This window comes from Flavobacterium frigidum (assembly GCF_048286795.2).
On sequence record NZ_JBLVPT020000001.1, the window covers coordinates 115,343 to 230,685 of the forward strand.

A 115,343-nucleotide genomic window follows, 5' to 3' on the forward strand; every position below is an offset into this window, starting at 1 on the left:
TCATATTATCTGACAATGTATTGTGGAGTGGAAAGGTTTTAGAGCAATTACAACCCAATGATTTAAGTACCAAAATATTATTGGAATACAATCAGCTGTTAGCTAATGATCCTAGAGTAGAAACTGTTTTGTTGCCTATTCGTGATGGTTTGACGGTGAGTCGTGTGTTGTAATTACCAACTAAATCGCTATTGAAAACTAAGCCCTAGCCCGGATGGAAATGAAAATCCCACGCTTTTTTGCGTGGATTGTAATGTACAGCCGGAAATAGCTCCAGATAATTACCAATATACACCCATAACATTATAAAGGAAAGTACTTTTTTTGTGCTATTTTATAGACTTTGAACATCAAGAAACCAAAGGTAAATCCAAATAAATAGCCCGTAAGTATGTCTACTGGATAATGCAATCCTAGATAAATCCTGCTGTACGCAAAGATGAGCGGCCAAAGGAACAAAAATCCAAAAAATTTGATTTTATCCTTGAAGTTGAAATACACAAATGTGGCAACTGCCATTGAATTAGCTGCATGACCAGAGAAAAAACTGAATGAGTGACTAATTTTAACAATGCGGATAAAAGAATTAATTTCAAGATTATTACACGGACGCAATCTTTGAAATCCATTTTTGAATAGATTTGTAGTTTGATCCGTGAATGTTACTAAAACAGCTATAAATAACAGTAAATATAAAGTTTGTTTAACGCCTAATTTTGTATAAATAACATATAAAAGGAGTAAAAAAAGTGAAATCCAGTTGCTTTGTTTGGTTATAAACAACCATAGTCCATCAAAAGTTTCAGATCCTAATCCATTCAAAAAAACAAATAATTTTACATCTAAAGAAAGTATTTTTTCTAGCATTACATCTGACGTTTTATAGGCCCAGTAACTTCTTCAATACTTTCTTTGGTGGTTTCAATTGGCGTGGCTGTATCGCTAAGTAAGTCAACTTTGGCTTTATTAATTTCTGCGGTTATATTCCCCGTTATGTCAGTAAATTGGGTAGTGTCTCCTAGTAAATTTTCTTTGGCTTTATTAATTTCCGAGGTAATATTTCCCGTGATATCGCTTAATGATTTAGAATCAAATCCATTCGCCTCGGCACCTTTTTGAATTTCACTTTTAATGTCATTCGTAGCATTTTTTAATTGCGCTATAGCTTTCCCCATAGTTCGTGCTATTTCAGGCACTTTATCTGACCCAAAAAGCATAAGCACTATAAACATGATAAAAATTAATTCGCCTCCTCCTATGCCAAACATATTTCTTATTTTTTAGTGTTACAAATATACCAAATTTAGCAACTTTGAATTTTAATTTTTTCATAAAAAAAAGACTCTTTTCAGAGTCTTTTTAAATGTTGTTTGTGCTTAGTCAAATTTTGATTTCACTTCCTCTTTAGGCCAACTGTTATTGGTTACATCAATATCCGCTGTTTCTAGTTTTGGATCTACAAGAATCTTTTTAATCGCTTTTTCTGTAGCATAGACTTTCTTTGCAGTATCATTATTTTTTCTCCAAATTTGGGCTGGATATTTAAATGTCTCTTTGGTATCATCTTCGTAAGTCAATTCAACAATAATTGGCATTAACATTCCTCCTGGCTTATTGAACTCTACTTCGTAGAAAAACTTTGGAGATTTTAACATCGCTTTTTCATCAGCAGAGAAGTTTTTACTAACGTACTCTGAAAGTAAATTTACATCTGCAATTGCTAATGCTTTTTTATCCTTAGCAGGTAATTCTTCACTTGTTCCTGATACTAAATAAACGAAAGGTCCTTTTTCTTGTCCAAAACGTCCTCTGCGAACTACCGCATCTTTCAATTCCTTAGTAGCAGTCTCAGATACAAAATATTGTTTTACTTCCTTTACTCCGATATCTACAAAATCAGTAGAGTAAAACCATCCTCTGAAAAACCAATCTAAATCTACTGCTGAGGCATCTTCCATAGTTCTAAAAAAGTCTTCAGGTGTAGGATGTTTAAATTTCCATCGGTTAGCATATACTTTAAAAGCATGGTCAAATAATTCTCTTCCCATGATCGTTTCTCTCAGAATATTCAATCCTGTTGCAGGCTTACCATACGCATTTGCTCCAAATTGAACTATTGTTTCGGAGTTTGACATGATTGGTTCCAAGAATTTTTGATCTCCACTCATGTAAGGAACAATTTTACTTGCAGGTCCGCGACTAGACGGGAAATTTGTTCCCATTTCTTGCTCGGCCATATATTGCATAAATGTATTTAACCCTTCATCCATCCATGACCACTGACGTTCGTCAGAATTAACAATCATTGGAAAGAAATTGTGTCCTACTTCGTGAATTACCACACCAATCATTCCATTTTTTGTACGCTCGCTCGTAACTCCTTTTTCATCAGGGCGACCATAATTCCAGCAAATCATTGGATATTCCATTCCTTGATCTTCTGCTGATACTGATACCGCTTTTGGATAAGGATAATCAAAAGTATGAGCTGAATAACTTTTTAAAGTATGCGCCACTGTTCTAGTAGAAGTTTCTCCCCAAAGTGGATTACTTTCTTTTGGATACACTGAAATAGCCATAACCGTTTTGTTTTTCAATTGTACCGCCATAGCATCTAGAATGAATTTTCTAGAAGTAGCAATACCAAAATCTCTCACGTTTTTAGCGCTAAATTTCCATGTTTTTTTCTTTTCTGAAAATCCTTTTTCACTTGCTTCAGCTTCAGCTTGTGTAACAATTACAACAGGCTTGTCAAATGATTTTTGAGCCAGTTCGTATCTTTTTACTTGTTCTGCAGTAAATACTTCGCTTCTGTTCATAAGCTCTCCTGTAGCTTCCATCACGTGATCAGCAGGCACAGTAATGTTTACATCAAAATTCCCGAAAGGCAAGGTAAATTCTCCTGTTCCCCAAAACTGCATGTTTTGCCAACCTTCAACATCATTATAAACTGCCATTCTTGGATAGAACTGTGCAATTACATATAATTTATTTCCTTCTTTTTCGAACAATTCATAGCCAGAACGACCACCATCTTGTCTGTAATTATTAATATTATACCACCAATTGATAGAGAAAGTGAATTTTTCACCAGGCTTCATTGGAGAAGCTAAATTGATGCGCATCATGGTTTGATTGATGGAATAGGACAAAGCATTTCCTTTTACATCCTTTACGAACTCAATATTAAAACCGCGCTCTTGCTCTTGTTTTAAAAACTTATTTGCAAAATTTCCAGCAGGAAAAACCTGTTCCATTCTTTGGCTTTCCGCCAAAGGTGTCTGAGACGTTTTCGCAGCTTGATTTTGGTCTAATTGAACCCATAAATACTCTAAAGTATCTGGCGAATTGTTATAGTAAGTAATGGTTTCAGACCCACTTAATTTTGATTTTTTATCATCAAGTTCTACATTGATCTTGTAATCTGCTTGTTGCTGATAATAAGCTGGACCTGGCGCTCCAGAAGCCGTACGGAACATGTTAGGCGTAGCTAACAAATCATACATTTGACTAAACTTATTGGTGTCGTATTTTCCTGTTTGTTTAGGTGCAACAGGTGCCGTTTTCTCCTGGGCAAATAACATTGCTGGAAGAAGTAATAATAAGGTAAATTTTTTCATAGGTTGAAATCTGGTTTTTCAATGTGTGAAAATAATAATTAAAAATACATTTATCTTAATTTATTCATATTTTAACATTCCTTTTGATGTTGATTCTGTAAAAAGTATGGTGTTTTTGATCCCACCAACGTTAAAATGCATAATATTTTGCTGTTCTGAATTTCCTTCTATAATAACGGTGTTGAATATTTCAATTGCATTAATTTTAGGAATTTCCTTGATATTTAAATAACAAATGAGCACGTCTCCTTCCATTTCTTTGCTTAATAACGTCATGGTCTTGGACTGTCCGTTGATTTTAATGCTGAATTTTTCGGCTAAATACTTCTTTAGTAATGTGAGATCTTCATCTGTTTCTTTTTCAGAACCTAAATTAACTTTTTTAGTATATTTTTTTCCAATGGCAGCATTCAAATCATCTACAAAAATACGAGCCGTAATTTGTACCATTTTCTTTTGTGGAGCATAATTAACTTGGTACAAGGCTACATAAAATTTATGCAAGGCAAAGGAAGTTGTAGTTAAAAATAATAATCCAAAAAAAGTAGTTAAAATTGTTTTTTTCATTTAGAGATTCTATTTGTTTTTTATCGAAATATGGCAGCTTCAATCTTATTTGTATTCTGGAATCAAGGCGATTTCATTTTTCAAAAGTAGTAATTCTTTTAAACTCCTCGTTCTTGGTGATTAAAAAATCAATTAATAGAAATTCGTCTTCTTGTTTTAAAAGCGTTTTTGACTTTGGATCATTCTCACAATACTCCAGAAAGAATCCAATTTCCTCTTTTTTTAACTGCAAAGTAGTGGTAAAAAAATACTTGTCAATTCCTTTTCCAACCGTTTCTGAAAAATCTATAGTAGAATTCAAATCATTTTTTTTAGCCGAATCTTTGGTGAATAATTTAGATACCATTTTGTAAATCTTTACAAAATCCATTCCATTTTCTATAGTCCCGTCAGATGGCATCGTCCTATTTATAGGAGAAGACTTTGCATCATCAATAAATTGCATGTCAACAATACTTTGCGTATTCCCAGTTATTGGTTTTATTTCGGCTTTACGTTTTACAATAACTTCTTTCAGTACTGTAGTTTGTGTTTCCAAAGAAATTACAAATAGCGGTTTTGCGAAATCCTTATCTTGAATTACTATTTTTTTTGACTTAAAAGAGGTACTAGAAACCAGCAATGTGTCTTTGGCTTTCGCCAAAATATCAAAAAAACCTTGACTGCTTATAAAAGTTCTGGTTTTTGAATTTAAATTAATAACATAGCCGTTGTCTACCATCGTTGATTCATTTGTAAATTGACCGTGTAATGGTTTTCTATTTTCATTTTGACCAAAAGAAACTTGGCAGATGAAAATCAAAAAAAGGATTTTTAATATCGTCTTCATTTTAGATTTTTTTATTTGTTAAGATCTATTTGACTTTCACTTTTCAATAAATTGTTATAGTCTTGTGCCAAACCCACCAAATAAAAAGTGATTTTTTCTTGATCCTTCGACTCTAAAATTTTTACAAAAAATTCATTTTCGACCAGATAATTTTTAAATCCACTTACATATTCCCCAGGCAACCCTAATTGCGTCGTAAAATAATCATGCTCATACCATTCAGAAATCATTTTAATGTACTTCTCTTTTTTTTCTACGAAAACTAATTTTTTGAGCCGCTTAGTTCGCCCATTAATTTTATTGATAATCGGGTCAAGAGGCATTACCCCGCCCAATAATCCTAATAACATAATTGGTTTAAAATCTCCTGCAGTGCGCAATCGTCTTTCTGCAACGGTATATTTCTTAGGTTCCTTAGCAACAATTCTTTCTGAAACGGCATTTATTGCATTCGAATTAATAATAACTGCTTTAAGCGGAGTGGCTTTACCTTTCATTTCTACATGTATCAAACCCAACATAAAGTCTTCTTGCTTAACTACCCGTTTTGTGGTTTCTACATTCACGGCAGTGAAAACTAGCACATCATTTATTCGAACCATAATTACAAATTCTCCATCTTGATTTGTGGTGGTATATTCATCAGTGCTTAAGTTTAGGATACTTATTCCATTTGCATGGGTAGCATCGACTCTTATTGTACCGCGAAGCATTCTCTCAGCAGGAGTTTGACCAATAGAAATTTGGTAGACCAAACACAAAACTAGTAAAAGACTACTATTTATTTTCACCCGCAATAATTTCGTTATAATTTTCAGCTAGTTTGACTATTAAAAATTGAATCAGCGTCTTGTTTTTAGCTCGCAAAGCATTAGCAAAGGCTACATCATCAATACAATAATATTGAAATCCTCGTATATAATCCTGTGGAATCTTAAGAGTTTCAAGATAGAACTTGTCTTCAAAAAGATCATCAATTCGATCCAAAAGCTGCAATTTCTTTTCGACAATGATTTCTTTTTTCAGCATTGCTTTTCGGCCTGAAATAGTATTTAACAACCCATCAATCCCGCCGCCAGAGGTTGCTGTGTATAATTTTCTCTCGGCTGGCGTATACTTTTTTTGGCCGTACGGAATAATTCCAAGACTTTCCGCCGTGATTGTAGATTCGTTCACAAAGACTTCGTTCAACAAGATACTTTTAGGAATCATGTTAATGGTTATACTATCTAGTAAAAAATCTTCTTGATTAATCCTTCTTCGAAGTCCCTCTAGATGAACCGCTGTAAAAACTAAAACATCACCTTCCTTTGCCGCTATAGTAAAGAAACCCTTGCTGTCCGAAAAGACAGTTTTATCTGTGGTTACATTTTCAATTGTAATGCGATCGACCGCCAGCGAATCGGCACTGATTTTTCCGCGTAGTTCGCGAATGTTACCCGTTTGAGCAAAACAAATTTGAACTAACAACAAGATTAGTATCTGTAAGGTATATTTAATTTTCACTAGCGATTATCTCTTTATATTTTAAAGCCAATTCTCCTATTAAAAAAGTGGTCATTGTCTTATTCTTAGTTTTTAAAACAGCCACTAATGGCTCGTTTTCAATACTATAATATTGAAATCCTTTGACATACTCCGCGGGAATTTTCAATTTAATAACAAAATAGTCTGGCGTAAACCAATTCTCTAATTGTCGCAAATAGGATTCTTTCTTTTCAACTTCGAGTTCTTTTTTAAGCATTTTTGTTCGTCCAGAAATCCAATTCAAAAGTGGATCGGCAGAAACAGATCCTCCCATCATACTGCCCACATTAGCCGAAGCATTGAGATCAGTTGCAGTATATAATTTTCTTTCTGCTGGAGTATATGTTTTTTGCCCCTTTGGAATTATCCCCATAGAGACCGCGTTGATATCATTTTTGACAACAACTTCTTTCAATTCATTTACTTTGAGCGCCATCTGTACAGTAAGTATTTCTTTTTCAAAATCCTTTTGAGTTAGGCCAATCTTAACCTCTTTAAATTGCCCTTCGGCGAAGCATAAACTGTCTCCAACTCTAGCCAGTATAGAAAAATTTCCCAATTTATCTGAAACTACTGCTTGCTGACTTTTTAAATTCAATACGGTAATTCCCTCCAAAGCTGAGAATTCAAAAGTAGTTCTTCCTTTCAATTTTACACGAAACGACTCTTGAGCTAGACCATTCGTAACTACAAATACCAAAAAAAAGTAAACAATTCTAATCATCCATTTTTGCAATTCGTTACTAACCGTTCGTAAAAGTATCTTAATGCATTCCAAATTAAGTACTAATAGCTTGATAAAAAAATGTTAATTAAAAATGCGAGAATAAGCACAGTGATTTTATACCTTTAACGCAAATTATGCACTTAAAAATGAAAAACATACTCATCGCAAGTACCTCTACGCTTGCTAATCAAAATTATCTAGACTATTTATTACCTGAATTAAAAATTCATTTTCGAAACTGTTCTACCATTCTTTTTATCCCTTATGCAAGACCAGGAGGCATATCACACGACGAATATACTGCTATGGTTAGCTTGGCTTTCGCCAAAATAAATAAAAAGGTAATCGGAATTCATCAGTTTGAAGAGGCACCACAAGCCTTGAAAAAAGCTGAAGGTATTTTTACTGGAGGCGGAAACACATTTGTTTTAGTTTCTCAATTGTATAAAACCAACGCAATGGAAGCGCTCTCTGCAGTAGTGAAAAACGGAACTCCCTATTTGGGAACCAGCGCCGGAAGTAATATTTGTGGACTAACCATGCAAACTACAAATGACATGCCGATTGTTTTTCCGCCAAGTTTTAAAACGTTAGGATTAATTCCATTTAATCTAAACCCGCATTATTTGGATCCCGATACCAATTCTAAACATATGGGAGAAACAAGAGAAACCAGAATACAAGAATATCATGCTTATAATTCGGTACCCGTCTTAGGATTAAGAGAAGGAAGTTGGCTGGATGTAAAAGGCGAAACCATTACTTTGAAAGGAGATTTAACAGCCCGTTTGTTCCGACAAAACCAACCGCCTGAAGAAATCGAAAGCGGAATTGATTTACATTTTTTGAAATAATTTAACAAATAGCTCACAAAAAAGCCGAAACGTAATGTTTCGGCTTTATAATGGGTAATAAGAGACTTCCTATTGTATCATACCATTTACAGGTACTCGACTTTGGCACTCGCAAAATCTTAAAATAAAAAAACCTAAAACAATGTTTGCCGTTTTAGAGCGAAAGACGAGGCTTCCCGTATCTCTGCGTTCACGGGGTATCCCGAAGCTTCGGGACTCGCACAACATTAAAATAAAAAAGCCTCAAACAAAAGTTTAAGGCTTTAGAGCGAAAGACGAGGCTCGAACTCGCGACAACCAGCTTGGAAGGCTGGAGCTCTACCAACTGAGCTACTTTCGCATTACAATAAAAATAAATCTTAAATAAGACTTAGAGCGAAAGACGAGGCTCGAACTCGCGACAACCAGCTTGGAAGGCTGGAGCTCTACCAACTGAGCTACTTTCGCATTACTACGGTGCAAATATACTTAATAAGTTTCCTTTGATGCAAGCTTTTTTTTTAAAAAGTCCAAAACTTCAGTGCTCGACATCGCTCTATTGCGAGGATTAAAATCCTAAATAATTTAATATGAAAATATTATACCATTTAAATCAAACCAAAATATTTTAAAAAAAAATTAAAAACGACTTAAAAATACTTGATTAAATACCAGTTAGCTGCAAAAATTGCCTTTTATAAACTGCTAAACCCATTAAAAAACCAAAATCTTGATTCCTACTTTTGTTTTTACGTTAAGAAATTGACTCTGCTCTAAATTTAGATACTCTGGAAGGATGATAAATAAAGAAACACGATTTATCTTTTATTACAGTAATAATCTCTTTAGACAACTCAACGGGAACAGCAGGACAGCCTTGACTTCTTCCCAATCTATTGTTGTTTCTAATGAATGAATTCGACACATAATCTGCGGCATGCATCACCACACCTCTTGCGCGCGCATTGTCATTGACTCCCTTTTCTAATCCATCTAATTTTAGAGACATTCCATGTTTGCCATTATAAATTTCGCCTGTGGCGTAAAAGCCCAAACTACTTTTATAGGACTCTGCAGCATTTGAAAAATTAGAAGCAAACTCATCTCCAGTGTTTCTTCCATGTGCAACAAGCGAATGAAATAATATATCTCCTGTAGCAAGATTAATAACCCAGAGTCTTTTGGAATTAGACGACAAGCTAAAATCAACTAAAGTTAAAATATCTTTCTTGATCAATCCTTTATCTTTTAAAGAATAATATCCTTTTAAAGCTTCTGTAAAACTTTCTAGTTTTGGCAAATCAAATTTATCTGAGTGCAAAGAGCTATATGCTACACTTATTTTACCCTCTACACTTGTTTTTAGTGTTTTGGTATAAACGATAGGTTTAGGATTTGTAGGCTCAAATGAATTTGTTTTATTGAAAGAAATAGTAAACAGAAAAAACAAAACAGCAGGAAATAAGTTATAAATCATTGACTTTCTTTAGGTTATTAGTAAAATTCGGGATTGCAAACCTACGGATAATAGTATTGAAAAAACCATAATTATGAAAACTTTAATTTTAATTTGACAAATTAAATTAAAAAAACATCTAAAGACCGATGGTGAAATCTTATTATGTACTACTTTTATTATCTATTACAAATACCTTAAACCAAATTCATGCCAAAGCTTATTTATCTTTCATTATTTTTCTTATTGTCTTGCTGTATCAATTCGTTTGGTCAAAAAAAAATACTTCAAGCTCAACTCAGCTCTTCCACAATAAGCATCGACGGAAAAATAAATGAAGACATATGGAAAACAGCGTCAGTAGCGACTGATTTTGTGATGTTTGAGCCCGACAACGGGAAACCTATACCCAACGATAAAAAAACAGAGGTTAAAATAGTGTACGACAACAATGCCATTTACATCTCGGCATTGCTGTATGACAATGAACCAGCTAAAATTCAAAAAGAAATAACCAATCGAGATGTTTTTGGGGTATCAGATCACTTTTCGGTTTACATCAATGGGTTTAATGATGGCCAACAAGACTTTCGTTTTTTTGTAAGCGCTGCTGGAGTGCAAATGGATTGTTTAGCCACCGAGGATTATGAAGATTTTAGTTGGGATGCCATTTGGGACAGTGAAGTTACACTAACTGAGTTTGGCTGGGTGGTTGAAATGAAAATCCCATATGCGGCTTTACGATTCTCAAAAGCCGAGAAACAAACTTGGGGCTTAAACTTTATGCGGGAAATTAAACGCAATGTTCAAAAATACACTTGGAACCGGATTGATACTAAAATTGGAGCGGTGATTCCGCAGGCTGGTATTCTTGAAGGAATTGAAAATATACAAACCCCTACCCGCCTTTTTATAATTCCATATACTTCAGCTTATTATCAAGAGAGCGATATTGGCTCTGACCGAACTTTTAAAGCGGGACTAGACATCAAATACGGCCTTAACGACTCCTTTACCCTAGATGCTATTTTAGTACCTGATTTTGGACAAACAAAATTTGACAATGCCATTTTAAATCTCTTGCCTTTTGAACAAAGATTTGAGGAAAACAGACCTTTTTTTACCGAAGGGACTGATTTATTCAGTAAAGGCGGACTATTTTACTCTCGACGAATTGGTGGTGCTCCTACTAACGAACCTGTAATCGAATTAAACGAAGAAATTACAGATTATCCAGGCACCGTTGATTTATTGAATGCCGTAAAAATATCTGGACGTACAGAGAAAGGCCTAGGTATTGGATTTTTGAATGCTGTTACAGAAAAAACTAAAGCTACTATCTTAAATAATGATACAGGAGAAGTAAGAAAAGAGGTAATTGAACCGCTAACCAATTATAACATGTTGGTTCTTGATCAACGCTTCAACCAAAACTCATCAGTTACTTTTGTTAATGCAAATACTACTAGGAACGGAGATTTTAGAGACGCCAATGTTTCGGCGTTGTTGTTTGACCTAAATACAAAAGCGAATACTTATAATTTATATGGCAACTTTAAATACAATGCTATCAATACTGTTGAAGATTATAATGGTTTTAAAACTGAAATAGGACTTGAAAAAACCAGTGGAAAGTATCGGTACGGATTTTCGGGAAAATATGTTTCTAAGAACTACGATTTAAATGATTTAGGAATCAGCTTTTATTCTAATTATCACAATGCGTATGGACATGCGAGTTACCGAATAGTTAATCCTACCAAAGTTTTCAATACTTTCAGAATAAATGAATACATTAATTTTGAATGGGATAACACCACCAAAAAACTACAAACAGGAGCTTTTGGCACAGAGCTTAGAGCGACAACCTTGAAAAATGATGCTATGGAATTGGTATTTGAACTTTCTCCACAGCCAACTTTTGATTTTTATGAGCCTCGTGAATTTGGCCGATATGTTTTTATTCCTGAAAGAATTATTACCATAGTAAATTTCACTACCAATGATAATAAGCCTTTCACAATGGTAGTGCAGCCAACATTTACGGCTTTTAATGAAAAAGGTCGAAACTCATATGGATTTTATTTAAGTCCAAAATACCGTTTCAACGATAAGTTCTCCTTGGCTTATTCAACAGAATATACTAAAATCAATAATGATCGAGGTTGGGTTGGCTTTGATGATGCTTCTGAAATAATATTTGCAGAACGGAATCGAGAAATTCTTCAAAATGATCTTACTGGAAAATATTCCTTGAATAACAAAATGACTATCAACCTAACCGGAAGGTATTACTGGTCATATTCTAAAAATCATGAATTCTTTACCTTACAAAATAACGGATATCTAACTCCAAACACAACTTACGCAAAAAACAAAGACCGAAATTTCAATTCCTGGAATTTCGATTTATCCTATTCTTGGTGGTTTGCTCCAGGAAGTGAGATATCTATTTTATATCGTAATTATGGACTGGAAAGAGCCAACATGGTTGAAAAAGATTTATCAAGAAATTTAAAAAATATTTTTAACAGTGACCTTACGTCTGTACTTTCTGTGAGTGTACGTTATTTTATAGATTACAACACAATAAAAAATAAATTCTAATTTTTTACATCTAAACTGTAACATTCACTTCAAAAGGAAGTCTATTAAGGCAAACTATGCAGTGCAATGGTGTTTTTACCAATGAAACTATTTTGTTTTTTAAATTTAACATCAATCAACCAATCAATCGTTTCATGAAACAGCTATTAATCCTTTGCGCTCTCTTCCTTTCCATATTTAGCTACAGCCAAAAGAAAACTTTGCAGACCAAATTCATCACGGATAATATAGAAATTGACGGAAAGTTAGATGAATCCATTTGGAAGTCAGCAGCTATTGCCTCTGATTTTATAACATTTGAACCCGATAACGGCAAGCCAATTCCAGAAAATAGAAAAACCGAGATAAAAGTGCTTTATGATAATGATGCAATTTACATAGGTGCTTTGCTACGCGATGAAAATCCCGAAAAAATATTAAAAGAGATCACGCAACGAGATAATTTTGGAACCTCAGATGTTTTTGGGGTATTCATCAATGGGTTTAACGATGGTCAACAAGACTTTCAATTTTTTGTAAATGCAGCAGATGGTCAGGCAGATTGTATTGCTACAGACACGAATGGGGAAGATTATTCCTGGGATGCTGTATGGAAAAGTAAAGCCATAATAACGGCCGAAGGCTGGGTAGTTGAAATGCGAATCCCTTATGCGGCATTGCGTTTTTCAGCAGAAAGTAAACAAACTTGGGGTCTTAATTTTTTTAGAGAGGTAAGACGTGACCGTTTTAAATATTCTTGGAATTTTATAGATTCAAAACTAGGAACTTTTACCCAACAAACTGGAGTTTTACAAGGAATTGAAAATATAAAACCCCCTACTCGACTTTTTCTTTTACCGTATTCTTCTTTTTATGTCAATGCTGATGCGAGACAAAAAACATACGGGACACTTAAAGGTGGATTGGATCTAAAATACGGAATCAATGATGCTTTTACGCTGGATATGATTCTAATTCCTGATTTTGGACAAACCAAATACGATGATCAAATTCTAAATTTAGGACCATTCGAGCAACAATTTAATGAAAACAGGCCTTTTTTTACAGAAGGAACTGATTTGTTTAGCAAAGGTAATTTGGTTTATTCGAGACGGATTGGGGGAAACCCAAGTAAATATCCAACAGTGCAAGCCAATGAGAAAATAATCGATAATCCAGCGAGCGTAAACTTGATCAATGCTTTTAAAATATCTGGAAGAACCAAAAATGGTTTGGGCATAGGAATTTTGAATGCAGTTACCGAAAAAACCATCGCAACAATTCAAAATACTAACACCCAAAACACAAGGCAAGAAGTGGTAGAACCGCTAGCAAATTATAGTGTTTTGGTTCTCGATCAGCGCTTTCGCAAAAATTCCTCTGTTTCATTTGTAAATACAAATGTAACTCGAAACGGAAATTTTAGAGATGGAAATGTCACGGCATTAGTTTGGGACTTAAATACCAAGAAAAATACTTATAATCTAGCCGGTGATTTTAAATACAGCTATGTCAATAGTACTATTGATAAAACAGGATTTAACTCGCGGTTAAACTTTGCAGAAACCAGTGGAAAGTTTCGACACGGGATTGGAGCTGAAATAATGACAAAGGATTTTGACAATAACGATTTAGGAATCAATTTCGAAACCAATTACTATAGTTTTTATGCTAATTCGAGCTACAGAATCTTGAATCCTACCAAATTATTTAATTCTTTTAGCACCAGAATAAATACCTATTCGCAATTCCAAAAAGAAACTGGTAAAATTCAATCTAGCAATATCAATTTTCAAATTAATGCAAACAATAAAAAAAATCATTATTTCGGAATAGGCTTCAATGCCAATCCAGTAGAAACTTTCGATTATTATGAACCAAGAGCAGCGAATAGATTTGTTATCAGACCTACTAGAGTTGGCGGTTTTATTTACATATCAACAAATTACAACAATCCTTTTTCTTTTGATTTTAATCCATCTTATAATGTTTTTGATGAAGCTGGGCGAAATACTTACGGTTTTTCAGTAGGTCCTAGATACCGTTTTAACGATAAATTATCTTTAAATTACAACTTTAACTTCTCCAGACAAAATAATAATAAGGGGTATATTGATAGCGTAAATGATGATATGAATGCAGCAACGCCAAACACCATTATTTTCGCTAACAGAAATGTCATTACCTACTCTAATACACTGTCTGGAAAATATGCACTCAACAGCCAAATGACTTTTAATATTGCATTGCGTCATTACTGGTCGTATGCCGAAAATAAAAACATTTTATCTCTAGAACAAAACGGAAGACTGGCGGATTTTGCTGGTTATTCCGTTAATAAAAACTCGAGTTTTTATTCTTGGAATGCTGATGTATCTTATACGTGGTGGTTTGCGCCTGGCAGTCAAGTCTCTGTTTTGTACCGCAATAATGCAGGTGCATTCGAGAGAAACATCAATAAAGATTTTAATGATAATGTTACTAATTTATTAAATAATGAAGCTTTAAGTCACGTTTTCTCTATTAGTGTGCGCTATTTTATTGACTACAATCAGGTCAAAAATATGTTCTAAATGAATTTATTTAAAAAAAACTATCCTTACATCACACAATCATCATTTTAATCTAGCTTAGTGCTTAAATGCACAATAGTGCTTTCTATTGCCTCAAATTTTTTTATAAATACTTTACCTTTGTTTAAAAGATACCGTAATGAACAAAAAAGTAATTCTAATGATTTTAGACGGTTGGGGTAAATCTCCTGATCCTAAAGTTTCAGCGATTGATAATGCTAATGTCCCTTTTATAAATAGTTTATATAGAAATTATCCAAGTGCACAACTACGAACGGATGGTTTAAATGTAGGTCTGCCTGATGGCCAAATGGGGAACAGCGAAGTTGGACATATGAATCTTGGCGCTGGCCGCATTGTATATCAAGATTTAGCTAAAATAAACCTTGCCGTGGCACACGACACTTTAACTAAAGAACAAGTTTTAGTAGATGCTTTTTCGTATGCCAAAATAAACAACAAAAAAGTACATTTTTTAGGTTTAGTTTCTGATGGCGGTGTACACTCCCACACCTCCCATTTACGCGGATTGATCGATGCTACACAGCAGCACGGCTTGCAAAAAGTTTTTGTTCATGCCTTTACTGATGGTCGTGACGTAGATCCTAAATCAGGCAAACATTATATTCAAGATTTACAAGATTATATTGCAAACACCACTGTAAAACTGGCTTCAATTGTGGGGCGTTATTATGCCATGGATCGCGACAGACGCTGGGAAAGAATAAAACTTGCCTATGATTTATTAGTTAATGGTATAGGAAGGCATACTACAAATGCCGTTGCTTCTATTGAAGAAAGTTATGAAGTAAATGTAACCGACGAATTTATCCATCCTACAGTGATGGTTGATGAAAATAATAAACCACTAGCTACAATTGAAGAGGACGACGTGGTTATTTTCTTTAACTTCAGAACCGACAGAGGACGAGAATTAACAGAGGTTTTAACGCAAATGGATTGTCATGAGCAAAATATGTACAAACTCAAGTTGTATTATGTTACGCTTACCAATTATGACGAAACGTACCAAAATATAAAAGTCGTTTACAATAAAGATAATATTACGGAAACGCTAGGTGAAGTCCTGGAGAAAGCGGGCAAAAAGCAAATTCGTATTGCGGAGACAGAGAAATATCCGCATGTTACTTTCTTCTTTTCTGGAGGTAGAGAGCAGCCATTTATTGGCGAAAGCCGCATCTTGAAAAATTCTCCAAAAGTGGCCACTTATGATCTACAACCACAAATGAGCGCCTTTGAATTGACAGAATCCCTTGTGCCAGAGTTAGAGAAAGAAGAAGTAGATTTTGTTTGTCTCAACTTTGCCAACGGCGATATGGTGGGCCATACAGGAATTATGAGTGCAGCAATACAAGCGTGCGAAGCTGTTGATCAATGTGTAGAAAAGGTGATCACAACCGCACTAGCCCATAATTATACAACACTAGTAATTGCAGATCATGGAAATTGTGAAACGATGATTAATCCTGATGGCAGTCCAAATACGGCGCATACTACAAATCCAGTTCCGATAATTCTAGTAGACAAAGACATCCGATTGATCCATGATGGTGTATTAGGTGATATTGCTCCAACTATTTTAGAACTATTGGGGGTTGAAAAACCTGAGGTAATGACGTGTCATTCACTGCTATGAAAAAGTATATCATTGCGTTATTAACTATCGCATTATCAAGTTGTTACTAATTAGGAACAGGCAAGAATAGTAGCCCTGGCGAGAATGGTTCAAAGGGAATAGGAACCGAGAATGGTAAAAATGGAGCGCCTGGTAAAAATGGTGACCGTTAAGCAAATGAAAGATAATTAAAAACTAAAGAGTTGTCAAAAGTATTTTTGATCAGCTCTTTTTTTATGAATTAGACTCTCACAGTTAAAAGCTAATTTCACATAAATAAAAGTTAAATTTTCATAATTAATAGCAATACTATTATTTTTGTTTACATTTGTTTCAAATTTAAATGTGTAACTAATATTAAATTAAAATGAAAAAACTATTGTTATTTTTAATGTGTTTGGCCCTAACAACCACGACTTATGCCCAAGAAAAAAAGAGTAAAAAAGAAAGAGAAAAAAAAGCTGAAATTGATTCCCCACAATGGAGAAAAGAGCATTATGTTGTCAATAGAGATTCTGCTTATGCAGATCCAAGAATAGCGTTAAAGAAACTAATGGGTGGAAACAAGCGTTTTATTGAAGGAAAAACAATCAAACCAAGGCAAGATATGAACACCATCAAAAGCCTTGAAAACGGTCAAGAACCTTTTGCAACAATTGTAGGCTGTTCAGACTCTAGAGTTCCTAATGAAATGATTTTCGATCAAGGTTTAGGTGATTTATTTATCATCAGAACAGCAGGGCAAGTATCTGCAGCTGCATCCTATGGCAGTATGGAGTTTGCTGTTTTAAAATTGAAAACAAAACTAATTGTAGTACTCGGACACACAGAATGCGGAGCCGTAGCTGCGGCTGTAGAACGCCCAGAAGATGTGCCTGGTCATATTGTAACCTTAATAAATGAAATTAAACCTGCGGTTGCTAAATGTGCTCATTTACCTGGGAATCCAGTTAATAATGCTGTCCGTCAAAATGTGATTGATCAAGTAAATAATTTACGTGACTTAGATCCTATTTTGCACAAGAAATATAAAAACGGAGAAATTTTAATTGTAGGTGCCGTTTATGACATTCACACTGGAAAAGTCGAATTTTTACAAGAAACGTTACATAATTTACCACAACTTAAGAAATAATGTAAATGAAGAAAATTGTTTTATCAACACTGCTGCTGCTTGTCTTCAGCAGTGTATTTGCTCAAAGCACAAGGATCCAAGATAACAACCAAATAGGCTGGCTGGGCTATTTTGGAACTTTTAAAATAGCAAAACAATTTAGTATCCACTCAGAATATCAATGGCGAAGAGACAATTACGTCAATGACAAACAACAAGGCCTTTTAAGGGTAGGATTAAATTATCAAGCCAATCCTAAAATACAATTGAGAGCGGGTTACGCATGGATTGAAACCTATCCGTATGGAGATTTCCCAATTAACGGTTTAGGCAAGGATTTTACCGAGCATCGAATTTTTCAAATGGTAACGTTGACCGATAAAATTTCAAAGGTGGAGTTGTCGCATCGCTTTATGCTGGAGCAACGATTTGTAGGTAGATATACAAAACCAGAATTAATTGTTGAAGATGATTACCTTTTTTTAAACCGCTTACGATACATGTTCCGCATTCAAATGCCTTTAAAGGGCAATGAGATTGCAAACAAAACGCCTTATGTAGCTGCATATAATGAGATATTTATTGGTTTTGGTAAAAATGTAAATGAAAATATTTTTGACCAAAATAGAATTGGGTTGCTATTGGGTTATAAATTTAATTCTAATTTAAGAATTGAAGGTGGTTACCTCAATCAAAGGGTACAACTTGGCAGGGAAATCGATCAGCGAAACGTGTTCCAAAACAATAATGGCTTTGTTGTAAATACCGTAATAGGAATTGATTTAACAGCTAAATAAGTCTTACATGTATTATCTTAAATACTGATTAGTTTGCCGTAAATATTTCAATTGAGACAAAATGCAAGCATTTAAATTACAGCTTCTAAATGAAATCAATTAAAAATTGACATCAAAGTAAAATTAGCAAAGCAAATTAATTATATTATTTAATTTTAGATACAAAAGCATACTAAACTGTATGCTTTTTTGTGTGAATTACACCGTGCAATGGCACTATAATTTTCATCTTAAATTATCGTTAAATAACAACGAAATGATAGTATTACTATTAATTATGGTGTACTTTTGTTTGAATTAAAAACCAAAACTATGAAAACATACTTTTTTTCTGCAATTGTACTTTTACTCACATCTAGTTTATGGGGTCAAATACAGTATGACAAAAACAGAGAATTCAATGATCTTAATGATGCTTTAAAAAATCCAGAACTTATCTATCGATTGAATTTAAGCAATCAAAACATAAAACTTGATGGTGTGGATTGGTCTAAATTTATCAACTTAGAATACTTGAGTTTGAAAAATGACCATTTGAAAGAAATTCCAAGTGGTATTACAAAAATAAAAACTTTAAAATCAATTGACTTAAGTGGTAATGACTTTGATATGCTTCCTAGTGATTTCTCAAATCTAAAATTACTTGAAGAAGTACGATTAAACGATGAAAGCAGAATGGACTTACCACAAACACTTAATGTTTTAGCTAAGTTACCAATCCTTAAATCTTTGTATCTAGAAAATGATCACCTCAAAACACTACCAAGTGAATTATTAAAAATAAAAAATCTAGAATATTTATTTCTAGGAAATAATCAAATTGAGAAAGTTCCGGTTTTAAAAGAATTAGATCATCTCAAATTTTTAGATTTAAAAGACAACAAAATAAAAACCGACTTACAAGACATGAAAAATTTGAATTTTGGATTTAAAGTGAATTTCTAACAGGATAAAATTAAAAACAGATACTAAATTCAAATTTGAGATTAAACAAAATTATGGACGCTATTTTACCAAATATTAGTATTACTATTAACGAGAAGTTGTACGTTAAAAATCCCGAAACCTCCACTTTAGGTAAAAAAATAATAGAAAACAGTATCTTACTTATTGATGAAATTGGTTTTGAAAATTTTACCTTCAAGAAATTAGGGGAAAGCATTGGGTCTAATGAAAGCTCTATTTACCGATATTTTGAAAGTAAGCATAAACTCCTTTTATACCTATCTTCCTGGTATTGGGGATGGATGGAATATAAATTAGTTTTTGCTACCAACAACATAGCTAATCCTCTAGAAAAACTAAAAAAAGCAATCGCTATTGTTACCGAAAAAATAGAAGACGATTCTAACACTGCGCATATTAATGAGGCTATATTAAACAAGATCATCATCGCCGAATTTACCAAAACCCTTTTAACCAAAGAAGTTGATGAGGAAAACAAAATAGGTTTATTTTTAGTGTATAAAAAAGTCATTAATCGCATTATCGCAATGATTGAGGCGGTAAATCCGGAGTACCAATTTGCTAAAAGTTTAGCCTCTTCAATTGTGGAAGGTGCCTTGCATCAACATTTTTTGAAAGATCATTTAAAAACAATAACAAATTGTAATGAAACTGTTTCACCGACTCATTTTTATATCGATTTAGTGAAAATAATTACCAAATAAAAAAATATGAAAAACACACCTTTAGAACGATTTTATAATTTACTGGCATTAGACCGGAAAGATGTATATCAAATATTTTTCTATGCTATTTTTGCTGGATTAATAAGCTTGTCATTGCCACTTGGCATTCAAGCTATTATAAACTTTATTCAATCTGGGCGCGTGAGTGCTTCCTGGATTGTGTTGATCGTTTTGGTCGTTTTTGGCGTAGCACTAGTTGGGATTTTGTCGCTAATGCAACTTCGAATTACTGAAAACTTACAACAAAAAATATTCGTACGCTCCTCTTTTGAATTTGCGGCCCGTTTACCAAAGATAAAAAACGAAGAGCTTTACGACACCTATCCTCCCGAGTTAGCCAATCGCTTTTTTGACACCATGAACATTCAAAAAGGAACTTCGAAGTTATTAATTGACTTCTCAGCGGCTTTGTTGCAAATTATTTTCGGTCTTATTTTGCTTTCTTTATACCATCCTTACTTTATTGTTTTTGGATTCTTACTGTTCTTACTGTTGTTTTTTATTTTTAAGTTTTCATATAAATCTGGTCTAGAAACTAGTTTAAAAGAATCAAAATTTAAGTATAAAGTTGCAGGCTGGTTACAAGAAATGGCACGTAATAATTTCAGTTTCAAAAATGACTTAAATTACAATTATGGCTTGCAAAAAAACAACAATCTTGTAGGCGACTATTTAATCTATCGAGAAAAGCATTTTAAAATTATTCAACGACAATTCAGTCAATTAATCATTTTTAAAATCATTATTACAGCAAGTTTGCTCTCCATAGGTGGATTTCTTGTATTGTCACAACAAATGAATATCGGACAGTTTGTTGCAGCAGAGATTATTATTTTATTAGTAATTAATTCTGTCGAAAAAATAATTCTAGGTTTAGAGACGTTTTATGATGTGCTTACTTCAATTGAAAAAATAGGGCAAATAACTGATTTAGAGTTAGAAGATGAGATTGACTCTAAAAGTGAGACGTGCTACAACAAAATTACATTGGAAACAGAGGACTTAAGTTTCAAATTCTCTGATTACTCTAAGGAAATACTCCATGGTTTAACCTTGAAAATAGAACAAGGAGAAAGAATTGCAATTTACGGTGCCAATGGATCTGGAAAAACAACCCTCATTCGTATTTTATCTGGATTGTTGCATCCCACCTCTGGGTCTTTGTACATCAATGATGATACGTTTAGAAAAATAAATTTAAAGCAATACCACTCGCAAATAGGCAGTATCATTCATGGGGAAACACCTTTTGAAGGTACCTTATTGGAGAATATCACTTTCAATGACCCATCAGTAAGCAGCGAAGATCTTCGATGGGCAATTGATGGCGTAAAACTCACCTCGTTCATCAAATCATTGCCAAAAGGACTTGATACGCGCATTTTTCCCGAAGGAAAACAATTATCCTCGTCTAATGCTCAAAAAGTGCTATTAGCTCGCAGTATCATTCATAAACCCAAAATTCTTTTTTATGAAGATCCTACTGACGTAATGGATGAAGATATTGCAAAAGAAATCATCGACTTTATCACCTCTGATAAACACAAATGGACCATTATTGTGTCGTCAAAAAATCCATATTGGAAAACCAAATGCACCCGAAACATTATCATGGACAATGGCATTATTGCACATGATTTTAAAAATAATTAGTTATGCTAAACATATCCAATAATAAAATAAAATTACCGTCGCTTGCTCGATTTTCAACTGTAAAAAATTTAGAAAACAGACCGCATTACAAAATTTTAAATAAAATAATCGCTGGAGTTTCCATTGTTGGGATAGTAGCTCTTTTTCTACCTTGGACGCAAAATATTTCAGGAAGTGGCTCCGTGACGACTTTAAAACCAGATCAAAGACCACAATCTATTCAAAGTGTCATTTCTGGGAGACTAGAAAAATGGTATGTTCAAGAAGGTGACTTTGTTAAAAAAGGAGATACCATCTTGTTTATATCCGAGATAAAAGAGGAATATATGGATCCTAACTTAGTACAAAATACAAAGAATCAGATGGATGCTAAAAAACAATCTCAGCAATCCTATGGTTCAAAAGTAACTACGTTAACAGGACAAATTCAAGCTATAGAAAACGAAAAAGTTTTAAAACTAGAGCAAGCCCAAAACAAGATCAAACAATCAGTACTAAAAATAAAAAGTGACAGTATTGATTTAGTGGCCGTAAAAACACAATTAAGAATAGCCAATACGCAATTCAATCGATCTGTTGCCTTAAATAAAGAAGGATTGAAACCATTGACTGATATTGAAGAAAAAAGACTCAAATTACAGGAAGTTGAGGCGAAAATTATCACTCAGGAAAACAAATATTTAACGAGCAAAAATGAGTTAATTAATGCTAAAGTTGAAATAAATAGAATTGGCGCAGAGTATGCAGAGAAAGCTTCAAAAGCCAATAGTGATAAGTTTACTGCACTAAGCAGTCAATTTGATACCGATGCGCAAGTTAACAAACTAGCCAATCAATACGCTAATTACAGCATTCGAAACGGCATGTATTATATCAAAGCATCACAAAATGGCTATGTCAACAGAGCCTTACAATCTGGCATAGGAGAAACAATTAAGGAAGGAACACCTATAGCTACGATTATGCCATCAGAGTATGATATTGCTGTAGAAACTTTTGTAAATCCTATTGATTTGCCATTGTTAAGCAAAGGCGAAAAAGTCCGCGTTTGGTTTGATGGTTGGCCGACAATCGTATTTTCTGGATGGCCAGATATGTCCTATGGCACTTTTGGTGGAGAAATTGTAGCCATCGAAAATTTCATCAGTGAAAACGGAAAATACCGAGTATTGATTGCGCCTGATAAAAATGAAGACAAATGGCCAAAACAACTGAGCATTGGCTCTGGCGCACAAACAATTGCTTTGTTGAACAACGTTCCTGTTTGGTTTGAATTATGGAGAACTTTGAACGGCTTTCCGCCAAATTATTACACGCCAATGACAAAAACTACTAAAGAGAAAAAATAATGAAACACCTATTTTTAGTTTTTTTATTCTGTGGTTTTGCAGTAACGGCACAAAACAGTTCTTCTAAAGAATTTACATACACAGAATTTCTAGGATATGTAAAAAAATACCATCCATTAGTAAAAAGTGCCAATTTAGAAATCAATAAAGCACAAGCTAATTTGATGATGGCTCGCGGTGGTTTTGATCCAAAAATTGAAGTCGATTTTAGTAAGAAACAATTCAAAGACACTGAATATTATTCTATCCTAAACAGTAGTTTTAAAATCCCAACTTGGTACGGAATAGAAATTAAGGCTGGATTTGACAACAACGAAGGCGTGTACCTCAATCCCGAAAATACAGTTCCAAACCAAGGCCTTACCTCACTTGGAGTTACAGTTCCGCTGGGACAAGGATTGTTCATAAACCAGCGTATGGCCGATGTACGTAAAGCAAAAATGCAAATGCAATTGAGCCAAGCAGAACGAAAACTTCAAGCAATTGCCGTTTTGTATGATGCTTCAATAGCCTATTTTAATTGGAAAAAAAACTACAGCGAAGTAGCGTTATACCAAGAATACAATTCGAATGCACAAATTAGATTTAAAGGAATTCAATCCTTGATTACGCAGGGAGACAAACCAGCTATTGACAGCGTTGAGGCAGGAATTATTGTAAAAAACAGAACTTTAAGTTTAGAAGATTCTATGCTTAAATTGGCTAAAGCCAAATTAGAACTCGCTAATTTTCTTTGGCTAGAAAATAACATTCCATTAGAGTTATCAGATGAATTAGTTCCAGAAATACTGCTGGAATTCACCATTCAAGAGACTTTACGAACCAATGATTTATTAAATACGGATTTTACCATAACCAATCATCCAAAAATTAATGCGTTGCAAAGCAAAATCGATATGCTAAACGTAGATAAAAAATTAAAAGCAAATATGCTGTTGCCAAAAATTGATATTGGCTACTCCTATTTAGCAGAACCTAGCTATATTGACAACTACAAATTTCAAGATTATAAAATAGGCTTGGATTTTTATTTTCCATTATTTCTTCGAAAAGAACGCGGAAGCCTGAAATTAGCAAAGTATAAAGTACAGGAATCCGAATTTACCTTGGATCTTGAAAAAGTACAACTAACCAACAAAATCAACGCACAGAAGATAGAAATAACATCGCTATTAAAACAAAAAGAGCTAATTAAAGGCTTGATGCAAGACAATCGCACCATGTTGACTTCTGAAGAACGTTTGTTTAGTTTTGGCGAAAGCTCCCTGTTTTTAATAAATACCCGAGAGAATAATTTAGTCAGTGCGCAACTTGCAGGGATTGCTCTTGAAAACCGATTTTACATATCAAATTCGGAGCTTTTTAAAATAATGGCCAATCCGGAATAAATAATTATAAAATTGTATTTTTGCAAACTGAAAATTCGAAAATATGATTATTGTAAAATCACGTGAAGAAATAGAGTTGATGCGCGAAAGTGCGTTGATCGTATCCAAAACTTTAGGAATGATTGCTTCTGAAATAAAAGAAGGAGTCACTACCCTATACCTTGATAAACTAGCCGAAGCATTTATTCGTGATCATGGCGCAGTGCCCAGTTTCTTGGGATTATACGGCTTTCCAAATTCACTTTGCATGAGTCCAAACTCACAAGTGGTACATGGAATTCCTAACAATAAACCACTAGAAAGTGGTGATGTAATCTCTGTAGATTGTGGCGCTTTCAAAAACGGATACCACGGTGATCATGCGTATTCTTTTGAAATAGGCGAAGTAGCTCCCGAAACAAAAAAACTATTACAAGTTACTAAGGAATCTTTGTACGCGGGAATTCGCGAACTCCGTCTAGGCAATCGTGTAGAAGATGTGGGTAATGCTATTCAAAAATATACCGAAGCCCACGGTTATGGTGTAGTACGTGAACTTGTAGGTCATGGCTTAGGCCAAAAAATGCACGAAGATCCTGAAATGCCAAATTACGGTAAAAAAGGACGAGGAAAACTTTTTGTAGAAGGTATGGTGGTTGCCATAGAGCCGATGATCAACATGGGAACTAGAAACATCAAACAGCACAAAGACGGTTGGACAATAACTACTGCCGATGGCAAACCAAGCGCCCACTTTGAACATGATGTAGCTATCATTGACGGTAAACCAGAAATTTTATCCACTTTTGCTTACGTGTATCAAGCGCTAGGAATTGTGAGTAATGAAGAAGATGAGTTTAGAAGAGTGCCGCTGGTCTTCTGAAAAACTTAGCAATTAAAACTAAATTACATGACCTTAAATGACTTATATGTTTCAAAAAAAAGTTAAACATATAAGTCATTTAAGGTCATATAAGAAATTCTAAATTTATAGAAGTGAAACTTTCTAAACAAACATGAAAAAACTTTTTAAATTAATACTCAATACCATACCACGTCCATTACTTATCCGTTTAAGTTATGTTGCGCGACCTATCATTGCTTTTTCATTAAAAGGTAATAAATTTACTGATCCTATTGACGGAAAAAGTTTCAAATCGATGTTGCCTTATGGTTACGAAACGCAGCGTAACAACGTACTTTCGCCAAGTACACTTTCTTTAGAGAGACACCGTTTATTGTGGCTGTACCTCAACGAACAGACTGATTTTTTTACAGCGCCCAAAAAAGTCTTGCATTTTGCTCCAGAACAAGCTTTTTATAAATTGTTCCGCAAACAAAAAAACTTAGATTATACCACTACTGATTTGTTTTCGCCACTTGCGGATGTAAAAGCAGATATTTGTAATTTGCCTTTTGAAGACAATCAATACGATGTGATTTTGTGCAACCACGTTTTGGAACACATTCCAGATGATACCAAAGCCATGCAGGAATTGTATCGCGTATTGAAGCCCGGTGGAATGGCCATTTTACAAATTCCGCAAGATTTAAAAAGAGCGACAACATTTGCAGATGACAGCATTACCGACCAAAAAGAACGCGCTAAAATATTTGGACAATACGACCACGTGCGTATTTACGGTCGCGATTATTTCGACAAATTAAGAAGTATCGGGTTTACTGTAGTCGAAGAGGATTACACGAACAAAATCGCTCCTGAATTAGTAGAAAAATACTGTTTGGCCAAAGGTGAAATCATACCAGTTTGTTTTAAATAATTATTGTAAAATATATTCCAACACAGATTCCACAAATTTGCACAAATTTATATGTGTTAATTTGTGGAATTCGTATTTAAAAAACCTAACAATTAAATATCTTATTGCTTTTGGAAACCAAAAATAATTTCAAGTTTTGCTTTGACCTTACTTTTGAAGCAAAACTCAATTGCTATATTCCTAATTCGTATGTGGTTGGACATGCGGATACCATCACTTATTTAGAAAAAAAAGCAAGTCCAGAAGTCCTTCAAAGCATGGGGATAACGGTTGGGAATTTAGATAGCACTACACAAAAAATACTTTCGCTTTGCGAGGTATTGCAACCTGAGGCCTTGTTCAAAAAATACCGAACCAAAAGCAAATCGACCAAAAAAATTGAAGACATCCTAAAAGACGATAAAATAAAATTGGGTATTGAGCAATTTATAAAAATAAGCTTAGCACAATTTTACAACCTCATCAAAGACCATGATTTTGCACTTTCGCTAAACTTAGGCAAAGAAAAAGATTTTCGCATCAGCCGCATCGGGACTCAAAATCCAGATTTGGAAACCGAACTGCATTTTGACAAACACGAAAACGGAATTTCCTACACCTTATTTTTAAAGGACGAAGGCACTACTTTTTATCCTTCTACTACCGCAATCACATTGCTCTTAGATGAACCAGGATGGTTGATCGCACATCATAAACTGTATACTGTAAAGAACATCAACTCGAAAAAAATTACGCCTTTTTTGACCAAAAAAATAATAGAAATTCCTTCGAAATTAGTCCCAGACTATTTTGAAAAATTCATTAAAGACATTGCCAAAAAAGTTGACATAAGCGCTACGGGTTTTGAAGTTATAACTCAAACTGCTGTTCGTTCCTGCAACCTACAATTGGTGCATGATTTTTTTAAAAACAAATACTTTATCAGTCTTTTATTTGATTATGACGGATACGTTTTTGATGCCACTAAAAGCAAAAACACGCATTCGGAAATTGAATTAAAAGACTTGGGAAATATAAAACTAATCCAATACAAGCGCAGTCAAGCTGAAGATACATTTAATGAATCATTACAAGCGCTTGGGCTTAGCAAACAAGAAAACCATCTTTTTGGGCTTATACAAAAACCAGAACAAAAGGATGCTTATGCTTGTATTCAATGGATATTAGCCCATCGAGAAAAATTAGAATCATTAGGTTTTTCATTAGAAAATCTAAAAATCGACGGAAAGAAAATTGATAACAGCGAAGTAACCATTGCATTTTCAAACAGCATTCAAAACGATTGGTTCGATATTAAAATGACTGTGATTTCTGATGATTTTGAATTCAATTTTAGCGAGTTGATTCCGAATATAAAAAGCCAAAATCGCTTGTTTCCCTTACCCAACGGGAATTATTTTTTGATCCCATTAGAATGGATGACACGGTACGGAGCCATGGCAAAACTGGCTAAAATTAACAATGGAACTATCGCGGTTCTCAAAAGTAATTTTGCTGTTTTTGAAGATATCCCGCAATTAAAACAAACCTTACATGTAAAAGAAACTGTTCAATACCAACCTTCGGGTTTGGTTAAAGCTTCGTTGCGACCCTACCAAATAGAAGGTGTACAATGGCTTCTTGAACATTACAACAACGGATTAGGCGCTTGCTTGGCCGATGACATGGGATTAGGAAAAACATTGCAAACCTTATCTACACTGGTCGCTGTACAAGAAAAATTAGATTTTGAAAAAGCAGAAAATATCCAACTCGATTTGTTTGGAAACGAAATTACTGTTGCCAAAGAATACCTAAAAGCCTTGATTGTACTTCCCTCCTCTTTGGTGTTCAACTGGTATAACGAAGCTAGAAAGTTTACGCCTCATTTTAGGAGAGTTCAATATGTGGGACAAGATCGAAAGCTAATTTCTAAAAAATTAGAAAAATACGACTTGATCTTCACGAGTTATGCGGTGTTAGCAAGAGATCTTTCCATTTTAGAAAAGTACCAATTTCGTTTTTTGATTTTGGACGAAAGTCAATACATCAAAAATAAAAACTCGAAAATTTTTAAGGCTATAAACCAAATAAAAACGACTCATAAAATCTCGTTGAGCGGTACTCCTATCGAAAACTCATTAGACGATTTGTGGTCTCAAATGCAATTTATCAATCCGAATATTTTGGGGAGTTACGCTTTTTTTGCCGAGCATTATAAAATTCCCATTGAGAAAAAACAAGACGAAACTAGTCTGCTGGAGCTAAAAAACCTAGTCAGTCCGTTTATTTTACGTCGGACCAAAGAACAAGTTTTAAAAGACTTACCGGAACTTTCGGAACAAGTTTTCTATTGTGATATGGAACCCGAACAAGAGAAATTATACGAAGAAGAAAAGTCAAAAGCGAGAAATGCACTCTTAAAAACCGATGGTTCTGGCATTGACAAAATCAATATTATCAATACGTTGATGCGTTTGAGACAATTGAGCAATCACCCTAAAATGATTGATAAAAAATCAGAACTTGATTCAGGAAAATATATTGCGGTGACGCGTTATTTGGAAACCTTGGTGCAATCCAATCAAAAAACGATTGTGTTCAGTTCGTTTGTGTCTAACTTGGAATTTTATAAAAAATGGAGCATCGAAAACAAAATTGATTTTTGCGAACTCACTGGCGCAACCCCACAAAATGAACGCGCATATCAAGTGCAAAAATTTCAAGAACAAGAGCGCTCAAAATTGTTTTTCATTTCCTTAAAAGCGGGTGGCGTAGGACTCAATATTACCAAAGCTTCTTATGTTTTGTTTTTGGATCCTTGGTGGAATCCCTTTGCTGAAAAGCAAGGAATTGGCCGCGCGCATCGTATTGGACAGTTGAACAAAGTGAATGTCGTACGATTCATTACCAAGAATACGGTGGAGGAAAAAATCATTCGATTACAAGAAAACAAAAAACTACTTTCGGATGCACTGCTGGATGAAAACCACATCAGCCCGGAAATTGAAGAAAATTTAGATTTTATTTTAGCATAAAAAAACCTGCTACTTCAATGAAATAGCAGGTTTTAGTTTTGAGACTAAAAAAATTATTTTTTCTCTGGCATCAACATTCCAATAACTTTATCTTTAGTAAGGTATTGTTTTGCAATGTTCTGAAGATCCTTCGCAGTAACTGCATTAACCATTTCCTCAAATTTCAATACGTCTTCTGGACTGTTTCCATTAGTGTAAGACCTAGTTAAATTAGACAGCCAATATCTGTTTTCTTTGCTATCTTTTCTAAAATCAGCCAATTCACCTTCCTTGAATTTAGCTACATCTTTTTCATCTGGACCGTTATCAATGATGTTTTGTAATTCTTTCAACGCAGAAGCAGTTAATTTCTCTGCATTGTCCGGTCCGCATGGGAAACCAATGTTAAAACTGTACGATCCGTTTGGAATTTTATTCATAATGCCTCGCGCAGAAACACCATAAACACCACTTTCATTTTCGCGCAATTGCTCAATTAACTTGATAGTCAAAACCTCGCCTAATGCTTGCATGCTCATAGCATCTTTAGGTGAATATTTAGCATCACCATAGAACATAATGGTCACATTACTTTTAGGATCTGTTCCTTTGTTAACCACTTTTTTCAAGTCGCCTTTTAACATGCGGTATCCTAAATCTACAGTTTTCTCTTTTTTATCTGTTGTAGGCAATGACGCTAAATATTTAGCAGCATAGGCCTCAATTGTAGCATCATCTACATTTCCTACGAAGAAAAATTCAAAATCTGCTGCATTTGCAAAACGCTCTTTGTATTTCTCATACGCTAGTTTATAATCTGTATCTGCCCAAGATTTATCAGTAGGCATGACCCCGTTGAATCTTGGATTCTCCTTGTTCAAGTAGGTATAAAACTCTTGTTGAAAATAGTTTTGTGGTGTAGAAGCCATATTCTTAAAAAAACTAGATTGCTTTTGTTTAAAAGCTTCAAAAGCTTCGGGATCTAAATTCAAATCCGTAAAATAAGCGTATGTCATCTGAAAAAGATACTCTAAATCCTTTGGTGTTGCAGATCCACGTAAACCTTCTGTAGTGCCACCAATGTAAGGATTCACTCTTGCGATTTTACCCGTCATGAATTTATTGATGTCATTCAATTTTAATCCTGAGAATCCGGCTTCTGCCAAAGCTCCGTTTGCAAACTGAACTTTCTTCATCTCCTCATTCGAATACAAATTAGATCCACCAAGACTTACTGCTTCAAAAAGAACTTCATCGTTTTTAAAATCTGTATTCTTATAGGTAACTTTCACACCATTTGATAATACTAGTGTTTTAGTCCCAATTTTTGGATTGCTTTCACGACTCACAATGCTACCTGATTTTACTTCATTACGGAGTAAACTAGTGGCAACAGCAACGTCTTCATAGGGTTTTAGTTCATCTGAATTCACTTTTAAAGCATCAAGTACCTCTTGTTCAGTGACTTTTTTCAAACCTGCTTTTTCTGGCCCTGTCAAAATAATGACACGATTATCCTCTTTTACATATTCTTTAATCAAGCCATTTACATCTGCTACTGTAATCAAAGGAATGATTTGTTTTAAAGTTTCATACGTCCATTCGATTCCTGGAACCGGTTCCTTCTCTAAGAAATTAGCCTGAAACTCTCCAACAAAATTAATGGAGTTCGTTTTATTTCTGTCGTTATAGCTTTTTTCAGTTGAAGCTAAAAATTCTGATTTTGCACGGTTTAATTCACCTTCTGTAAATCCAAATTTCTTTGCTCTTTCATTTTCAGTTACCAAAACTTTCAACGCCGCTAGCTGCTTATCCTCTTGTGACATCGCCACAGATTGATATCCTTTTTTGGTTCTTGCAAAAGTCCCACCATAATAGGAATAACCATAAGTAAAAGGAGGAGTTGCTGAATTGGTTAGCTCATCTAATCGTGAATTTAACAAGGTTGCAAATAATCCTTCAACAAGAGAATTTTTAAAATCTCCCACAGTGGTCATTTGTTTTGGAGCGCCGTAATCTTTATAAAGCAACTGTACTTGCGCACTTGAAGCTTCTTTGTCACTCTCTACCGCTACAAAAGTTTCCTTGTGATTAGGAACATCATATATTTTTCTCGGTTTTTCCTTAGCAGGATTTTTATAAGTAGCAAAATGAGAAATAATTTTCTTCTCCATTTCTACAACATCAATATCTCCTACTACAATAACACTCATTAGATTTGGTCGGTACCAATCTTTGTAAAAATTAACTAACGATTGGTGCTTGAATTTTTCTAGCACTTCTTTTTGACCTATTGGCAAACGCTCTGCATAATGAGAATCATGCATCATTTTAGAAAGATAACGACCCATCATTCTTTTTCCAGCTCCTAAACCTAGTCTGTATTCCTCTAGAACTACGCCTCTTTCTTTATCAATTTCTTCTGGTGTCAAAACAGTATTGAATGCCCAGTCTTCGATAATTTGAAAACCTTTTTCTAATTTTTCAGGATCATCAGATGGAATTGGTAAAAAATAAACCGTTTCGTCAAAACTAGTATACGCATTTAAATGCTGTCCAAATTTAACACCAATACTTTGTAAATAGTCGACCAATTGGTTTTTTGGAAAACGTTTGGTTCCATTAAAACACATGTGCTCCATAAAATGCGCCAATCCTTGTTGGTCGTCGGTTTCTAAAATAGAACCTGCGTTCACTACCAACCTAAGATCTACTTTCTTTTCTGGTTTGGCATTTTTCTTGATGTAATAGGTTAAGCCATTTTCAAGCTTGCCTGTTTTTACAGTTGAATCAAAAGGAATTGCTTTTGAATAATCCATTTGCTGTGCAAAAACAGCTAAAGGAAATAGCATTGCACCCAATACTACTTTGTTGATTTGTTTCATAGTTTTTGTTTATTTGAATCAAAAATAATACGATTACTCTTAACATTTAAAATATTATATTTTAATTAACAGAAATTACACACAAATTATATTTCCCTTAGACAATAGATAATCGTGTAAAAACGAACAGTATTCGCTATATTTACAACCTCTTAAGTGCTGCAAAATGACAAACCCTTTTCTTAAAATAGTTTTCTTTTTTCTTTGTGGATTCACAATCAATTCTACCCTTGCTCAATCCGAAAAAGAAACCACTGCGCCTTACAACATCAAAACCATTTCTTTCTTGCAAAGTGACCGAAATGTGATTCCAATTTTCAAACTTGGAGAGGGTTTTCAACTCCAGTTTGATGATCTTTTTGGCAATGAAGCCAATTATTATTACGAAATAATTCATTGTGATTACAATTGGGTTGCTACCCCAATTCCAAAAAACGAATATTTACAGGGATTTGACAATCAAAGAATTCAAGATTACACAAATTCATTCAACACCTTGCAAATCTACTCGCACTATAAAGTATCGATTCCCAACCAGTTTACACAGCAATTGCGCATCAGCGGGAATTACATCCTTAAAGTTTTAGACGAAAATAAAGACGTAGTTTTTTCTAGAAAGTTCATTTTATATGAAGATCTAGCTACTGTCCCAATGCAAGTCAAGCGCGCGCGGACAGTAAATAGTATCGAAATGAAACACAATTTAGAGTTTAGTATAAAATCTAATCAATTTACTTTCCAAAATCCAATGAAAAATGTTCGCGTGTTGCTGCTACAAAACGGACAATTTAATACTGCCATCAAAAATATAGTCCCACAATACACGATTGGGAATGATCTCATGTATAAATACGATCCTGAGACACAATTTTGGGCAGGGAATGAATTTTTATTTTTTGAAAACAAAGACATTCGCTCTGCAGCAAATAATATAGCAAAAATTGACTCAAACACGCCTATTTATGGGTCTCACTTGTATACTAATGCCGCGCGAGCCAACTTCCCTTATTCCTTTACCCAAGATGTAAATGGTGATTTTGTTCCTACTAATGTAAATGCCAATAATCCTGAAATCGAAGCAGATTATTTATGGGTTTATTTTACCCTTTCGGCTCCAACTTTTAGACTAAAAAAAGATATTTATATTGGCGGAATGTTTAATAATTACAGCATAACCCCAGAATACAAAATGAATTATAATGTACAAAAAAGCATTTATGAAAAAGCTATTTTGGTCAAACAAGGATTTACAAACTACAAATATACCATAGCAGATGAGAGAGGAGTGATCGACCATGAAAATGCAATCGACGGAAACTTCTATCAAACTGAAAATGAGTACACTGCATTGGTCTATTACAGGGAAAACATAGACCGTTATGATCGCGTAATAGGGAAAGGAAACGCAAACTCTATAAACATCGTCAACTAAAAAAACTTTTTGAGAATTAACCAAAACAAATTCAATTTTTTGTAAATTTGTCAATAATAATTAAAAATTCATACATTTTATATGGTTTCTCAAATAACAAGAGGCATAAAAATATCAGTATTGACTAGTTTTGAAGGTACCTACTTCAAAAACTATAAGATTCATTTTGCCTTTAGTTATGTAATCACAATCGAAAACCACAGTAAAGATTCCGTGCAACTGATTACACGACACTGGGAAATTTTTGATTCCTTAAATGAAATCGAAATAGTCGATGGCGAAGGAGTAATTGGTAAAAAACCAGTATTAAAACCCGGCGAGCAACACACGTACAGCTCTGGCTGCCTGCTATCATCTCCGTACGGCGCTATGAAAGGATACTTCAACATGATCAATTTTACTTCTACAAGAAACTTCAAAGTGATCGTTCCCACTTTTAGGTTGTGCGCCCCATTTGCGTTGAACTAATTTTATAAATAGGAGCTAATCCTGCTATTCATTTCAAGTTTTTTCTTACTCCTTTATTTTTTTCTAAACAAATCAGGAGCTTCTAGGGTCGCTCTTATTTGTCAAGAAAAAATATAATGAGACCGCAAAAAGCTTTCCATTTCTATCAGGGCTATCAGACGAATATTCCTTTTCATCCGTTTTAGTTTAGGTCTAAAAATATCATTTCTTTAAAGAAACCTTTGTACTTTTGTATTTTAGTTACAAAACACAACACCCATTTTCTAATTTTATAATTTTACAAATATGTTAAAAGGATTTTTTCATGTACCAAAAGCAGTCAACGAGCCCGTAAAAAGCTACGCACTGAACTCTCCAGAAAGAGCAGCTGTCAATGCAGCCTACGCAGCAATGTGGAATTCTAAAATTGATGTTCCGCTGTATATCGGAAACGAAGAAGTTAGAACTGGAGATACAAAAATAATGTCAGCACCACACGATCACAAACACATCGTGGGTACGTATCACCAAGCCCAAAAATCACATATTGAAGACGCAATTGCAATTGCACTTCAAGCTAAAACGGCTTGGGCAAATATGGCCTGGGAACAACGCGCTGGAATTTTTCTAAAAGCAGCGGAGCTATTAGCCGGACCATACCGAGCTAAAATCAATGCAGCAACCATGATTGCGCAATCTAAAACGGTATATCAAGCAGAGATTGATGCTTCTTGTGAATTAATTGACTTTTTGCGTTTCAACGTACAATACATGACACAAATCTACAACGAGCAACCAAAGTCTACCTCAGACATGTGGAACCGTGTAGAATATAGACCTCTTGAAGGATTTGTATACGCTATTACTCCTTTCAACTTTACAGCAATTGCAGGAAACTTGCCTACTAGCGCTGCCTTAATGGGGAATGTAGTCGTTTGGAAACCTGCCGCAACGCAAGTGTATTCTGCTAACTTATTGATGCAAATATTTAAGGAAGCAGGATTGCCTAATGGAGTGATCAACATGGTTATGGGAGACTCTGGAATGATTACCAAAACCTTATTGGCCAGTCCAGATTTTGCAGGAGTACACTTCACAGGATCTACAGGCGTTTTTAATGACATTTGGGCAAAAATTGGAACCAACATCAGCAAATACAAAACCTACCCAAGAATTGTAGGAGAAACAGGTGGTAAAGATTTTATTATCGCACATCCGTCTGCTAATTCAAAACAAGTCAGTACAGGAATTGCTCGTGGTGCTTTTGAGTATCAAGGTCAAAAATGTAGTGCTGCCTCTCGTGTTTACATCCCGCAAAGTTTATGGCCAACTGTAAAAGCAGAGTTAGAAGCCGATTTAAAATCAATGAAAATGGGTTCTCCAGAGGATATGAGCAACTTTATTACTGCTGTAATCTCTGAAGGTTCATTTGATAAATTAGCGCGAGCTATTGATCAAGCTAAGAAAGACACTGATGCAGAAGTAATTATGGGTGGGAATTATGATAAATCAAAAGGGTACTTTATTGAACCTACAGTTATCTTGACCACAAACCCAAAATACTCGACTATGGAAACCGAATTATTTGGACCCGTAGTTACTATTTATGTATACGAAGATGCCAAATGGGCGGAGACTTTGGATTTAGTTGACACTACATCAGAATACGCTTTGACAGGTGCTGTTTTCAGTCAAGATCGTTATGCTATCGAAGAAGCAACAGTAAAACTGCAAAATGCTGCTGGTAACTTCTACATCAATGATAAACCAACTGGAGCAATTGTAGGAATGCAACCATTTGGTGGAGCAAGAGGATCAGGAACCAATGATAAAGCTGGTTCTATGCAAAACTTATTGCGTTGGACTTCGGCTAGAACAATAAAAGAAACTTTTGTTACTCCAATTGATTACAGGTACCCGTTTTTGGGAGAATAATTAGCAGTCCTAAAGTTTGAAGTTCGGAAGTCTTAAAGCGCTTTAGTTACTATCGAAAAGTCGAATCTAAAATTTAGATTCGGCTTTTTTTTATTTAATTCTTTCTTTAGACTTTATGACTTTCGACCTTAAGACTAAACCGTAAACTTCAACGGCAAGTGCACTACTTTTTTAGTTTCAAAAAATTCATCTTCGAAAAAATCAGCTAAGTTGTACTCGGTAGCTTTCGGGAAATCTTTTAACTCTTCGGTTAAGTCGCCTCCTTTTAAATAGAGAATTCCGTTTTTCAATTCGTGTTTGTTGTTCTTTTTGATTTTAGTTTTCACCCAAGAAACAAAATCCGGCATATTCGTCACGGCACGACTCACGATAAAATCGAAATCGCCTTTTACATTTTCGGCACGTAATTGTTCTGCTTTTACATTTTTTAATTCTAAACCATCCGCAACCGCCTGAACCACTTTAATTTTCTTGGCAATAATATCAATCAAATGAAAACGGGTTTCTGGAAAAAGAATCGCCAAGGGAATTCCTGGAAATCCGCCACCAGTTCCTACATCTAACACATAAGTTCCTGGTTCGAATTTTATAATTTTGGCAATTCCCAACGAATGCAGTATATGTTTGGTATACAAAGCGTCAATATCTTTTCTAGAAATAACATTGATTTTTTCATTCCAATCATGGTACAAAAAATCCAATTTTACGAACTGTTCTTTCTGAATATCAGTTAAATCAGGGAAATACTTTAGAATCTCATCCATCTATCAATTTTTTAACAAAAGTAATACTTTACAGTTAAAATATTTATCTCAATTTTGTATATCCAAAATTTTATAATAATTACCTTTGTACCTTATACTTATTATATGAATAACACCGCACCAACATTTGCTAAACAAGATAGCTTAAAATTCTTTAGAACTCTCAACTCTCGGGTTAACAGTTACTTCAAAGAAAACAACATTCAGAAAACAGGAAATTGGAGACTATACCTAAAAACGATAATTCTCTTTTCCGTTTTTCTCGCTCCTTACTTTTTAATTCTAACACTTGGCATGCCATTTTGGGCACACCTTCTATTGACGATTGTCATGGGAATTGGTATGGCAGGAGTGGGAATGAACGTGATGCACGATGGCAATCACGGCTCCTATTCTAATAAATCATGGGTCAATAAATTCATGGGTGGTACTATTTATGTGCTAGCAGGAAATGTATACAACTGGCAAGTACAACACAATGTATTACACCATACTTATACTAACATTCCCGGTCACGATGAAGACTTAGATGCTGGACGTGTTATCCGTTTTACTAAAGAAGCAAAATGGTATAACTTTCACCGTTTTCAACAATATTATTCTGTTTTCTTATATGGATTATTGACTTTCAACTGGGCTATTACAACTGATTTCAAACAGATGAGAAGCTACTTGAAAAGAAAACTATCGTACGGCGAAGCTAAAAGCCCAAAAACACTTTGGACTACTTTAATTATTACCAAAATAATTTATGTTTCTATCTGGATCGTGTTACCAATCGTTATTGGAATTACGTGGTGGAAAGTGCTTATTGGCTTTTTTGTGATGCATTACACAGCAGGTTTAATCCTAAGTATCGTATTTCAATTGGCTCACGTGGTAGAAGAAACCACTAACCCATCTCCGAATGAATTAGGTGAAATGGACAATACTTGGGCGATACACCAATTGTTTACTACTACAAATTTTGCACCTAAAAACGCTATCGTAAATTGGTACACCGGAGGGTTAAATCACCAAATTGAGCACCATATTTTCCCAAACATCAGTCACGTACATTATGGTAAAATTGCAAAAATCGTAAAAGAAACGGCTCAAGAATGCAACTTGCCGTATTACGAATACAAAACAATGCGAAGCGCGGTAATTGCTCATTTCAAACATTTGAAAGAATTGGGCCAAAACCCAGCAATCAGCGCATAATTTCCGTTGTGCATGGCAACTGTAGAGATCCACTGCAGTGCATCTCTACAGTATCAAATAAATAAACTAACTACAACCAACTTAAAATGAATCCATTATCCGATAGAATAAACAATTTATCTACCTCGCAAACATTGGCTATGGCAGCATTAGCCAGAGAATTAAAAGCGCAAGGGAAAGATATCATTAGTTTAAGCTTAGGGGAACCTGACTTCAATACACCCGATTTTATTAAAGAAGCGGCAAAACGGGCTATTGACGAAAATTACAGCACCTATTCTCCAGTAGAAGGCTACCTAGAATTAAAAGAAGCTATTTGTAGAAAATTCAAAAGAGACAATGATTTAGAATACAAACCGTCTCAAATTGTAGTTTCAACGGGAGCAAAACAATCGCTTTATAACATTGCACAAGTCATGTTAAACGATGGTGACGAAGTTATTTTACCAGCACCGTATTGGGTTTCGTATTTCGAAATCGTGAAATTATCTGGTGGCGTTCCTGTAGAAGTTCCTACATCTGTAGATACTGATTTCAAAATCACACCCGAACAATTAGAAGCGGCGATCACACCAAAAACAAAAATGATGTGGTTCAGTTCCCCTTGTAATCCAAGCGGATCTGTGTACAACAGAGAAGAATTAACGGCATTAGCCAGAGTGCTAGAAAAATACCCACACGTATATGTTGTCGCTGACGAAATCTACGAGCACATCAATTTCTCAGGAACTTTTTGCAGCATCGCATCGATCCCAGGAATGTTAGAAAGAACAATCACCGTAAACGGAGTTGCTAAAGCTTTCGCCATGACAGGTTGGAGAATTGGATATATTGGCGCACCAGAATTCATCGCTAAAGCGTGTACAAAAATTCAAGGTCAAGTAACCTCAGGAGCAAATTCTATCGCACAACGCGCTACCATTACAGCAGTAGATTCTGATCCAAGTGTATTAAAACACATGGTTGACGCTTTCCACAGTCGTAGAGATTTAGTGGTAGGATTATTAAAAGAAATTCCAGGTGTAAAAATCAACGTTCCAGAGGGAGCTTTTTACGTATTCCCAGACATTTCTTCTTTCTTCGGAAAAACATTGAAAGGAACCGAAATCAAAAATGCAATGGATCTTTCAATGTATCTTTTGTCCGAAGCTAACGTAGCAACAGTAACAGGTGACGCTTTTGGAAATCCTGACTGTATCCGTTTCTCTTATGCAACCAGCGACGAGATATTGAAAGAAGCATTAAAAAGAATCAAAGATGCTTTGGCATTATAGTCAAATCTCATAAAATCGAAAGTTAGAAAGTCAAAAATTCAACTTACAATATCATCAAAGCCTCAAGATATTCTTGGGGTTTTCTTGTTTTTGGGCGTGACCACAAGGGTCGGGTTTTCCGCTGCAATCTTTATATTTTTAAAGAAAAAATACAAAGGATTTCCACTGCACTCCCTCACGCAAACCCTGTCAAAATCATATTTATTCTGATGCAGTACGGAATTTTGGTGAGCTGTACTTACACTTCTTAACACATTCAGAAACATATTGAAATCTCTGATGATTTATGTTTTAAATTTTATACTTTTAGAATAATAACTAAAAACAAACTTCTATGATAAGTGAAAATTTTACTTTTATCAAAACTGATAAAAAATTAGTAAAATTAAATTTCAACGAAATTACCGTAATTAAAGGTTTAGGAAATTATGTTGAAATTCAAACAACAGAAAATAAAAAATATATTTATTACAAATCGCTAAAAGATTTAATTGAAAACTTACCAAACGAATTTATGAGAGTTCATAATTCGCACATAGTAAATTTAACTAACATTGATGTTCTAGAAGATAATCATATAATTGTAAAGAACTTAAAAGTTGCAGTCGGAAAAAGTTACAAAGAATGTCTAAATTCGGCTATAAATAAATACATGTTGTAATTACAAAATAAGAAATAGAAATAACGAAATAAGAAATCAATACGTTTGTATAAAAAGTTTTTAAAAAAGGTTTATTACGTTTTAGTTTACTCCAAAGAAGAAAATAAAAAACAATTTTAAAACTAATTTTAATCGTAATTATGGCCACTCAAAATTCAAAAGCACAAGAATTAACTAAAAATTATCCGTTAGAAAAAGACGTTTTAACAATCGATGGAATAATCAAAGCATTTTATGAAATCGTTTCAGGAGAAGCAGGAGAAAAAAGACAATGGGGAAGAGATTCATCAATTCATGATCCTAATGCAATTTATTCATATTTGGACAACGTAAATGGGGAATTAAAACAAGTAACAATGTCGCTGAAAGATTTCCACAAAGAAACCGATGCAATGATAATTGAAACTGCATTTTATGAAAGTGAAATCAATAGAGAAGTCAGATTATTTGGAAATATTGCACATGTTTGGAGCACATATGAAACGAGATTGGTAAAAAAATGGACCAGTAGCAAGAAGAGGAATTAATAGTATTCAACTTTTCTTCGATAAGGGAAAATGGAGCATTGTTTCGCTCATATTTGAAAGAGAAAGAGCAGAAAAAATTCCAAAAACTTTTGAACCAAATTGATTAATTTAAGTCAAAAAAAAATATCATCAAACCGCCATTTGCAAAATAGCAAGTTTAGTATAAATTTGAGTAGGTATTGTAATTGTAAAATCAGTATTTAATTGAAAATTTAGACTTACTTAATCCGCCACATATACAAGAAATCAAATGTTAGATATCACCTAAAATATTTATAAAAAAATCAAAAAAATATTTGTTTAATATTGAGACAAAAGAAGTAAAATCGACCACTCTACTTTAGTAAACAGTTCTTTATAATCAAATCAAAACCCAAACCATCATGCTAACCGCCATCAACCCAAAGTTACCCATGCGTAACAAAGCAATTACACGGAATTTCTACATCAACCAATTGGGTTTTCAGGAATGGGGTAATGCAGACTTTGATGGGTATTTGATGGTGCAAAAAGACAGCATTGAAATTCATTTTTTTGAGTTTGCAACCATTAATGCTGTCGAAAATTACTCAGGAGTTTATATTCGGGTGCAGGATATCGAAACCGTCTATATCAACTTCTTGAACAACGGCGTTGCCATTCATCCCAATGGTCCTCTGGAAATCAAACCTTGGGGACAAAAAGAATTTTCGATATTGGATCCGGATCATAATCTATTGACTTTCGGGCAAAGTTTGTAGTGAATGAGCAGTCATAAAAAAGCAATTTAGTATTTTTACATTCTAATTAAGACTTCAAAAAAATGAAAATACTATTGCTAGGCTCAGGCGAATTAGGAAAAGAATTTACAATCGCTGCACAACGCATCGGCCAAATCGTAATCGCTGTAGACAGTTACGAAAATGCTCCGGCAATGCAAGTTGCCCATGATTTTGAAGTCATCAACATGCTAGACGGAGATGCGTTAGACAAAATCGTTGCCAAACACCAACCAGATTTCATCGTTCCTGAAATAGAAGCCATTAGAACCGAGCGTTTTTATGATTACGAGAAACAAGGAATCACTATAGTTCCTTCTGCGAAAGCGGCAAACTTCACGATGAATAGGAAAGCAATTCGGGATTTAGCATCCAAAGAATTAGGTTTAAAAACCGCCAAGTATCGCTACGCCACCACTGCCGAGGAATTGCAAAAAGGAGTTGAAGCGGTTGGAATGCCCTGCGTTGTAAAACCCTTAATGTCTTCGTCCGGAAAAGGACAATCAACCATAAAAACCGAAGCTGATATCGAAAAAGCATGGAATTATGCCGTGGAAGGTTCCCGTGGCGATGTGGTAGAAGTAATTGTAGAAGCCTTTGTCAAATTCAATTCGGAAATCACATTATTAACGGTGGTACAAAATAATAACCCAACACTTTTTTGTGCGCCAATTGGTCACCGTCAAGAACGTGGCGATTATCAGGAAAGCTGGCAACCCGCCAAAATATCCGACAAGGATTTGTACGAAGCGCAAGACATGGCCGAAAAAGTAACCGAAGCTTTAGGCGGTGCAGGACTTTTTGGAGTCGAATTTTTCTTAACTGATGATGGTGTTTATTTCTCGGAATTATCGCCGCGACCTCATGATACAGGAATGGTAACTTTGGCTGGAACGCAAAACTTTAACGAATTCGAATTGCATTTACGAGCTATTTTGAGTTTGCCTATTTTCGAAATTACATTAGAAAAAGCGGGAGCGAGTGCTGTAATTTTAGCTTCGGAAAATTCTACAAATCCAACCTATTCCGGAATAGAAAATATTTCCGCTTTACCAAAAACTGATTTCAGAATCTTTGGCAAACCATCTTCAAGACCGTATAGAAGAATGGCCGTAGCTTTAGTCAATGATACTTTAGAAACTCCAATTGAAGAAGTGGTAGAAAAAGCAAAGAAAGCAGCAAGTTTGGTTACCGTGCACTCGTAATTATATTTAATGAACTCTAATATTATAACGAAAACAAGATGGGAAATATCCGCTAAATCCGTGTCATCAGCGTTCTATTTTTTCATCTTGAAAGTTATCGTTTAACCATTTGAAAGTTCTACTGAACCTTTAAATACCTTTGCCAATACTAATCACGATATCAAATTCAATAATCCATAACTGAATAATGATTATCCTCGTTGCCTTAAAGGCAAAGTTTTCAATGAAAAAAGTATATTTTTCAATTTTGGATTCCCTCAAATGAACGAATAGTGTTCTCATTGCAATTACAAATTCGAAAAATAACCCGGTTACTTTTTTGGAGCCATGTATGTAAAATGTGGTTTAACAGTAGCGCAAGGAATTGCAACTTATGTTATTGCTCAATTCTTCTTTAAAGAAACTTTCGATTTACGAATCATTCCAATCATTGCCGTGGTGATTATTGCATTGGCTTCTATTAATATTCGTCTTTCCAGAATATTGTGGATTTACATGTTCAAAAATTATTCGATGTAAAAAAAACCAGTATCTTAGCTAAAGTAAAATTTAATCATTTATGAAAAAGATATTATACTTAGCTCTTTTGTTCTCTGCAACACTTGCTAGCGCTCAGGATAAAAAAGAAGAACCAAAACCTCAAATTGTTGAAGCTTCATGCGGACAATGTCAGTTTGGGATGGAAGGACACGGTTGTGAATTAGCTGTTCGCATTGACGGTAAATCCTATTTTGTTGATGGAAGTTCCATCGACTCCCATGGTGATGCGCATGCCAAAGATGGTTTTTGTGCTGCCATAAGAAAAGCAGAAGTGGTTGGTAAAGTGGTCGACAATAAATTCAAAGTCACCTCATTCAAATTATTACCAAAAAAATAAAAAAAGGGCTTAAAGAAAATTCTTTAAGCCCTTTTTAATTACTTCGATTTCATACTCAATTTGAGATTGATATTATCAAAACTAGAGATATCAATTACTTCTTCCAAGTCTACATCAAAAGAAATTTTAATACTGTCACCCACTATTGTAACTGGCAGTTGATTCGATATTTGGGATGAACCCACAAAAATATTAGGATAATCTTTGACTTTGAAATAATAAAAGCTATTGCCGTTTTTGACATCGTTTTGAATTCGGGTCACCACTGATTTCAGCGATTTTTTATTCGACACACTATTCGGATTTATTTTATTATCTGCCATATTGTAAACGTTTTTAAACGAAGTCAAGGTTTCTCGCATGGTATTGCCAACGCCCACAATCGTGTAATCCGAAATGGCCACCATCGCAAACATTTTAACCAATCCGCCATCATCCTTCAGTGTCATGACATAAGTTGGTATGTTGTTGATATTATAAGGAATAGGCAATGAAGCCTTATATCCTTTCTCCTGAACTTTCCCTTGAGCAGAACTTTGAGCAGCAAATTCAGTGGCTCCACCTTGTTTATAAAAAGTAGTTTCTTTAGTTCTGGTATCCACCAATACAAAGCCTACCGCTGATTCGTCTTTCCCAACCGAAGTCAATCCTGTATACCAATAGGATTTACTGTCTTTTCCATATACCAATGTCAATCCTTCTGTGATTTGAAGCTTGTCTGCATTCGAAAAATTCCAGTATCCATGCACATATTCACCCCAATCATTCAATTGGTCTTCGATAAATTCCAAGGGCTGAATTCGATCTACCCATTTTGGAGTTTTAGCAATTTTATAGGATCTCATGGCACCAGATTGTGCATTAACTACAAGAGTACCTATGGCTTCTTTTCCTGAAAAACCTACTTTTTTTGCATATTTAGTGATAATCCAATACGGATTTCCAGCATCATCAATTTCAAAACTAAAATCAGCTAAACCTATTGTGGCATTGCCATTAAAATAGACATGTCTGTGAATATCACTCTGAAAATAAGCGCCTTGCTGGTACTTAATTTTGATGGCTTTACCAGCTACGTTCTGCACTAGTCTAACATCGCGTTCATTTGTTGCCGAAACCATAACATATCCTGCAGTTCCTTCTTGATTGTTAAACCATTTAAAAAAACCAGAATGTAACAATGGCGCTACCCAATACAAATTATTATTTACTTTTTGGATACAAAAATCCCCAAGCTCTACTTGACTCCCCAAAGCGGGTTGCGAACCTAGAATTTTCTCTCCAAGCAGATGGGCAAGCTCCTCATCGACCACACGGATTTTATCAATTGAAATTGGCGCAATGTGATTGGTGATTTTTTGACCATTTTTAACCTCGCCTATTAATTTTTGATACGACTCGGAACGAAACATTTTTAGGCTTGTTGCAAAAGGCAAAACGATGCAATACACTAATAAAACAAGTACGGTAAATACTAAAAACCGATTTGGTTTGGATACGATCTTAATCTGACTGGTTTTTCCAGCGATCGCATATCCTGTAGAAAAAAGTACTGCAACAACAGCAATTACAAGTAAAATAAAAGCAAAACCCGTAAAGCCGTAATTGAGAACGGGTAAATTACCATAAAATAATAAAAACCCTAAAACCAATAAAAAAACGAAACCGCTAATTTTTCTCATGTCAAATGTTGTTTAGTACCAATTAGTCTGACAACTTCAAAAAGCGTTACAATGATATTCCAAAAAAAGCAAACTGCTGTCGCTTGTAAAAAAATAGTATTTTTGCAAGCTGATTGAAATAAATTTTCAATCCCTAGTAATTTTCAATTTTTAAAATAAACATATGAAAGCATACGTATTTCCAGGTCAAGGCGCACAATTTACAGGTATGGGTAAAGACTTATACAAGAGTAATCCACTTGCGAAAGAATTATTTGAAAAAGCCAATGAAATTTTAGGTTTCCGCATCACAGACATAATGTTTGAAGGAACTGCCGAAGAATTAAAAGAAACCAAAGTAACACAACCAGCTGTTTTCTTGCACTCAGTGATTTTAGCAAAGACCCTTGGTGCCGATTTTAAACCAGAAATGGTAGCGGGACATTCTTTAGGAGAATTCTCCGCATTGGTAGCAAACGGTGCTTTATCTTTTGAGGACGGATTGAAATTAGTTTCCCAAAGAGCGTTGGCAATGCAAAAAGCATGCGAAATAAAACCTTCGACTATGGCAGCCGTTTTAGGATTGGCTGACAACATCGTTGAAGAAGTTTGCGCTTCAATTGACGGAATTGTAGTGGCTGCAAACTATAACTGTCCCGGACAACTAGTGATTTCTGGCGAATACAATGCTGTTGAATTAGCCTGCGAAAAAATGAAAGAAGCTGGTGCCAAAAGAGCCTTAATCTTACCAGTAGGTGGCGCTTTCCACTCTCCGATGATGGAACCAGCCAGAGAAGAACTAGCTGCAGCTATTGAAGCCACTACTTTCGCAACTCCTATTTGTCCAGTATACCAAAATGTAACAGCAAGTGCCGTTTCTGACCCGAACGAGATCAAGAAAAATTTAATCATTCAGTTGACCGCTCCTGTAAAATGGACACAATCGGTGCAACAAATGATACAAGACGGTGCTACTTTATTTACAGAAGTTGGCCCGGGAAAAGTGTTAGCTGGTTTAATTGGAAAAATTGATAAAGAGGCGGTTACAGCAAATGCATAATTAGAATTTAGTAACAGTTTTAAGATAGAGTCCTCATAATTAATTTTATGAGGATTTTTTGTTTTAAATAACTCTTTAATTTCTTCAAAATAATTATTTATAAATTCCGAAATCAAATAATCTTGATTATTTTTATAAAAAAACAAAACAAGTTTTTCTAAAAACATACAACGGAAAGTTTTAACTTCTCTTTATATTTTATTTCTATCGATGCTTTTTTTTACTGCCTTTTTGTAAACTATAAATAATTTAAACAACCTAAAATAAAAATAAAGTTTATAATTAAATTGTACGTTGTCAATAATCCATTGAGGCTTTTGTTTTCTAATATACGCTGTTTGTACAATTGCTTCTTTAACAACTTTAGTGTCTATATATCCAACCTTTGATTTAAAAATTTCATTCCCTTTTTTAACTTCATTAAATTTGTATCCTTCTAATAACAAAAAGCCAAAACCACAATAAATCGCATTAATTTCTGTTAATAATTCATTTTCTTTTTCGCTCTTCTTCTCTATACCATGTTTTATAATTAATTGATAGTGAGACATTTCGTGAGCTAAAATAGCTACCTTCTGTTTAAACGTCTGATTGACAGTACTAGCATTTATAAAAATACAGTTTAGTCCATCTATTGTTTGAAATTTTCCAGCATCAATATTGCTTAGTAATATCACTTTAATAGGTTCAGTAATAAGAAGATGAATCCTCATCAAATCCGCAATAGTTTGAAGTTTTTTTTCTATATCAATAGAAATATTAAATTGCGCATTAAAGTAATAATGTGTTAGTTGATAATTTAATTGTGTTGGCTTTTTTGATAAATTATTTTTTAAAAACCAAACAATTTCGCTAACTTCATTTTTACTGCAATCGTAATATATGTCTGTCAAAATAATTTTTTTTTAATGATAAACTTTTTTATTAATCGAATTCTAATATCATAAAAATACTTTTTAATGATTTATTATAGTATATCAAAATAAATATAATTGAATTCTTTTAAAATCGTTATTCAACTTTACTAAATTTATTTTATAACTAATGTAATCTTTTTCAAAAATAACATATAGTAATTGATCTAAATAGTTAGAAATCTCATCCTTAAAAATTACTTTTTCCAAGGATACGCTTTTATTCTTTTAACCATCTCAACTTTAAATTCTTCCGGAGTATACCCTCTTTCCATTTCTGCATCAAAATCAAAAGTAGATTGATCAATACCTTTTTGTTTCGTTTTGGAAACATTATAAGATACTGCAGGCTCTTCAACTTTAGTTATTTTAGAATTTCTTTTTTCAGCATCCATGATTGATTCATTTATCTAACGAATTTACAACAAATTACTTAAACGATAAAATCCCAAATTATCCTTGTGATAATTTGGGATTCTATTATTAAACTGAACACTAATCCCGAATCGTCGGGACTGATCACTGAATACTAACTTCTTATTTTCTGTTCCCATTTCCAAGCACTGGCCATCGCTTCTTCTAGCGTGGATTGTGCTTTCCATCCCAAAACATCGTTAGCTTTATCGGTATTGGCGTATGCCGAGGTTATATCGCCTTCTCTTCGTCCTACTATTTTATACGGCAACGATTTTCCACTCACTTTTTCAAAGGAGGCTATCACTTCTAAAACAGAGCTTCCCGTTCCGGTTCCTAAATTAAAAGTTTCTACTTTAGTTGTATTTTTTTTATCCAATAAGCGTTGCAATGCGATTACATGGGCTTTCGCCAAATCTACTACGTGAATATAATCACGAATTGCGGTTCCATCAGGAGTTGGGTAATCGTCTCCATAAACAGCTAATTCTTTACGTAATCCAAAACCGGTTTGCGTAATAAACGGTACTAAGTTTTGCGGAACTCCCAATGGCAATTCCCCAATTTCAGCTGATGGATGTGACCCAATTGGATTGAAATAACGCAACAAAATAGCGTTGATATTAGTGACTTTGGCCGTGTCTGTGATAATCTCTTCCCCTATTTGTTTGGTATTTCCATAAGGAGACATGGCTGTTTGAATGGATGCATTCTCAGTAATTGGCATCGTTTCGGCTTGACCATAAACCGTACAAGAGGAACTAAAAATAAAATTGGCTTCTGTTTTTTGTTGTAATTCCTTCAAAATGTAAACCAAAGCATTGATATTATTTTCATAATACAACAACGGATTTTCAACACTTTCGCCCACCGCTTTTGAAGCTGCAAAATGAATCACACCTGATATGTCATGATGTCTTTTAAAAAAATCTTGAACTTTATCTTTTTCTCTTAAATCAATTTTTTCAAAAACAGGCCTCACTCCAGTAATGTTTTGAATTCCATCTAGAACATCCAAAGAAGTGTTAGATAAATTATCTACAACCACTACTTCGAATCCTTTGTTTTGCAATTCAACAACGGTATGTGATCCTATAAATCCTAAACCTCCTGTTACTAGTATTTTCATGCGTTATTTATTTTTATAAAAAATCTTATTAAGCTAGTTCTGTTTCATAAAAAAGACGCTTATCAAAGCGTCTTTTTTACTTTATTTTAAAAATTCTAAAACACTCGATGTAATGAATTCTATTTGATCATCGTCCAATTCTGTATGCATTGGTAACGAAAATACTTCTTTCACTAACTGATTGGTTACCGGAAAATCTTCTTCTTTATACCTATCATCAGCATATGCTTTTTGCGAATGCAACGGAATAGGATAATAAATTGCACAAGGAATGCCTTTGTCTAATAAATGTTGCATCAATCCATTTCGATCAGCATCAAGGATTCTTAAAGTATACTGATGAAATACGTGACAGTCGCAAATATCACAAATGCTCGGTGCAATTATATTTTTGTGCCCTTCAAAAGCCGCAGAATATTTACGTGCTGCATCTTGTCTGGCTTTTCCGTATTGATCTAACAAAGGTAATTTGGCATTCAAAACTGCAGCTTGTATGCTGTCCAATCTTGAGTTTACACCCACTACATCGTGGTGGTAACGCTCATACATACCGTGGTTTACTATTCCGCGTAGTTTGTGAGCTAAAGCATCATCATTAGTAAAAATAGCACCACCATCTCCGTAACAACCTAAGTTTTTAGAAGGAAAAAAAGAAGTTGCACCTACGTGACCAATAGTTCCTGCTTTCTTTTTTGTACCGTCAGAGAATTTGCAATTAGCGCCAATAGCTTGTGCGTTATCTTCAATCACGTACAAATTATGTTCTTTGGCTATAGCCATAATTGCTTCCATATTGGCCGCACGTCCAAACAAGTGAACCGGTACAATGGCTTTTGTTTTTGGAGTTATGGCTTTACGAATCCCATCAATAGAGATGTTCATATTGTACATATTTACATCTACTAATACGGGAGTTAACTGCAACAAGGCAATTACCTCAACAGTAGCTGCAAAAGTAAAATCGGCAGTGATGACCTCATCGCCAGGTTTTAAATCCAATCCCATCATTGCAATTTGCAAGGCATCAGTACCATTGGCACAAGGAATTACGTGCTTTACATCTAAATATTCCTCTAGTGATTTTTGAAATTCGTGCACTTTAGGTCCGTTGATATACGTATTGGTGTCTAACACTTCTTGAATAGAGGCATCTACAACATCTTTTATTTTTTCATATTGACTTTTCAAGTCAACCATTTGGATTTTTTTCATTTCGATTTTCAGTTTAATGTTCGAAAGAGAAGCCTGCTACTGCATTCTTGTTCCTTTCTTAAAACGAAGAACAAAAATAGTTATTTATGTCTTGATACCAATACAACGTTTCTTAAAAAACTGGGAATAAAATAAAATAAACTGCGCTATCTTGAAAATTAAAAAAAATGATGCGTTAGAAATTCATTTAAAGAAAACGTATTTTAGCCCAAAATTTTTAGTCATGCTTTTTATCTATAATTTAGTAGTTCTATTTGCAAGTTTTCTTGTAAAGATAGTAGCGCTTTTCAGTCCCAAAATGAAACTTTTTGTAGACGGCAGAAAAGGTGTTTTTACGCAAGTTGAACAGCGAATAAAACCAACCGACAAAACAATTTGGTTTCATGCAGCATCGCTAGGCGAATACGAACAAGGATTGCCTGTAATCGAAAAGATAAAAAAACAATTCCCAAGCCATAAAATTGTCTTGACTTTTTTTTCTCCTTCAGGTTACGAAGTCCGAAAAAACAATGCTGTAGCTGATGTAACGGTTTATTTACCAATGGACACAAAGAAAAATGCACAACAATTTCTTGACCTCATTCATCCCGATATGGCATTTTTCATCAAGTACGAATATTGGCCAAATTATTTAAACGAACTACAGAAAAGAGATACGAAAACCTATTTAATTTCAGGGATTTTAAGAGAAAACCAAGCTTTTTTTAAATGGTACGGCGGCTTTTACAGAAAAGCACTCGATGCTTTTACTTACTTTTTTGTACAAAATGAAAGTTCAAAAAATTTACTGTATACCTTGGGCAAAACAAATGTTGTAGTATCTGGTGACACTCGTTTTGATCGTGTGGCTACCATTTTAGAAAAAGACAATACACTTGATTTTATTGCTCAATTTAAGGACAGCACAGTGACAATTGTTGTTGGAAGTTCGTGGCCAAAAGATGAAGATTTCATTGTAAACTTCATTAATTCGACTGCTTTGAATGTGAAATTTATAATTGCTCCGCACAATATTAAAGACGATCAAATTCAAAAACTCAAAAACAGCATTAGCCAAAAAACTGTTTTATTCTCTGAAAAAGAAAATAAAAACCTAGCCGATTTTGATGTCTTTATCATTGACACCATTGGGATTTTGACCAAAATCTATAGTTATGCCGATATTGCTTATGTAGGTGGAGGCTTTGGGAATCCCGGAGTGCACAATGTATTAGAACCAGCTACTTTTGGTGTTCCAATCGTTATTGGTTCCAACTATTCGCATTTTGCAGAAGCAATCGCATTGGTTAACATGCAGGCGTGTACGGCCGTAAACAATCAACAAGAACTCAACGAAGCTTTTGAAAATTTAATTCGAAATGAAGACATCCGTCACGAAAAAGGACATATGTGCAGCACTTTTGTACAAATGAATAAAGGCGCAACACAAATGATTGTGAGTCGAATTTAACCAATTGTTGTGGGTTTTATCAAATAAGTTGCAACAATTAAATTAGTATAGTCAACCAATAGACCGTTCACAAATAAATAAACCATTAAGATCATTAAGAAAATTAAGATTCATTGTGCTTACTGGTTCTTAATTATCTTTATGATTTAGAAAACAAGCTAATTTTGACAATACTTCCAAAAGAACTATAAACTAAAATTCAAATTAATAAACATTGACTTTTTGAATGAAGAGGTTGTTGCAGCTACAAACTGAGCTTGTCTTTGAAATTACTGGCTTGTCGTCTAGAAATTTCCACTTTAATATCTTTTGGAAGTTCTGCTAAAAGATTTCCGCTAAACCAGGTTTCAATTTTGCCAATGTATTGCACATTTACAATTTGGTTTCTATTGGCTCTAAAAAAATACTTCTCAGGAAGTTTTTCCTCAATCTGATTTAATGATTTGTTGATCGTGGTTTTTTCATTTTGAAAAAATACTTTGGTGTAATTACCATCGACTTCAAACAAATAAATATCGGAGATTTTGACCAACCAGCATTTTTCACCATCTCTAATGAAAATCTGATTGTCTAAAGCTAGTTTCTTCTCATTTTTTTCGGCTCTTTCGATCAAGTTTGTATTTACTTTTTCTACGGCTTGCGCAAACCTTTTTGGATTGATTGGTTTTAATAAATAATCGAGCGCATTGTATTCAAATGACTTGATGGCATACTCATCAAAGGCAGTTGTAAAAACCGTAATAGGTACATTATCGAGCATTTCAAGCAAGGCAAAACCATCTTTTTCAGGCATGTTGATGTCCAGAAAAAGCAAGTCAGGCTGAGTGTTGTTGATGAGTTCAAAACCCAAATCTACATTTTCGGCTTCACCAATGATTTCAATTTCAGGGTGATTTTTTATTAATTCCTTTAGCTCATTGCGAGCCAAACGAGAATCTTCGACTATGACAGCTTTTATTTTTTTCATCGGTTACTAAGAAATAGGTAGTGTTATTGTGGCAATGACTTCATTTTCAACTTCACTTAGTGAAAAAGTGGCGCTTTCGCCATAAATCAATTGTAATCTTCTCTGAATATTTTTGAGACCTAACTGGGTTGTACCTTTTTGTTGCGAAAGTTGCCCTGTATTATTGACTTGAATATGTAAATCTGTATTTTCTTTTTTAATTTTCAACAGTAAAATACCGCCGTGTTTTAGTTGTGAAATTCCATGCTTAATGGCATTTTCAATCAACATTTGAATGATCATAGGCGGGATAGGCAATTTTAAAGTCTCTTCTTCTATTTCTGAAATAAATTGCAATCGATCCTCCAGTTGAATTTTTGAGATGGCGATAAAGTTTTCGACCATTTCAATTTCTTCCTCAAGTGCAATGGTATTGATTTCACTTTTTGTTAAAGAATACCGTAACATGTCAGACAATCTCGTAATCATTTCCCTTGATTTCATAGGATTTTCCAGAATCAAACCGCGAATATTGTTTAAACTGTTAAACATAAAATGCGGATTAATTTGTCCTTTTAAAGCATTGATTTGTGACTCTTTGAGCGTAGACTCTAACTCTAATCGATTCATTTTGTTGTTTTTTAAGAGCAGGATAGCCTTAACAACAGAATATGAAATTATCCACAAAAAAAACAAAATAGAAAACAAAATGATGAATACAATATTTGCCAATAAACTTTGGCTGGGATGATTTAAAACTTCTGGCCTTTTATACACATACGTAAGCATCAAATAGTTATACCCCATTATGAATGAATAATAGATAGCGATTGAGATCACAAACACTACAATTATTTTAAAAAGATCTCTTTTCGTAAAACTTTCAAAATCAATATATTTATTAAAAAAGAACCGTACTGAATACGTTACAAAAAGGATAGCAACTGTAAAAGAAACATAGTCCAAAACCAATTGCCATTTTTCATATCCTAAAACATTTCTTTTAGGGTCTAACATTGGAGGTATAAATATAAAACTCAGTAGAATGGTCCAAATGAAAATTTGAATGATCCAAAACGTGTTTTTTCTTCTTGATATTTTTTCTATCGAATTCGTTTTCATTGTTTTATTATGAAATTAATGCTGCGCCGTACTCAGCAATCTTTATAACTGTAATCAAAATCAGTTTTACCATCGTTTTGGGTTTTAAATTAAAATATTTCTTTTAAAACTTTGGCGAAGTACAACTACTCCGCCAAAAGTAAAGTTTTTAAAATTAATTTTTATTTTTTTAGGTACTGTGCAAAAAAGCCCATCATTGATTTATACAATTCTATTCTATTTGCTTCTCTACCAAAACCATGACCTTCATCGTATTTCACCATATAAGGAACATAGAATTTTTTTGCTCTAAGTGCCGCTACAATTTGATCTGCTTCTTTGATGGTTACTCTTACATCATTTGCCCCTTGAACTACAAACAATGGTTTTTTAATTTTATCAACATGGTAAATTGGTGAAACGGAACGAGCAATTTCGGCTTCAGTCGGAATATCCAAATCGTACCATGATTCTTTAAACGATTTCAAATACGGCTTCCAGTGTGCAGGAAAAGAGGCAATAATAGTTTCAATGTTAGACACCCCTACATAATCTACCCCGCAAGTATACAAATCAGGAGTTTTTACAAGTCCCATAAGCGTTGTATATCCTCCATGACTGGCTCCGTAAATAGCCATCCTATCCTTATCTACCCAGCCTTGTTTGATTACATATTGTACTCCATCTTCTATATCGTCCATCACTTTACGGCCAATTTGTTTAAAACCTGCTCTCATAAATTCTTTACCAAATCCTCCCGAAATCCTAAAATTAACGTGCAACGTAGCGTACCCTCTACTAGCAAACAATTGGTCTTCGGCTATATAATTCCATGAATCTCTAACTCCTTGAGGTCCACCATGAGGAACGACTATCAATGGAACTTTTTTGCCACTTGAGACCTCTTTTGGTAAGGTAATATATCCATGAATCGTTAATCCATCTCTACTTTTAAAAGTAATAGGCTGCATACTCGCCATATCCTCTTCTTTTAATTGGGGTACTAAATCGAAAAGGAATTTTATTTTATCTTCGGCAACATCATACTGGTAATATTTTCCTTGTATTTTATCACTAGTTACCAATATCAAATACTTGTCCTCGGCCTCCGTATTGCCCATCACATAAATCTGTTGGTCCCCAAATTCTTTTCTGAATTTTTTATAATACTTTTTAAAAGTCGAGCTTACAGGCATTACTTCTACTTTTTCTCCATTGAAACCCACATAGTCAATTTCGTAGTTTCGTTTTTTTGACAAACTCAAGATAGTAGCATCATAGGTGTCATTAGAATATATTTCTTTCAAAATTTTCTTTTCTTTGAAGTCATATAAAACAACTCTAATCTTATCCGAATCCAAGTTGGTTAATAGGTACGCATCATCTGGATTTTGCGTCGCGTAGTTAAAAGACAAGACATTAAAAGTTCCGTCCCAATCGGTTTTATTAAAAAAATCAAATGTTTTAGAGCCGCTGCTTTTATAGAAATAATGATTTTCGACACCATTTACAATTCTACGAAATCCTTTTAAGTTCCCGTTTTCATCAAAATCATATCCTACAATTGCAATACTTACATCATCGTTTGTATAGAGTTTTTCCAGCTGTCCCGTTTTTACATTGACTTTAAATGGTTCACTAACTTGCGGATTATCTTTATTCATCGTGATTATTAAATAATCTTTTTGCTTCTCAACCGTTTTTAAAATGGCTGCTTTTATACCATCATAAGGTGTCAAATTAATGGTATTAGAGCCATCTAAATCAGTGGCGAAAATTTGGTAGTTCTCGTTACCTCCTTTGTCCATTGTATATACCAAGCGCTCGTTGTTAATCCAGAAATACTCTCTTATTAATTCTTCTTTTTCTTTTATAGCTAAAAGAATTTCTCCTGTATTTGTATTTTTAACATACACATGCTTTTTTCCAGATGCATCTTTTTCTTTGTAAGAAAGAAACTTACCATCAGGCGAGAGTTGAAAATTTGATGCTTTAGATTTTTTAAAGAAATCCTCTACACTATATTTATAAGTTCCTTTTTCAAAAGCGGCTAATTTCTCAAGATCTTCTTTTGACGATGGGAGAGATACATCACCAGGTTTCTTAATTTCTGCTGGAGCCGTTTGTGCATTGGCATTTGACAATCCCATTATTGCTAGCGCAAGTACTATGATATTTTTTTTCATGATTTAAATTGATTTGATTGACTTGATTTGATTGATTTGATTGATTAATGATCTAATTGTTTATGCCAATTTCAATTTAGGAGATTAACATTTTAATTAGATAATACAGGGCAAAGCCTACTAAAAGCCCTAATACTGCACTTACTACAACTTTACCTTTCTTTAGAATTTCTGTTCTCATTTTTGTTTGTTCAAAATTGTTATTATTTGTTTTGTTGAGACAAATATAGAACAGCTTCCACTTTGATTTTGGCGAAAAATGACGAACGGTTGTATCGAAATGACGAACGGTTATCGTACTATCAAATTCTATATCAACTACCTTTACGTCACTAAAAAGAACAATATGATTCACTTTAACCCAATAGATAAACAAGATGTAAATACAATCAGTGCTTTGATGGTCGATTTTTACGCCATTGATGGTTATCCTGTTGATGCTGAAAAGACAAAAGAATTACTAGATCAATTTATTGAGAATCCTGCATTGGGTTTGGCATGGCTTATCTATTTTAAAGATACCATTGTCGGCTACATCGTTCTAACCTTCGTGTTTAGTTTTGAATACCAAGGTAAAATTGCTTTTTTAGATGAATTATTCGTCACTGAAACAGCTCGAGGCAAAGGAATTGGCAGCAAAGCCGTAGATTTTGTAAAAGCCGAAAGCCAAAAAATATCGTTAAAACTAGTCTATCTTGAGGTAGAACCACACAATACAAAAGCACAAAAATTGTATCTTGCCAGCGGTTTTGAAATGCATAATCGAAAATTAATGCGTCTTAAAACCAATTAAAATTGCTAATAAAATAATCAAACACGGACTTTTTAAAACTTTTACTAAGCCGATTCGTTTAGTAGAAACCTATTCAAAGTAAGTATTGGTTTTAAAAATGAAACGACTCACATCAACTAGCAAAATGAAAACCAAAATATGTGAAATTTGCTCAATTGCAGCCAGTACAATGTTTCGGGTTCAAATTAAAGCAGGAAAAAATTGGATTTTTGTATGCAAATCTTGTTGTGAAAAATCAAAATCATTGCCTCAGTATAAATACGGAGGCACTTGGAAAGGCAAACGACACTAAAACATTTTCTGTTCCACTATATTTAAAATCAATCATCCAGTTGTATCACACTTTTCTCAAACTAAATTATATACCAATGAAATTTTTAAAATTGTTCTTATTACTATTTGTCATTCAAGCGCAAGCGCAGCAAGGCGGTATGTGGATTCCCTCTTTATTGAAAGGAATGAATGAAACCGAAATGAAGAATCTGGGCATGAAAATGTCAATTAAAGACATCTATGACGTTAATCAATCGAGTATGAAAGACGCAGTGCCGCACTTTAATGGTGGCTGTACTTCTGAAGTGATTTCGCCAAAAGGTTTATTGCTTACCAATCACCACTGTGGTTATTCTCAAATTCAATCGCACTCTTCAGTTGACAAAGATTATTTGGCCGATGGTTTTTGGGCCTATAAAATGGAAGACGAATTGCCAAACGAGGGTTTGACTGTGACTTTTATGGTAAAAATTGAAGACGTAACTACGCAAATACTTGAAGGTACAGCGTCAATACCAAACGAGGCTGACAAACAGAAAAAAATTCAAGAAAACATCACCCGATTGAGCGCCTCTTTTCCGAAAGAATCTTGGCAAGAAAACAAAATTCGTACCTTTTATGAAGGCAATCAATACCTTCTTTTTGTAACAGAAACTTTTTCTGATGTGCGTTTAGTAGGTGCTCCACCTACATCAATAGGTAAATTTGGATCTGATACAGACAATTGGGTTTGGCCACGCCATACAGGAGATTTTTCGTTATTCCGTATTTATGCTGACAAAAACAACTGTCCAGCAAAATATTCAAAAGACAATGTGCCTTATACTCCGAAACATTTTTTACCTATTTCGCTTGACGGAGTAGCCGAAGATGATTTCACGCTTGTTTTTGGTTATCCAGGAAAAACCAACGAATACCTACCCTCAGTAGCCATCGAACAAATTGTAAACGAACTCAATCCTGCAAAAATTGAAATCCGCGATAAAGCCTTAAAAGTAGCCGATGGATTCATGCGCAAAGACAATGCCATTAAAATTCAATATGCCTCTAAATATGCTAGTATTGCTAATTATTGGAAAAAATGGATTGGAGAAACTCAAGGACTTCAAAAATCGAATGCCGTAGCCGTAAAAAGAGAGGCCGAAAAAGCGTTTCAGCAAAAAATTACCAAAGCTGGTAAAGAAAAAGAATACGGCACACTCTTAGCTGATTTTGAAAAGAACTACGCAGCAATTGCTCCATATGCCTTAGCAAGAGATTATTTTTCAGAAACCGTACAACGCAATACCGAATTATTAAGTACTGCTTACCGATTGTATCAATTAGAACAAGTGTACAAATCCAAAGGAGAGCAAGCCTTTACAGATCGAAAAAACAATTTAGTTAGCGGCTTAGCTGATTTCTATAAAAACTTCAATGCTGCCGTTGACGAGAAAGTTTTTGAACAATTAATTGCATTGTACGCTACAAAATCGCCAAAACAATTTTTGCCGAAAAGTTTAGAAAATATTGACGCTAAAAATCTAGCTACAACAATATACACCAATTCAAGATTAACAAGCTACAACAGTTTGAAAGAAGTATTAACTGGGGACGCAGCAACCATTTTAGCGAATTTAAATAAAGATCCTGGATATCTATTAGTAAAAGAACTTGCAGATAGCTACAACACACTAATAGCTCCTAAATATGACGAAATCAACCAAACGATAACGGCATTGCAACGCACGTACATGAAGGCGCAATTAGAACTTAATACTGATAGTAGAATTTTCCCAGATGCAAACAGCACCTTGCGCGTTACGTACGGAAAAGTAAAAGGATACGAACCCAAAGATGCCACACTTTACACTGCAATTACCTACTTAGACGGCGTAATGGAAAAGTACATTCCTGGCGACTACGAGTTTGATGTGCCCAAAAAACTAGTTGACTTGTATCAAAAGAAAGAGTACGGTGAGTATGCTGAAAATGGAAAAATGCCTGTATGTTTTATAGGTACCAATCATACCACTGGAGGGAACTCAGGAAGTCCTGCGATTGACGCTAATGGAAACTTAATAGGCCTAAATTTTGACAGGGTGTGGGAAGGAACAATGAGTGACATCTATTACGATCCAAGTATTTGCAGAAATATCATGGTAGACATACGCTACGTACTTTTTATTATGGATAAATACGCTGGTGCAAAAAATTTAATAAGTGAACTAAAACTAGTTCACCCAAAGAAAAGCAAACAACTGAAAAAGAAAACCTTAAAGTAAAATCAAGACCTCAACAACAATATTAATCATTTATTAGTTATTTGACTTTGTTGGCACAATCCTTGAATATGTTTTCGGCGTTGACAAAAAATATTATTTTTTAAAAAAAAAATAAAAAAATATTTTACATATTAAAAAATTTATATCTTTGCCACGAATTAATAATTAACCTTTTATATTAAATTAAGATGAAAAAAGTATTTTTAAGTTTAGCTGCTGTTGCTGTTTTGACTGTTGTATCATGTAAAAAAGCTGACGCTCCTGCTGAGGACGCTGCTGCTACTGTTGATTCTGCTGCTGCTGTAGTTGATTCTGCTGCTGCTGTAGTTGATTCTGCTGCTGTTGTTGTTGATTCTGCTGCTGCTGTTGCTACTGAAGCTGCTGCTACTGCTACTGAAGCTGCAAAAAAATAATTAGAACCCAGTTCTAAAAATTTTAAAGCCATCCGCTCTGCGAGATGGCTTTTTTATTGGGTATAATTTTCGATTAACTCAGTAGAAAAAGATTAATAAAAAAGTGAGTTGTAAAAATTTAATTTTTACAACTCACTTTTTTATGTATAATGGTACTAAAAAAACCTTTTAATCAGAAAAAATAAAATCGTTACCAGAGAAATCCAACACCTCTGAATTTACTCCATACCGCACGATTTCGTCGATTCCCTTCTGCAAACGCAACGAAGTAGTATATTTTCTACTTGTTGCAAAATGATTGCCATCTAGCATCAATTTAAAATAGAATTTCCCACTAGAGGATTTAAATTTCAAAAAGTCAGCCAAACCAATAGTTGCTTTAAATTTTTCAATGTCTTCCTCGCACTCAAACTTGAGTTCATAACTTAAACTTGTAAAAACAACTTTTCCCTTTCTGGAAGTAAAAACAAATTTATATTCGTCGTTATATCTTTTACTGATAACAAAAGCGCCCATTAAATTTTAGATTTTAAATTGTGGATTTTAGATTTTAGATTCTAAACAGGGAGCTTAGACTTGACTTCCGTAAAATCTCATTGTTCTCAATTACAAATTTCTTTAAATAAAAAAAGCTCCAAACATAGTTTGAAGCTTTTTAGTACTCAGAGCGGCTCCGAAGCTTCGGAGTTGAACCCTCCCTAGAACATCATAATTTACTTTGAATATCTAACAAGATATTCGAATCAACTATTATTTTCTCTAAAAAAACTCTAGATTTCATTCTTTTCAAAAAATTCTCTAATCCATATGCTTTCTGACTGGACTCACACTCAAAACTTAAATTCAACTCCCAGGGAATTCCCTTCACAGTAAATGATTCATTATAAAATCCAGAATTGTGTTCACACAACCTTTTTGAGACATCATCCGTAGTTCCTACGTAATATCTGTCTAATTTTTTAGAATAAATTATATAAATGAAATACATTTAAATTATTTAATAAAAAAAGCTCCAAACATAGTTTGAAGCTTTTTAGTACTCAGAGCGGGACTTGAACCCGCACGAACATTGCTGTTCACTGGATTTTAAGTCCAGCGTGTCTACCAATTTCACCATCCGAGCATTATGTGGTGTCGAGCGAAAAACGGGGCTCGAACCCGCGACCTCGACCTTGGCAAGGTCGCGCTCTACCAACTGAGCTATTTTCGCATTTTCAATTCTTAGAAAGAACCGCGATACTTGTTCTGTATTGCGGATGCAAATTTAAGACATTTATTGAATTAAACAAGCCTTTTTTATAAAAAAATTACCAATAAAAGATAACGTTCTGATACCGTAATCTTTAAAACAAAATAAATTATTTTCTAGTCAACATTCTTTTAATCTCATTCAATTTCATTAGGGCTTCCATAGGGGTAATCGTATTTATATCCAAACTTATAATCTCTTCTTTGATTTCCTCTAATAAAGGATCATCCAGATTAAAGAAACTCATTTGCATATCGTCTTGTGCCGCTTTAATTCCGTTCAGCGCATCGCTGGAATGATTTTTTTCTAATTTCTTCAAAAGCTTCTGCGCTTTCAAAATTACAATCTGAGGCATTCCGGCCATTTTTGCTACGTGTATTCCAAAACTATGCGCGCTTCCTCCTTTTACCAATTTTCGAATAAAAAGCACGGTATCTTTTAATTCTTTGACAGCCACATTATAATTCTGAATTCTAGGCAATGATTCGCTCATTTCATTCAACTCATGGTAATGCGTTGCAAACAAGGTTTTGGGTTGTGAAGGATGCTCGTGTAAAAATTCTGCAATTGCCCAAGCTATAGAAATTCCGTCATAGGTACTAGTTCCTCTTCCAATCTCATCTAAAAGTACTAAACTCCTATCTGAAATATTATTCAAAATGGAAGCTGTTTCATTCATTTCGACCATAAAAGTAGATTCTCCCATCGAAATATTATCACTTGCTCCAACTCTCGTGAATATCTTATCGACAATTCCCATTCTCACACTTTCTGCAGGGACAAAACTTCCCATTTGTGCCAAGAGTACAATCAGCGCGGTTTGACGCAAAATAGCTGACTTTCCAGACATATTGGGACCCGTAATCATAATCAACTGCTGTGTTTCTCTATCCAAGAAAACATCGTTGGCAATATATGGCATCCCAACCGGTAATTGCTTTTCGATAACTGGATGCCTACCGTTTTTAATTTCTAATTCGAATGTTTCGTCTAGTTCAGGACAAACATATTTATTTTCAATAGCCAATTGCGTAAATGAACACAAACAATCCAGTTGCGCTACCAAATTAGCATTCATTTGAACTGGCTTGATATAAGTAGCAATCCAACTTACTAGTTGCTCGAATAGTTCTACTTCTATTTTATGAATTTTTTCTTCGGCACCTAAGATTTTGGTCTCATATTCTTTTAATTCCTCTGTAATATAGCGTTCTGCGTTGACCAAAGTTTGTTTTCTAATCCATTCCGTAGGAACTTTATCCTTGTGCATGTTTCGTACTTCAATGTAGTATCCAAAAACATTATTAAAGGAGATTTTCAACGAAGAAATTCCTGTCGCTTGTGATTCTCGTTTTTCAATTCCTTCTAAGAATTCTTTGCCAGAAGTTGATATGGCGCGTAAATCATCCAACTCAGCACTAATTCCTTTGGCAATGGCATTTCCTTTGGAGATAGCCACAGGGGCATCTTGATTTAAAACGGTTTTGATTTTTTCGCGCAACAATTCGCAACTATGTAAACTGTCCCCAATTACTTTTACGGCTTCTTGCGGACTTTCTAACGCCAAAGTTTTTATTGGAATAATGGCATCCAACGATTCTTTTAGGTAAACCACTTCGCGCGGCGATACTTTGCCGGCAGCAATTTTTGAAATCAGACGTTCTAAATCTGAAATTTGCTTGATTTGATTTTGGATGTTTTTTAAAACAGGCTGATTATTTTTTAAATACGAAACCACTTCATGCCTACTTTTTATTTTAGCACTATCTTTCAATGGAAGTGCCAACCATCTTTTTAGTAAACGGCCACCCATTGGCGAAAGCGTTTTATCAATAACATCCAACAATGTCACCGCGTTTGGATTATAACTGTGGTACAATTCCAGATTGCGAATCGTAAAACGATCCATCCAAACATAAGCATCTTCGGCAATACGCTGAATCGCTGTTATATGTTGTACTTTATTATGTTGTGTTTCGGACAAATAATACAAAATAGCTCCCGAAGCAATAATTCCTTCTTTCAATTCTTCGATTCCAAAACCTTTCAAAGAAATTGTCTGAAAGTGCTTCGTTAAGGTTTCAAATGCGTAATCTTCTTTGTAAATCCAATCTTCCAAGTAAAAACTATGGTAATCTTCACCAAAAATTTCCCGGAAATCATTCTTATTATTTTTAGGAATCAGAACTTCACTTGGATTAAAATTTTGTAACAGTTTGTCAATGTATTCTGCATTGCCTTGCGCCGTTAAAAATTCACCTGTAGAAACATCTAAAAATGAAATCCCTATTGATTTATTGGCAAAGAAAATGGAAGCTAAAAAGTTATTCGTTTTTGATTGTAAAACCTCATCGTTCATAGAAACTCCCGGAGTCACCAGTTCAGTAACGCCGCGTTTTACAATGGTTTTAGTCATTTTTGGATCTTCGAGTTGATCACAAATTGCTACACGAAGTCCTGCTTTGACTAATTTGGGTAAGTATGTATTTAGGGAATGATGCGGAAAACCAGCCAACGCCGTTTCGGTTTCAGAGCCTGCTCCACGCTTCGTTAAGACAATGCCTAATATTTTTGAAGCACGAACTGCGTCTTCTCCAAATGTTTCGTAAAAATCTCCTACCCGAAATAAAAGACAAGCATCAGGATACTTTCTTTTAATTTCATTGTACTGTTTCATTAACGGAGTTTCTTTAACTACTTTATCTTTAGATGCCAATTGTATTAGTGTTTAAAAATGATAAAAATAACAGCGAATTTATCGATTTTAAAACAAATAAATACGGAGTTCAAAGAATTAAACTATTTTAAGAAAGTTTTAAGTCATAATTTCTATTTTTTATTTAGATTTGTATTTACTTTTAAATTTAAATAGATATGAAAAAAATAATTACCCTAGCTATGCTAGTTGTTTTAGGAGTAGCAACTTCTACTGCACAAGAAACTTCAAAGAAATCGAAAGCTACTACAGGTAAAGCTGTTGCGGCAAAAGTGAATGGAGCAGGAATGGTTTTCGTAACTGAAACTATCGACTACGGTACTGTAGCTCATAACTCTGATGGCAAACGCGAATTTGTTTTCACAAATAATGGAAACAAACCTTTAATTATTACAAATGCGCAAGGATCTTGTGGTTGCACGGTTCCTACTTACCCAAAAGAACCAATTGCTCCAGGTGCAAAAGGAGTTATTGGAGTAAAATATGACACTTCAAGAGGTGGTCAACCGTTTAGCAAAACAGTTACATTAACAACTAACGCTGTTGTTCCTACTAAAACACTTACAATTAAAGGAAATGTTTTAGCTCCTGAATCTTCAAAAAGCTAAATCTGAATTGAATATACAAAAAAGCTTCCATTAACTTCGGAAGCTTTTTTTTTGAATAATTACAACATATGAGAAAGCTAGAAAACAGCGAACTAGAACGAAAATCCATCGAAGACTTTAAACAAGCTAAAAAAACACCGCTGATTTTAGTGCTAGATGACATCCGGAGTTTGCATAATATTGGCTCTGTTTTTAGAACTGCCGACGCTTTTCTAATTGAAAAAATATACTTATGTGGTATTACTGCCACTCCTCCAAATAAAGAAATTCACAAAACAGCTCTTGGCGCGACAGAAACTGTTGTATGGGAACATTATGAAAATGTTATTACTGTTATTGAAAAATTAAAGGCTGATGATGTCATGACACTTGCCATTGAGCAGGTAGAAAGTGCTATTTTTCTTCAAAATTTTGAAATTCAAAAAGGAAAAAAATATGCTTTGGTTTTTGGAAACGAAGTTCATGGTGTTTCACAAGAAGCAGTTGCGTTATGCGATGGTTGTATTGAAATTCCTCAATTAGGCACTAAGCATTCTTTGAACATAGCTGTGAGTGCAGGAATCGTGGTTTGGGATTTGTTTAAACAATTTAATAATTAGATTTTAGACTTCTTAGCGTATTGGAAGAGAAAAAATGCAGTCATTCTCTAATTCTCACTACCATTATCTGATTTTTTTACTTAAAAAATACTAGGTTATAAAAACTGGAGCGTTCAATAAACTACTCTATTTTTTTTTGAATTGCATCTAAAATAAAAAGATAATCTTCTTGGTTTTTTACAAAATCGCGGTCCGAAACATCTATAATTAACACATTCAAATCAGTTTGAGATTTAATATAATCCAGATAACCGCTATTGATTTTATCTAAATATTCAGCAGGGATTTTTTGCTCGTAGCTTCTGCCTCGTTTTTTAATGTTTTGCAGCAAACGCTCTGAATTTTGATACAAATAAATATACAAATCCGGTTTTGGCATTTCTCTGTAAATGATATCAAAAAGATTTCGATACAAACGATATTCGTCTTCCGCCAAAGTTATTTTGGCAAAAATCAAAGATTTAAAAATATGATAATCCGCCACTAAAAAATCTTTAAACAAATCAAATTGCGCTAAATCATCTGATAATTGTTGGTATCTGTCCGCCAAAAATGACATTTCAAGCGGGAAAGCGTATCGGTTTTGATCTTTATAAAATTTAGGTAAAAAAGGATTGTCCGCAAAACGTTCCAATACCGTTTTTGCATTAAAATCCTCAGAAATTTTTGTCGCCAAAGTGGTCTTGCCGGCTCCGATATTCCCTTCGAAAGCAACATAATTGAATTGCTCTAACATTATCTTTTGCAAAGGACTTTCCAAATCTTGAACAATCGTACAAACGCTTTGATCTGGAGAAAGCAAAATTAATTCTGCAATGTTTTTTTGAAGAATGGGATGTTTCCAATCTACATTTAAATCTTGAATGGGTAACAAAACAAAATTTCTGTTTTGCATTAATGGATGCGGAATCTCCAGTTTTTCGGTAGTAATAATTTCTGAATCGAAAGCTATCAAATCAATATCAATGGTACGCGATTGGTATTCTTGTACTTTATTTCGCAAGCGACCCAATCGCTTTTCGATTTTTAAAACTTGACTTAACACTTTTTGTGCCGATGAGAAAGTATGCAAAACCAGCGCACAATTGTAAAAAGCATCACTTTCAAAACCCCAAGCAGGCGTTTCGTACAATCTAGAAACTTTTATTATAGTACCCACCTCCTGGTGAATCAATTCTAAGGAACGCTCGATATTTCCTAAACGATTGCCTAGATTACTGCCTATAGATAAAATGACCTGATGTTGTGATTTCATAATTGGGTACAAATTAACTAAAAGAATTTTAGAATTAGCAATATATTTGCATCAGAAATAGATAATTAAACTTGGTTTTTCCATGTTTTAATTTGTAACATTTTATTCGTTTTTACGACTTATTAAAAAAATATAATTATGAGATTTTTAGGAAATGTATTGGCAACCATTGTAGGTATTTTTGTTTTTTTCATGCTGTCCTTTTTTGGAATACTATTGATCGGAGCTATTTTTGGTGGTGAGTCTGAGGGTGTAGTGGTAAAAAACAATTCTGTAATTGAATTAAACTTAGAAGACATTCAAAATGATTACGCAGGGAAATTTACTGACCCATTTGTAACTATGTTTTCAGAAAACAAAAATGTAGGTTTAATTGATATTATAAATGCGATTGAAAATGCAAAAACAGATGATGACATCAAAGGAATTTCTATTTTAAACAATACATCCGCACTGGGAATGGCACAAAGTAAAGCCTTACGCGATGCTTTGGAAAGTTTTAAAAAATCAGGAAAATTCGTCATGGCGTATGCCAATTCGTATTCACAAAAAGAATATTATTTAAATTCTGTTGCTAGTCCTATTTACATCAATCCAGTTGGAGAGATGGATTTTAAGGGATTGTCTACTGAAATTATGTTCTTTAAAGATTTTCAAGAAAAATCAGGATTAAAAATGGAAGTCATTCGCCACGGAAAGTACAAAAGTGCTGTAGAGCCTTTTTTAGAAAATAAAATGAGCGATGCCAATAGAGAACAGACTACAGCATTGTTAAATTCTGTTTGGAATTCCATCACTGCTGATATTGCAAAAAGCAGAAATATATCTGTTGCTAAATTGAACGAAATTGCTAATGGACTCCTTGCTCGAACTCCTGAAATGGCAAAAGCTCAAAAATTAGTTGACATAGTTGCTTATGAAGATGTGTATCACAATGCTATCAGAAAAGCACTTAAAGTAAAAAATGACGAAGAGTACAACAAAGTATCTGTTGTAGATTATGCTCAAAAAGTTGCTACTACTTCCCAATCATTTGACAGTACAGATGAAATTGCTATCATATATGCCCAAGGAGAAATCATGGGCGGCGAAGGTGATGTAACTGTTATTGGTGAAGGTTCCATGCGTCGCTCGTTGCAAGAGGCTCGAAAAAATAAAAATGTTAAAGCCATTGTCCTCCGTATTGATAGTCCAGGAGGAAGCGCTTTGACATCTGATTTGATTTGGAGAGAGATAGAATTGACTAAAAAAACGAAACCAATTGTCGTTTCTATGGGTAACTACGCAGCATCTGGTGGCTATTACATCGCTTGTAATGCCAATACAATTTTTGCCGAGGCAAACACAATTACAGGATCAATAGGTGTTTTTGGAATATTACCAAATTTTACACCGCTAGCAACTAAAATTGGTATTAACACCGAGCAAGTAGAAACACACCAGAATGCCGCTAACTATAGTCCGTTTGTTTCCATAGATGAAAATTTCAAAGCTGTTACCTTAGAAGGAGTAGAACATATTTACAAAACATTTGTAACCCATGTAGCTGAGGGTCGTAAAATGACTTTTGCGCAAGTAGACGCGATTGCACAAGGTAGAGTTTGGACAGGTTCTGAGGCATTAAAAATAGGACTTGTGGACAAAATAGGTGGATTAGATGATGCTATTGCAAAAGCGGCCTCTTTAGCAAAAATTAAAAATTACAGCACTCAAAATTATCCGGAATATGAGAAAAATTTTAATGACCTTTTGGCTAATTTCCCTTTTGCAAAATCTAAAGCTGATTTCATAAAAGAAGAAATTGGGATAGAAAATTACCGTATTCTACAAGAGATAAAAAAATTACAAACTCGAAAAGGTGTTCAAGCCATCATGCCTTTTGAAATAAACATACATTAAAAAATAAGTACCCATTAAACATCCGTTGAAGCACTTGCTTGAACGGATTTTTTTTTGCAAAATACAATAGTTCTGTATTCTCTTGAGTTAAGAGTATGAGGGTATCAAACCATAAACGGCTATTTTATCTCCAAGACGCTCTTTTTTCACTACATTTATACATCAAAAGAAAAAAATTATGCTAAAGAAAATTTTTAAAATTATTGGAGTTTTTATTCTTCTTTTAATCATTACTTTATTTGCTGCGCCCTATATTTTTCAGGACCAAATAAAAGCAAAAATTGCCGAGGCTATAAATGCCAAGGTAGATGCAAAGGTTTCCTTTGCAGAGGCTGATTTAAGTTTGTTTAAAAATTTCCCAAATGCAAATGTAACTTTAGAAAAATTAGTGATTATAAACAAGGCTCCTTTTGAAGGTGACACATTGATTTCATTGGGCGAACTGAATTTAAAAATGTCAATTAAAGAGCTTTTTAAAGGCAAAGAAGAAGCGATTGCAATTGACGGAATCACATCTAAAAATGGATTAATCAACATCATCTTTAATAAAAATGGTGTTGGGAATTATGATATTGCTTTGAAGGATGAAAAAACTACAGCGGGTAGCAAAAGCAGTCCGTTATCATTGAAAATTCAAGAGTATGAAATCGAGAATTTCAAGTTTCGTTATTTTGACGAAAGTTCAAAAATAAAAATGGTAATCGATAGTTTAAACCACTCAGGTACTGGAGATTTTGCAGCGCAAAAATTAGATTTAGTTACCAAGTCGACTGCAAAAGTTTCGCTCGACATGGACAAAGTCAATTATATGAAAAATGTAGCATTAACGCTAGATGCGGTTTTAGGAATTGATTTAAACACTAGTAAATACACGTTCAAAGAAAACAAAGCATTAATCAATCAATTGCCGTTAGAATTTGATGGTTTTATTCAAATGGTAGAAACGGGTCAGCAATATGATTTGAAATTTAAAACGCCTACTTCCTCTTTCAAAAATTTCTTAGGAATAATTCCTGCAGCGTATGCCTCGAGTTTAGACAATGTGAAAACAACCGGAGATTTTACTGTAATGGGTTTTGCAAAAGGCCTATATTCAGATACAACGGTTCCGAAATTTAATATTGAAATCGCATCCAATAACGCTTCTTTTAAATATCCTAACTTACCTAAAACCGTTGAAAATATTGTTATTGACACTAAAATCATCAATGAAACAGGGATCCTTAATGATACGTATGTCAATTTGGAAAAACTTTCTTTTCAGATTGATCAAGATGTTTTTAATGCCAAAGCCAACATTAGAAACATCACACAAAACGCTATTGTTGATGCCGCTTTAAAAGGCACAATCAATTTAGCGAATCTCTCAAAAGCGTATCCTATAAAGTTAGAAAAGCCCTTGTCTGGAATTTTAAAGGCCGATGTTACGACTAAATTCGACATGCAATCGGTTGAGAAAAGTCAGTACGAAAACATCAATAATGCGGGAACCATGAGTTTATCAGGCTTCCAGTATGCCGATGAAAATGGAAAAACAATGAACATTAGCACTGCTGTAGTGCAGTTTAATCCTAGTCAAGTCGACTTACAACAATTAAATGCCACTACTGGAAAAAGTGATATTAGCGTGACTGGAGTTTTAGAAAATTTTTATGGATTTATTTTTAGAAATCAGGAATTGAAAGGAAACTTCAGGATGAACTCCAAGCAATTAGCCGTTGATGATTTTATGACAACTGGAGAGGACAAAAAATCCGCAACAGCTGCTGCTAAAAAACCAGAAGCAATGAAAATCCCTGCTTTCTTAAATTGTACGCTAATAGCAAATGCCACTACCGTTTTGTACGACAATTTAACCCTGAAAGACGTCTCTGGAAAACTAATCGTGAAAGACGAAAAAGTAACCTTAGAAAATGTAAAAACATCTATTTTTGGGGGAACAATTGGGGTAAACGGAGCGGTTTCGACTAAAGGTAAAACACCCGTTTTTAATATGGATTTGAAACTGAATCAAGTCGATATTGCGCAATCGTTTACCCAACTGGATATGTTGAAAAAAATTGCACCAATTGCAGGAATTATAAACGGAAGGTTGAATTCAAACATTAAACTCAATGGAAATTTGGATGCCACTGAATTTACTCCAGACTTAAAAACACTTACGGGAGATTTACTAGGTCAGTTGCTTTCTACGACAGTAAATTCTAGTAATTCGACGTTATTGACGGCTTTAGGTTCTAACCTGAAATTTATAGATGTAAGCAAAATTAATTTGAATGACGTAAAAGCTGCGATCATCTTCAAGGATGGAAAAGTAAATGTAAAACCATTTGATATCAAGTACAAAGACATCAAAGCAACAATTGGTGGAACGCATGGTTTTGACCAAAGCATGAATTACAATTTAAAATTTGATGTTCCAGCAAAATATCTAGGCTCGGAGGCCAATGCGTTAATTGCAAAACTTTCTGCTGCTGATGCTGCTAAACTAGAAAGCTTTCCCATAACTGCAACGCTATTGGGTAATTTTACCAATCCAAAAATAACAACTGATATTAATAGTGCAGTTACCAAATTGACAACTCAGTTGGTCAACCAACAAAAAGACCGATTGGTGAAGCAAGGAACATCAGCCTTGACGGATTACATCAATAAAAACAAGAAACCTGGTGACACTACAAAGACAGTAACTCCTGTTGTTCCAGCAACGAAAGAAGAAGTGAAAGCAAAAGCAACGGATTTACTTAACGGTTTATTTAAAAAGAAAAAGAAAGCAGTAGATACTACAAAAGTAAATTAAGACCGCTTTATGAAGCAAAAAAGAGGAATTTCACCAGGTGAGATTCCTGCTTTTTTATTGAATTTTATACTTGAATCTAAACAACGAAACTATTTGATTTTGAGATTTTACCATTAAGGAATTAAGTTTCATTAAGCTCTAAATCTTAATGAAACTTAATTCCTTAATGGTTAAAAAACCTGTGTTTCTTACACATTAATTGTAACTACATACCCTTCGGAACCCCGAATATTGAAAACGCTTCCATCTTCAAAAAGTAAATATTGCCCTTTTATTCCGGTAAGTTTTCCCTGAAAATGAGGTGTTTTATCTAAACTTAAACTGTTTACTTTGGTGGGATATTCCAGAACAGGATAATGCATCTCGTACAAATCATTTTTTTGCGAATAAAAGTATTCTTGAACTTCTGTTGGGATTAAGTTTTCTACTTTTAATCGCTCCGCTACCAAGTCAATGTGCTCCACATTGTTTGTTAGCATTTTACGCCAGTTGGTTTTATCTGCATAATGGTTTTTCAGCGCCACCTCGGTAATTCCTGCTAAGTAGCGATTGGGAACTTCCACAATAGAAATGGCTTGGTTCGCACCTTGATCAATCCATCGCGTTGGCACTTGTGTTTTACGGGTCACGCCCACTTTGACTTCGCTTGACAAAGCTAAATAGACAATATGCGGTTGCAATTGTACTTTTCCTTCGTATGCTAAATCCCGATCCTGTATACCAAGATGTGCCGTACTCAACTCTGGTTTCATAATCCAGTCACCCACTGCAGGACTGGAATAAAAACAATCGTAACAAAATCCTTGACGGAATATTTTTTTCTTTTTGGAGCAATTCAAGCATTGAAAGCCTACAAGACTAATTTCTAGGCTCTTGTTCAATAATTGATTTACATTTAAAAAACTATTTTCGAAAACTAAATAATATTGAATTGGATTTCCAAATTCAGTTTGCATTTTTTTGAGTACACCTTCGTAAGTCATGCGCTTTAAAGTTTCGGGTTTTACACAAGTTGTTAAACAAATTTTGTTATTTTTGGTAAAGTTATCATTCGTAATTCATAATTCATAATTTAAAAATGCCACTAACCATAATCAATTCGTTTGCTTCATGGGTTCTCAAACAAAGAATTCATCAGATCGAACTTTTCTTGAAATATCCAAATGAGGTTCAGGAAGAATTGCTTTTGGATTTAATTCAGTCGTCTAAAAATACTGCTTTAGGCAAAGAGTATGATTATGCATCTATACATTCCTATGCAACTTTTGCAGAAAGGATCCCTATTTCAACCTACGAAGAATTACAACCATTAATAGAGCGTACCCGCACCGGAGAGCAAAATGTTTTTTGGGACACTCCCATAAAATGGTTTGCCAAATCTAGCGGAACGACCAATGCCAAAAGTAAATTTATCCCCGTAAGCAATGAAGCATTAGAGGATTGTCACTACAAAGGCAGCAAGGATTTATTGTGTTTGTATTTGAACAATAACGAGGAATCAGAACTATTTCTGGGTAAAAGCTTGCGTCTTGGGGGAAGTTCCCAAATCTATGAAGACAACAATACGTTTTTTGGCGATTTATCCGCAATCTTGATTGAAAACATGCCTATTTGGGCGGAGTTTAGCAGTACGCCTAGCAATAAAATTTCTTTGATGAGCGAATGGGAAACCAAAATTGCAGCCATTATCAACGAAACTAAAAATGAAAATGTAACCAGTTTTGCCGGTGTACCCTCCTGGATGTTGGTCCTAATGAATAAAATGCTAGAAGAAACAGGAAAAGGGAATTTATTTGACCTTTGGCCCAATCTTGAAGTGTACTTTCATGGTGGTGTGAATTTTGAGCCGTACCGTGAACAATATAAAAAAATACTACCTAAAAAAGATTTTAAATACTACGAAATATACAATGCCTCTGAAGGTTTTTTTGCCATACAAGATTTAAATTATTCCAGTGATTTATTATTGATGTTGGACTACGGAATTTTCTATGAGTTCATCCCAATGGATACTTTTGGTACCTTGGAACAAAAAGTTATTCGATTAGCTGATGTGGAATTGTTTACCAATTATGCTTTGGTAATTACAACTAATTCTGGTTTGTGGCGCTATTTGATTGGTGATACCGTTCGTTTCACGTCATTAAATCCGTACCGCATTCGGGTAACGGGAAGAACCAAACATCACATAAATGTTTTTGGCGAAGAATTAATGGTCGAAAATACCGATCAGGCTATAGCCAAAGCGTGTAAACTAACCCAAATGGAAGTGGTCGATTACACCGTGGCTCCGGTATTTATGGAAGGCAAAGAAAAAGGTGCCCATGAATGGATGATTGAATTTAAAAATCCTCCTGCAGATGTATCACAATTCCAGAAAGCACTAGATGAATCTATACAATCTTTAAATTCAGATTACGAAGCCAAACGCTACAACAATATGACATTGAACCCGCTAATAATCAACGTAGCGCGAAAAAATTTGTTTTACGATTGGTTAAAAGACCACGACAAGTTGGGTGGGCAACATAAAATTCCAAGATTATCCAACCAAAGAGATTATTTAGAGCAATTGAAAAGCATGCAATTGGAAACTGTATAAAATTGGAAAAGTTGAAAAATACCTTTTATATCTTGATTACACTTTTTATAATAAGTTCTTGCGGACCGCATAGAATGCGTTGTGGCGCTAGAGGAATTTGTAAAGTTCCCGAAAAACAAACACAAGAAAAACCTGAAAAAATACTTACCGTTAAAGCATAAAAAAGGCTGTAAAAAATCACTTTTTTGAACAGCCTTTTTTTATAATTTTTGCCGTATTTTACTCCTACTCCATCATATCGATATGCCTGTCGTGGTAGCCTAACAAGTATAAAACACCGTCCAGACCTAAACTAGAGATAGAACTTTCGGCTTTTTCTTTTACGGTTGGTTTGGCATGAAAAGCAATTCCTAAACCTGCCAAATTCAACATCGGTAAATCATTGGCGCCATCACCCACCGCAATGGTTTGATTGATATGAATGCCTTCCTTGTCTGCAATGGCTTGTAAATATTCGGCTTTCTTTTTACCATCAACAATTTCGCCCAAGTAGTTCCCCGTTAATTTTCCGTTGATAATCTCAAGTTCATTAGCATGTAGATAATCGATTCCCAGTTCTTTTTGCAGGTATTTTCCAAAAAAAGTAAACCCTCCAGAGAGAATCGCTGTTTTATAGCCATAGTATTTCAAGGCTTTCATCAAGCGATGAGCGCCTTTGGTAATAGGTAAATTTTCAGCAACCGTTTGCAGTACCTCTTCACTCAAGCCTTCAAGCAAAGCCATGCGTTGTTTAAAGCTTTCGCTAAAATCGATTTCGCCATTCATCGCTGCTTCCGTAATGGCACGAACTTGCACACCGACACCTGCTAACTCTGCTAGTTCATCAATGACCTCGGTTTGAATAAGAGTCGAATCCATATCAAAACACACCAGGCGTCTGTTTCTTCGGTACATATTGTCCTCCTGAAACGAAATATCCACATCTAAGGTTCTTGAAATTTCCATAAAACTCGCCGTCATAAAAGATTTATTTATGATAGTTCCCGTAACCGACAATTGGATGCAAGAGCGCGGGAATTCTTCTTTTTCGATAATAGAAACCCGACCTGTTAGGCGCTTAATGGAATCAATATTCAAATTTTGATTGGATAAAATCTGAGTCACAGCGGCTAATTGCACAGCAGTCAATGTTTCCCCTAACACATTAATCGAATAGCGCTGTTTGCGTTGTCCTTTGACCCAAATCTCATAATCTGAAATAGAAACGGGACTAAACTTAACCTTTACGCCCAATTCATAGGCTTTGAACAATAAATCTTTCAAAACGGGACCTGAGGTTGATCCCGCTTTGATTTCGAACAAAATTCCTAGAGAAAGCGTGTCGTGAATATCTGCTTGACCAATATCTAAAATAATGGCGTCGTAATTTGCTAAAATAGATGATAATCCAGCTGTTACTCCAGGTTTATCTTGTCCAGAAACTTTCAATAAAATAACCTCGTTTTCTTCTAGTTGCATGCTGTACTTATTTGATTTAGAAAGGACAAAATTCGGTATTTTGACCTTGATAAAAAAAAATAAGGTTCCTTTTTACAAACAATAACATATAGTGTAATTTACCCCTAAAAAAACCTGTTCAAATCAATGAACAGGTTCGTATTTTTGAGAAATATGTAATTTCTACGACGCAATCTCCAATCCTTCAATAAATTTTTATTATATGTTTCTTTAGCGTAATCTGCATCAATTTCTAATGTTTTATTGTCCAAGCTTTATAAAATTGAATTGTGATTTTCAATTAAAAAAATGTAGTCGTCAATATCTGCTTCTTATTTAATAATTTAGAAAATTATACTACTATTTTTAGTATTTTTGTACCAAATTGGTACACATAAAAAAACAGATATGATAGTCATAAGTAGCAGAGAATTTAGAGATCATCAGAAAAAATATTTTGATTTGATCGACGATAACGAACAGGTAATTGTGCAGAGAGGAAAGAATAAGAGTTATAAATTAGTACCAATTATGCAGGATGAAAGTTTAATTACAGAAGCTGAATTTTATGCAAAAATTGATCGCGCTCTAAAACAGGCCGAAGAAGGTAAAGTGTTAGAGATTAAAAGTGCGCAAGAATTCAAGTCTTTGCTTGGTTTATGATATACCAAATTAAATTTTCCGAAGAAGCTTTAAAAGATATTGAACGTCTTAAAGAAAGTGGAAACAAATCTGCATTAAAGAAATTAGCAAAGTTGTTTTTGGAGCTTCAGGAGCATCCTTATACAGGAACTGGTCAGGTAGAACAATTGAAATATTACGAAGTTCAAACACTATCGAGAAGGATAAATAGAGAACATCGATTAGTATATAGGATTCAAGAACAATTTGTAACAGTATTGGTTTTGAGTGCGTTTGGACATTATTAAAATGAAACTGTACTCACTAAGCTAAAAAAAAGAAATATACGAAACGGTTAAGAAAAACTCAATAATCGAATCTTGAATACTCGTGGTACCTCTAACGAATAAAGCTCAAAAACGGATGTTTTTGAGCTTTATTTTGATATTTATTGAACCTCCAAATTACTTATGACGCAATCTCCAATCGCTTCAATAAATTTTTATTCAATGTTTCTTTAGCGTAATCTGCATCAATTTCTAATATTTTATCGTCAGAACTTGGTAATTCATACATCGCATCCGTTAAAATAGCTTCGCATAACGAACGTAATCCACGCGCACCAAGTTTATATTCTAAGGCTTTATCAACAATAAAATCAAGGGCTTCGTCTGTGATGGTAAAAGTTACTTCATCCATCAAAAACAATTTCTCATATTGCTTGATCAACGCATTTTTAGGCACTGTTAAAATAGAACGTAATGTAGCTCTGTCTAAAGGATCCATGTGTGTCAATACTGGCAAACGACCAATAATCTCAGGGATTAATCCAAAATCTTTGATGTCTTTTGGGATAATGTATTGCAACAAATTGTCTTTATCGATATTATCTGTATTCTTAGAAGTAGAATACCCTACTGCCTGACGGTTCAATCTTTTTGAAATGATTCTTTCGATACCATCAAAAGCGCCACCAGCAATAAACAAGATATTTTGCGTGTTTACTTCAACGAATTTTTGGTCCGGGTGCTTGCGTCCTCCTTTTGGTGGCACATTTACAACGGTTCCTTCTAACAATTTCAATAATGCTTGTTGCACCCCTTCGCCAGATACATCACGAGTTATAGACGGATTGTCGCTCTTACGTGCAATTTTATCTATTTCGTCAATAAATACGATGCCGCGTTCTGCTTTGGCCACATCATAATCGGCAGCTTGTAACAAACGTGTCAAAATACTCTCGACATCTTCTCCTACATAACCTGCTTCTGTTAAAACTGTCGCATCAACAATAGCTAACGGCACATCCAACATTTTGGCAATGGTTTTAGCCACCAATGTTTTTCCTGTTCCTGTTTGTCCCACCATGATGATGTTGCTTTTTTCGATCTCCACCTCATCGTCTAGCTGCTGTTGCATCAAACGTTTGTAGTGATTGTACACCGCAACCGACATTACTTTTTTAGTTTGGTCTTGTCCAATTACATATTGGTCTAAGAACGCTCTGATTTCTTTTGGTTTTTTCAAAATCAAATCACCCACTAGTTTTGAACTACCGGATGTTTTTAATTCTTCCAAGACAATTCCGTGTGCCTGCTCGATGCATTTATCACAAATGTGAGCATCAATTCCTGCAATTAATAAATTAGTTTCTGGCTTTTTTCTACCACAAAACGAACATTCTAATTTTTCTTTCGCCATTCTTTTTAGTCTAAAGTCATAAAGTCATAAGGTCGAAAGTTACTAGCATTGCTTTTGACTTTCGACCCTCGACTTTCGACTGTATTTTTATCCTCTTCTTAAAACCTCATCAATCATTCCGTATTCTTTAGCTTCATCTGCTTTCATCCAGTAATCACGCTCAGAGTCTTTGTGCACTTTGTCGAAAGTTTGTCCAGAATGGTGCGAAATAATATTGTACAACTCGTCTTTCAGTTTCAACATTTCGCGCAAGTTAATTTCCATATCAGTTGCAACTCCTTGCGCTCCGCCAGATGGCTGGTGAATCATTACTCTTGAATGGGGCAAAGCCGAACGTTTTCCTGCTGCTCCTGCACACAACAATACCGCTCCCATAGAAGCCGCCATTCCTGTACAAATTGTAGCAACATCTGGCTTGATGTATTGCATCGTATCATAAATTCCTAATCCTGCATAAACACTTCCTCCTGGAGAATTCAAGTAAATTTGAATATCCTTAGACGCATCTGCACTTTCTAGGAACAACAATTGTGCTTGAACGATATTTGCAATTTGGTCATCGATTCCAGTTCCTAGAAAAATAATACGGTCCATCATTAATCTAGAAAAAACGTCTAATTGCGAAATATTCAATTGGCGTTCTTCAATAATATATGGAGTCATATTGGTTGGGTTCATTGCCGCTACGATTTTGTCGTAGTACATGGCATTTACCCCTTGGTGCTTTGTAGCAAATTTTTTAAATTCTTTACCGTAGTTCATATTTTTTTGTTCTAAGTTTTACGTTATATCTTGTGATTCCATTTAGTGCAAAGGTCATACCTATTTCTAAATGATGTCAATATGTCTTATTTTTTAGCCCAGATTGTAACGGAAAGCTTTTTGAATTCCGTTTTTTAGTTTTTTTATTCTTGCAAAGCGACTGAAAGAAGCTCTTGCAGGGATTTAAAAAACAGAAACGGAAGAAAAAACTTGTAGTGAAAAGCTGGATTAGCTCCTAAAAACACTAAAAAATAAAAGAGCGTCAAAATTAATTTTCTGACGCTCAAATATACTTATTTTTTATTGTTTTGCATTTGTAATAAAATCTTAAAATTTGAAACAACTAACGAAATTGTTTTCCGTTTTTTCAACTTTTGACTTTATGACATTTGACTTTACGACTCGAATTTATTCTCCGTAAGAGGCAGCAATAAATTCATCGTAAGTAACTTCTTTCGTTGTAGGATTTGCTTTTTCTTTGAACAATTCCAATAATTTCTCTGCGACCACTTGGTCCGAAAGTCTTTTTACTTCGTCTTGATTCGACAAAACTCTAGCAACAATTCCTTGTACTTCTGCGTCAGTAGGATTTGTTTGTCCGAATTGCGCCATTTGCTGACGGATGTTTTTTGTAGTGAAGGTTTTCAAATCTTCAAACGTGATTTTGATATCAGACTGCGCCATAGCTCTACCTTCGATCAATTGAAAACGCAATCCTTTCTCAGAACGAGCGTATTCTACCTCAGCTTCCTCAGGAGATAATTTTTTCTCACCAACAGTTTGCAACCATTTTTTAAGGAATTCAGCTGGTAAGTCAAATTTGGTGCTTTCAATTAAGAACTCAGTAACATCACCTAATAATTTTTGGTCTGCTTGCTGTGCAAATTGAGATTCAGCATCTTCTTTAATTTTTGCTTTCAATTCATCTACAGTAGCAATAGTTCCAGCACCAAACAATTTGTCAAACAATTCTTGGTTCAATTCAGCCAATTCAGCAGTGTTGATTGCTTCGATGGTGAAATTTACATCCACTTCTAAACCGTGAACGTCATCATGATTTACTTTCATCACATCCATCAATTGGTGGTCGTCTTCAAATAAACCTTTTGTATTTACAGTCACTACATCACCTACTTTTTTACCGATGAACAAGTCAAAAGTCGCTTTGTCCTTGAAAAGATCAGCAGCAATAGTGGTTGCGTTATTAATTCCTTTTTCTTCGTTAGAGAATGTTCCAGTTACATCTGAATCTGCAGCAACAACCTCTTGAGGAATGGCAGTTCCAAATTGCTTTTGGATTCTTGCTACCTGTCCGTCGATTAATTTATCATCAGCAGTAACCACATATTTCACGATATCGTTTTTAGCTTCTAAGTCTAAAGTGAAGTTAGGAACCAAACCAATTTCATATTCAAAAACCAATTCTTCAGCACTCCAATCAAAGTTTTCATTCACTTTAAGCAGCGGAGTTCCAAGCAAGTTTAAACGCTCCGATTGTACAAAACGCTCTAGCGCCAAGTCTACTACTTTTTGAACTTCTTCTTGTTTGATCGCTTTTCCGTATTGTTTTTCAACAAGATCTTTAGGCACAGCACCTTTACGGAATCCTTTTACGGTTGCCAAAGGCATTTTTTCGTTTATTCTTTTTGCTACTTGACCTTTGTAATCCATCTGAACTACAGTCATTACAATCGTCTCGTTTACAGCGTCTATTGCTACTCTTTTGATATCCATCTTCTTCTTTACTTTACATTATAATTTCGGTCTGCAAAATTATAAAATTTTTACAAGCCAACCAAGTTTTTTACACCCGAACCTTTTACATCGCATTCCATATGATTCTGACCCCAAAAACCTAAAATATTTGGTTTGTTTGGGCGTGCCGCACCTGCGTTTCTCTGCGGTGCGTCAGGCTGTTCGTTCCCGCTTTTTACCGCCAGCCAAAAAAAGGCTGTCCATAAAAGAGCTCCACTGCCATCCTTCACGCGGATCGTGAGATTCAAAAACAGGAAGTGCCTTTGACAGTTTGTAAGAAAAAATTTTAATATATTTGAAAACAGATAAAACGAAATAAAATAGGGTAAAGCCAACAGAAATTGTTTTTGTAAGCGCTACTTTGTAGCGGGCATGTAGAAGTTACCTGATACGCTCTAAAAAATCGTTGTAAAAGAAACCAAAATCAAATATGGATAATAGAGTGCCAAAAGTAATTAAAGATTTTGTAAAGCCAAAAGAGTCAGAAGACATCGATGGATATTCTTATTTAGCCTTTGAAAATTGGATAAACGAAAAAGATTATCTTAACAACGATTGGATATTAATTGCAAAAATTGACCATTCAAGAAAAAATGAAGATTTAACAACTATTAGTTGTTTTGCGTCTCCGCCGAATGAAAAAACCAAAAGAAAATTATTCAAAAGAAATGATTGGGAAATAAGTACCGAATTTGGAATTCCATATATTGACGGAAATGTGGATAACGAATGGGACTTTGAAGAGAATGTAAAATATAAAATTAAAAGTCTTACTCTTAAACCATTCGTTATTTATAGACATTTTCATTCCTACATTCCTAGTAGATTTGAACTAATACAACATTTCATACTTTACTATCAAGCCTTTTGGGTTGAAGAGAAACAAGAATTTCAAACTATTGAAACAAATGGAAATGTAAACACTATTGCAAAACATCAAAGTAAAACAGAAGATTTTGAAGCAATTTATGTTAACACAATATATTTGAGAAACTATCTAGCACTGACTAATTCATATTTAATAAGATTTCACGATCATAGAAGAAAGTTTGAAAAAAAAATGCCATTTGAAAGTAAAGACGTTTCTTTCAAAAATGATAGTTGCTCATATAACATAGAAGTTTACAATGAAAGTTTTCTTGAAAATTTTAAAAGTTATTCAAGGCTTTCAGGTAAAGACATCATAAAACCTTTCGAGAAACCAACTGATAAATTTAGTTTTAAAAAACTTGAAACTGATTATGAAAGCTTTATCTATGAAATTACTGAAAATGGAGAAAACATTGAATATTCTTGTAATAAGAAACTTTTAAGTAGCTATTTTAAAGATACCGGGGCTCCTAATTTCTTAACTCCAATTTATTTCACTAAATCTGTATTATTAAAATATTATTCTGAACCTAAAAAATATACAGTTTCTTCACATAAATTTACTTGTTTAAATCTTTGGGGAATAGATCTAGATATAACAGAAGAAGGTTTAGTTCAAGTTTGGCTTGGAGATTTAGGTAGTTTGCCTAAAAACGAACAATTACATTGGAAACAATATAATGTTCCTCCAAGAGGAACAATTTCCAGTCATAGATTTGAAAGAGATTTTGAGGCAAAATTTTCATCACCAACAGTAGACCAATCTCCGATTTCTCATCTTATGAATGAATATGAAGAACTAAATACATCTATCAAAGAGAAATTTTCAGAAGTACTGTTTTTAGAACTTACAAAAAATGATAACCATTATTTAAAGATATTAAGGATTCCATTAACACCAGAATGGAAGGAATTTGACGAACAAATTCAAATTTTAGCAAAAATATTTTGCGACTCACTAAACGTAAAATTATTAGAAAAAATATCGAGTAAAAAAATTGACAATAAAGAAATAAAAGGCTCTATTTCTTTGCTTTATGTAACACTCGAAGCAATCGGTATTGAAAGGGATAATATAAATTTGACAATTGAGGCTTTACAGGCAATTCAATCAATACGCTCAACTGGCTCAGCTCATAGAAAAGGAGAGAAATTTGAACAAAGTTTAGAAAAATATAAACTTAATAATTTGAGTAATGAAAATAAAATAAAACAACTTACAATAAAATTATATAAAGGCTTAAAATCAATTACTGTCGCCTTAAAATAATGAGTAGTCAAAATTGAGAAAACGAATTAAATAAAAGCACATCAGGTAAGAGCTACTACAACGGATTTGGGCAATTGGCTTAATGGAAAGTTGGTTTTGTATTTGGAAGATTTGGCAAATCCGAAAACAGGACTTAATTTAATGCCAAAATTCTTATAGGAAGGAGATGTTCGTGATAACCAAAACAAAAATATTGCTGAAAAAATATAAATTCAAAACAAAAACACCAAAACCAATGGAAGATTTAAAATTAAAATTGCAACAATTACATGAAAGAGTTGATTCGTTAAAAGACCAAATAAATACCGAAGAAGCTACAAAAAATGCTTTTGTAATGCCTTTTATTCAAATTCTTGGCTACGATATTTTTAATCCCACAGAGGTAATTCCTGAATTTGTTTGTGACATTGGAACTAAAAAAGGAGAGAAAATAGATTATGTAATTAAACGAGATGGAGAACCAATTTTAATAATTGAATGTAAAAACTGGAAAGAAAATGTTGATGCACATAATTCCCAACTTCATAGATATTATCACGTTTCAAAATCACGTTTTGGAGTTTTAACAAACGGACATATTTATAATTTTTACGCAGATTTAGAGAAACCAAATATAATGGATGAAAAGCCATTTTTTACTTTAGACATTTCAAACTTAAAAGATACAAGCTTAAAAATTTTAGAAAATTTTTCTAAAAAAGGGTATAATCTTGAAGAAATTTTAGATTCAGCAGAAGGATTAAAATATATAAAAGCAATTAGAAATGAATTTGAAAAGGAAATACAAGAACCTTCAGACGAAATAGTTAAGCTTTTAGTAAATAAATTTTTCAATAAACCTTTAACAGCTCCAAGATTAGCAACGTTCAAAGAATATACTAAAAAAGCATTTTCCAATTCCATTAATGAATCAATAAACTTTAGATTGAAAAATGCTTTAAATATAACTGAAACTGTTCCATCAAAAACTGCTGAAAAAATTACAGCAATTGACGAAAATATCGAAACGCCAAAATTCATAACAACAGAAGAAGAAATTGAAGGTTCTCAAATAATCAAAGCAATCTTAAGAGAAATTTTGCCAGCTTCAAGAATTGCATTTCGAGATACACAATCGTATTTTGGAATTTTATTAGATGATAATAATCGAAAACCTATTTGTCGTTTGCATTTTAATTCATCAAATAAATACATTGAGCTATTCAATAATGGAAAAGATAATGGAGAGAAAAAACAAATATCTTCTATAGACGAACTTTATAATTATAAAGCTGAATTATTGGCAACAATAAAAAACTACGAATAAAATGCAAAACCCCCGCTAGCGCTAGCATCCCGCTCGTGACCATAAACAAGAGTTAAAAAAAAGAACAAATTTCATAAGTGACACGAGCGGGACGCCCGTGCTAGCAGCGACCCAACAAAAGCAGACAAAAAATATTAATTAAAAAATTATTAGATAATGAAAAGTGAATGGATTGCAAAATACGAAGAAACCGAAATTAAAATAACCAATAATTGGTTTAGTGGTGAAAAACTTTATGTAAATAATGAATTGCAAGATGAACAATTAAGTTTTATCACACCCAGTAATATGACCGGTAATCTAATTAACAATAAAGGAGAAAAGCTGAATATCAAAACCAATATTTCAGGTTTCTTTTCTGTAAGCTGTAGATTATTTATTGACAACCGAAAAGTAGCATTAAAACAAACTAAATAGAAAGAAGTATGGGCACGATCGGGACGCTCGCGCTAGCGGTGAAGCTCAAAACCCAATTGTTTATCCATTATTCAAAATTAGGAAATGAAGTTAAAAAATATTAGCCTTTTTGCTTTTTTAATATTTAGCATAAATGGTTATGCTGAAGGTCAAAGTGGACTAGGAACATTTATATTGATTTCCTACATGATTTGTATTGGCATATATACTTTTGTAGGCGGCATTTTCATAAAACTCTTTTTTAAAATGATTAAGTTGTGTTTCAAAAATCAAACGCATTGGTCAATTTTTATAGCTTTCGTTGCTTCGTTATTGGCAGCGGCAATTTTCGATAATAATTTCTTATTTATATTTTGGGGCAGTAATTAAGAAAAACACCAGCTCCAGCTGTCTTGCGCGAGCGTCACGCTCGTGCCCATTAACAAGAGCGTGAAAATCAACATGTAAAAAAGTTATGAAAGGGACACTCGCTTCAGCAGCGCTCTAACAAAAGCAGACGAAAAATATTAATCTATAAAATATTCAATAATGAAAAGTGAATGAATTGCAAAATACTAAGAAACCGAAATGGAAAACTATAAGAAAAACATTTTAGATCAAATTTGCTACACAGAACTTGTTTATGGCAGAATAAATAATAAACTAAACCTAGAACTCTCAAATAACAAAATTAAAGAGATGATTTTTGCAATTATCAACGAAACTGATGAAACAGAATTTCAAAAGACAGGGAAAAATATTTACATCACAAACAACAAAAGAAATATTAGACTGACAATTAATTCCTTTACTAACAGAATAATTACTGCCGACAAACTAAATAGAAAAACAACGAGCCGCTAACAATTTTTACCATTGATTTAGAAAAAGGCTAATGAGAATTTGGTTTTGTATTTGGAAAATTTGCTTCGCCTGTTCGCTTTCGCTCGGGTGGCAAATCCGCAAATAGAGTTTAATTTAATCCCAAACCCGCTTCATTACCAGAACGTTGACAGTAAATTTCCATAACTGCAAAAAAGATAAATCCAAAGATGTTGAAATCAAAGTTTAAATTTAGAGCATTAAGCATCCCTATTCTAATTATATCCTTAACAACTATTTCAATAGTTATTTTAACAGAAAATTTGCCAATGAGAATTGAACAAATTAGATGGATTGATGTTTATATGTCTATTTTATTTTTGTTTACTTGGATCTACCTTCAATTTGGCATATTCAGAACTCAAATAATAGAAATTACAATAGAAAATAAACAAATCGAAAAGAAAAATTACCTAGGAATTAAGGAAAAATATGACTTTCAATATTTTGATGGTTTTCAAACTTCAATTGTAAATTCTAAATCTGGAAATTTTGAATATTTATATTTAGTAAAAGACAATCAGAAAATAATAAAGATATCTGCAGCATATCATAAAAACTACTCAGAGCTAAAAGATAAAATTTCGATTAATTTGAAAGATTTAGGCAGAATTCAATTCAGTTATTTTAACGAGTATAAAGAAGTGTTTAAATAACAAAACTAACGCCAATAGGGGTATTTTGCTTGCGGGCGAATTAAGAAAATGAAACTCCAGTTAAACGGAACCGTTCACTGGCAGGAACTATATACTTTTCGTAAAGTTTAGAGAAAGAATATTAAGAGGACGTAGTGTCCTCTTTTTTATGCGGTAAAATCAAGATGGTTTTGCGTGTGTTCCTTTACTTGTGCATATAAATTTCCTTAGTCCTAATTTTAGATTTTATAGGAACTAGAACTTTGGCTACAGCCAAGACACCTTTCGACCGCGGTTATCTTGAAAGATGTAACGATCGACGACTTTTCAATAATTAAAAAGTTTGTTTATATTTGTTGATGCAAAATCATTTGAAACATGAACTACACAATGTCCTTTCAGGAAAGAGCCAAATTAGGTATGGAACAACTATCCAATCAGTCGCCAGTTACCTTAACGATGGCGCGCAAACAAGCACAATCATTGAAGACGAAAAGCACATCAAAAAACAAGAAACAAAGAAATTAGAAAGCTATATTTCTGATAATAATCTTTGGATAGATATTGATTTAACTCAATATGTTAGTGAAGGCGCAGAGCAAAAAGTATATTTAAAAGATACAGAAAATGTACTTAAGTTGAATGACAGTATTTATTACAATTCTTGGAAAGATTATTTACACAATTTATTGCTTCACAATTATTTCTTTCCAGATACAGCATACGATTTGATTGGCTTTACTAAAGATAATGAGATTTTATATGCGGTTGTTCAACAATCTTATGTTTCAATAACTGCTAAAACAGATTTGAAGCAAGTCAAAGAATTTTTAACTTTAAATGGTTTTGAAAATAATCGTAACAATGATTATATCAATCGAGAAATCGGAATTATTTTAGAAGATTTACATGATGAAAATGTTTTGACAAGAAATGAAGTTTTATATTTCATAGATACCGTTTTTTACTTAACCGAAGCGTTTTGGATTAAATATTAAAAACAGCCTCTAAACAGCTAGACTTCGTTATGTTCGCTGCGACGAACAAACATCCAAACAATAGCGAACCGACAAAGTAATGAAATTCCTGATGAATCCTCTGCAGCGGACAAGCTGAAACCAGCAAATATCAGCTCCTATGGAGTTATCGTTAAGTTTTGAGAGAGAATTTCAAGAGGATGTAGTGTCCTCTTTTTTTATGTGGTAAAATTTAGATGGTTTTGCGTGTGTTCCGTTACTTTTGCATATAAATTTCATTAATCCTAATTTTAGATTTTATAGGAACTAGAACTTTGGCTACAGCCAAAGTAACAAGCAGTTCGCTCTAGCTGATCAAAAGCCGCTATCTGCTTTAAATTGAACATTTTACAAAAATAGACAGTTAGGGAAAAGAATTCGAATACGTTTTATAAAAAGCAAAAGGGGAATGTTTTACCACTCCCCTTTTACAAACTACAAATTTAAAACTAGTTGGTTATTGTTATTGTTCCCGTCATCATACCGTGAAATTCACAGTTGTAATATAAGGTATTTGGTGCGTTTGAAGGCACCACGATTTTTACCATTCCACTTACTGCTCCATTACCCGTAACGCCTGAATTGTACGCATTGGCAGTTCCCGTACCTTGAACCGTATTAATGTAGAAAGGGTGTCCCGGTACATTCACATTAAAAGTATACGTACCGCCTCTTCTTAAAGTTAAATTTGGATTACTGGCGTTCGTTAATCCTTCACCATTAAAAATATAAGATGAAGAACCGCTATTAGTAACCGTGTATGTTTTTGTTTCAACCGTTCCAGCACCGCCTCCAACACTTGAACCAATATTTCCTTGTGCCACAATAGTCGCCATATTAGCGTCGCTCAAGTGTGCATTTACGTAAGCAGCTAATGTTAAGAACTGCGTGTACGTTACTGCTGCGCCACCTACTAAGGTTGCTATTTGTGTTTTACTAATTCCGGTAGTCCCATTTACTGGATTCAAACCCGCAATGATATTTCCACCCATAGCTACATTGCTTTCATGTATGTGCGCTGGATGACTCGCACCTGCCGTTGTTCCTATCAGTTTAATGGTTACTAATGTAGTTAGGTTTACACGCTCTGCAAATTCTACAGTACCACTAATTCCTGCAACGTCTTTTTGAGCTAATGCATAGCTTACTTTTTTACCTGTTAACTCATTTTGGCCAATATCGCCTTGAGCAACAAGAGAAGCTAAATTAGTAGTACTTTGATGAAAATTAATGTAGCCGTTAAAGGTTAGTAATTGGTCGTAACCAAAAGCAGTTCCGTTATCTAGTTTAGATACGTTTGTAACGCTTAATCCTGTACCACCGGTTACTGGTTTGAAAGAAAACACAACTCCACCACCTTGAGCTGCTGTATTGGCATGAATATGGCCTGGGTGTGAAGCACCATTTGTAGTATTTTGCAATTGTACAACTGCTAATGCTTCTCCGTTTACTCTTTTAAAGAAAGTAGCAGTTCCTGAAATTGCTGGAACAGCAACGCTTCCCAAAGGATATACCTTAGAAACTCCCGTAAGTTGATTCTGTCCTATGTCTCCTTGTGCAACAAGTGTGGCTAAGCTACTTGCACTTAAATGAACATTAATATACCCATCAAAATTAAGGAGTTCTTGATAAGTAATTTTTGTGCCATTATCTAGTGCACTAAATACTGTAGTACTTTTTCCAGTCGCACCGTCAACTGCTCTTAATGTAAGTGTAATATCACCACCTTCAGCAGCGGTATTCAAATGAATGTGTGCTGGATGTGAAGCTCCTGCAACAGTATTTTTTAATTCTAATTCTACGCTTAGTGTTGCATCACTTTTTTCAATAATGGTAGCCGTTCCTGTTACGCCAGAAGTTCCTACCGCGCCCAATTGATAGACTTTGGAATTAACTACAGTTGGAGCCGGAGCATCATCTCCATTGTCACAAGCAACAAAAAATAGAGAAATCCCCATTACCAATAGCAATAATTTTACTTTAAGATGTTTCATATTGTTTAATTTTTTAGATTTAAGGTTAAACAAATGTATAAATTTTTTTCTAAACTTGGTTAAAAATTTTTAAAAAAAAATCAATTAAAACATTGATTTTTAAAGTTCTGTATGTAAATAAACCCATAATTGGATCCAGAATGCAAAATTACAAGTTGAATTATACTGCCATAAAAACAAGATCGTATATTGTAAAAAATAGCTAGGTTCGCTATATTGTTGGATTTTTAGCAACAGCTGCAACCAAATATCAAGAAACAGACATCACATTTTAATTATTAAAAATTGTTCTACATGAAATCAATTGATAAACTAGCCTGGATAGCCTTGCAGAACAAATCAATACTGTCTACAAAAAGTTTTGGAAAAGACAAATTTTACATTCCAGGAGGAAAACGGGAGAACGATGAAACAGATGCTCAAGCACTTGTAAGAGAAATTCAAGAAGAGCTGACCGTACAACTTGATCCAAACAGCTTGCAGTACATGGGTGTTTTTGAAGCCCAAGCACACGGTCATCCTGAAGGAGTGCTAGTAAAAATGACCTGCTATGCGGCAACTTATGAGGGAACGCTTCAGGCAAGTTTTGAAATTGAATCACTACATTGGCTAAATTATGCCGACAGAGATAAAATTTCAGCAGTAGATCAATTGATTTTTGACTACCTCAAGCAAATGCAATTGTTAGACTAATGCGCACAAGCGTAGTACTATATTTTCAATTTAAATGTACTATTAGTTTGTTGAATCTATTTTGTATTTTGCACCAAATCAAATACTAAAACTTATCATGCACAACACGCATATTGATATTATCATAATTGGCGCTGGTCTTTCGGGAATTGGAGCTGCCTGTCATTTGTCCCGTAAAAATCCTTCTAAAAGTTATGTTATTCTAGAAGCAAGAGCCGAATTGGGTGGTACGTGGAGCTTGTTTCAATATCCTGGAATCCGATCAGATTCAGATATGTACACCTTTGGTTATTCCTTTAAAACGTGGGAAGACCAAAAATCATTTGCTGATGGTCCTTCTATTTTAAAATACATCAATGAAGCAGCAGACGAATATCACGTTAAAGACCGCATCATTTATGAACAAAAGGCGCTTTCCTATAATTTTGATTCGAAAGAAAAAATTTGGACCATCACTACTTTAAATTTGGCTACAGCCAAAGAAAATATATTTACCTGTAATTTTATTTTCAGTTGTAGTGGGTATTACAATTATGATAAAGGGTATACGCCCACATTTAAAAATCAATCGCAGTTTGAAGGTGAAATAATACATCCGCAACACTGGCCAAAAGAACTGGCTGTTAACAATAAAAACGTAGTAATCATAGGTAGTGGCGCAACTGCAGTTACTATTTTGCCAGAACTTGCTAATCAAGGTGCGCAAGTAGTTATGTTACAACGCTCGCCTACCTACATTGCCGCTTTACCGAACCATGATAAAATTGCTGCACGAATCAAACGAATTTTCAGCAAAAAACTAGCCTATCGATTGATTCGGTATAAAAATATTTTTTATGCTATAGTCTTTTTTAACCTCTGCAAGTTCTTTCCTGAGGCAATGAAAAATTTTATTATCAAAGGAGCCAAAAAAGGATTAGGCGACTTTCCGGTAGATCCTCATTTTGTTCCGAATTATAATCCTTGGGAACAACGTTTTTGTATAGCCCCAAATGGCGATTTTTTTAGAGCCATCCGTAAAGGCAAAGCAACGGTCGTGACCGATCATATTGAGCGATTTAGTGCAAATGGTATTGTATTAGAATCTGGCAAAACTCTTGCGGCAGATATTATTATTACCGCGACTGGATTAGATTTAATTCCTTTTGGAGGCGTTACTATTCAATTAGATTCGAAACCTTTTGACTTAGCCAGTTCCTTTGTTTACAAAGGCTTAATGATCAGTAATTTACCAAACTTTTTTATTTTTGTAGGGTATACTAATGCCTCTTGGACATTGAAAAGTGATTTAACAAGCGAATACATTTCACGCATGTTATTTTATCTAGAAAAACACCAATATAAAGCAGTGCAAGCTAAAGTTGTGGAGACTAATTTGCAGCCAGTACCGCTATTGAACCTCAACTCTGGCTATATACTGAGAGCGGCTAAAACATTACCGAGTCAAGGAAACAAAGCACCTTGGCGCGTGTATCAAAACTATATTTTGGATTATAAAATGCTCCGAATAGATTCGATACAAGATAAACGATTGGATTTTTTTAAGTAGTAATTTTTGATATTTTTCAAATTTACATACTGTTTGTAAAAAAGTTTAAGTAATATTTCAAAATCGGTTATTAAAAATCTCGGCTCTACTCGATTAGACAAAATTGATTATACCGAAGAAAAAAACTCAATTTCCAAAAATCAGGTACAAAAAAGCCCTGAAAAATATGACTTTTCAGGGCTTAGTTATTAAGTGAATTTCTACAACAATAAGCTCTAAAAACAGAATTATATTATTGTAATTGTAGCCCGTAGCGGAATCGAACCGCTCTTACATGGATGAAAACCATGCGTCCTAACCGATAGACGAACGGGCCTCCTTTTTTATTTCGGGTACAAAAATAGAATTATTTACAAAACGTACCAAGCCAAACAAACAAAACTTCAAAAAAAAACAGCCCAAATTATATTTGATATTTGTAATCCACTCAAGACTAACTGTTACCAATATCAAGTTTTTTTTTAAATAGGCTCATTTTTTAAAGAATAAAGCTAAAGTTTCATGCGAAGGTGCCGCTTGTGAACAAAAAGAATAAAAAAAGTCCTTAATTCACAGTTCCTTTTGTATTTTTGAAATTATAATTCAAATTAAATAGATTGAGTAAGCATTTAAAATATCTCATTTCGCTCTTTCTGGCCTTTGGTCTGATGGTGAATGATGGTACTTTAAATTCTTCATCAAATTCAGCAGCGTATTATCAATTCTCGAATGCAGTCCTAAAAAGTGAATTAAACTATAAGGGTTCGAAGTTATACGCATTCAATCAGATCAATTCTTCTGAAAAAACCACATTCTTATTTCAGTTAGCTTTCCTGAAGTTTAAAGATATTTATTGTTTTCAAATTAAGGCGCTTCTAAAATTACAAACGCTGCTTTATCAAAAAGTAAGTTCATTTACAGCACAACACATCTTTATAAATGAGATGATTACTTCCCGAAATTCCTCTAAAAATTTATACAAAGCCTAGAAATTTATTTCTACGCATTTATGCAATTCCATGCATAAAGATGATACCAAATGTCTAATCATTTATCATTTACAAAATGTATAAACACAAAACTAAAACCCGTTTGGAGGAATCTAAACGCCCTATTCATTGGGCAAAAAGAAAAATCATGCTAATCATTACTGCCTTTATGATCGGAATGTCAAACGGAATGAACGTGGGAGACCATACTATTAACGGAAATCAAAATCACACGGAACAACATAAAAAAGATTAATTTGATTGTGTCTTACTGTTTTACAGCAGTAAGACACATAACAAAATTTTAGGATGATTTTTCCAGTTACAACTTCAACACTTTTAACCAAATAATAGGGCTATTTTTTTTTTGATTTTTTTTTCAAATCAATTAAGGAGTCCTGCCCAAAATCATTTTCTTTTTCTATACCTATGAGCGGCTGCTAATACTAACAGTCCTAAAACTATTATTGAAAACCACCAAAAAACATGAATCCCCATATACATGTAGGATGCCATGTGCATTTCTCCATTTTCTTTATTTAACATAATTTTCTATTTTAAAGGTTATAGGCTTTCTTCATGACTCCACAGAGGTCAGTTTATAATTTACTCCGAATCAGTGAGTCAATAGATAAACATTTCACTCTGTGAATTTAATAATTCACATTCAGCCCAAAACCTAATCCCATATCACTGTCATAATGCGTTGTAATCCCGAAATTTTTAGTTAAAATATAACGCAATCCAGCCATGTATTCTTTATCGGTATTCCACATCAAATTCATGCGCAATCTTTTGGAAACCGGAATATCCATACGTTCGAATTGCAATCTGAAATTCCCGTCGGTGTACACTTCGGCTTGCGCTTTGATAAGCATTGGCAACGTATATTCTACACCGGCACTAAAAACGGCTCGCTTATCCTTTGTACTGCTTTGACCAAAAAGATTCTCTTCTATTTCTCCCATTTCCATTTTTCGGTACCTCCAATCAAAACCAATAAACGGCATTAACCATTGCATTTTCCCAATGTATCTCCCAATATGCGTTTCGGTTTCATACCCGTGATGATTGGTATATCCCAAACGCCATTCAGTACCGATACTCCAACGTGTGTTGCTAAACATTACCATTCCATCATTACCGTTGGTTGCAAAATCATTTTCGCCCATAAAATGAAATTTACGATCTTCAGCAAACAATTTACGCTGGGCTAATTTTGGATTTGGAATCAAAGGATTGGGTTCTTGATTTTCATAACTAAAAACCCGACCCATTCCCGCCATCATGTGATAAAGAATGTGACAATGAAAAAACCAATCACCTTTTACATTCGCATTAAATTCAATGGTATCGGTTTCCATTGGCATAATGTCGATGATGTTTTTCAGTGGTGCGTATTCTTCTTGACCGTTCAACACTCTAAAATCGTGTCCATGCAAGTGCATGGGATGGCGCATCATCGAACCGTTGAAGAGTACAATTCGAACATTCTCTCCTTTTTTAATTAAAATTTTATCCGCTTCAGAAACTACTTTATTGTCCAAACTCCAAACATAGCGATTCATGTTTCCGGATAATTCAAAACGCAATTCTTTTACTGGTGCGTCTTTCGGTAACGTTGTTTTAGTTGGCGATTTCAGCATCGCATAATTCAAGGTGGTTATATCTGAAAGTGCGTTACTGTCATAATCGGCTTCGGTCATTTTCATGTTGTCCATTTTTGCAGCAGAATCATCCATTTTCATATCTCCCTTTTTATGCGCAGCATGATCCATTTGAGCAACAGGTTTTGGCGTGGACTCCATTTTCATTTTGCCCATGTTGTGTTTAGAATGATCCATCCCAGATTTACTTTTAATGCTTCCTTCCTTCGGTAAAGCTCCAGTAATTTCAGGATACATCACCACATTCATATCCATTTGGTTCAGCGACATTTGCATGCCCATATCATCTAAATCGCCATTCATTTTCATCATTCCATTCATCATTTTCATGCCTTCAAAATACTTTAACTTAGGCATAGGTTCAATGAGTTGCTTGATACCATCGCCTAAATATATCGAGGCCGATTTAGTACGATCCTCTGAAGTTGCTAAAAACTCATAGGCGGTTTTCTCAGCAGGAATAGTGACAACAACATCATACGTTTCAGAAACTGCAACTAGTAATCGATCTACTTCAACCGGTTCCACATCATTTCCATCACTAGCTACGACGGTAATTTTTCCGCCAGCATATCGCAACCAAAAATAAGTAGAAGCCCCACCATTAGAAATCTTCAATCGTACTTTATCACCAGCCTTAAACTTACGTGCCCCAAAATCATCTACGGATAAAGGAGGTGCAGAAAATCCTTCTATTTGACTTTCATTTTTTCCGTTGATTAGGAATTTATTATAGTAAATATCACTTACATCCATAGCGGTCATACGTTTCCATTCGTTAGTGACTTTTGTCTTAAAATGTCCCGCTCTAATAGCTTCGGCATAACTTTGCGTAGTTCCTTTTTGAATGGCAAACCAATCGGTAGCATTGTGTAGCATTCGATGCACATTTTCTGGTTTCATATCGGTCCATTCACTGAGAATAATAGGAATGGTTGGCAAATCATCGATTCCTTTTCTGAAAGTTGGATCCTCGTTTCTCTTATTCATAATGAAAGAACCATACATCCCAATTTGCTCCTGTAATCCTGTGTGACTATGGTACCAGTGGGTTCCGTGCTGAATAATTGGAAAGGTATATTTATGTGTGGTACCCGGCTTGATGGGCATTTGAGTAAGATTTGGAACACCATCTTCTTTATTAGGCAAAAACAAGCCGTGCCAGTGCAGCGACGTATCTTCATTTAATTCGTTGTGTACATAAATTTCGGCAACATCGCCTTCGGTAAAGGTGAGCGTTGGCATCGGAATTTGTCCGTTTACAGCAATAGCTCTTTTGGGTTTATCCCCAAACGTGACAATCGTATCTCGAACATAAAGATCATAGCGAACGGTTCTTGGAGGAACACTTTTAAGGCGTAAAGTAGTAGGTGCTACTGTGGGTGTTTTATTCTCTACCGCAACAGGATTATGATTTTTATGCAAATTTTCAGTTTCTTTCGCGACCTCAACACCATTTGTCTGCGCTGTCCCTGTTTTCTTAACGACTGCTTTTGGAGCTTGTTTTTGCACTACGGTTTTTCTAGTAGGTTTTGCTTTTTCCTTGACTAAATCCATACCGCACTTGGGACATTTTCCGGGTTTACTGACATGGATTTCAGGATGCATCACGCAAGTATAAGTAGCAGATTGCGTCTCTTTTTTGGCGTGATCCATACCTTTCATATTCTGAGCAGTGAGCAAAGTTGGGAACATGGCGAAGACAAAAATTAAAAGTAAATTTTTCATTTCATTATTTTTTTTAATATCGAATACATTATATCAATCCGTTTAGCCATCCAAATTAGAATCTCTGCGTGACCTATCGCATTATTTATTTTAAAAAGCTATTTGATACTTTTCTCTTCTTCACTACTAATTATAGGTCATTACACAATTTAACATCCCAAATTAATTATTGATAGTGCTGACTTTAAGAAGCTAGAAGAGGAATTCTAATTTTATTTGTTGTTTTTTAGAATTAATTCCCATTCATCAATTTTCGCTTTCAATTTTTCAGCACCTTTCATTTTTTTAAGTACTGTGATTGCTATAGCCTTTTTAGAAGCTTCAATCGCCATTGGATAATCTTTTAGATCTGCAGCTAATTTTTGTCTCAAATTTGGATAATAAAAATTCTCTGGATCCAATTTCTCTGCCTCTAAAAGCCATGTTTTTGCTTGAGGGGCATCTCTATTCGTTATCGAATAATAGTTTGCGGCCTGAAATAATAATTTATGATCCTGACTTTTTTTCTGAATTAAGTAGGTGTCAATTAATGCCATAGTATCCGCATCGGCTTTACTTTTCAAAGAAATCTTAACCATCGTATTCTCCCAAAGTATTTTCAAGAAACCTTCTCCTTTGCTATTGATGTCGTTTATTTCGATTGTAAAAGTTTCATAAAAATTTTGAATATGATCTACAGGCACTTTAAAACGAAAAATATCCTTTTTTTCATCGTAACCATTTTCACCGTGCAAAGTAGTATCTGAATTAACAATGATAATCCACTCCGTACTTGAAGGAATGGTAAACAAGGAATAACTACCCGCTTTTAATGTAGTATCCCCAAAAACAATATCTTCATCAGTGGTTAGTGTGGTACAATCACTTGCACCAGTTCGCCAAAGTTTATCAAATGGCACTAATTCTCCAAATATTTTTCGGCTGCGAGCCAAAGGTCTACTATAAGCAATTTTGATTGTTGCACTTCCCAATTCCTGTTGCAATGAAGCAGATGGACTTGTAGAAGTTAATTTTATTTGAACTTTTTCCTGAGCAGAAAGAGCCGCTATATTAAAAAATAAAAGGCCTATTAAAAGTAATTGTCTCATATGGTATTATTGTTATTAATTATTTTAAAGTTTTAAACTACGTAATCGAAGCGCATTTGCAATTACAGAAACAGAACTAAATGACATTGCCAAAGCTGCAATCATTGGCGAAAGCAAGACACCAAAAAAAGGATACAAAACGCCAGCGGCAATGGGAATTCCCAACACATTATAGAAAAAGGCAAAAAATAAATTCTGTTTGATATTACGCATTACTGCATGACTCAAATTCTTAGCTTTTACAATCCCTTGCAAATCGCCTTTCACTAACGTGATTTTCGCACTTTCAATGGCCACATCTGTTCCGGTTCCCATCGCAATTCCTACATCGGCTTGCGCCAAAGCTGGAGCATCATTGATTCCGTCGCCTGCCATGGCTACAATTTTCCCTTCGGCTTGCAATCTTTTTATTTCTTTTAATTTGTCTTCTGGCAAACATCCCGCTTTATAGGAACTCAAATGCAGTTCTTGAGCGACCGCTTTTGCCGTATTTTCATTGTCGCCTGTCAACATGATTACCTCAACACCTTGACGTATTAATTCTTTTATGGCTTCGACACTTGTTGCTTTTATGGCATCTGTAATAGACACAAACCCAACGGCAATTCCGTCAACTGAAATATAAGAAACCGTTTTTCCGAGTTTTTGTTCGGCTATAATTTGATTTTCTAATTCATCCGAAACCTTTGCACCCACTTGCTCCATCAATTTTTTATTTCCAAGAGCCACTTTTTTATTGGTTACCGTTCCAACGACTCCTTTCCCTGAAATAGCTTCAAAGTCCTTGACATCGATTAAGGAAACTTTTTTCGCTTTCGCAAAATTGACTACGGCTTGCGCCAAAGGATGTTCGCTGTACTGATTTAAAGAAGCAATGCTTTGCAATAAAGAATCTTCGTCATTATTAGTAGCGAATACTTTCTCTACAGAAGGTTTTCCTTCGGTGATAGTTCCTGTTTTATCGGTAATCAGAACATTTACTTTGTTCATATTTTCAAGTGCTTCTGCGTTTTTTATCAAAACTCCAGATTGTGCTCCTTTCCCAACACCAACCATAACCGACATGGGTGTAGCCAATCCCAAAGCACAAGGACACGCAATTATCAATACCGCAATGGCATTAATAAATCCATAAACCATAGCAGGTTCCGGTCCAAATTGTGCCCAAACAAAAAAGGTTACTACAGAAACTATAACTACAATTGGCACAAAATATTTAGCAATACTATCCGCTAGCTTTTGAATGGGCGCTCTGGAACGACTCGCATCATTTACCATCTTAACGATTTGCGAAAGCAAAGTTTCTGAACCTACTTTTTCGGCAATCATAACAAAGGACTTATTCCCGTTTATGGTTCCCGCTATTACGGGATCATCGCTTTTTTTATCAACAGGAATAGGTTCTCCCGAAATCATCGATTCATCTATCGTACTTTCTCCATCGGTAATTTTCCCATCCACAGGAATTTTATCTCCGGGTTTGACACGTAGTAGATCTCCCTTTTTGATATCATGAATCGAAATTACTTTATCAGCTCCGTCGAGGACCAAAGTGGCTTCGGTTGGTGCTAATTTCAACAATTCTTTTATCGCTCCACTAGTTTGACTGTGTGCTCTGGCTTCTAAAAGTTGTCCTAATAAAACTAACGTTAATATCACCGTTGTTGCTTCAAAATAGAGTGAAACCGTTCCGTTATGAGTTTTGAATTCATCGGGAAAAACATCAGGAAAAAACATCCCAACTAAACTAAATAAAAATGCCACTCCCGTACCAATTCCGATAAGGGTAAACATATTGAGATTCCAAGTAATAATAGATTTATAAGCCCGAATGAAAAACATCCAACACGCATAAAAAACTACTGGAAGCGATAAAATTAACTGTACCCAATTCCATTTTGAAGCGTCCATTATTTTCATTAATGGATTATTAGGAATCATATCTGACATAGCAATTATGAACACCGGAACCGTAAAAACTACTGCGATTTTCATTTTACGCACCAAGTCATTATATACCTTATTTTCTTCACTTTCGGTTGGTTCCATTGGCACTAAATCCATTCCGCATATAGGACAAGAACCAGGACCTTCTTGTACAACTTCAGGATGCATAGGACAAGTGTATACCGTTTTACTGTTAGGTAACGCCGCTTCTTTGACCAAATCCATACCGCAAACGGGGCAATCTCCCGGTTTATCATAAACCTTTTCTCCCTCGCAATGCATCGGACAATAGTATTTTCCGGGCGCATTATCGGGTAAAATTACTGTTGGTTTCTCTTGTGGTTTATTCGAACTGCAACAAGATTTTACTGGAAGTTCATTTGATGTTTCTGAGATAGTATCTGCAGGAGATTCCATAGAAATGGTGTACTTGCCAGCTTTAGAAAGCGTTTCTTGTAATTGAGCTAATGGTATATGATCTTTCATTAGTAAAGTAGCAATTGGTGGATCTAGAGAAACCACTGCTTCAATCCCTTCAATAGAATTTAATGCTTTTTCAACTGATGAACGACAGCCATTACAAGTCATTCCAGTAATAGTGTAGGTATGCTTCATTTTAGTATGTTTTTAATCAACCTTACCGCGATATACAAAGCAAGGTTGATTATAGATAACAAGGTAAATCCTTATTTTAGTTATTGCTTTTTACAGCGGTTTCTGGAACAGGCTCTGTTAATTTCATGCCACATTTAGGACATTTATCATTCAGTTTGCCTTGAACTTCAGGATGCATGGGACAAGCATACATTGTTGTATTTTTCATCATTTTTGCGTCATTACCCATCATAGTTGAATCATTGCCCATCATCGTAGAGTCAGAGTTCATCATAGTGGAGTTATCATTCATCATCGGAGTATCATTTGTTGAATTCTCATTATTTTTTTGGTTACAAGAGATCAATACAAAAGCCGCCATTAGGGTAAAAAAAAATATTTTTTTCATGATTAAAGTGTATTAATTGCAGATGAATTTCTGCATAGTAATAGTACAAAAAAGCAGCATTAGATCAGTTGTGTTTTTATTGGTTTAAATTGTATAATTTACTGTAAATGAGCAACTAAAAAGGTTTAATTTTATCTATTTCTCCTCCAAAAAAAGAAATAAGTTTCTATATGACATTTTTATACAAAAGCTGTTTTATTTTTTAAAAGCCCGTTGACATACTGTCTCTTGTGTTTTCCATCCAGGTAATCAATAGCCTTTTATTCTCTTGCGGTAGTATGGCATTTTTATGCATCCTAGTGTAAGTCGCTAATGGCATTTCATCCGATTTGATTTGCTTAACAATACGTTCTAATTTGTTTCCCTGCTTACGTTGAGAATAATCGCCAAACGTACTGAAATTCAAGTTTTCTTTTCCTTCCTTAATATGATTATCCAAAATGATTCTCACGGGTTGAATGTAGGAGTACCACGGATATTCTGTATTATTACTGTGACAATCATAACAAGAGGTTCGTAAAATACTTTCTACATCTGATGGAACGGCGTAGATTTTATTGAAATGCGTTGGCAAAACCTGACCGTAATCTAAATTGCGAGCAGGTTGATAAAATTGTATCAGCAAAAAAATAATCAAACCTAAAACGAATATTTTTTTGACACTAATTTTCATTTAAAATGTTTTTCGTACAGATCCACAAGCAAGCATTTGGGAGCCAAAGTATGGATTTTTGATTTCCTTAGTTTCACTTATCCAGTAGCCACTTTTCCCTTCATCATACATTGGGCAATAATCCTGATATAATTTTTGCGTAGTTCCAAAAGTTTGTACAAAATCGCTAATGTCTTTGCTCAACATGGCAAAATGTTCTCTTTGATGCTCAATTTTACCCGAATTGTCACCAATATGTTCTGCATGCTCCTTCGCATCATCGGCAATAGCAACATATTCCTTTTTTAATTTCGCATCTAGTGATTTTGTATCTGTACTATTTAGTATCGCATATAAACCTTTCCCTGCGTTTGCAGCTCCTTTTGAATCATCTTTTACAAGTGCATTTTTAAGCTTTATATAACTGCTTACAATTTCATTAATTGTAAACGAAGTTGCCGCAACTGTTGTAGTGTTTGACACTGCATTTTTTGTTTCTACATCGGCGTTATTGGCGTCCTCTTTTTCCGTTGCTGTACCTTGCGCCACTTTCTCGGTTAGTTCCATACCACATTCCGGACATTCTGACCCTTTTTTGCCAGTAACTTCAGGATGCATAGAACAAGCATATAATTCGTTGGCAGTTGCTGTCGTTTCTGCAGTTTCGACTTCTTTAACCTTCTGATTGCAAGAAGCTACTGTGATAGCTAGTAAAGCTGTTATAAATAGAGTTTTCATGATTGCTAGTTTTAAAAAATTAATTGTTTTGTTTTTTTAAGGTAAAGAACGTGTAATACAAATTGAAGTACAGTCCGTTCGGTGCAGAACGCAGCATTGAACTAATTAGTTCTTTACGGTACGCTAAATCCAATCGCGCCTGACTATTAAAAATAAATTGTATCGCTGGGACAACATCCAAATACGATTTTCCATTTTCGTTTATGGTTTGCCCTACAAATTCTAACATTAGATTGATATTAGTTTGCTTGAAACTCGTGTATTTTTTAGGATACATTAGTTTACCAAATGACAGCGAATAGTTTGTAGCATTATCTCCCAGTTCATCTGGAAAAGGATAATTTGGTTTATTGTCTAGTGCTTTCTCAAAACTTAAAGAGGAACTAATAGCTACTTTTTTTAATAATTTTGTTGCAATTATACCTGTTTCAAAACCTGTATTATGCCCCAAGATTTCAATTTGTTCTTGATGGATATCAGCACGATTAAAACTATATCTTCCGTATGCTGCCATGCGGAAATGACTATTCAAATCATCTTCAGAATAAAACCGATATTTTGCCATTACACCAGCTCCTTCAGCATATAAGGCATTAGTTCTAGTACTTATAAAAGCGGAACCTCTTACCATCAAATTCTTATTTATCCCATAAGTTATCTCAGGCATTAAATGGTAATTGTAACCTGTTTTAATTTGCTCTTTAAATGCTGATTGCATAACGTTTAAAGCAAGTGAATTAGATGGGACATTACTTGCAGGATCAGTTACTACAAATAATTCTTGACTAAAAATAGTTTGACAACTGATTGCTACAAAAAATAAAATTACATTTCTCATTAGTTTATCAATTTAATGTGAAAATCATCTTCATTGTTTAAAGCGTAGGTTTCGACATTTTTATAGGTTTTAGATAATTTTTTAAACTCCTTTTCAGTTACAAATCCTTTGTCAAGTATTTTAAATTGTATTTCACTCGCATTACTTAGTTTGTCATTAAACAAGATATACGCGCTTTTAGTTATGGTTTCGGGCTTTGAAGTGACCACTAAAGAGCCGACAAAAAAACCTGCTTTTTCCACTTTTTCCTTAAATACTTTTGGACTCAAATCATTACCTTCCTTAAGTGTTACAATGAACGTATTGGTATTTAAATCGGTTTCTACAGTAACTACTTCGGGCAATGTTTTTAACTGCTTGTTTATCGCATTGGAACACATAGAACAGGTTAAACCCGTTGCAATGATCTCAGCTTTTGAGATTTGAGCAAACGATTTCATACTTGTGATTAAAACTAAACAAGCAACTAAGACAAATTTTAACGGTATATTTTTCATGATTCTATTTTTTTAATTGGATTGAAATTTCTTCAAGTGTTGGATTGATAGCGACCAATTTTCCGGATTCGTCAAATAAATAAGAACTCGGCAATTGCTCAATTCCAAAGAGAAGCGCCGTTTTTGCATCAAATCCATTAGGATCTATTAGTTGCGTGTAAGGAAGCTTGTCTTTTTCGATAGCATTTTTCCATTTAGTAGTATCACTATCTAGAGAGATTCCTATAATTTCGAAATTGCCACTTTTATTTTGGTTGTAAAAAGGAACTAATTTTTTATTAGCCACTCTGCAAGGCCCACACCAGGAAGCCCAAAAGTCAACTAAAACTATTTTACCTTTAAGCGAAGCTACCTCTACGGCAACTTCATTATTGTTGAAAAGTTTAAAATCAGGCAGGCTATCGCCTAGTTTTAATTGTGCGTTTGCAACTGAAATAGTGAGCAACAGTATACAACAGGCGATTACTTTTTTCATATTATTGCTGTAAAAAATTATTGAATCGTTTCTACTACTTTCCCGCAAGTCAGCATTTTAGAACCATAAAAAGGATTCTTTACAGCATTTTCTTTGCTTAACCAATTAGCACCTTCACCTCCATTTGCCATTGGACAAAACTGTACGTAAACAGGCATTTCATATTTAGCTACTTTTAGCAATTCGTAAATTGATTTTGAGAAAGGAATGAAAATTTCTCTTTGAAGTTTAATGTCTTGCATTGCAGCAATAGCTCCGGCAGAAGTCATTAAACCACTCATTTCCTTCATCCAAACCATATGCACATCCATAGCAAGAGTTTCCATTTTTACTGCACTCAAAGCTATTTTCATTTCTTTTGCTTCTGCAGCAACCGCGTTTCCGTCTGTTTTTACCAACGCATCTTTCAACGCAAAATAAGTATCAAAAACAACTTTTAGTTGTGTGTCCTGTTGTTGCTTAGTACCTGAATTATCAGCGTGATTGGAATGATTTTCCGTAGTCACTGATTCCATTTTAATTTCTGTTGGCATAGCTACTTTAGCTACTCTTTCATATTGGCAACATTCGTGCAAAGCATCATATGTAGCATCTGGGGCAAGAAATTTATCACTGTCATAACCAACTAAAGCAATGCGTTTCAGAATTTCGTCTTGGCTTGTCTTAGATGCATCATAAGTAAGAACTGCCATATTAGTGTCTTGATTCCATTCTACTTTTGCTACTTTTTTAAGGGTGCCAGCAGTTTCTATTTTAGTTTTGCACATGCCACAGTTTCCGTATATTTTTACTGTTTCTGTTTTAGCGTTTTTAATTTGCGCGCTTACTACGTTGATTGAGAGCAATAATGTCATTGCCATCAATATTTTTTTTATTGAGTTCATTGTATTTTGAATTTAAAGTGAATTAGTCCCAAATAAAACTGAAATAATAAGCTACGTTCGAGCTACATATCAATCTGTATTGGACCAAAAAAATTAATGATTGTTAAGCACAAAGTGCTTTGAAAAAGACAGTATTTTGGCTGTCAGAAAAGGGATTTAGCTTATTTTAGGTGGAAGCCAAACAGATCTGAAATCAGAGGATATGAAGATTGCAGAATAATAATAATTTTGTTTTTCAGTCGAAAAACTAAAAAGTTCAAGGTTTAAATCGCTGTATAAAATTGCTGTACTACTTAATAAAACAGTTGAATTACTGCAACCAATACTTTTACAAGCCCCATCGCAACCTTCATGAGAATTCTTCTTTGAAGACTCTGATTTCTTGCAGCATTCTTTTTTTATCTTCTCAACAGAGGACATTTTTTTACAACAGGATTTCTCAGTCTTTGTTCCACACGCAAATGCACTGCTTGGAGTCAATATGAAACCAAGTATTGCCAATAAAAATATGTAAAACGTTTTAGACATTCTATATCAATTGAAATACAAAGGTAAATAAATAAAAATAAGCCCAAATAATTGAGATCATAAATAGAAGTTAAAAATAAATTTTTATTTCCCTTCGCCTAATATTGCATTCAAAATAGATTGTAATAATGATAAAATGATACTGAAAAACAAGGCCGTTAAAAATGTATCTACGCTAAATCCGCCTACAATCTTTGTACACAATAAGATCATAAGTGCATTAATTACCAATAAAAACAATCCTAAAGTAATGATCGTAACAGGCAATGTAAGTAGTACTAATATTGGTTTGATAAATATATTAAGCAACCCCAGAACAATGGCTACTATTAATGCTGTGGTAAATCCTGCCACACGAACCCCGGGCATAAAATTTGCAATTAGCAATACTAAGCCCGCAGTAATAAGAATTTTTATCAGTAAATTCATGGATTTTTATTTTTAAGTTTTAATAAATGTAGTGAATATTTAAAATTATCACGGTTGTTTTAAGAAAGAAGTCACTTTTTGATAAAACTCAATTGGGTTTTCGGCGTGTAGCCAATGCCCAACATTCGGAATCGTTTCGATGCTTGAATCTGGGAAATGCGCTTTGATATCTTCAACGTCACTATCTAAAATGTACTTGGAATTACCACCACGAATAAACAATGTTGGCTTTAGGAAACGAGTGCTTTGTGGTAAAGCAACTCCTATTTCATCCATTTTTTTATTAAAAACAGCTAGATTGAATCGAAAAGCCAATTGCGAAGGCTCTTTCCAAAATAAATTTTTCATCAAAAATTGTCGCGTTCCAAAATCAGGGACAAACTTCGTCATAATTGCTTCAACATCGCTTCGGCTGGGTTCTATTGAAAAATCAACAGCATTCAATCCCGCCAATATATCTTGATGATGTTGGGGATAAAATTTTGGTCCAATATCAGCCACAATCAATTTATCGACTAGTTCAGGATGTGACGTAGCCAAAAGCATAGCTACTTTTCCACCCATCGAGTGTCCTATTATATTGATGTTTTCTAAATTATGAGCCTGACAATACTCGTAGACATCCTGAGCCATAATTTCATAACTAAAGTCATCAGAATGCATGCTTCGTCCGTGGTTGCGTAGATCGAGCATGTGAACTTGAAAACCGACTGCAAATTGTGTTCCGAGGGATTTCCAGTTGTCTGACATTCCCAGAAATCCGTGAAGAATTAAAAGTGGCTTGCCAGAGCCTTCTATTTTTGAAAAAAGCATATAATTTTAGATTTAAATCGAAACAATGTTCCAAAGATAAAAATCTAAGTTCACCAATAATAATTTAATTGGTTTTTAAATAAATATCATTAAAAGTGGGTATTGCGACATTGATAAAATTCCGTAATTTTGCCGCTAATTAAATTGTACGTTATTTTTTAATAAAACATCTTTATTGTACACAATCAAACCCAAAAGTCCAAATTTCATTTATTAATAATTTTAAATTTTACCCATGATTAAAAAGATTTTTTTATTTTCAGTGATTATTTCACAACTGACAATTTCTTGCTCTAGCAACGAGGAATTAGATAGCGCTTCTGAAGAAAGTTTAACTGCTCAAATTGAAGCTATCTGTAAGCAACCGTATTCAAAATTAACTCCAGCAGAACAGAAAGTGAAACTAGAGGCTGAAGCAAATGAAATGCTAGTTCAAATGAACAAATCCAAAACATCTGGAGCCATTGAAGCCATTCAAAATTTAGGAGATTTATTCAGGATCAGTTCTGTTGACATTTTCAATGGAAAAAATGATAATAAAATAGAAGATATTCTAAATGTTTCCGGCGTATATGGAATTTACACTTGGAATAATTCAACAAAAATTTGGGTTAAAACAGCTTCAACTACTGAATTAAAATTTGTTTTCCCTGCAAAAGCAACTCAAACTGCTAACAATGCATCTTTATCTTCCAAAAGCAACTCTTCAAACATTAAAATAAAACTGGTAGACAGTTATAATTGGCAAACTGGAATTACAATAAATGATGAATTTTATTTACCAACTTCTGTAGATGCAACTTTGACTATTGACAATGCACAAGCTGCAACTTTTGTAACGAGTGCAAAATATACTGGCACAATAGAAACTCCAGATGAATCTAGCTTCAAAATGGTTTTAAATGATGGCTATACTTATGAAATCAGCGGGAGTAAGAAAGCAACTCAAAACACTGCTAAATCTTCTTTTACCTATAATGGGAAAAAATTAGTTTCATTTACCGCAGGAAGCACTGCTGATATTGATGCTTTAATAGAAGATAAAGACCTTATTCAATACAAAGGTAAAGCGAATGGTCTGGTTCAAATCATGGATAACTTTATCATTGTAGCCGATATGGATATTGCAACACAATCTAAAGATGAAGAAGCTTTAGAGAAAAGTTTGGTTTATCCTTCTTATCCCGATTACGATAACCCTAAAGCTGACTTCAAAGCATATTACACGGCTCAAAACGCATATTATAAAAAGTATTCTGACGGCAATGTGATTAATTCAAATAAAAACTTGAAACTAATTTTAGTTTCTAAAAAAGACGGAACTAAGATAGCTGACGTTGTCTACCGTACAGAAAAAGAATATAACTATGATGCTGAATTACCAGTTTGGATTAAAGATTCATACTATCCTAGTGGAGGATTTTGGACAACTACCGGGAATGGTGCAACAATTACAATTCAATATTACGACGAAGTACTTTACTTAAAATTCAATGACAGTACCGAAGTTGCAATGAGTACTTATTTCTCTGAAGGATTTGATAACCTTGAAACTAAATTTGAGGATTTTTTGAAAGCTTTTGAAAGATAGAACTATTTTTTTATAGTAAACCTAAAGCCAATCTGAGAAATTCCAGATTGGCTTTATTTTTTAATAGGTGTTTTAACTACTATCGTATTTTGGCCGTAGCCAGCCCAAATACCTACACCACCTTTAATATTTGATTTTAAACTTGTATTTGATGGATAAATGGGATTTCTGCTATTTACAATTTCATTCTGCCAACTATTCCAAAAATCGAATCCTTCCTTATTCATAGTCCTTAATTTTACGAAAATTAAATCTCCGTCGGTAAAATAGGGTTTGAATTTAGTTTTAGGAAAGAGTAATACACCTCTATTCACCTGCATTGAAATGGAGTGAGATATAAATTTTTCATCATCTAGATTACCGTAAAAAGCAGGAATAAAAATAGGTTCTTGCTTATCTATCCTAGTCGCAATCTGATAATAATTCTTTTCGTTTATAGGATCATCAAATTTTATAAAAACGTATCCGGTAGTATCCGCGGCATTCTTCTTTACATACTCCGCATTTGCAATCGTTACTGTTTTAGGAATGCTTGTAGTAGCCAAAACTATTCTATTTAAATACTCAATTTTCAAAGTATATGTCTTCCCCGCTTTACCGATTATTTCTTTTCCAAAATACACATACGGCGGAACTCTATTATCATCATTTTTAACACGCAAAACTTCTACCGTTTGTCCGTCAGAAACTGTTATTTTTGCCGAGCGTATTACGTGATCCAAAACATTTGTAGAATCAACAACATCATTTATTGGTATCGTACTGGATAATATCACGTGAGGAACATCTCCTTCTTCAATCCAGCCCTCTACCGCTAGTTTTGACTCCAACTTAATTCCATCACTAAAACTATCATTGTTGCAACTACACGCAATAACCATCAAAAGAAATAAACTATACTTTTTCATCCTCTAAAATTTAAATCTCCAACTTATTGAAGGAAGTATTCTGTACAAAACCTTTTTTTCAGGCTTGACAACTACACTATCTTTATTTTCATTGACAACCACATTTAAAACAACATAAATAGGGTTTTCGATATTGAAAGTATTATAAATAGAAAAATTTAATGCGCTTTCTTTTTTAGCGTTTTTTATAAAAAAATAATTAAAAGAAAGATCTGTTCGGATATAGTTTGGCATTTGAGCATTATTATACTCCGAATATTCTTTGACAGGATTATTATTTATAAAATACCATGATGTAGGCATTGTAAAACGATTACCTGAACTAAAAATCTGTGTGACACCAAAATTCCATTTTGAATTTAAATCGTAGGTTCCAACCAATGCTAAATTATGGCGTCTGTCATATTTAGCATAGTATGTTTCCCCATTATTGAGCTTTTCGAAATTTCGGTCGGACCAACTCAAGGTATAACTTAACCAGCCTTTAAATTTTCCGCTATTCTTTTTCAGCATAAATTCTAATCCATAAGCTTTTCCTTTTCCTTCCAGCAAATCATTTTTTAATGTCGAGATTTCATTAAACTGTGTAACACCATAAGGATATTCCAGCAAATGATTCATAGAACGATAAAATGCGCCAAATGAAGAGCTAAAACGCTTCGAAATAATTTGATTGGAACCCATTGAAAACTCATTAGAGGATTGCGCGGGAATACCATCTGAACTTGCAACCCAAAAATCAGTAGGAATACCAACACTGGAAGTCGTTATTAAATTTAAATACTGATTTTGCCTATTATAGGAAGCATAAAACGAAAAATTTCTGTTCCAATAATAATTCAGAACAACACGAGGTTGAAAATGCAAATACGATTTTACCCCTGAAATATAATAGTTAATCCTTAAACCTAATTCTGCTATCAAATTATCCTGTAATTTTGGTTTCGCAGTTGTAAAAATAGCAAATTCGTTAGCTTTAATTAAGGGATTTTGTTCTATAATATTAGTTGTGCTTAAATTTTCAATTTGGATTTTTTGTGGTTGCAAATTATGATAAACATATTGCAAACCTGACTCGAAAGAAGTTCCTTTAACCAAATAATTAATCGAATTAGTAAATCCGAAGTCATCAACAAATGAAGAAACACCAATTCCAATTGTTGATTGCTCCATATTCAACTCATTAGTGTAACGCGTGAAATAAATAGCATTCGACATACTGGTTTTAGAGGACAATTTAGTAAATAAAGAAGGAGAGATAGTCAAATTACTCCATTTCAAGCTGGTTCGTAAGGCCAAATTTGAGTCTTTTATCTGCAATTTATCAGCACTTGAAAAAGCCGAAATACTTAATAGGCTATTTTTAGAAATTTCTGTAACAAAAGTTAAATTACCGTCCAAAAAGCCATATTTCATATCTTGAACATCATTATTTTTTGATCCAGATTTCAATGTTGGAGCAATAATCTCATCAATATATGTTTTTCTTCCAGATAATGTAATCCCAGATTTTTTACTAATTGGAATGCTTAAAGTAGCCTGAGATGCTAGTAAGCCAACATTTCCTTGAAACGCAAATTGTGCAGGTATTTTTTTATTAGCAATTAATAAAGTTGTTGAACTTAAACGCCCTCCATATTTTGAATTTGAGCTTGATTTATCAAATTCAACTTCTTGTATATGATCCGTATTATAAAAAGGAAAAACACCTAGCAGATGTGCCATTCCATAAATAGGCGTTCCTTCATACAATATTGCATTATGTCCTGGATCACCTCCTCTAACATATAAATATCCATTTGCATCACCAGAGTTCTGCACTCCTGGTGTGAGTTGTAAAATTTTGATAATATCTGTTGTTCCAAGGACTGTTGGAACTGCGGCTAATTCTTTTAAATTAAAAGATAATTTCCCACCAGATAAACTTGTAATGCCGCTCCTTTTATTATTGGATATGACAACTTCTTTTAAAAAAGAAACATCCTTTTCTAAAATAATAGAAATTATTGTGTCATTTTCACATTTAAAACTTAAAGTTTTTTCAAGATAACCAAATTGATTAACTACAATTTTAACAAAATCGGATGGAAGTTTGGCCGTAAAACTGCCCAAAGTATCACTTACATAATTGTAATGCTGACTATTAGTTTCTAACGAAATACATACTCCTCTTAATTTTTTATTTTCAAAAGATTTCACATTCCCAGCTATGGTCACCTTGGACTGCGCAAACAAATTGGAAAAAAATAATAAAAAAAACAAAATAATTGGCTTCAAGACTAAATTTTAATACGAAAAATGCTAAAGTAAACAATTACAACCCAATTACATCAGGTTATAATTGTTTTAATTTATTTCTTACTTTAATTTTTGCAAATACATATTGACCACATTATCTAATCCCAAATAAATAGCTTCTGAGATTAAGGCATGACCAATTGAAACTTCGAGTAATCCTGGGATATTTTGTTTAAAAAATTGAATGTTATCCAAACTTAAATCGTGACCTGCATTGATTCCCAATCCTAATTCGTTGGCTAAAATTGCTGATTGTGTATATGGCAAAATCGCATTTTGATTTCCTAAACCGTATTGGTGTGCAAACGCCTCTGTATAGAATTCGATTCTCTCGGTTCCAATTTTTTTAGCTCCTTCGATCATTTCGAGAATTGGATCTACAAAAATAGACGTTCGAATACCGTTGCGTTGAAATTCCTGCACCACTTCAGTCAAAAAAGCTTCATGTTTTACGGTATTCCATCCCGCATTTGATGTGATCGCATCGATAGCATCTGGAACTAGGGTAACTTGAGTTGGCTTTATTTCGAGAACAAGATCAATAAATGTTTGCTCCGGATTGCCTTCGATATTGTATTCGGTATAAACAATTGCCTTCAAATCTCGGGCATCTTGATAGCGAATGTGGCGCTCATCTGGTCGTGGATGTATCGTAATTCCTTCGGCACCAAATTTTTGAATGTCGGTGGCTACTTTTAATAAATTGGGAACATTTCCTCCACGAGCATTTCGCAAAGTAGCTATTTTATTGATGTTTACACTTAACTTTGTCATGAACACACTTTTTGATTTTGAAACTTGTTTTTACTTGGAACAAAAATACAAAGTAAAACTTAGGAGATTTTGCTTATTTTTGATTATTTTGCATGAAATATTCCAAATTGATTTATGACAGAAATTACAGAGTATATAACCAATGATGTAAAGGCAATTGATAGCTTCGATTCTATCGCAGCGGTTCAAAACTTCTTTAGTGATTTACACTTTTCACATTTTCCAGTTTTAGAAGATGGAGTTTACATTGGTAGTATCGCAACTGAGGATATTGAAACTTTTGACAGTGACAAAAAAATAGTAGATTACCGCTTTACATTGGAAGGTTTTTTTACTAAAACAGATACCATGTGGCTCGATGTTTTAGAAGTTTTTGCAAAAAACAATACTAATTTAGTTCCCGTTTTAGACGAAAACAACAGTTACGTTGGGTATTATGAAATAGAAGATATCATGAAGTTTTTTCATGAAACCCCATTTTTACAAGAACCAGGCGGAATTATCGTAGTTCGTAAAGGCGTTTTAGATTATTCCATGAGTCAAATTACCCAAATTGTAGAAAGCAATAATGGAAAGCTTTTGGGTTTATTCATATCAGAGTCAAGTATTGATAGCATTGAAATTACGTTGAAAATAACATTAGGCGCTATGAATGAAATTATTCAAACTTTTAGGAGGTACAATTATGAAATCATATCAGAACACCAAGAAGATAATTACATCAATAATTTAAAGGAACGCTCTGATTATTTAGACAAATACCTTAATATATAGTTTACAGGGCTGATTAGCATTTTAATCGATCTAACGACATACAACTTATACTAACAGAAAACGATTCAGCAAAAAGATGAAAGTAGCTATCTACGGTCAATATTATCAAAACAGTACAGAACCTATAATAAACGACATCTTTGTTTTTTTTAACAAGAACAATATAGAGATGATCATTGAGTCGCATTTTTTAATAATGCTTAACGAAAAAAAAATTGTAGAAAACAAATACAAAACATTTACCTCACATACAGAACTTGATAGCAGTTTTGACATGTTAATTAGTATAGGTGGTGACGGAACCATTTTAAGAGCGGCAACTTTAGTTCGTGATTCTGGGATTCCCATCTTAGGGATTAATGCTGGAAGACTGGGTTTTTTAGCTTCGGTACAAAAGGAAAACATAGCCTCGTTCATGCAATTTGTAATTGATAGAAAATATACGATTTCTAAACGAACTTTACTGAGTTTAACTTGCACTCCTCCTAATGAGTCTATCGATGCAATTAATTTTGCTATGAATGAAATTACGGTTAGCAGAAAAGATACCACCTCGATGATAACAATTGATACGTATTTAAACGAGGAGTATCTGAATTCGTATTGGGCTGACGGATTAATTATTTCAACCCCAACAGGATCTACAGGATACTCTCTAAGCTGCGGCGGTCCTATTTTGACCCCAGATGTAAAAAGCCTCGTTATTACACCTATTGCCCCTCACAATCTTACTGCACGACCACTAGTAGTTCCCGATGAAACTGAAATTAGACTTAAAGTTTCTGGAAGAGATGAATACTATTTAGTTTCTCTAGATTCTAGAGTTACATCTGTTAGAAACGAGTCGGTGCTAACTTTAAAGAAAACTCCTTTTCAAATTAATATGGTCGAAATTCCCGAGGAAACCTTTTTGAAAACACTCCGCAGCAAACTACTTTGGGGAGAAGACAAGAGGAATTAAATCATTTTAAGCAAACGCTATACGATTTTATCAATTTTTCCCGTTTTACTAAATTAAATACTTATTTATAGTGCGTTTAATACTGAATTATTAAAAAAAAGCACATTTAACTGAATGGGTATTGAATCGAATTGATAATTATTATATTTGCACGCAATTTTTGATTAAATGAACAAAATTTTTTATTTATTTCTCTGTTTATTCCCAGTGATGGCAACACACGCTCAAATACATGAGGTCGGTGTTTTTTTAGGCGGCAGTAATTATATTGGAGACATCGGACCTACTACTTATATTTCGCCAAACGAACCTGCAATTGGAGTCGTATACAAGTGGAATAAAAGTCCTAGACATTCCTATAGATTTTCTTATACGCAATCTAAAATTACCTCAAATGATTTGGATTCAAAAGAAGTAAGCAGGTACCAAAGGGAGTATCGTTTTGAAAACAATTTAAAAGAAGTATCTTTAGGCCTTGAATTCAACTTTTTTGATTTTAATCTTCACGAATCGAGCAGAAAAATCAGTCCTTATGTTGCGTCTGGTTTGAGTTATTTTCTAGCAAAATATACCTTGACCGATTTAAAAACGGACACATCAGTTCGTGGGAGAACTGAAAGAAGAAAATCAATAGCACTCCCTATTATTATAGGAGTAAAATCTAATATATCAAGAAGTTGGGTATTGGCATTAGAAACTGGTGCAAGATATACGTTGACTGACAATATAGACGGAAGCTCTAATCAAAATTTTGGAAATATAAATAATAATGATTGGTACGTTTTTACAGGAGCTACGTTAACCTATACCTTTGGGAATAAACCCTGTTATTGTGCAGAATAGAGAAATGAATTTACAAGATACAATCAATAAGAATAACCTACCTAAACACCTAGCCATCATTATGGATGGTAATGGACGTTGGGCAAAACAGCAAGGCCTTTTACGCGCCTTGGGTCATGAAAGCGGAACAAAATCAGTAAAAGTAATAATAGAAGCCAGTGCGAAGCTTGGCATCGAGTTCCTTACTCTTTATGCTTTTTCTACTGAAAACTGGAACAGACCCAAACTAGAAGTCGATACTTTAATGAAAGTACTGATCAACTCTTTGAAAAAAGAATTACCCACACTTCAAAAAAACAACATCAAACTCAACGCAATTGGCAACCTAGAAAGATTACCAAAATCAGCGCAAAAGGAACTCCTTGATGTGATTGACAAGACAAAAAACAACACACAAATGACACTTACGTTAGCGTTAAGCTACGGTTCTAGGGAGGAATTAGTAGCTGCGGTAAGAAATATTTGTAGTAAAGTTAAAAATAATATAATTTCAATAGACGCTATTGACGATTCCATTATTAATGAGCATCTTTACACGCAAAATTTACCGGACGTAGATTTATTAATACGAACAAGTGGAGAACATAGGATAAGTAATTTTTTGTTGTGGCAAATTGCCTATGCAGAATTATATTTTACTGATATATTATGGCCAGACTTTAAAGAACAAGATTTATATGAGGCTATCATTAGTTATCAAAAAAGAGAACGCAGATTTGGAAAAACAAGTGAACAAATTAAATAATTTTTTAGTGTTACATAAAAGCATAAAAATAGTCCTTACCGTATTAATATTAGTAAGTTTTACAAAAGTTAAAGCGCAAGAAAGAGTTCCTTTTGATCAAGGAAAAAAATACATTTTGGCTGATGTAGCTATTGTGGGAGACATTAGTTTCAACTCGCAAACGGTTGTTACATTCTCAGGTTTGCAAAAAGGACAAGAAATAACAGTGCCCGGTGAAGAAATTAGTGCTGCTATAAAAAAACTTGGAAAACTAGGTCTCTTTGATGAAATTTCATTTTATGTAAATAAAGTTCAGAATGATAGTATCTACCTCGATTTAAATATTGTAGAGCTACCCAAACTAAATCAAGTAAAATTTGTAGGGATTAAAAAGACTAAAACGGAAGCTTTAATAAAAGACAACAGTCTTAATAAAGGTAAAGTTGTAAATGAAAACTTGATTACAACCACAAGAAATTATATAGAAAACAAATACAAGAAAGACGGGTATTATAACACCAAAGTTAACATTAATACGGTTAAAGATACCTCCACTGTTAATTCAGTAAACATGCTTGTTAGCATTGACAAAGGTGAAAAAGTAAAAATTAAAAGTATTGATTTTGTAGGAAACACGAAAATATCTGATAACACTTTGCGTAAAGCAATGAAAGATACGAAACAAAAGAAAATTACTCGTGTTTTAAAAGCATCAAAATTCATAAAAGACAAATACAAAACCGATTTAGAAAAAGTAATTTCTTCCTATAAAGAGAAAGGATATAGAGATGCCAGAATCGTTTCGGACTCTGTAACATTTGATAAAGAGAAAAATGCATTATCTATAAAAATTAATGTAGAAGAAGGAAATAAATATTACTTTGGAAACATAAAATTCTTGGGAAATACAGTTTACACCGATCAAGGTTTAAGTAGAGTATTAGGCGTGAAAAAAGGAGAAACCTATAATGGTGTTCTGCTACAAAGAAGAATTGCCGATGGATCAAAACCAGATGGCGAAGACATTGATAATTTATACAAAAATAACGGATATTTATTTTCAAATATTAATGCTGTAGAGGTAAGAACTGCCAATGAAACTATTGATTTTGAAATACGAATTACAGAAGGTCCTATAGCTTACTTCAACAAGATAACGGTTGTAGGTAATGACAAAACCAATGACCGCGTTATTTACCGTGAATTAAGAACAAAACCTGGTGAAAAATACAGCAAAGACGAATTAGTTAGAACCGTACGTGAAATTGGACAGTTAGGATTTTTTGATCCAGAAGCTATCAATCCAGCGTTTAGAAACGTTGATGCAAGTGCAGGAACGGTAGATATTGAATACCAACTTGTAGAAAAAGGCTCGAGTCAAATTGAACTTCAAGGAGGTTATGGTGGCGGTGGTTTCATTGGTACGCTTGGACTTTCGTTCAACAACTTTTCGGCTCGTAATATGTTCAAAAAAGATGCATATCAACCCTTACCGATGGGAGATGGTCAAAAAGTAAGCTTACGTTTGCAAGCAAGTACCTTTTTCCAAACCTATAGTGTTTCCTTTTCTGAACCTTGGTTTGGCGGAAAAAAACCAGTATCATTTAGTTCATCATTGTCTTACAGTAAACAATTTTTAAATAATTTTCAAACACAAAGAGCGGATAAAACAAAAAGTTTTAACATTATGACTTTATCCGTTGGTTTAGCCAAAAGATTAACAGTGCCTGATGATTTCTTTGTATTGTCACAATCGTTAAGTTACCAGCACTATGATTTAAATAATTACAATACTGGATTATTTACCTTTGGGGATGGAACATCCAGAAACATGGCTTACACAATAGGATTAACACGAAATAATAAAGGGGTAAATCCAATTTTCCCTACCTACGGATCAGAATTTAGTGTTTCGGCTAAATTGACCCTTCCTTACTCTTTATTAAACGGAATTGATTATGCTACATTGGGTGACAAAGAAGAATACAAATTAAAGAATACTGTCGACCGATTAAATGTGCCAGATGCCAACGGAAATATTGTGAAAATTGGAGATTACATTGATACGAATGGCAATAAGGTAACCGACTTTAATTTGGCTGCTGCAGATGTCAGCAAAGTCGATCAAGAGCGTTTTAAATGGTTGGAATATTATAAAATAAAATTCAAAGCTGATGCGTATACCAAAGTTTATGGTAAATTAGTGGTGAGAACTTTGGCAGAATTTGGATTCCTTGGAGCATACAATCAAGACCGAGGAGTAGTTCCTTTTGAACGTTTCTATCTTGGTGGAGATGGAATGGCAAACTTCTCTATGGATGGAAGAGAAACCATCCAATTAAGAGGATATAAAAACAACTCATTGACACCTTCAAATAGTAATGGAGAGCAAATTGGAGCAACTGTTTTTAATAAATTCTCAATGGAATTACGTTATCCAATAACATTAAAAGCATCTGCATCAATTTATGCATTAGCATTTTTGGAAGCAGGATCTTCATTTAAGGATTTCAAAAGTTACAATCCATTTGCTTTAAGCCGTTCTGCAGGAGTTGGATTACGTGTATTTATGCCAGCATTTGGATTATTAGGAATTGATTTTGCTCATGGGTTTGATCCAGTAGGAAATAATCTCGAATCAGTTCATTTTATTATTGGACAACAATTTTAAAAAAATTGATTTTAAATTTTCTAAAACATACTGTTATGAGAAA

103 protein-coding genes and 5 tRNA genes (2 of these 108 running past the window's edge) are annotated in these 115,343 nt (G+C 34.2%); 57 read left to right on the forward strand and 51 right to left on the reverse strand.

Annotated elements, in window-relative coordinates:
• Nucleotides 1-173, forward strand: the final stretch of a protein-coding gene (locus ACNQGB_RS00570; RefSeq protein WP_417943544.1) for an O-methyltransferase. Its footprint begins 469 nt before the window's first position; the window shows 173 of its 642 coding nt (coding positions 470-642); the start codon falls outside the window, past its left edge; it ends in the stop codon at nt 171-173.
• A gap of 130 nt (nt 174-303) precedes the next feature.
• On the opposite strand, the gene ACNQGB_RS00575 is transcribed toward ACNQGB_RS00570, so the two are convergent.
• From ACNQGB_RS00575 to ACNQGB_RS00610, 8 genes are all read right to left on the reverse strand, one after another.
• Entirely contained in the window at nt 304-867 is a 564-nt protein-coding gene (locus tag ACNQGB_RS00575; RefSeq protein WP_417943543.1) for a phosphatase PAP2 family protein, read from the reverse strand.
• Nucleotides 867-1,268 carry a Sec-independent protein translocase subunit TatA/TatB gene (locus tag ACNQGB_RS00580; RefSeq protein WP_417943542.1) on the reverse strand — a complete coding sequence of 134 codons (402 nt, stop codon included), beginning with the start codon at nt 1,266-1,268 and terminating at the stop codon, nt 867-869. The genes ACNQGB_RS00575 and ACNQGB_RS00580 overlap by 1 nt, the downstream gene beginning before the upstream one ends.
• Nucleotides 1,269-1,376: 108 nt before the next feature.
• A complete protein-coding gene (locus tag ACNQGB_RS00585) occupies nt 1,377-3,620 on the reverse strand; it encodes a M1 family metallopeptidase (RefSeq protein WP_417943541.1) in 2,244 nt (747 codons plus the stop codon).
• Between the two features lie 60 nt (nt 3,621-3,680).
• Nucleotides 3,681-4,187, reverse strand: coding sequence for a DUF6702 family protein (locus ACNQGB_RS00590; protein ID WP_417943540.1), 507 nt, complete (start codon nt 4,185-4,187; stop codon nt 3,681-3,683).
• Nucleotides 4,188-4,260: 73 nt separating this feature from the next.
• A complete protein-coding gene (locus ACNQGB_RS00595; RefSeq protein ID WP_417943539.1) occupies nt 4,261-5,016 on the reverse strand; it encodes a hypothetical protein in 756 nt (251 codons plus the stop codon).
• 11 nt (nt 5,017-5,027) lie between these two features.
• Nucleotides 5,028-5,807 (reverse strand): hypothetical protein, encoded by a 780-nt coding sequence (locus ACNQGB_RS00600; protein ID WP_417943538.1) that lies wholly within the window; start codon nt 5,805-5,807, stop codon nt 5,028-5,030.
• Nucleotides 5,794-6,489 (reverse strand): hypothetical protein, encoded by a 696-nt coding sequence (locus ACNQGB_RS00605; RefSeq protein ID WP_472777045.1) that lies wholly within the window; start codon nt 6,487-6,489, stop codon nt 5,794-5,796. The genes ACNQGB_RS00600 and ACNQGB_RS00605 overlap by 14 nt, the downstream gene beginning before the upstream one ends.
• Nucleotides 6,490-6,511: 22 nt before the next feature.
• The gene (locus tag ACNQGB_RS00610) at nt 6,512-7,267 is read right to left on the reverse strand and encodes a hypothetical protein (RefSeq protein WP_417943536.1); all 756 of its coding nucleotides are present in this window, start codon (nt 7,265-7,267) and stop codon (nt 6,512-6,514) included.
• 149 nt (nt 7,268-7,416) lie between these two features.
• Between ACNQGB_RS00610 and pepE the strand changes: the two genes are divergently transcribed.
• Nucleotides 7,417-8,124: a dipeptidase PepE gene (pepE, locus tag ACNQGB_RS00615; protein ID WP_417943535.1), complete on the forward strand. Its 708-nt coding sequence runs from the start codon at nt 7,417-7,419 to the stop codon at nt 8,122-8,124.
• A 267-nt stretch (nt 8,125-8,391) separates the two neighbouring features.
• On the opposite strand, the gene ACNQGB_RS00620 is transcribed toward pepE, so the two are convergent.
• The 3 genes from ACNQGB_RS00620 to ACNQGB_RS00630 all read right to left on the reverse strand — a co-directional run bounded on the left by ACNQGB_RS00620 (nt 8,392) and on the right by ACNQGB_RS00630 (nt 9,580).
• Nucleotides 8,392-8,464 (reverse strand) — tRNA-Gly (locus tag ACNQGB_RS00620).
• A gap of 34 nt (nt 8,465-8,498) precedes the next feature.
• Nucleotides 8,499-8,571 (reverse strand) — tRNA-Gly (locus ACNQGB_RS00625).
• A gap of 286 nt (nt 8,572-8,857) precedes the next feature.
• On the reverse strand, nt 8,858-9,580 hold the full coding sequence (locus tag ACNQGB_RS00630; protein WP_417943534.1) for a murein L,D-transpeptidase catalytic domain family protein: 723 nt from the start codon (nt 9,578-9,580) through the stop codon (nt 8,858-8,860).
• A gap of 189 nt (nt 9,581-9,769) precedes the next feature.
• On the opposite strand from ACNQGB_RS00630, the gene ACNQGB_RS00635 reads away from it, so the two are divergent.
• The 13 genes from ACNQGB_RS00635 to ACNQGB_RS00695 all read left to right on the forward strand — a co-directional run bounded on the left by ACNQGB_RS00635 (nt 9,770) and on the right by ACNQGB_RS00695 (nt 29,123).
• Nucleotides 9,770-12,166, forward strand: a complete 2,397-nt coding sequence (locus ACNQGB_RS00635) for a DUF5916 domain-containing protein (protein ID WP_417943533.1) — start codon at nt 9,770-9,772, stop codon at nt 12,164-12,166.
• Nucleotides 12,167-12,300: 134 nt separating this feature from the next.
• On the forward strand, nt 12,301-14,718 hold the full coding sequence (locus ACNQGB_RS00640) for a DUF5916 domain-containing protein (protein WP_417943532.1): 2,418 nt from the start codon (nt 12,301-12,303) through the stop codon (nt 14,716-14,718).
• A gap of 139 nt (nt 14,719-14,857) precedes the next feature.
• Nucleotides 14,858-16,375, forward strand: coding sequence for a 2,3-bisphosphoglycerate-independent phosphoglycerate mutase (gene gpmI / locus ACNQGB_RS00645; protein WP_417943531.1), 1,518 nt, complete (start codon nt 14,858-14,860; stop codon nt 16,373-16,375).
• Nucleotides 16,376-16,721: 346 nt separating this feature from the next.
• Nucleotides 16,722-17,489 (forward strand): carbonic anhydrase, encoded by a 768-nt coding sequence (locus ACNQGB_RS00650; RefSeq protein ID WP_417943530.1) that lies wholly within the window; start codon nt 16,722-16,724, stop codon nt 17,487-17,489.
• A gap of 5 nt (nt 17,490-17,494) precedes the next feature.
• A complete protein-coding gene (locus ACNQGB_RS00655) occupies nt 17,495-18,265 on the forward strand; it encodes a DUF2490 domain-containing protein (protein ID WP_417943529.1) in 771 nt (256 codons plus the stop codon).
• A 312-nt stretch (nt 18,266-18,577) separates the two neighbouring features.
• Nucleotides 18,578-19,210 carry a leucine-rich repeat domain-containing protein gene (locus ACNQGB_RS00660; protein WP_417943528.1) on the forward strand — a complete coding sequence of 211 codons (633 nt, stop codon included), beginning with the start codon at nt 18,578-18,580 and terminating at the stop codon, nt 19,208-19,210.
• A 53-nt stretch (nt 19,211-19,263) separates the two neighbouring features.
• On the forward strand, nt 19,264-19,935 hold the full coding sequence (locus tag ACNQGB_RS00665) for a TetR/AcrR family transcriptional regulator (protein WP_417943527.1): 672 nt from the start codon (nt 19,264-19,266) through the stop codon (nt 19,933-19,935).
• A 6-nt stretch (nt 19,936-19,941) separates the two neighbouring features.
• On the forward strand, nt 19,942-21,609 hold the full coding sequence (locus tag ACNQGB_RS00670; protein WP_417943526.1) for a peptidase domain-containing ABC transporter: 1,668 nt from the start codon (nt 19,942-19,944) through the stop codon (nt 21,607-21,609).
• 2 nt (nt 21,610-21,611) lie between these two features.
• On the forward strand, nt 21,612-22,958 hold the full coding sequence (locus ACNQGB_RS00675) for an HlyD family secretion protein (RefSeq protein WP_417943525.1): 1,347 nt from the start codon (nt 21,612-21,614) through the stop codon (nt 22,956-22,958).
• Nucleotides 22,958-24,346, forward strand: coding sequence for a TolC family protein (locus ACNQGB_RS00680; RefSeq protein ID WP_417943524.1), 1,389 nt, complete (start codon nt 22,958-22,960; stop codon nt 24,344-24,346). The genes ACNQGB_RS00675 and ACNQGB_RS00680 overlap by 1 nt, the downstream gene beginning before the upstream one ends.
• Before the next feature lie 43 nt (nt 24,347-24,389).
• On the forward strand, nt 24,390-25,208 hold the full coding sequence (gene map / locus ACNQGB_RS00685; protein WP_417943523.1) for a type I methionyl aminopeptidase: 819 nt from the start codon (nt 24,390-24,392) through the stop codon (nt 25,206-25,208).
• Between the two features lie 133 nt (nt 25,209-25,341).
• Nucleotides 25,342-26,106, forward strand: coding sequence for a methyltransferase domain-containing protein (locus tag ACNQGB_RS00690; protein WP_325262341.1), 765 nt, complete (start codon nt 25,342-25,344; stop codon nt 26,104-26,106).
• 110 nt (nt 26,107-26,216) lie between these two features.
• Nucleotides 26,217-29,123, forward strand: a complete 2,907-nt coding sequence (locus ACNQGB_RS00695; RefSeq protein WP_417943522.1) for a DEAD/DEAH box helicase — start codon at nt 26,217-26,219, stop codon at nt 29,121-29,123.
• 53 nt (nt 29,124-29,176) lie between these two features.
• Here the strand turns inward: ACNQGB_RS00695 and ACNQGB_RS00700 are convergent, their stop codons facing one another.
• On the reverse strand, nt 29,177-31,987 hold the full coding sequence (locus ACNQGB_RS00700; RefSeq protein WP_417943521.1) for a M16 family metallopeptidase: 2,811 nt from the start codon (nt 31,985-31,987) through the stop codon (nt 29,177-29,179).
• A gap of 166 nt (nt 31,988-32,153) precedes the next feature.
• On the opposite strand from ACNQGB_RS00700, the gene ACNQGB_RS00705 reads away from it, so the two are divergent.
• The 3 genes from ACNQGB_RS00705 to pruA all read left to right on the forward strand — a co-directional run bounded on the left by ACNQGB_RS00705 (nt 32,154) and on the right by pruA (nt 35,801).
• Nucleotides 32,154-33,419: a type IX secretion system plug protein gene (locus ACNQGB_RS00705; RefSeq protein WP_417943520.1), complete on the forward strand. Its 1,266-nt coding sequence runs from the start codon at nt 32,154-32,156 to the stop codon at nt 33,417-33,419.
• Nucleotides 33,420-33,500: 81 nt separating this feature from the next.
• The gene (gene apaG, locus ACNQGB_RS00710; RefSeq protein WP_309755094.1) at nt 33,501-33,887 is read left to right on the forward strand and encodes a Co2+/Mg2+ efflux protein ApaG; all 387 of its coding nucleotides are present in this window, start codon (nt 33,501-33,503) and stop codon (nt 33,885-33,887) included.
• A gap of 285 nt (nt 33,888-34,172) precedes the next feature.
• Nucleotides 34,173-35,801, forward strand: coding sequence for an L-glutamate gamma-semialdehyde dehydrogenase (gene pruA / locus ACNQGB_RS00715; RefSeq protein ID WP_417943519.1), 1,629 nt, complete (start codon nt 34,173-34,175; stop codon nt 35,799-35,801).
• A 134-nt stretch (nt 35,802-35,935) separates the two neighbouring features.
• Here the strand turns inward: pruA and rsmG are convergent, their stop codons facing one another.
• On the reverse strand, nt 35,936-36,565 hold the full coding sequence (gene rsmG, locus ACNQGB_RS00720) for a 16S rRNA (guanine(527)-N(7))-methyltransferase RsmG (protein WP_417943518.1): 630 nt from the start codon (nt 36,563-36,565) through the stop codon (nt 35,936-35,938).
• A 105-nt stretch (nt 36,566-36,670) separates the two neighbouring features.
• Between rsmG and ACNQGB_RS00725 the strand changes: the two genes are divergently transcribed.
• The 8 genes from ACNQGB_RS00725 to ACNQGB_RS00760 all read left to right on the forward strand — a co-directional run bounded on the left by ACNQGB_RS00725 (nt 36,671) and on the right by ACNQGB_RS00760 (nt 43,070).
• A complete protein-coding gene (locus tag ACNQGB_RS00725) occupies nt 36,671-37,768 on the forward strand; it encodes a fatty acid desaturase family protein (RefSeq protein ID WP_309755075.1) in 1,098 nt (365 codons plus the stop codon).
• Between the two features lie 86 nt (nt 37,769-37,854).
• Complete coding sequence (locus tag ACNQGB_RS00730) at nt 37,855-39,042, forward strand: pyridoxal phosphate-dependent aminotransferase (RefSeq protein ID WP_417943517.1); 1,188 nt, start codon at nt 37,855-37,857, stop codon at nt 39,040-39,042.
• Between the two features lie 334 nt (nt 39,043-39,376).
• On the forward strand, nt 39,377-39,703 hold the full coding sequence (locus ACNQGB_RS00735; protein WP_417943516.1) for a LytR/AlgR family response regulator transcription factor: 327 nt from the start codon (nt 39,377-39,379) through the stop codon (nt 39,701-39,703).
• 140 nt (nt 39,704-39,843) lie between these two features.
• Nucleotides 39,844-40,230: a hypothetical protein gene (locus ACNQGB_RS00740; protein WP_417943515.1), complete on the forward strand. Its 387-nt coding sequence runs from the start codon at nt 39,844-39,846 to the stop codon at nt 40,228-40,230.
• Nucleotides 40,231-40,613: 383 nt separating this feature from the next.
• Complete coding sequence (locus ACNQGB_RS00745) at nt 40,614-40,970, forward strand: bleomycin resistance protein (protein WP_417943514.1); 357 nt, start codon at nt 40,614-40,616, stop codon at nt 40,968-40,970.
• A 62-nt stretch (nt 40,971-41,032) separates the two neighbouring features.
• Nucleotides 41,033-42,193 carry a formate-dependent phosphoribosylglycinamide formyltransferase gene (gene purT / locus ACNQGB_RS00750; protein WP_417943513.1) on the forward strand — a complete coding sequence of 387 codons (1,161 nt, stop codon included), beginning with the start codon at nt 41,033-41,035 and terminating at the stop codon, nt 42,191-42,193.
• A 327-nt stretch (nt 42,194-42,520) separates the two neighbouring features.
• Complete coding sequence (locus ACNQGB_RS00755) at nt 42,521-42,712, forward strand: hypothetical protein (protein WP_417943512.1); 192 nt, start codon at nt 42,521-42,523, stop codon at nt 42,710-42,712.
• 40 nt (nt 42,713-42,752) lie between these two features.
• Nucleotides 42,753-43,070: a DUF6370 family protein gene (locus tag ACNQGB_RS00760; protein ID WP_309758625.1), complete on the forward strand. Its 318-nt coding sequence runs from the start codon at nt 42,753-42,755 to the stop codon at nt 43,068-43,070.
• Nucleotides 43,071-43,108: 38 nt separating this feature from the next.
• On the opposite strand, the gene ACNQGB_RS00765 is transcribed toward ACNQGB_RS00760, so the two are convergent.
• Nucleotides 43,109-44,752 carry a hypothetical protein gene (locus ACNQGB_RS00765; RefSeq protein WP_417943511.1) on the reverse strand — a complete coding sequence of 548 codons (1,644 nt, stop codon included), beginning with the start codon at nt 44,750-44,752 and terminating at the stop codon, nt 43,109-43,111.
• 163 nt (nt 44,753-44,915) lie between these two features.
• Between ACNQGB_RS00765 and fabD the strand changes: the two genes are divergently transcribed.
• Nucleotides 44,916-45,791, forward strand: coding sequence for an ACP S-malonyltransferase (gene fabD, locus ACNQGB_RS00770; RefSeq protein ID WP_417943510.1), 876 nt, complete (start codon nt 44,916-44,918; stop codon nt 45,789-45,791).
• A 191-nt stretch (nt 45,792-45,982) separates the two neighbouring features.
• On the opposite strand, the gene ACNQGB_RS00775 is transcribed toward fabD, so the two are convergent.
• The 4 genes from ACNQGB_RS00775 to ACNQGB_RS00790 form a co-directional block, all read right to left on the reverse strand.
• On the reverse strand, nt 45,983-46,684 hold the full coding sequence (locus ACNQGB_RS00775; protein ID WP_417943509.1) for a hypothetical protein: 702 nt from the start codon (nt 46,682-46,684) through the stop codon (nt 45,983-45,985).
• 218 nt (nt 46,685-46,902) lie between these two features.
• Nucleotides 46,903-47,100, reverse strand: coding sequence for a hypothetical protein (locus ACNQGB_RS00780; RefSeq protein WP_417943508.1), 198 nt, complete (start codon nt 47,098-47,100; stop codon nt 46,903-46,905).
• A gap of 134 nt (nt 47,101-47,234) precedes the next feature.
• Entirely contained in the window at nt 47,235-48,248 is a 1,014-nt protein-coding gene (galE, locus tag ACNQGB_RS00785) for a UDP-glucose 4-epimerase GalE (RefSeq protein ID WP_417943507.1), read from the reverse strand.
• Between the two features lie 81 nt (nt 48,249-48,329).
• A complete protein-coding gene (locus ACNQGB_RS00790) occupies nt 48,330-49,460 on the reverse strand; it encodes a DegT/DnrJ/EryC1/StrS family aminotransferase (protein ID WP_417943506.1) in 1,131 nt (376 codons plus the stop codon).
• 223 nt (nt 49,461-49,683) lie between these two features.
• Between ACNQGB_RS00790 and ACNQGB_RS00795 the strand changes: the two genes are divergently transcribed.
• The gene (locus ACNQGB_RS00795; protein WP_417943601.1) at nt 49,684-50,910 is read left to right on the forward strand and encodes a 3-deoxy-D-manno-octulosonic acid transferase; all 1,227 of its coding nucleotides are present in this window, start codon (nt 49,684-49,686) and stop codon (nt 50,908-50,910) included.
• Between the two features lie 244 nt (nt 50,911-51,154).
• Here ACNQGB_RS00795 and ACNQGB_RS00800 read toward each other — a convergent pair whose 3' ends face one another.
• The 3 genes from ACNQGB_RS00800 to ACNQGB_RS00810 all read right to left on the reverse strand — a co-directional run bounded on the left by ACNQGB_RS00800 (nt 51,155) and on the right by ACNQGB_RS00810 (nt 55,143).
• A complete protein-coding gene (locus ACNQGB_RS00800; protein ID WP_417943505.1) occupies nt 51,155-51,877 on the reverse strand; it encodes a LytR/AlgR family response regulator transcription factor in 723 nt (240 codons plus the stop codon).
• Between the two features lie 6 nt (nt 51,878-51,883).
• Nucleotides 51,884-52,978 (reverse strand): sensor histidine kinase, encoded by a 1,095-nt coding sequence (locus ACNQGB_RS00805; protein WP_417943504.1) that lies wholly within the window; start codon nt 52,976-52,978, stop codon nt 51,884-51,886.
• A 161-nt stretch (nt 52,979-53,139) separates the two neighbouring features.
• Nucleotides 53,140-55,143: a S9 family peptidase gene (locus ACNQGB_RS00810; protein WP_417943503.1), complete on the reverse strand. Its 2,004-nt coding sequence runs from the start codon at nt 55,141-55,143 to the stop codon at nt 53,140-53,142.
• Between the two features lie 346 nt (nt 55,144-55,489).
• On the opposite strand from ACNQGB_RS00810, the gene ACNQGB_RS00815 reads away from it, so the two are divergent.
• The 3 genes from ACNQGB_RS00815 to ACNQGB_RS00825 all read left to right on the forward strand — a co-directional run bounded on the left by ACNQGB_RS00815 (nt 55,490) and on the right by ACNQGB_RS00825 (nt 58,886).
• The gene (locus ACNQGB_RS00815) at nt 55,490-55,936 is read left to right on the forward strand and encodes a GNAT family N-acetyltransferase (RefSeq protein ID WP_417943502.1); all 447 of its coding nucleotides are present in this window, start codon (nt 55,490-55,492) and stop codon (nt 55,934-55,936) included.
• Nucleotides 55,937-56,304: 368 nt separating this feature from the next.
• Nucleotides 56,305-58,473 (forward strand): S46 family peptidase, encoded by a 2,169-nt coding sequence (locus ACNQGB_RS00820; RefSeq protein WP_417943501.1) that lies wholly within the window; start codon nt 56,305-56,307, stop codon nt 58,471-58,473.
• A gap of 188 nt (nt 58,474-58,661) precedes the next feature.
• Nucleotides 58,662-58,886 (forward strand): hypothetical protein, encoded by a 225-nt coding sequence (locus ACNQGB_RS00825; protein ID WP_309756354.1) that lies wholly within the window; start codon nt 58,662-58,664, stop codon nt 58,884-58,886.
• 168 nt (nt 58,887-59,054) lie between these two features.
• Here ACNQGB_RS00825 and ACNQGB_RS00830 read toward each other — a convergent pair whose 3' ends face one another.
• From ACNQGB_RS00830 to mutS, 5 genes are all read right to left on the reverse strand, one after another.
• Entirely contained in the window at nt 59,055-59,402 is a 348-nt protein-coding gene (locus tag ACNQGB_RS00830) for a YegP family protein (RefSeq protein ID WP_417943500.1), read from the reverse strand.
• A 190-nt stretch (nt 59,403-59,592) separates the two neighbouring features.
• A complete protein-coding gene (locus tag ACNQGB_RS00835; RefSeq protein WP_309756358.1) occupies nt 59,593-59,874 on the reverse strand; it encodes a GIY-YIG nuclease family protein in 282 nt (93 codons plus the stop codon).
• Nucleotides 59,875-59,923: 49 nt separating this feature from the next.
• Nucleotides 59,924-60,009 (reverse strand) — tRNA-Leu (locus ACNQGB_RS00840).
• A gap of 14 nt (nt 60,010-60,023) precedes the next feature.
• Nucleotides 60,024-60,096 (reverse strand) — tRNA-Gly (locus tag ACNQGB_RS00845).
• 148 nt (nt 60,097-60,244) lie between these two features.
• Entirely contained in the window at nt 60,245-62,851 is a 2,607-nt protein-coding gene (gene mutS / locus ACNQGB_RS00850) for a DNA mismatch repair protein MutS (protein ID WP_417943499.1), read from the reverse strand.
• A 158-nt stretch (nt 62,852-63,009) separates the two neighbouring features.
• On the opposite strand from mutS, the gene ACNQGB_RS00855 reads away from it, so the two are divergent.
• Nucleotides 63,010-63,459, forward strand: a complete 450-nt coding sequence (locus ACNQGB_RS00855; protein ID WP_417943498.1) for a DUF1573 domain-containing protein — start codon at nt 63,010-63,012, stop codon at nt 63,457-63,459.
• Nucleotides 63,460-63,527: 68 nt separating this feature from the next.
• On the forward strand, nt 63,528-64,058 hold the full coding sequence (locus ACNQGB_RS00860) for an RNA methyltransferase (protein ID WP_417943497.1): 531 nt from the start codon (nt 63,528-63,530) through the stop codon (nt 64,056-64,058).
• Between the two features lie 121 nt (nt 64,059-64,179).
• Here ACNQGB_RS00860 and folK read toward each other — a convergent pair whose 3' ends face one another.
• Entirely contained in the window at nt 64,180-65,313 is a 1,134-nt protein-coding gene (gene folK, locus ACNQGB_RS00865) for a 2-amino-4-hydroxy-6-hydroxymethyldihydropteridine diphosphokinase (RefSeq protein ID WP_417943496.1), read from the reverse strand.
• Nucleotides 65,314-65,451: 138 nt separating this feature from the next.
• On the opposite strand from folK, the gene sppA reads away from it, so the two are divergent.
• Both sppA and ACNQGB_RS00875 read left to right on the forward strand, forming a co-directional pair.
• A complete protein-coding gene (gene sppA / locus ACNQGB_RS00870) occupies nt 65,452-67,212 on the forward strand; it encodes a signal peptide peptidase SppA (protein WP_417943495.1) in 1,761 nt (586 codons plus the stop codon).
• 178 nt (nt 67,213-67,390) lie between these two features.
• The gene (locus ACNQGB_RS00875; RefSeq protein WP_417943494.1) at nt 67,391-70,012 is read left to right on the forward strand and encodes an AsmA-like C-terminal region-containing protein; all 2,622 of its coding nucleotides are present in this window, start codon (nt 67,391-67,393) and stop codon (nt 70,010-70,012) included.
• A gap of 188 nt (nt 70,013-70,200) precedes the next feature.
• Here the strand turns inward: ACNQGB_RS00875 and ACNQGB_RS00880 are convergent, their stop codons facing one another.
• Nucleotides 70,201-70,995: a DUF2797 domain-containing protein gene (locus ACNQGB_RS00880; protein ID WP_417943493.1), complete on the reverse strand. Its 795-nt coding sequence runs from the start codon at nt 70,993-70,995 to the stop codon at nt 70,201-70,203.
• 95 nt (nt 70,996-71,090) lie between these two features.
• On the opposite strand from ACNQGB_RS00880, the gene ACNQGB_RS00885 reads away from it, so the two are divergent.
• Together ACNQGB_RS00885 and ACNQGB_RS00890 are read left to right on the forward strand one after the other, a co-directional pair.
• On the forward strand, nt 71,091-72,614 hold the full coding sequence (locus ACNQGB_RS00885; RefSeq protein ID WP_417943492.1) for a GH3 auxin-responsive promoter family protein: 1,524 nt from the start codon (nt 71,091-71,093) through the stop codon (nt 72,612-72,614).
• An 11-nt stretch (nt 72,615-72,625) separates the two neighbouring features.
• Complete coding sequence (locus tag ACNQGB_RS00890) at nt 72,626-72,775, forward strand: hypothetical protein (RefSeq protein WP_417943491.1); 150 nt, start codon at nt 72,626-72,628, stop codon at nt 72,773-72,775.
• A gap of 64 nt (nt 72,776-72,839) precedes the next feature.
• On the opposite strand, the gene serB is transcribed toward ACNQGB_RS00890, so the two are convergent.
• Nucleotides 72,840-74,072, reverse strand: a complete 1,233-nt coding sequence (serB, locus tag ACNQGB_RS00895; RefSeq protein WP_417943490.1) for a phosphoserine phosphatase SerB — start codon at nt 74,070-74,072, stop codon at nt 72,840-72,842.
• A 387-nt stretch (nt 74,073-74,459) separates the two neighbouring features.
• On the opposite strand from serB, the gene ACNQGB_RS00900 reads away from it, so the two are divergent.
• A complete protein-coding gene (locus ACNQGB_RS00900; RefSeq protein WP_417943489.1) occupies nt 74,460-74,714 on the forward strand; it encodes a prevent-host-death protein in 255 nt (84 codons plus the stop codon).
• Nucleotides 74,711-74,980 (forward strand): Txe/YoeB family addiction module toxin, encoded by a 270-nt coding sequence (locus tag ACNQGB_RS00905; RefSeq protein ID WP_417943488.1) that lies wholly within the window; start codon nt 74,711-74,713, stop codon nt 74,978-74,980. Before ACNQGB_RS00900 ends, ACNQGB_RS00905 begins: the two co-directional genes overlap by 4 nt.
• A gap of 160 nt (nt 74,981-75,140) precedes the next feature.
• Here the strand turns inward: ACNQGB_RS00905 and clpX are convergent, their stop codons facing one another.
• The 4 genes from clpX to ACNQGB_RS00925 all read right to left on the reverse strand — a co-directional run bounded on the left by clpX (nt 75,141) and on the right by ACNQGB_RS00925 (nt 79,225).
• Complete coding sequence (gene clpX / locus ACNQGB_RS00910) at nt 75,141-76,373, reverse strand: ATP-dependent Clp protease ATP-binding subunit ClpX (protein WP_417943487.1); 1,233 nt, start codon at nt 76,371-76,373, stop codon at nt 75,141-75,143.
• Nucleotides 76,374-76,460: 87 nt separating this feature from the next.
• Complete coding sequence (clpP, locus tag ACNQGB_RS00915) at nt 76,461-77,135, reverse strand: ATP-dependent Clp endopeptidase proteolytic subunit ClpP (RefSeq protein ID WP_417943486.1); 675 nt, start codon at nt 77,133-77,135, stop codon at nt 76,461-76,463.
• A 408-nt stretch (nt 77,136-77,543) separates the two neighbouring features.
• Nucleotides 77,544-78,869, reverse strand: a complete 1,326-nt coding sequence (locus tag ACNQGB_RS00920; protein ID WP_417943485.1) for a trigger factor — start codon at nt 78,867-78,869, stop codon at nt 77,544-77,546.
• A 50-nt stretch (nt 78,870-78,919) separates the two neighbouring features.
• On the reverse strand, nt 78,920-79,225 hold the full coding sequence (locus ACNQGB_RS00925) for a hypothetical protein (RefSeq protein ID WP_417943484.1): 306 nt from the start codon (nt 79,223-79,225) through the stop codon (nt 78,920-78,922).
• Nucleotides 79,226-79,320: 95 nt separating this feature from the next.
• Here ACNQGB_RS00925 and ACNQGB_RS00930 point away from each other — a divergent pair, with 95 nt between their 5' ends.
• The 7 genes from ACNQGB_RS00930 (at nt 79,321) to ACNQGB_RS00960 (ending at nt 85,247) form a co-directional block, all read left to right on the forward strand.
• Complete coding sequence (locus tag ACNQGB_RS00930; RefSeq protein ID WP_417943483.1) at nt 79,321-81,030, forward strand: hypothetical protein; 1,710 nt, start codon at nt 79,321-79,323, stop codon at nt 81,028-81,030.
• A gap of 235 nt (nt 81,031-81,265) precedes the next feature.
• Nucleotides 81,266-82,336 carry a type I restriction endonuclease gene (locus ACNQGB_RS00935; RefSeq protein ID WP_417943482.1) on the forward strand — a complete coding sequence of 357 codons (1,071 nt, stop codon included), beginning with the start codon at nt 81,266-81,268 and terminating at the stop codon, nt 82,334-82,336.
• Nucleotides 82,337-82,492: 156 nt separating this feature from the next.
• Nucleotides 82,493-82,753, forward strand: a complete 261-nt coding sequence (locus ACNQGB_RS00940; protein WP_417943481.1) for a hypothetical protein — start codon at nt 82,493-82,495, stop codon at nt 82,751-82,753.
• Between the two features lie 84 nt (nt 82,754-82,837).
• The gene (locus ACNQGB_RS00945) at nt 82,838-83,122 is read left to right on the forward strand and encodes a hypothetical protein (RefSeq protein ID WP_417943480.1); all 285 of its coding nucleotides are present in this window, start codon (nt 82,838-82,840) and stop codon (nt 83,120-83,122) included.
• A 198-nt stretch (nt 83,123-83,320) separates the two neighbouring features.
• Nucleotides 83,321-83,596 (forward strand): DUF3781 domain-containing protein, encoded by a 276-nt coding sequence (locus ACNQGB_RS00950; protein WP_417943479.1) that lies wholly within the window; start codon nt 83,321-83,323, stop codon nt 83,594-83,596.
• 287 nt (nt 83,597-83,883) lie between these two features.
• A complete protein-coding gene (locus ACNQGB_RS00955) occupies nt 83,884-84,270 on the forward strand; it encodes a hypothetical protein (RefSeq protein WP_417943478.1) in 387 nt (128 codons plus the stop codon).
• Between the two features lie 350 nt (nt 84,271-84,620).
• Nucleotides 84,621-85,247 (forward strand): putative polyvalent protein kinase domain-containing protein, encoded by a 627-nt coding sequence (locus ACNQGB_RS00960; RefSeq protein WP_417943477.1) that lies wholly within the window; start codon nt 84,621-84,623, stop codon nt 85,245-85,247.
• 467 nt (nt 85,248-85,714) lie between these two features.
• On the opposite strand, the gene ACNQGB_RS00965 is transcribed toward ACNQGB_RS00960, so the two are convergent.
• The gene (locus tag ACNQGB_RS00965) at nt 85,715-87,259 is read right to left on the reverse strand and encodes a hypothetical protein (protein ID WP_417943476.1); all 1,545 of its coding nucleotides are present in this window, start codon (nt 87,257-87,259) and stop codon (nt 85,715-85,717) included.
• Nucleotides 87,260-87,553: 294 nt separating this feature from the next.
• Between ACNQGB_RS00965 and ACNQGB_RS00970 the strand changes: the two genes are divergently transcribed.
• Together ACNQGB_RS00970 and ACNQGB_RS00975 are read left to right on the forward strand one after the other, a co-directional pair.
• Entirely contained in the window at nt 87,554-87,952 is a 399-nt protein-coding gene (locus ACNQGB_RS00970) for an NUDIX hydrolase (RefSeq protein WP_417943475.1), read from the forward strand.
• 97 nt (nt 87,953-88,049) lie between these two features.
• Nucleotides 88,050-89,501 (forward strand): flavin-containing monooxygenase, encoded by a 1,452-nt coding sequence (locus ACNQGB_RS00975; protein WP_417947314.1) that lies wholly within the window; start codon nt 88,050-88,052, stop codon nt 89,499-89,501.
• A gap of 244 nt (nt 89,502-89,745) precedes the next feature.
• Here the strand turns inward: ACNQGB_RS00975 and ACNQGB_RS00980 are convergent.
• Nucleotides 89,746-89,817 (reverse strand) — tRNA-Glu (locus ACNQGB_RS00980).
• A 280-nt stretch (nt 89,818-90,097) separates the two neighbouring features.
• On the opposite strand from ACNQGB_RS00980, the gene ACNQGB_RS00985 reads away from it, so the two are divergent.
• Together ACNQGB_RS00985 and ACNQGB_RS00990 are read left to right on the forward strand one after the other, a co-directional pair.
• Nucleotides 90,098-90,469 carry a hypothetical protein gene (locus ACNQGB_RS00985; protein WP_417947312.1) on the forward strand — a complete coding sequence of 124 codons (372 nt, stop codon included), beginning with the start codon at nt 90,098-90,100 and terminating at the stop codon, nt 90,467-90,469.
• Nucleotides 90,470-90,545: 76 nt separating this feature from the next.
• A complete protein-coding gene (locus tag ACNQGB_RS00990; protein WP_417947310.1) occupies nt 90,546-90,725 on the forward strand; it encodes a hypothetical protein in 180 nt (59 codons plus the stop codon).
• Nucleotides 90,726-91,122: 397 nt separating this feature from the next.
• Here ACNQGB_RS00990 and ACNQGB_RS00995 read toward each other — a convergent pair whose 3' ends face one another.
• The 13 genes from ACNQGB_RS00995 to ACNQGB_RS01055 all read right to left on the reverse strand — a co-directional run bounded on the left by ACNQGB_RS00995 (nt 91,123) and on the right by ACNQGB_RS01055 (nt 103,756).
• Entirely contained in the window at nt 91,123-93,864 is a 2,742-nt protein-coding gene (locus ACNQGB_RS00995; protein ID WP_472777046.1) for a multicopper oxidase domain-containing protein, read from the reverse strand.
• 212 nt (nt 93,865-94,076) lie between these two features.
• Nucleotides 94,077-94,952 (reverse strand): DUF2911 domain-containing protein, encoded by an 876-nt coding sequence (locus ACNQGB_RS01000; RefSeq protein WP_417947555.1) that lies wholly within the window; start codon nt 94,950-94,952, stop codon nt 94,077-94,079.
• Between the two features lie 24 nt (nt 94,953-94,976).
• On the reverse strand, nt 94,977-97,514 hold the full coding sequence (locus ACNQGB_RS01005) for a heavy metal translocating P-type ATPase (protein WP_472777047.1): 2,538 nt from the start codon (nt 97,512-97,514) through the stop codon (nt 94,977-94,979).
• A gap of 76 nt (nt 97,515-97,590) precedes the next feature.
• Entirely contained in the window at nt 97,591-97,809 is a 219-nt protein-coding gene (locus tag ACNQGB_RS01010) for a heavy metal-binding domain-containing protein (protein ID WP_309760460.1), read from the reverse strand.
• A gap of 295 nt (nt 97,810-98,104) precedes the next feature.
• Nucleotides 98,105-98,575, reverse strand: a complete 471-nt coding sequence (locus ACNQGB_RS01015; protein WP_417944676.1) for a heme-binding domain-containing protein — start codon at nt 98,573-98,575, stop codon at nt 98,105-98,107.
• Entirely contained in the window at nt 98,576-99,292 is a 717-nt protein-coding gene (locus ACNQGB_RS01020) for a DUF3347 domain-containing protein (protein ID WP_417944678.1), read from the reverse strand.
• Between the two features lie 19 nt (nt 99,293-99,311).
• The gene (locus tag ACNQGB_RS01025) at nt 99,312-100,130 is read right to left on the reverse strand and encodes a hypothetical protein (protein WP_417944680.1); all 819 of its coding nucleotides are present in this window, start codon (nt 100,128-100,130) and stop codon (nt 99,312-99,314) included.
• A complete protein-coding gene (locus ACNQGB_RS01030) occupies nt 100,130-100,627 on the reverse strand; it encodes a heavy-metal-associated domain-containing protein (protein ID WP_417944682.1) in 498 nt (165 codons plus the stop codon). Before ACNQGB_RS01030 ends, ACNQGB_RS01025 begins: the two co-directional genes overlap by 1 nt.
• Before the next feature lie 4 nt (nt 100,628-100,631).
• Nucleotides 100,632-101,102, reverse strand: a complete 471-nt coding sequence (locus ACNQGB_RS01035) for a TlpA family protein disulfide reductase (RefSeq protein WP_417944684.1) — start codon at nt 101,100-101,102, stop codon at nt 100,632-100,634.
• 17 nt (nt 101,103-101,119) lie between these two features.
• Complete coding sequence (locus tag ACNQGB_RS01040) at nt 101,120-101,986, reverse strand: DUF3347 domain-containing protein (protein ID WP_417944686.1); 867 nt, start codon at nt 101,984-101,986, stop codon at nt 101,120-101,122.
• Nucleotides 101,987-102,142: 156 nt separating this feature from the next.
• Complete coding sequence (locus ACNQGB_RS01045) at nt 102,143-102,514, reverse strand: hypothetical protein (protein ID WP_417977493.1); 372 nt, start codon at nt 102,512-102,514, stop codon at nt 102,143-102,145.
• Nucleotides 102,515-102,598: 84 nt separating this feature from the next.
• A complete protein-coding gene (locus ACNQGB_RS01050) occupies nt 102,599-102,943 on the reverse strand; it encodes a phage holin family protein (protein ID WP_417944688.1) in 345 nt (114 codons plus the stop codon).
• Nucleotides 102,944-102,991: 48 nt separating this feature from the next.
• Nucleotides 102,992-103,756, reverse strand: coding sequence for an alpha/beta fold hydrolase (locus tag ACNQGB_RS01055; RefSeq protein ID WP_417944690.1), 765 nt, complete (start codon nt 103,754-103,756; stop codon nt 102,992-102,994).
• A gap of 235 nt (nt 103,757-103,991) precedes the next feature.
• Between ACNQGB_RS01055 and ACNQGB_RS01060 the strand changes: the two genes are divergently transcribed.
• Nucleotides 103,992-105,347, forward strand: coding sequence for a hypothetical protein (locus ACNQGB_RS01060; protein WP_417944692.1), 1,356 nt, complete (start codon nt 103,992-103,994; stop codon nt 105,345-105,347).
• Between the two features lie 53 nt (nt 105,348-105,400).
• Here the strand turns inward: ACNQGB_RS01060 and ACNQGB_RS01065 are convergent, their stop codons facing one another.
• The 3 genes from ACNQGB_RS01065 to ACNQGB_RS01075 form a co-directional block, all read right to left on the reverse strand.
• Nucleotides 105,401-106,255 carry a DUF4249 domain-containing protein gene (locus ACNQGB_RS01065; RefSeq protein ID WP_417944694.1) on the reverse strand — a complete coding sequence of 285 codons (855 nt, stop codon included), beginning with the start codon at nt 106,253-106,255 and terminating at the stop codon, nt 105,401-105,403.
• A 3-nt stretch (nt 106,256-106,258) separates the two neighbouring features.
• Nucleotides 106,259-108,532 (reverse strand): TonB-dependent receptor plug domain-containing protein, encoded by a 2,274-nt coding sequence (locus tag ACNQGB_RS01070; RefSeq protein WP_417944696.1) that lies wholly within the window; start codon nt 108,530-108,532, stop codon nt 106,259-106,261.
• Nucleotides 108,533-108,613: 81 nt separating this feature from the next.
• Nucleotides 108,614-109,327 (reverse strand): pyridoxine 5'-phosphate synthase, encoded by a 714-nt coding sequence (locus ACNQGB_RS01075; RefSeq protein ID WP_417944698.1) that lies wholly within the window; start codon nt 109,325-109,327, stop codon nt 108,614-108,616.
• Between the two features lie 114 nt (nt 109,328-109,441).
• Between ACNQGB_RS01075 and ACNQGB_RS01080 the strand changes: the two genes are divergently transcribed.
• The 6 genes from ACNQGB_RS01080 to ACNQGB_RS01105 form a co-directional block, all read left to right on the forward strand.
• A complete protein-coding gene (locus ACNQGB_RS01080; RefSeq protein ID WP_417944700.1) occupies nt 109,442-110,101 on the forward strand; it encodes a CBS domain-containing protein in 660 nt (219 codons plus the stop codon).
• A gap of 76 nt (nt 110,102-110,177) precedes the next feature.
• Entirely contained in the window at nt 110,178-111,062 is an 885-nt protein-coding gene (locus ACNQGB_RS01085; RefSeq protein WP_417944701.1) for an NAD kinase, read from the forward strand.
• Between the two features lie 168 nt (nt 111,063-111,230).
• On the forward strand, nt 111,231-111,905 hold the full coding sequence (gene porG / locus ACNQGB_RS01090; RefSeq protein ID WP_417944703.1) for a type IX secretion system protein PorG: 675 nt from the start codon (nt 111,231-111,233) through the stop codon (nt 111,903-111,905).
• A 4-nt stretch (nt 111,906-111,909) separates the two neighbouring features.
• Nucleotides 111,910-112,650: an isoprenyl transferase gene (locus tag ACNQGB_RS01095; protein WP_417944763.1), complete on the forward strand. Its 741-nt coding sequence runs from the start codon at nt 111,910-111,912 to the stop codon at nt 112,648-112,650.
• Entirely contained in the window at nt 112,583-115,300 is a 2,718-nt protein-coding gene (gene bamA, locus ACNQGB_RS01100; RefSeq protein WP_417944704.1) for an outer membrane protein assembly factor BamA, read from the forward strand. Before ACNQGB_RS01095 ends, bamA begins: the two co-directional genes overlap by 68 nt.
• A gap of 35 nt (nt 115,301-115,335) precedes the next feature.
• Nucleotides 115,336-115,343, forward strand: partial view of an OmpH/Skp family outer membrane protein gene (locus ACNQGB_RS01105; protein WP_417944705.1) — the 5' portion only. It continues 1,012 nt past the right edge of the window; the window shows 8 of its 1,020 coding nt (coding positions 1-8); the start codon lies at nt 115,336-115,338; its stop codon lies off the right edge, out of view.

Coding starts and splice junctions, on each gene's coding strand:
- ACNQGB_RS00755 (WP_417943512.1), top strand. CDS start 42,521: ATGTATGTAAAATGTGGTTTAACAGTAGCGCAAGGAATTGCAACTTAT.
- ACNQGB_RS00590 (WP_417943540.1), bottom strand. CDS start 4,187: ATGAAAAAAACAATTTTAACTACTTTTTTTGGATTATTATTTTTAACT.
- ACNQGB_RS00815 (WP_417943502.1), top strand. CDS start 55,490: ATGATTCACTTTAACCCAATAGATAAACAAGATGTAAATACAATCAGT.
- ACNQGB_RS00670 (WP_417943526.1), top strand. CDS start 19,942: ATGAAAAACACACCTTTAGAACGATTTTATAATTTACTGGCATTAGAC.
- galE (WP_417943507.1), bottom strand. CDS start 48,248: ATGAAAATACTAGTAACAGGAGGTTTAGGATTTATAGGATCACATACC.
- serB (WP_417943490.1), bottom strand. CDS start 74,072: ATGCAACTAGAAGAAAACGAGGTTATTTTATTGAAAGTTTCTGGACAA.
- ACNQGB_RS00745 (WP_417943514.1), top strand. CDS start 40,614: ATGCTAACCGCCATCAACCCAAAGTTACCCATGCGTAACAAAGCAATT.
- ACNQGB_RS00595 (WP_417943539.1), bottom strand. CDS start 5,016: ATGAAGACGATATTAAAAATCCTTTTTTTGATTTTCATCTGCCAAGTT.
- ACNQGB_RS00640 (WP_417943532.1), top strand. CDS start 12,301: ATGAAACAGCTATTAATCCTTTGCGCTCTCTTCCTTTCCATATTTAGC.
- folK (WP_417943496.1), bottom strand. CDS start 65,313: ATGAAATCACAACATCAGGTCATTTTATCTATAGGCAGTAATCTAGGC.
- ACNQGB_RS00635 (WP_417943533.1), top strand. CDS start 9,770: ATGCCAAAGCTTATTTATCTTTCATTATTTTTCTTATTGTCTTGCTGT.
- ACNQGB_RS00690 (WP_325262341.1), top strand. CDS start 25,342: ATGAAAAAACTTTTTAAATTAATACTCAATACCATACCACGTCCATTA.
- ACNQGB_RS01035 (WP_417944684.1), bottom strand. CDS start 101,102: ATGAAAAAAGTAATCGCCTGTTGTATACTGTTGCTCACTATTTCAGTT.
- ACNQGB_RS00855 (WP_417943498.1), top strand. CDS start 63,010: ATGAAAAAAATAATTACCCTAGCTATGCTAGTTGTTTTAGGAGTAGCA.
- ACNQGB_RS00575 (WP_417943543.1), bottom strand. CDS start 867: ATGCTAGAAAAAATACTTTCTTTAGATGTAAAATTATTTGTTTTTTTG.
- map (WP_417943523.1), top strand. CDS start 24,390: ATGATTATTGTAAAATCACGTGAAGAAATAGAGTTGATGCGCGAAAGT.
- ACNQGB_RS01025 (WP_417944680.1), bottom strand. CDS start 100,130: ATGAGAAATGTAATTTTATTTTTTGTAGCAATCAGTTGTCAAACTATT.
- ACNQGB_RS00930 (WP_417943483.1), top strand. CDS start 79,321: ATGGATAATAGAGTGCCAAAAGTAATTAAAGATTTTGTAAAGCCAAAA.
- ACNQGB_RS00810 (WP_417943503.1), bottom strand. CDS start 55,143: ATGAAAAAAAATATCATAGTACTTGCGCTAGCAATAATGGGATTGTCA.
- ACNQGB_RS01065 (WP_417944694.1), bottom strand. CDS start 106,255: ATGAAAAAGTATAGTTTATTTCTTTTGATGGTTATTGCGTGTAGTTGC.
- ACNQGB_RS00665 (WP_417943527.1), top strand. CDS start 19,264: ATGGACGCTATTTTACCAAATATTAGTATTACTATTAACGAGAAGTTG.
- ACNQGB_RS00760 (WP_309758625.1), top strand. CDS start 42,753: ATGAAAAAGATATTATACTTAGCTCTTTTGTTCTCTGCAACACTTGCT.
- ACNQGB_RS00730 (WP_417943517.1), top strand. CDS start 37,855: ATGAATCCATTATCCGATAGAATAAACAATTTATCTACCTCGCAAACA.
- ACNQGB_RS00860 (WP_417943497.1), top strand. CDS start 63,528: ATGAGAAAGCTAGAAAACAGCGAACTAGAACGAAAATCCATCGAAGAC.
- sppA (WP_417943495.1), top strand. CDS start 65,452: ATGAGATTTTTAGGAAATGTATTGGCAACCATTGTAGGTATTTTTGTT.
- ACNQGB_RS00935 (WP_417943482.1), top strand. CDS start 81,266: ATGGAAGATTTAAAATTAAAATTGCAACAATTACATGAAAGAGTTGAT.
- ACNQGB_RS00800 (WP_417943505.1), bottom strand. CDS start 51,877: ATGAAAAAAATAAAAGCTGTCATAGTCGAAGATTCTCGTTTGGCTCGC.
- ACNQGB_RS00975 (WP_417947314.1), top strand. CDS start 88,050: ATGCACAACACGCATATTGATATTATCATAATTGGCGCTGGTCTTTCG.
- ACNQGB_RS00900 (WP_417943489.1), top strand. CDS start 74,460: ATGATAGTCATAAGTAGCAGAGAATTTAGAGATCATCAGAAAAAATAT.
- ACNQGB_RS00880 (WP_417943493.1), bottom strand. CDS start 70,995: ATGACTTACGAAGGTGTACTCAAAAAAATGCAAACTGAATTTGGAAAT.
- ACNQGB_RS01015 (WP_417944676.1), bottom strand. CDS start 98,575: ATGAAAATTAGTGTCAAAAAAATATTCGTTTTAGGTTTGATTATTTTT.
- ACNQGB_RS01040 (WP_417944686.1), bottom strand. CDS start 101,986: ATGAACTCAATAAAAAAAATATTGATGGCAATGACATTATTGCTCTCA.
- ACNQGB_RS00585 (WP_417943541.1), bottom strand. CDS start 3,620: ATGAAAAAATTTACCTTATTATTACTTCTTCCAGCAATGTTATTTGCC.
- ACNQGB_RS00905 (WP_417943488.1), top strand. CDS start 74,711: ATGATATACCAAATTAAATTTTCCGAAGAAGCTTTAAAAGATATTGAA.
- ACNQGB_RS00990 (WP_417947310.1), top strand. CDS start 90,546: ATGTATAAACACAAAACTAAAACCCGTTTGGAGGAATCTAAACGCCCT.
- ACNQGB_RS00680 (WP_417943524.1), top strand. CDS start 22,958: ATGAAACACCTATTTTTAGTTTTTTTATTCTGTGGTTTTGCAGTAACG.
- ACNQGB_RS00955 (WP_417943478.1), top strand. CDS start 83,884: ATGAGAATTGAACAAATTAGATGGATTGATGTTTATATGTCTATTTTA.
- clpP (WP_417943486.1), bottom strand. CDS start 77,135: ATGAACTACGGTAAAGAATTTAAAAAATTTGCTACAAAGCACCAAGGG.
- ACNQGB_RS00940 (WP_417943481.1), top strand. CDS start 82,493: ATGAAAAGTGAATGGATTGCAAAATACGAAGAAACCGAAATTAAAATA.
- ACNQGB_RS00655 (WP_417943529.1), top strand. CDS start 17,495: ATGAAGAAAATTGTTTTATCAACACTGCTGCTGCTTGTCTTCAGCAGT.
- ACNQGB_RS01075 (WP_417944698.1), bottom strand. CDS start 109,327: ATGACAAAGTTAAGTGTAAACATCAATAAAATAGCTACTTTGCGAAAT.
- ACNQGB_RS01045 (WP_417977493.1), bottom strand. CDS start 102,514: ATGTCTAAAACGTTTTACATATTTTTATTGGCAATACTTGGTTTCATA.
- ACNQGB_RS00970 (WP_417943475.1), top strand. CDS start 87,554: ATGAAATCAATTGATAAACTAGCCTGGATAGCCTTGCAGAACAAATCA.
- ACNQGB_RS00700 (WP_417943521.1), bottom strand. CDS start 31,987: ATGAAACAAATCAACAAAGTAGTATTGGGTGCAATGCTATTTCCTTTA.
- ACNQGB_RS01050 (WP_417944688.1), bottom strand. CDS start 102,943: ATGAATTTACTGATAAAAATTCTTATTACTGCGGGCTTAGTATTGCTA.
- ACNQGB_RS00945 (WP_417943480.1), top strand. CDS start 82,838: ATGAAGTTAAAAAATATTAGCCTTTTTGCTTTTTTAATATTTAGCATA.
- ACNQGB_RS00795 (WP_417943601.1), top strand. CDS start 49,684: ATGCTTTTTATCTATAATTTAGTAGTTCTATTTGCAAGTTTTCTTGTA.
- ACNQGB_RS01000 (WP_417947555.1), bottom strand. CDS start 94,952: ATGAGACAATTACTTTTAATAGGCCTTTTATTTTTTAATATAGCGGCT.
- ACNQGB_RS00675 (WP_417943525.1), top strand. CDS start 21,612: ATGCTAAACATATCCAATAATAAAATAAAATTACCGTCGCTTGCTCGA.
- ACNQGB_RS01030 (WP_417944682.1), bottom strand. CDS start 100,627: ATGAAAAATATACCGTTAAAATTTGTCTTAGTTGCTTGTTTAGTTTTA.
- ACNQGB_RS00825 (WP_309756354.1), top strand. CDS start 58,662: ATGAAAAAAGTATTTTTAAGTTTAGCTGCTGTTGCTGTTTTGACTGTT.
- gpmI (WP_417943531.1), top strand. CDS start 14,858: ATGAACAAAAAAGTAATTCTAATGATTTTAGACGGTTGGGGTAAATCT.
- rsmG (WP_417943518.1), bottom strand. CDS start 36,565: ATGGATGAGATTCTAAAGTATTTCCCTGATTTAACTGATATTCAGAAA.
- ACNQGB_RS00780 (WP_417943508.1), bottom strand. CDS start 47,100: ATGGATGCTGAAAAAAGAAATTCTAAAATAACTAAAGTTGAAGAGCCT.
- ACNQGB_RS00835 (WP_309756358.1), bottom strand. CDS start 59,874: ATGTATTTCATTTATATAATTTATTCTAAAAAATTAGACAGATATTAC.
- ACNQGB_RS00725 (WP_309755075.1), top strand. CDS start 36,671: ATGAATAACACCGCACCAACATTTGCTAAACAAGATAGCTTAAAATTC.
- ACNQGB_RS01005 (WP_472777047.1), bottom strand. CDS start 97,514: ATGAAGCATACCTACACTATTACTGGAATGACTTGTAATGGCTGTCGT.
- ACNQGB_RS00705 (WP_417943520.1), top strand. CDS start 32,154: ATGACAAACCCTTTTCTTAAAATAGTTTTCTTTTTTCTTTGTGGATTC.
- ACNQGB_RS00830 (WP_417943500.1), bottom strand. CDS start 59,402: ATGGGCGCTTTTGTTATCAGTAAAAGATATAACGACGAATATAAATTT.
- ACNQGB_RS00805 (WP_417943504.1), bottom strand. CDS start 52,978: ATGAAAACGAATTCGATAGAAAAAATATCAAGAAGAAAAAACACGTTT.
- ACNQGB_RS00820 (WP_417943501.1), top strand. CDS start 56,305: ATGAAATTTTTAAAATTGTTCTTATTACTATTTGTCATTCAAGCGCAA.
- ACNQGB_RS00630 (WP_417943534.1), bottom strand. CDS start 9,580: ATGATTTATAACTTATTTCCTGCTGTTTTGTTTTTTCTGTTTACTATT.
- clpX (WP_417943487.1), bottom strand. CDS start 76,373: ATGGCGAAAGAAAAATTAGAATGTTCGTTTTGTGGTAGAAAAAAGCCA.
- ACNQGB_RS01020 (WP_417944678.1), bottom strand. CDS start 99,292: ATGAAAACTCTATTTATAACAGCTTTACTAGCTATCACAGTAGCTTCT.
- ACNQGB_RS01080 (WP_417944700.1), top strand. CDS start 109,442: ATGACAGAAATTACAGAGTATATAACCAATGATGTAAAGGCAATTGAT.
- ACNQGB_RS00650 (WP_417943530.1), top strand. CDS start 16,722: ATGAAAAAACTATTGTTATTTTTAATGTGTTTGGCCCTAACAACCACG.
- ACNQGB_RS00660 (WP_417943528.1), top strand. CDS start 18,578: ATGAAAACATACTTTTTTTCTGCAATTGTACTTTTACTCACATCTAGT.
- ACNQGB_RS00610 (WP_417943536.1), bottom strand. CDS start 7,267: ATGATTAGAATTGTTTACTTTTTTTTGGTATTTGTAGTTACGAATGGT.
- purT (WP_417943513.1), top strand. CDS start 41,033: ATGAAAATACTATTGCTAGGCTCAGGCGAATTAGGAAAAGAATTTACA.
- porG (WP_417944703.1), top strand. CDS start 111,231: ATGAACAAAATTTTTTATTTATTTCTCTGTTTATTCCCAGTGATGGCA.
- ACNQGB_RS00995 (WP_472777046.1), bottom strand. CDS start 93,864: ATGAAAAATTTACTTTTAATTTTTGTCTTCGCCATGTTCCCAACTTTG.
- ACNQGB_RS00765 (WP_417943511.1), bottom strand. CDS start 44,752: ATGAGAAAAATTAGCGGTTTCGTTTTTTTATTGGTTTTAGGGTTTTTA.
- ACNQGB_RS01060 (WP_417944692.1), top strand. CDS start 103,992: ATGATTAAAAAGATTTTTTTATTTTCAGTGATTATTTCACAACTGACA.
- ACNQGB_RS01085 (WP_417944701.1), top strand. CDS start 110,178: ATGAAAGTAGCTATCTACGGTCAATATTATCAAAACAGTACAGAACCT.
- ACNQGB_RS00950 (WP_417943479.1), top strand. CDS start 83,321: ATGGAAAACTATAAGAAAAACATTTTAGATCAAATTTGCTACACAGAA.
- ACNQGB_RS00790 (WP_417943506.1), bottom strand. CDS start 49,460: ATGAAAAAAATCCAAATGGTTGACTTGAAAAGTCAATATGAAAAAATA.
- ACNQGB_RS00920 (WP_417943485.1), bottom strand. CDS start 78,869: ATGGATATCAAAAGAGTAGCAATAGACGCTGTAAACGAGACGATTGTA.
- pruA (WP_417943519.1), top strand. CDS start 34,173: ATGTTAAAAGGATTTTTTCATGTACCAAAAGCAGTCAACGAGCCCGTA.
- bamA (WP_417944704.1), top strand. CDS start 112,583: ATGAGGCTATCATTAGTTATCAAAAAAGAGAACGCAGATTTGGAAAAA.
- apaG (WP_309755094.1), top strand. CDS start 33,501: ATGGTTTCTCAAATAACAAGAGGCATAAAAATATCAGTATTGACTAGT.
- ACNQGB_RS01010 (WP_309760460.1), bottom strand. CDS start 97,809: ATGATGAATGATAACTCCACTATGATGAACTCTGACTCTACGATGATG.
- pepE (WP_417943535.1), top strand. CDS start 7,417: ATGAAAAACATACTCATCGCAAGTACCTCTACGCTTGCTAATCAAAAT.
- ACNQGB_RS00740 (WP_417943515.1), top strand. CDS start 39,844: ATGGCCACTCAAAATTCAAAAGCACAAGAATTAACTAAAAATTATCCG.
- ACNQGB_RS00580 (WP_417943542.1), bottom strand. CDS start 1,268: ATGTTTGGCATAGGAGGAGGCGAATTAATTTTTATCATGTTTATAGTG.
- fabD (WP_417943510.1), top strand. CDS start 44,916: ATGAAAGCATACGTATTTCCAGGTCAAGGCGCACAATTTACAGGTATG.
- ACNQGB_RS01055 (WP_417944690.1), bottom strand. CDS start 103,756: ATGCTTTTTTCAAAAATAGAAGGCTCTGGCAAGCCACTTTTAATTCTT.
- ACNQGB_RS00875 (WP_417943494.1), top strand. CDS start 67,391: ATGCTAAAGAAAATTTTTAAAATTATTGGAGTTTTTATTCTTCTTTTA.
- ACNQGB_RS00965 (WP_417943476.1), bottom strand. CDS start 87,259: ATGAAACATCTTAAAGTAAAATTATTGCTATTGGTAATGGGGATTTCT.
- ACNQGB_RS01095 (WP_417944763.1), top strand. CDS start 111,910: ATGAATTTACAAGATACAATCAATAAGAATAACCTACCTAAACACCTA.
- ACNQGB_RS00885 (WP_417943492.1), top strand. CDS start 71,091: ATGCCACTAACCATAATCAATTCGTTTGCTTCATGGGTTCTCAAACAA.
- ACNQGB_RS00735 (WP_417943516.1), top strand. CDS start 39,377: ATGATAAGTGAAAATTTTACTTTTATCAAAACTGATAAAAAATTAGTA.